The organism is Thioclava sediminum, assembly GCF_002020355.1.
Classification (GTDB): domain Bacteria; phylum Pseudomonadota; class Alphaproteobacteria; order Rhodobacterales; family Rhodobacteraceae; genus Thioclava; species Thioclava sediminum.
On the sequence record NZ_MPZV01000003.1, the window covers coordinates 508,420 to 621,796 of the forward strand.

Below are 113,377 nucleotides of genomic sequence, written 5' to 3' on the forward strand. Positions count from 1 at the left end.
GGCGCATTTTCCAAGGGCTTCCGGATGCTGCTGCAATCGGCAGTGTTGGCGGTGGGCGCCTATCTGGTGCTGCAACATGAGATGACGGCGGGCGCGATCATCGCGGGCTCGGTCCTGCTGGGCCGCGCGCTGGCCCCGGTCGAGCAGGTGCTGGGCCAATGGACGCTGCTGCACCGCGCGCGCAACGGTTGGGCTTCGCTGCGGGCGTTTCTGGGCTCCGTGCCCGAGGCGCGTAAGCCGACCGAACTTCCCGCTCCGACGGGCGATCTGTCGGTGCGCGGCGTCTCGGTCTCGCGCAAACGTGGCGAGCGTCCGATCCTGTATAACGTGAGCTTCGATGTCGCGCCGGGCGAAGCCATCGGCGTGATCGGCAAGAGCGGCTCGGGCAAGACGACGTTGGCGCGGGCGCTGGTGGGTCTCGTGTCGCCCACCGCGGGCGAGGTGCGACTCGCCGCCGCCAAACTCGACCAATACAGCCCCGAGCGGCTGGGCCAATTCATCGGCTACCTGCCGCAGGTGGTGAAGACCTTCGACGGCACCATCGCCGAGAACATCGCGCAGATGGCGCAATCGCCGGATGCCGAGCGGGTCGTGGCCGCCGCCAAGAAAGCGCATATCCACGAGATCATCCTGCAACTACCCAAGGGCTATGACACCCAGATCAGCGCGCGCGACGCGCAGCTCTCGGGCGGCCAGCGTCAGAGGCTGGGTCTGGCCCGCGCGCTTTACAACGATCCGGTGCTTCTGGTGCTCGACGAGCCGAACTCGGCGCTCGATTCCGAGGGCTCCGAGGCGCTGAACGCCGTGGTGAAGGCAATGACCGAGGAAGGCAAATCGGTCGTGCTGATGACCCACCGCACCAATGCGATCAAAGCCTGCTCGCGCCTCGTGATCCTCGAAAGCGGCCAGATCACCGCGCAGGGGCCGCGCGACGAGGTCATCCAGTCGATGATCAAGAACGCGCAGGACGTGCAACGCATTCTGACGATGAGGGCCGAGAAATGAGAAAATCTCCCGATTTCGCAAATAGCCGACTTCTGCTCGCCGCAGGCTTCGGCGCGATCACCCTCCTCGTCGGCGGCATGGGCGCCTGGAGCGTCGGTGCGAAGATCAACGGCGCGGTCGTGTCGCGCGGCGTGGTCAAGGTCGAGAGCGAACGGCAGGTGATCCAGCACCCCGATGGTGGCGTCGTGGGCGAAATCCTCGCCCATAACGGCGATCAGGTGCATGCGGGCGACGTGCTACTGCGCCTCGACGGGACCTTTCTGCGCTCGGAGCTTGCGATCGTGCAGGCGCAGCTTCTGGAGATCGCGGTGCGCAAGGCGCGGCTGGCCGCCGAGCGCGACGATCTGACAGAGGTGGATTTCACCGTACTGCCCGACTTCCCGATGCTCGACCCCGAGCAGGTCGCCCAGCAACGCGAGGGCCAGAGCAACCTCTTTGCCGCGCGTCAGGCGACGATGGCCAAGAAGATCAACCAGCTGCGCGAACAACAGCAACAGATCGAAAAGCAGATCGAAGGCGTCGAGGCACAGCGCGTCTCGCTGATGGAGCAGCTCGACCTCGTGTCGCAGGAGCTGGAGGACAAGCAGAGCCTCTACGAGCGCAAGCTGATGGAAGCCTCGCGCGTCCTCGCCACCCAGCGCGAACACGCCAAGCTGACCGGCGAGATCGGGCGGCTGAACTCGGTCATCGCGGAGGCGCGCGTGCGGATCTCGTCGCTCGAGATCGAGGTCGTCGGCCTGTCCGAGGATCGCCGCGAGGCCGCGATCACCCAGTTGCGCGACCTGCAATATAACGAGATTTCGCTGGTCGAACGCGAGAACACCCTGCGCGAGAAGCTCGCACGGCTCGACGTGCGCGCGCCGGTCGATGGCGTGGTGTTCGGCTCGCAGGTCTTCGCGCTGCAATCGGTCATCCAGCCCGCCCAGCCGATGATGTTCCTCGTGCCCAGCGATCAGCCGCTCTACGTCTCAGTCCGCGTCGATCCGACGAGCATCGATCAGGTCTATTCCGGTCAGCAGGTCTCGCTGCAATTCTCGACCTTCAATCGCCGCACCACGCCCGCGATCCCGGCCGAAGTGCTGCGGGTCTCGCCCGACGTGCAGACCGACGAGGCGAACCGCGAGACCTATTACGAGGCGACGGTGGAGCCCGATCCAGAGGCGCTGGCCGCCCTGCCCGAGGTCAAGCTGATGCCCGGCATGCCGGTGGAGGCCTTCCTCAAGACCGATGCGCGCACGCCGCTGTCCTACCTGACCCAGCCGCTGACGGTCTATTTCAACCGCGCCTTCCGGGGGGAATGAGGGGGGCCAAGGGTTCCGCTTCACGCAGCGTCCCACACGATCAAGATGAACGGCCCGGCGAGGTATCCTGCCGGGCCCTTTTCGTGATCGGGGTCAGGTTACTGCGCCGCGAGGGAGGAAAGAGAAAGGCCCGGCGGATCGCTCCGCCGGGCCATTCCGGTACCACTGATGAAAGTGGGGTCGGTCAGGGCGTTTGCGTGGTGATGAACGCCCCGGTGAACGCATCGTTCGTCACCCCGTCATCAAGCGTGCCGTCTGCATAGCCAGCAATATTGTCGGGCAGCGTTGCTCCGCTCCCGCCAACGAATTCGCCGTCGAGCAAAATCGAGGTGGTGTAATCGGTGCCACCGTTGGAGAGCGTCCCATCGAGGCTGCCTCCGAAGGTATCGGCCGTCCCGACAACGCCGCTATCGGTGATCGTCCCGCCGGAAAGCGTAAGCGAGCCGGTATAGGCGTCCTTCGTCGAGTGCTGGAAATTAGTCGCCGAGCCGGTGACCGTCCCGCCCGAGAAATTCGCGTCGAGCGATAGCTCGCCGATTAACGTCCCGCCGCTGTCAAGGTCGCCCTTGACGTAACCGGTGTAGCTGGCCGTACCCGAATTCGGCACATCGTCGCGTCCGCCAGTCACATCCCCGGTACTCAGATCCACGACCCCAGCCGCCGCCGTATCGGCGCGCGCCACGAGTTCCGCATAGGTGGGGGCGGTGTTGACCGTGGTTCCGCTGCCGCCGCAGGCCGAGAGAGTGGCGGCCGCAGCCGCCAGTGCGATGAAAGTTACTTTGTTGTTCATTCGTATTGTCCTTCTAGAAACCCGGATCAGACGCTCACGAGCGTCATGTCGGCGACAAATTGATCGACAGTTGTGAAATCATCCTCGGTGATCAGGCTCACATCCACATCGCGCAGGATCATCCGGTCGTCACCTGCGGTGATTTGAGTGCCCGTCGTGCGGTAGCTGATGATCTCGAGGTCGGCGAAGGTTAGCCCCCCGTCGAGTGCGATCATGTCGACCCCGTCTTCGAAGTCGTAGACGATGTCGAGCGTGGTGCCCTCTGCGAAGACGAACCCATCCGCGTCCAGACCGCCATAGAGACGGTCGAGCCCGGCACCCCCGTCGAGCAGGTCGGTGCCCGCAAGGCCGTAGAGGATATCGTTTCCGCCCAGCGCCGTGATGATGTCGTCGCCCGGGGTCCCCATCAGCGTCTCGCTCGCATCGGTGCCGATGATCTCGTTGGGGCCCGTTGTGCCCGGATCATCGCCCGCACCCGGGTTGGCCAGAAGGAAGTCTTCCTCCATGACAAGCCCTCCGCTCGGCCCGAGATCGCCCGCCACGTCGGTCAGCGTCGCGATCAGAACCGGGTCGGCACCGATTTCGGCCCCATCCGTGTCGAGGTAGATTTCAAGATTGGTCCCATTCACCACTTGCGAGATGTTGTCGGCGAAATTCGTGTCCGAGACGCCCAGCCCGATCAGGCCGATCGCATCGGTGCCAACTTCGAAATCGCTGATCGTGCTCGCGGTCAGCGGCACGCCCTCGACCGAGGAGCCGTAGCTGAGCACGAAGAGATCGGTGCCCGCGCCGCCCGTGAAGGCGTTCGAGCCGATCCCGACAAGGAAATCATTCCCGTCCGTGCCGACGACATTGGCCCCGACCGCGTAGGGCGTGACTAGCTCGTAATCCATCAGCAGCTCGGCGCTGTAGATCGTCGCGGGCTTGATGTCGCCCTTGATGTAGACCGCCATATCGAAGCCGTCGGAATAGTTCATCCCGTTGACCGACACCTCGCCGGGCTTGTCCTGCCAGCCCGAGCTGACCGAGAGCGGCTGGGCGGGATAGCCCCAATCGAGCAGGTTGATCACCGTCTGGGTCTCTGCGCCGACCTCGTATTTCACCTCGTCGTTGGTGGGAGGCGGCTCGTCGCTCGGGTCGATCGGGATCACCACCGAGGGCAGATCCTGCCCATATTTGTCGGTCTTCAGACGCCAGCGCGGACCGCTATCGGCATATTCGGTGCCATCTTCGTTCAGCACCGGCTCGAAGGGCTCGCGGTCCATCGTGGTGTACCAGGCGTTGGTGAAGCCCGCCGCCCCATCCTCGGCCCCGATCGTCGCGAGATCGCTCGCTGCCCATTGCTGCGCCAGAAGATCGTCGCGCAGGATCGTGCCTGCCTCGTAGAGCGTGCCATCTCCCGCATAGTAGTCATCGGCGGTGATCCAGACCTCACGGGCACCCTGCCCGTCAAGGTTGTAGTCCGGCACGATGATATATTCCGGCAACGTGCCGATCGCGGCCTCGTTCTCGAAATCCTCGGGACGGATCTGGTCGTTGGGGTTGTTGGTGATCGTATGATGCACGACCAGCTCGGCCTCGGTCACGTGGTAAATGTTACGCAGCGAGGTGTAGGGGTTGTACTCGCTCCACTCGTCGGGCAGGTCCATCGTCGCTTCAAGACGCACGTCATTGGGCTTCTTGATCGTGTTACCCCAGCGATAGAGCAGCTTTCCGTCATCCTTCAGCGTCACCGAGTAGTCGCTGCTGACCGCGATATTGCTGTCGATCTCGGTTTCGTTGGCGGAGAGGATATCCTTGATGTCGACCTTGCCGTCACCATTGGTGTCGGTGATCGTGATGCCTTCGTATTCTCCCTCGAGCAGGCCGCGCACCGACTTCCCATCATATTCACCGCCGACGATGAAAAGCTCGTCGTCGAGCGGATAGAGCGCCTCGGTATCCCCCGGGAAACGCTGGTCCGACAGGATGTTCTGCATCACGACGTAATGCTCGGTCGAGGCCTTCACCGTGTTGCCGCCCAGACCCGCGAGCCAAGTGCCGTACACGGCGGGCGTCTTGAACGTGTCGGTGGGTGAATCCGAGATAACGAGACCAAGCTGATTGCCCTCGGAGTCGTAGACATCACCCGCCCAGCCCTCGGCATAGTCGCCATCGAGCTCTTTCTGCTCGGCATTCTGAAAATCACTGACGTAATAGCCGAATTCGCTGTCGATCGGATAAAGCGTCACCCCCTCCTTGGTGATCTTGGTATCCTCGGGATCGTTCGGATCGTCGACGGTATCAAAGACCGCCTGCGGGTCTTCGGAGTTCCCGACCGTCATCCCGTCGAAGGTCACCGTGATATCCGCCGTGCTGAAGACATGCGACGAGCGGAACATCGGGTCGGTGTTCAGCGGTTCGTCCCAATCGTCGACGTTACCTGGGTCAATTTGTGTCGCCATATCTGCGTCCCCTCTATCCATATGAGCGAACCGATGACCCCTCAGGCACCTGCCCTCCCGTCATCCGCCGCGTCCCCACGTCAAATGGCGTCCAGTCAGGAAATAGAGATTTATCCCTCTGATTTCACTGCGAATTTACTGTTAGCCACGGCTCACATTCCCGTGAGCACTTCGTGATTCGCATTGATGTGTGTCAACGAAATCGAGAGGAGATGGGCAGCGTGACCACTTAGTCGCAGAAATCGCAATATTTACAGATGAAAGCCCCAAACCGGGGCGCGAGGTCAGAAATTCGACCGCAGTCCGAGCCGCAATTTCACCTGCGAGCTGTCGTAGAAATCGACATTGGAGCGGGTCTCTTCGCCCTCCAGCCGCAGGGTCGGCGAGATGCCGTAGAATTCGAGCTTCGGGAACCCGAATTGCAGCGCCAGCCGCCCGCGCGTGTCGCGCCGTGCGCCGGGTCCGTAAAGCGTCGCGTCATAATCGCGTCGCTCCAGTTCCAGCGCCGCGCCGACGGTGACGGTCCCGGCCAGCGGCTTGGCGAAATCGTAAGACACGCCCGCAAGCATCGCCCGATGATCGATCTCGACCGCCTCCGAAGACGCGTCGCGCAGGGCAAAGGACAGCCCCAGCCGATCCCCTCCCTCAAGCCGCCGGTGATGGCTCAGGCTCGCGGTGACGACATTCGCCGAGTTGCGGAAACTGTCGAGGCGCAACTGCCGTTCGCCAGAGAGCGTCACCTGCGTCAGCGAACGCCGCGGATCGCCCCACTGCGCGCTGCCCGAAACCCGCAGATAGTCGCTCAGGTCGTCGCCGCCATACCAGTTCTTGCCCACGAGGAGATCGAGGCGATAGCGCAACGGCGCATCGGCCGGGCTGAGCGCCTGCCCCAGCGTCGCCTCGACCGCGTTGAACGCGTAATCCGAGCCACGCGCATCGGGCACCGTGTCCTTCGCATCGCCCGACAGGACCACCTGTTTGGTGTAGCTCTGCGCCCCGAAACTCGCGGGCAACTCCCCAAACCCTGCGAATTTGTAGCGCGCCTTCAGCGACAGCGAAATCTCGTAGCCCGACAGCGCCTTCGCATCGGGATTGAGCGTGAAGTCGATACCGCCGATATCGACGGTATCCGCGAGACTGCCATTGTTGACATTGCTCGACGCGCCCGCGTCGAAATTCACCGAGAAGCTCCACGGATTAGCCGCGGACAGGACGCGATAGTCCCGCACGCTCGACGCGCGCACCGCATCACTGGGCGCCATTTCGATCGCGCGGCGTTGCCAGAGCTGGGCTGCGAACGGATGCCCGAGATCGTAGCTCGCCGCCGCCATCTCGACCGCGCTGACATATTTTTCCTGCTGCGTCCGGGCCTGCGCATTGGCGCGGGTGGCCGCCGCCTTCGCCCCTGCCGCGTCGCCCTGCCCCCGCAGCGCCCGCGCCAGCACGACAAGCGCGCCCACATCGTCTGGATTGCGCGCCAAGCGCGCGCGCGCCGCTGCCTCCGCCGCGGGCCAATCGCCCGACCGCAGCACCTGCAGCAGCGCCGCGTCGGTGATAGCACCAGCGACGGGAGCCTCCGCGACTGCGGGACCGGGCCCCAAGACAAGCAGCAGAGCCATCGCCCCGCCGCACAGAAAACGCCAGGCGCGCCGCAGTTTGCGCCCGTCGATATGGCCTTCGGTCATTGTCACCCCTTTGAGGTCGCGCGCCCCAGACAATGCGGGCGGCGAGATGCATCAGCCCCTCGCCGCCCGTGTCAGATTATTGCGACGCTTGCTCGCGCGAGCGATCCTGGTCTTGCGTGTTGGTGTGGGTGCCCGAGGTGTCCGTGGTGGCGGTCGAAGTGCCCGCCGGAGCGGTCATCGCCTCATCGGTCATGTCGGAAGCTGCCGGACCGGTCATCGTCTCGCAGCCAGCCAGAGCCGCAGTCACGCCAAGAATGATAAGCAGGTTTTTCATCTGTCTCTCCTTTGTTGCAAGATATTTTACCGTGACTGTTCAGCGTGATTCTTTGATGCCGATCAACGTGCTACCAGTGCCGCGCGATTTTTCCTGCAACTTCATGATGAGAGGCGCAGAAAAGAGCGGCACAATCCCGGATTCTCGACCTCGTAGCTCTCGCATCCCGGTCTGACCCGGACTAGAATCCTTCCCGCGACAGGGAGAGGAGACGCATGAACGAGCATCCGAAATCCGGACAGCCGGTCGAGATCGAGGGCGTGGTGGCGCAGGGCAAATTGCAGCGCCTGCTCGACGTACTCCCGGAGGATTTGCGCAGCGAGATGATGCCGCTCTGGCAAAGCATTCGCTTTTCGCCGGGCGATGTGCTGATCGAAGACGGCGAGGTCGCGGACCGGATTGGCTTCGTGACCGACGGGTTTCTCGCGATGTCGAAAACCCTGCAGGACCGGCACCGCCACATCATCGGGCTGATCACGCCGTCGGACATGTTCGGGCGCGCCTTCAACGGCCCCTCCGGCTACCGGATCGAGGCGCTCAGCGACGGGGCGGTTCTGACCTGCGACCGGCAGAAATTCGAAGCGATCATCGCCCGCTCGCATGAGGCGGAGCGGCTGTTCCTGCTGAGCATTCTCGACGAGCTCGACGCCGCGCGCGAGTGGGTGATGGTGCTGGGCAGCTCGAAAGTCGTCGAGCGGCTCGCCTCGCTCCTGATCATCCTGAGCCGCCACAAATACCGGACCCTGGAAGGCACCGCGCATGCGCCCATCCAGCTGAATCTGCATATCCATATCAAGCGGGTCGATATAGCGCATCTGTTGGGCACCTCGCCGGAATCGCTGAGCCGGGCGTTTCACCAGCTCGAGCGCACGGGCGCGATCCGGATCGTCACGCCTTACGATGTCGAGCTCGCCAATCTGGAGAGGCTTATCGAAATCTCGGGAAATTCGCTGGAGATGCGCGACGAGTGAGCGCGCTCACTGGTGCAGGATCTCCTCCAGGCCTTCGGACAGGGCCTCGAGGTCGTTCAGGCGGAATTGCCTAGCGTTCAGGATATCGATCAGCCCGTCTTTCTGGAACTGATGCAGCGAGCGGCTGACCGTCTCCTGCGTCGTGGCGATGAGATCGGCGATGTCCTGACGCGGCAGCAGCATCGTCAACACGCCACCCCCGTCAGGCAGGGCTTTCCAAGGCATGATACTGGGCGCCAGCAGCAGCAGCGCGCGCAGTCGGCTCGCAGGCCCATAGGCGCCCAGTAGCAAGCTCAACCGCCGCGCTTTCTCGGTCCAGTTTTCCGCCTGATGACAAAGGGCCCGGCGCAATTCGGGCTCCTGCTCGATCAGCTGAGCGAAATTCGCCGACTCGAACAGGCAAAGTCTGGTGTCGATCACGGCTTCGATCGCGGTGTCCCGCGTGCCCCGGATGATCTGACCGATGCTGTCGCCCGGAACGACGAGCCCGGTGATCTTGCGACGCCCCGCGAGCGAATGGCTCTGCATCCGCAACATGCCGCTCTGAACCAGCGCGATGTGGTGGCAGGAGACATCTTCCTCGCAAAGCCGGTCATTGGCCGCGACGGAGATCGTGCGCGCCCGTTGCGCGACCCGGGCGAGGGTTCGATCCGAGAGGGATCCGCACACGCCATGGTTACGTCCAGCGCAACCCGCGCAATGCAAGATCGCCTCTGCATTTCGCAAAGGTGCCGTCATCAAAATCTCCGAACAGATTTAACCACGCGTTTCGCAGCGAAACTGCGTACTCGTCCCCTAGTGCATAATAAGACTATGCAAATGACATATCATCCTGTCAACACAAGCGCGTGATCAGGTGCGTTTATGTCAAATCACTATCGCAGATGTGACGAGACGACGCCTCGCAACCCTCTGAGACTTATGAAAATTGTCGGGAATTCCGCGTCGATCAGGCGTCGACGCTTGCCACTGCGGCGGCCATTTCCACACCGTCGACATAGATCACTTCGGGCGTCTCGAATTCCAGCACGAAGAGCCGCGCGCGGCCCTGACCCAGCGTGACATAGTGGCCGTCGACGACAGATTGTGCGGGCAGAAGCGCCTCGCGCTTGCCGTAGATCACCTGCACCCGCCAGTCGCGCATCATCAGTTGCGCGCCCTGCGCAATCAGCAGCGGCGCCCCGGGCCGGTCATGGCCAAGCGCGCCGGGCGAGATGCGGATCAGCGCGCCTACATAGTCGCCCGCCCGCAACGCCTTGAGTTTGCATGTCCCGCTGCGCGTCACGATCCGGTCGCCGGGTTCGAGAAACTCGATCGGGATGGCCCCGTCGAGCGTGTAGACCCGCGCCCCGGCGGCGATCCCCGCGCTGAGATCCGGCTTCGGCTTGCGCGCCTCGGTTGGCGATACGCGCTCTGTCACGTTCGGGCCAGCCGAGCCCGGCAATGCGTGGCGTGGATTGGATTCGATGATCTGGCGGAGCATGGCCATGCCATCCCCCCGCCCTGGTGCCTGTCCCATGGCGATACCTGCTCTTGCCTACTCGTAACTTCGGCGTCTGACGCGCCTTTGGGTACAGGCTAACCTTCACCATCTCGTTAAGACGAGCAAAATCGCATCTTCCTCTTTCCGAGCCCGCAGGCTGTTGCTATTACGCCCCTGATGCGGGTGTGGCGGAACTGGTAGACGCACCAGATTTAGGTTCTGGCGCCTTTGGCGTGGGGGTTCGAGTCCCTTCACCCGCACCACTCCCCACTTGCGGAATATCACAAGATACCCTCGCCTTATCACGCGAGCGTGCTAATTTCGGATGGCTGCGCGGGCCTGCTACGCCCCCGCTTTGGTGACCGAAAGCGTGGGAGGCGTGATGGTCGAAGGCCCGCAAATGCCGCCCCGGCGGCCTGTCGAAGACGCGCCGGAGTTCGGCTCGCGCTCCCCCAATTCCAGCAACGCGCTCAGCCGCGACGCGATTGCGGCCAATCCGAATTTCTTCGCCACACAGAAGGCGGTGGCGACGATGCTGCTCGACGTGCAGGCGCAGACGCCGCGGATCGCGCGGCACATGGCCTCGCATCGGCGCTGGCTCGTCAGCCAGACCAGCTTCGCGCTGGCGATGCAGGCGAAGACGGGGCCGGACGCGCCGGAGCTGACGCCGGGCCGGCTTCTCGCGGCGCTGACGCCCCATGTCGAGATCAACCGCAAGACTTTGAGCCAGTATCTGGGCGAGATGGAGGTGCATGGCCTGCTCGCCCCGCCGAGCGAGCCCAAAGGCGACGGGCGCTTGCGCCCTGTCACCACCACGCTCATCGCCGAACAGGGGATGCGGCGCTGGTGCGAGGGGCATCTGCATTGCCTCGACATGCTCGACGGTGGCGCGCGGCTGGCCGCAGCGCGCAACGATCCTGATCTTCCCTTCGCGATGCAGCGGCACATGGTCGAGATCATCCGCGCCGATCCCGAATGGCGCGCGCCGCCGCCCTCGATGGCGCATTTCCTCGGCTCCGACACTGGCGGCATCCTGCTCCATGCGCTGATCCGCATGCTCACCGACCTGCGCGAGACCGACGGGCGCATCTATCTCGAACCGGTCAGCATTGCCGCTCTGGCGGAGCAATTCCTGATCTCGGTCTCGAAGATCAAGCGCATGGTCCAGAAGGCCGAAGAGGCGGGCAACCTTGGATGGGAATTGCCGCGCAGGCGGGGCCGGCTCTGGCTCTCGCCCGGGTTCGTGCGCGATCACTTCCGCAGGCAGGCGGTGAAGTTCGAATGCGTCGAGCGCGGCTGGCGCGCCGTCGCGTGAAGTCGTATTTTTCGACCACAGCACGGGCCGCAAAAAGGCGATCTGTCCGAAAATGACCGCTGAGTTTCAAACACTTCCGGCTTAGAGTGGACCTTCAGGGAGATCGTGACGTCTTCGCTTGGGCTCCGCAAACAAGGGGGCGGATCCGCCGAAGCGGAGAGAGATCGCGACAGCGCGCCCGTTGGGTGCAATCCCGGATTCGCGGCCGGGGCGACCATTGTGGGGTGGTGCGTCCCGGCTGCATCTTCCTCCCGATCTGCCGCAGCCGCGCGCCGCACCTTGCACCGCTTTGTCAGCGCCCGCCCTACCCGCTCCCGATCCTGTGTTCCCGGCATCTCCTCGCACGCGCCCGCCCGCGCGCGTATTTCACCGCCCGGAGGCCGCCCCGCAGCCCCTTTTCGCCTTGCCACCATGGCTGAGGCTCAATAGAAGGACGCCTGAAATTCGAGAACCGGCCGCGATCCGCGCGGCGCCCAGAGACAAAGGACAAACCATGCAGGTCACCGAGACCCAGAACGACGGCCTCAAGCGCGGCTACGAGATCACCATCACCGCCAAGGAACTCGACGAGAAGGTCACCGCGAAGCTTTCCGAAGCGCAGCCCGAGATCGAGATGAAGGGCTTCCGCAAGGGTAAGGTTCCGATGGCGATGCTGCGCAAGCAATTCGGCCCGCGCATCCTTGGCGAAGCGATGCAGGAATCGGTCGACGGCGCGATGAGCGAGCATTTCGAGAAAACCGGCGACCGCCCCGCGATGCAGCCGAAGATCGAGATGAAAGACGGCGAAGACTGGAAAGAGGGTGACGACGTGGTCGTGACCGTCGAGTACGAAGCGCTGCCGGAAATCCCGGATGTTGATCTGTCGGGCGTCAAGCTCGAGCGTCTGGTCGTGAAGGCCAACGAGGGCGAAGTGAACGAAGCGCTGGAAAGCCTCGCCGCGACCGCCAAGAACTTCGAGACCAAAGAAGGCAAGGCCGAGAACGGCGATCAGGTCGTGATCGACTTCGAAGGCTTCGTCGACGGTGAAGCGTTCGAAGGCGGCAAGGGCGAAGGCTACCCGCTGGAAGTCGGTTCGGGTTCGTTCATCCCGGGCTTCGAAGAGCAACTCGTCGGCGCGAAAGCCGGTGACGACGTCGAAGTGACCGTGACCTTCCCGACCGAATACGGTGCGGAGCATCTCGCGGGCAAGGAAGCGCTGTTCAAGTGCAAGGTCCACGAAGTGAAGGCGCCCAAGGCTGCCGAGATCGACGACGAGATGGCCAAGCAGTTCGGCGCCGAAGACCTCGCCGCGCTGAAAGCGCAGGTCGCAGAGCGTCTGGAAGCCGAGTATCAGGGCGCTGCACGTCAGGTGATGAAGCGTGGCCTGCTCGACCAGCTCGACGATCAGGTGAAGTTCGACCTGCCCCCCTCGCTCGTGGAAGCCGAGGCCAAGCAGATCGCGCACCAGCTCTATCACGAAGAGAACCCGGACGATCACGGCCATGACCACGGCGAGATCGAAACCACCGACGAGCACAACACCCTCGCCGAGCGCCGCGTGCGCCTTGGCCTGCTGCTCGCCGAAATCGGTCGCAAGCAGGAGATCGAGGTCTCCGACGCCGAGATGACCCAGGCGATCATGAACCAGGCACGTCAGTACCCGGGTCAGGAGCGCGCCTTCTTCGAATTCGTGCAGCAGAACCCGCAGATGCAGCAGCAGCTGCGCGCGCCGCTCTTCGAAGACAAGGTCGTCGATTACATCGCTGGCGAAGCCAAGGTGGACGACAAGGAAGTCACCAAGGAAGAGCTGCAGAAAGAGATCGAGAAGCTCGACGAGCTGTGATCTTCGGGCGCTCAGCCCAGTAATTGCGAAGGCCGCCTCTCGGGGCGGCCTTTTGCGTTCGCGGAAGGGATGTGGCGCGACTTGAGCCTACCCCGGCTCACTCCGCGGACGGTACTTTCAGGAATTTCGCGTTCGGGATCAGCGAGGGCAGATCGGTCGCGGTCGCCACCTCGCGCAACTTCTGGGCAGCACGATCCACCTGCAGGGACGCCGTGCGATCCGCCGCCGGATTGGCCGGTGCGACCCGGTCGTAAATCGCGGTGCGCAGCACCTCGCCCGCCGATGCGAGCCGGTCGCGCGCGCCTTCGGGATCATGCAGGTACAGAAGTCCGCCCGTCACGAGGATCGTGTGGGTCAGCGCGAAGTGCAGGATCGAAAACAGCCGCATGGCAGGGCCTCGTCAGGGTTGCTTGCCCGGACAGGATTCCCTGTAAAAACGGCGATTTTGAGGCTCGTTCGCGCGCCCTGCCGCGCTCAGCGCTTGCGCGCGGGCGCAGGCGCCACCGCGTCTGCCACCACGGCGTTCCGCGCGCCCAAGGGGCGCGGGTCTCCGATGGTGCTGTCCTGCGCGGTCTGATGCTCGGCCTCGGAATTGATCTCGGCCCCCAGAAGCACCGCCGTCGTCGAGAGCCAGATCCACATCATCAGCACCACCACCGCGCCGATCGAGCCATAGGTGCTCGAGTAATTCGCGAAGTTCGACGTGTAGAACGAGAAGCCCGCCGAGACGATCAGCAGCAGGATCGACGCCGCAATCGCCCCCGGCACCACCCAGATCCAGCGCGGCGCGTTGCGGGCGGGCGCGTAGCGATAGAGCAGCATCAGCATCCCCATCAGCACCAGCGCCATCACCGGCCAGCGCCCCCAGCGCAGCACCGCATCCAGCGCCCCACCCATCGGGATGTAGTCGAGCATCACGGGCAGCACGGCGGCGACGAGGATCAGTGCGCAGACCATGACAATCCCGGTGATCGTCATGCCCAGCCCAAAAGCGTTGAGCTGCACGAAGCTGCGCCGCTCCTTTTCGCCATAGGCCACGTTGAGCGCGCCGATCATCGCTTTCGCACCCCCATTGGCCGACCAGAGCGCCAGCAGGATGCCGAAGATCGAGGCCAGCCCGAGCGCGTTTGAACTGGACCCGATCAACTGCTCCAATTGGTTGCGGATCAGCGTCAGCGCTTCGGGAGGAATGACGTTCTTGAGCGCGTCGAGGTCCTGCAGCATGGTCTGGCGATCCGCGAAAATGCCGTAGATCGAGACGGTGGCGGTCAGGGCCGGGAACAGGGCGAGCAGCGCGTAGAAGGTCACGCCCGCGGCGACGGCCAGCACGCGGTCCTCGTCGATCTGACCGTAAGCGCGCTTGGCGATGGCCTTCCAGCCTGCGCGGGGGATATCGAACGGGCTTTCCGCCTGACGTCCCAGCGCGCGGTCGGCGGGCCGGTCATAGCGGTCGGTGCGGGTCGCGGGAACATGGCGGGCGCTGCGACCTTCCGTGGGCCCGTGGATCGCGGCCTGTCGATCGTCCTGATAGCGCCGCCACATGAGATAGACGCCGAAGCCCAGAAGCCCCGCCTGCACGAGCCGGTCGCGTCGGCTCGATGCGTCGTCGCGTGGGCCCTGCCCCGATCGTTTCGTCATGCATGTCCCCTGTTTTCAAAGCCCTGAGGGCCATTTAGGGGCCAACGCCGGATTGCGGCACGCGGTTCCGGGGTCTGCGCCGCGCGTCGCGGCCCGACTATGTCATTAGACATATTTCAGCAGAACTACCCTGACAGGCAAGCATGAAAAAACCGCGCCCCGGAAGGCGCGGTTCTCTGTCTTTCGGACTGAAAGGTCGTAGCGACCGATCAGGCGTTGTTTTCGTCTTCGGCCGACTCGGGGGTGGCAACGGGGCCGCCCTCGTCGTCGTCGGAGGTCGCGCCGCCGATATCGTCGAACAGTTCGGCGATCTCGAATTCGGCTGCAGCCTCTTCCTCGGCCGCCACGTCCTGGATCGACTTGCCCGACGCTTGCAGTTCGGCCTCTTCGGGCGAACGAGCGACGTTGAGCTGGATCTCGGCGACGACTTCGGGGTGCAGGTGCACTTCGACGTCATGCAGACCGAGAACCTTGATCGGCTGGCGGATGATGACCTGCTTGCGGTCAACCGAGAAACCCTGCTCGGAGGCGATGTTCGCCGCGTCGCGGGTGGTGACCGAACCGTAGAGGTTGCCGCCGTCCGAAGCCGAACGGATCACGACGAAGGTCTCGCCGTCGATCTTCGACGCCAGAGCTTCGGCTTCTTTCTTGGTTTCGAGGTTGCGGGCCTCGAGCTGCGCTTTGCGCTCTTCGAAGCTCTTGATGTTGGATTCGTTGGCGCGCAGTGCCTTGCCTTGCGGCAGCAGGTAGTTACGGCCGAAGCCGTCCTTGACGGTGACGACGTCACCCATCTGGCCGAGCTTGGCCACGCGTTCGAGAAGGATCACTTCCATCGGTCGGTCTCCTTATTTCACGGCGTAGGGGAGCAGGGCGAGGAAGCGGGCGCGCTTGATCGCGCGGGCCAGTTCACGCTGCTTCTTCGCCGAAACGGCGGTGATGCGGGCGGGGACGATCTTGCCGCGCTCAGAGATGTAGCGCTGCAGAAGACGGGTGTCCTTGTAGTCGATCTTCGGCGCGTTCTCACCCGAGAACGGGCAGACCTTACGACGGCGGAAAAACGGTTTTGCCATGGTGTCTACTCCTGTCTACCGATCAACGGCGCTCGCGACGGTTGTCGCGTTCGTCACGTTTCTGCATCTGGACCGAGGGGCCCTCTTCGTGCTCGTCGACCTTGATGGTCAGGACGCGCATCACGTCGTCATGCAGACGGGCCAGACGCTCCATTTCCTGCACGGCTGCCGACGGGGCGTCGGTGCGCAGGTAGGCGTAGTGGCCCTTGCGGTTCTTGTTGATCTTGTAGGCCATGGTCTTCACGCCCCAGTATTCGGAATCGACGACTTTGCCGCCGTTGTCCGACAGGACCGTGGAGAAATGTTCGACAAGGCCTTCGGCCTGCGCGTTGGACAGATCCTGACGCGCGATGAGGACATGCTCGTAAAGCGGCATGCGAACTCCTGTATTTCGAGGCGGCTTCAAAGTTGGGCGTCTGACACTTCCGCAACCCAACACGAGAGGCTCCGCCGGTTCATAGCAAACGCGGAAGATGCGGCCTTATACGGGATGCGCGTCTGGATGCAAGGAAAAATCAGGGTACCGAAGGGACGGTTGCGCCCTGCCCTGACGGGCTCGGCGCAGCTCGATCCGCCCCGGTCAGTCCAGCTGACCTGCGGCGAGGATCGGCCCGGGCAGCGGGCCGTTCTTGCTGGGGCGGGATTCCTGAACGATCACCACGGCGGGCGCGTCCCCGTCGAGATCGACCGAGAGCGTCACCGGCGCGCGCCCGTCCCATTCGGCGATGCCGGTCAGGCTGGTGACGATGTTCTTGTAGGTCACCGTGCGCCCGGCATTCTCGCCGCGCAGGATGTCGACCGTGGCGGAGGGCTTGTAGCGCACGAGCTGCACCATCGCGGGCGTCTCCAGCTTATCGACCGGGCTCAGCGCGATCTCGTAATGATCGCCCTCTCCCGTGATCTTCAGATCGACCTCGGGATGGGCGTCGCTCTCGCGTGCGATGGCGGTATCGAGCGCCGCTTCCTGCGGCCCGATCAGGGCCTCACGGCCCGCGATGATCATCTGCGGGGTGTAGACCGTGCGCTCGCCCGCGGCGATCGCATAGGATTTCTGGCGGGCGGAAAACTCAGGCTTTCCAAAGGGATCCTTCCAGCCGAGATAGTCCCAGTAATCGACATGCAGCGCCAGCGCGATCACATCGTCCCGATCCGTGAGCTCCTTCAAGAGCGCATCCGCCGGCGGGCAGGACGAACAGCCCTGCGAGGTATAAAGCTCGACCACGACCGGGTCGTGCTCGCCTTCGGTGTCGGGATCGGGCGCCACGGGGTTCGGCTTCGCGGGGGTGTCGGATTTCTCGGAGGCCATCTGGTCGAGAAGCGCCTCGGAGGCGTTGAGACGCATCCCGGGCGGCGCGTCGGCTGCCCCTTGGGCAGACGCAAATTCCGCAAAGCTTACCAGCCCTGCGGCGAAAGCAGCTCCCATCGCGGTCAAACGTCCTGCGCGCACTCGAAAAACACTCCTCACTTCGCCGTCTTTATACCTAGCGTTTCTGCTCAGACCATGCCTAATCAATGTTTTGAGAGATTTCTTTCTGTCCGGGCGCGCGAAACGATATATGTCCAACGTATACGGCCCATGCGCGGTTCAAGATGACGCTGGGTCGCTCCAGTCGCGTGTTTTTGTGTGCAATGGTATACTAAAAATGCCCCGACCCTCTTGAACGGATCGCGCGCTTGGGGCAAACACACGCCAGCGACACCCTTAGGACCCTTGAAGGGAGGCCATTCTCATGCCCATCGTTACCGGTAAGGATACCGCAAAGACCCGCCGCGAACTCAGCGTCGGTTCGAAAACCTATGCTTATTACTCGATCCCCGCCGCCACCGAGGCTGGCCTGGGTGATTTCTCGAAGCTGCCCGCCTCGCTGAAGGTGGTTCTGGAGAACCTCCTGCGGTTCGAGGATAACGGCTTCACGATCTCGACCGACGACATCAAGGCTTTCGGCGAATGGGCCGAGCAAGGCGGCAAGAACCCGCGCGAGATCGCTTACCGCCCCGCCCGCGTGCTGATGCAGGACTTCACCGGCGTTCCGGCCGTGGTCGACCTCGCGGCAATGCGTGACGGCATCAAGGGTCTTGGCGGCGACGCACAGAAGATCAACCCGCTCGTGCCCGTCGACCTCGTGATCGACCACTCGGTGATGATCGACGAATTCGGCAACCCGCGCGCGTTCCAGATGAACGTCGACCGCGAATACGAGCGCAACATCGAGCGCTACAAGTTCCTCAAGTGGGGCCAGACCGCGTTCGAGAACTTCCGCGTGGTTCCGCCGGGCACCGGCATCTGCCACCAGGTGAACCTCGAATATCTCGCCCAGACCGTCTGGACCGACAAGGATCAGGACGGCACCGAAGTCGCCTATCCCGACACGCTCGTGGGCACCGACAGCCACACCACCATGGTCAACGGCGCGGCCGTTCTCGGCTGGGGCGTGGGCGGTATCGAAGCTGAAGCCGGCATGCTCGGCCAGCCGATCTCGATGCTGATCCCGGAAGTCGTGGGCTTCAAGCTGACCGGCGCCATGGTCGAAGGCACCACCGGCACCGACCTCGTGCTGAAAGTCGTCGAAATGCTCCGCGCCCATGGCGTGGTCGGCAAGTTCGTCGAATTCTACGGCGACGGCCTCGACAACCTGCCGCTGGCTCAGCGCGCGACCATCGCCAACATGGCGCCCGAATACGGTGCGACCTGTGGCTTCTTCCCGGTCGATGAGGAAACCCTGCGCTATCTCGAGCAGACGGGCCGCGAGAAGGACCGCATCGCGCTGGTCGAAGCCTATGCCAAGGAAAACGGCATGTGGCGCGACGCGGATTACGCGCCGGTCTACTCCTCGACGCTCGAACTGGACATGAACACCATCGTTCCGGCGATCTCGGGTCCGAAGCGTCCGCAGGACTATGTTGCGCTGACCAACGCCGCCGACGCGTTCGAAGGCGTGGTTGCCGATTACCGTGGCATCGACATCTCGTCGGAAGCCAAGAACATGGCCGCCGAAGGCCCGATCGCGACCAAATCGGTCACCATCGGCAAGACCGCCAAGGTCGAAGGTGAAGATTACGAGTTGCGCGACGGTTCGGTGGTGATCGCCTCGATCACGTCCTGCACCAACACCTCGAACCCCTACGTGCTGATCGGCGCGGGTCTCGTGGCGCGGAAAGCGCGCGAACTGGGCCTGAACCGCAAGCCGTGGGTGAAGACCTCGCTGGCGCCTGGCTCGCAGGTCGTGTCGGAATATCTGGAAGCCGCTGGCCTTCAGGAAGATCTCGACGCGGTGGGCTTCAACCTCGTGGGTTACGGCTGCACCACCTGTATCGGTAACTCGGGGCCGCTCCAGCCGGAAATCTCGAAGGCGATCAACGACAACGACCTGATCGCGACCTCGGTGCTCTCGGGCAACCGGAACTTCGAAGGCCGGATCTCGCCCGACGTGCGCGCCAACTACCTCGCGTCCCCGCCCCTCGTGGTGGCCTACGCGCTGGCAGGCGACATGAACATCGATCTGTCGAGCGACCCGATCGCCCAGACGCCGGACGGCAAGGACGTCTACCTGAAAGACATCTGGCCCTCGGACAAGGAGATCGCCGATCTCGTCGAGAAGGTCGTCACCCGCGAGAAGTTCATCGAGAAATACGCCGATGTCTTCAAAGGCGACGAGAAGTGGCAGGGCGTGGAAGTCGAAGGCGGCGAAACCTATGACTGGCCGCCGCAGTCGACCTACATCCAGAACCCGCCCTACTTCAAAGGCATGTCGCCGGAAGCCGGCACGATCTCGAACATCTCGGGCGCGGGTATCCTCGCGGTGCTGGGCGATTTCGTGACCACCGACCACATCTCGCCGGCGGGTTCGTTCAAGCCCGACACCCCGGCCGGGAAATACCTGGTCGAGCGTCAGGTCGCACCGAAGGACTTCAACAGCTACGGTTCGCGCCGTGGTAACCACGAAGTCATGATGCGCGGCACCTTCGCCAACATCCGCATCAAGAACGAGATGCTGGACGGCGTCGAAGGCGGCTTCACCAAGGGCCCCGATGGCGAGCAGACCTCGATTTTCGACGCGGCGATGGCCTATGAGAAAGCCGGCAAGCCGCTGGTGATCTTCGGTGGCGAGCAATACGGCGCAGGCTCCTCGCGCGACTGGGCGGCGAAGGGCACCAACCTGCTCGGCGTCAAGGCCGTGATCGCGGAGAGCTTCGAGCGCATCCACCGCTCGAACCTCGTCGGCTTCGGCGTGATCCCCTTCGAGTTCACCGAAGGCCAGACCCGCAAGGATCTGAACCTGACCGGTGAGGAAGAGGTCTCGATCGAAGGTCTCGAAGGCGAAATCAAGCCGCAGTCGATCGTGCCCTGCACCATCACCTACAAGGACGGCACCACCAAGGAGATCAAGCTCAAGAGCCGGATCGATACCGCGGTGGAGATCGAATACCTCAAGAACGGCGGCGTGCTGCACTACGTGCTGCGCAACCTCGCCAAAGCCTGAGGCTGACGGTCACGAGATTGGAAAAGGCCCCGCGAGCGCGGGGCCTTTTTCGTTTGGTGAACAAGTTTTGGCGAACCGTCCGTTCGGCAAGCATTGCAAGGCGCAATGAACCCGCGCGACTACTTTTCCCAGACCAAAATAAACTTAAGTTCTTTTTCTCGCCTTGCTTTCACCCTGAAGTCTTCACGAAACCTTGAGATTCAACCTCTAGAGGCAATTTTTGAGGACATCATGGCTCTGACAACTGAACAACAAATTCTTATTGAACAACGCATTGCGAATGACGCGAAATCCCCCGTCGTTGCGTATCTTCTCTGGTTTTTCCTAGGAATGCTCGGCGCGCATCGTTTCTACCTTGGCAAGACCGGAACTGGGGTCGCTCAGCTTATTCTGTGCATTCTCGGCTGGCTAACGCTCGTCGTCTATGTCGGCATATTTCTCCTGCTCGCGCTAGGCGTGTGGGTTCTTGTCGATGCGTTCCTAATCCCCTCGATCATCACGCAGTCGCGCGAAAAGATGCGCATGCAGCTCGGCGGCACGATGGCTCCGGCCATTCCGACTGTCTGAACGCATTCGAAGAAATCCAAGGCCCCGCCGAGTGCGGGGTCTTTTTTGTTGCGGGTCAGGCGATTGCGAGCCGCCCGGGCGGCCAGCCCGGGCCGCGCCCGACCCTCCCCCCGGGAGGGCGCATTGGCGACGTCATCGCGGGCACAACCTACATTCGGGCATGCGAGATAAAGGGCCCGGTCACATGCGGAGCGAAGCCCCCACCCGAGGTCGGGCACGGCCCTCAGCGCGTAATTCCCGCCAAACCCACCGCCTGTGCTATACTCGGCCTCTCACAAGGGAGGACGACGCGATGAACAGACGCGAGATGTTGGCCCTGACAGTCGGGGCGATGACAGTGGGAGGTGCGTTGGGAGGCCCGCGGCCCGTGCAGGCCGAGGCGGTGATGGGCGATGGCGGGCTCTATCAGCAGCCCTTCTTCCACGAGGGCTTTCTCGATCTGGGAGAGGATCTTCAGGAGGCCGCCGATCAGGGCAAGGGGCTTCTGGTGCTCTTCGAGCAGCGCGGCTGCCCCTATTGCCGCGAGATGCATCTGGTGAATTTCGCCAAGCCCGAGATCACCGGGCTGATCGAGAAGAGCTACATGGTCGTGCAGCTCGATCTCTGGGGCGCGCGCGAGGTCACCGATTTCGACGGCGAGGCGCTGGAAGAGCGCGCGCTGGCGCAGAAATGGGCGGTGAACTTCACGCCGACGCAGGTGCTGATCCCGGCCGCGAATGCAGGCGCGCAATCCGTGCGCGAGGCGGAAGCCTTCAGAATGCCGGGCTATTTCAAGCCCTTCCACCATCTGTCGGGGCTCGAATACGTGGCGAGCGGCGCTTACGCCGATCAGCCGTTCCAGCGCTTCTTGCAGGACAAGTTCTCGGAACTCAGCGCGAAGGGCATCGACCCGGACGTCTGGTAAGGCCCAAATGAAAACGGCCCGTGCGATTGCACGGGCCGTCTCAAACCGTCACACGGGCTCAGCTTACGCGAGCGCGATGTTACCTGCCGACTGGCGGCCGTCACGGCCGGTTTCCAGATCGTAGGTCACTTTCTGACCGTCATCGAGACGCTGGATGCCAGCGCGCTCAACGGCGGAGATGTGAAGGAAGATGTCTTTGCCGCCATCGTTCGGTGCGATGAAGCCATAACCCTTGGTGCTATTGAACCATTTCACGGTGCCTTCGGCCATCGTGAGTCTCCTATTAAATTATGCTGCCTGCGAAATGCGTCAGCTCGGCGTAGTCAGTTCTTGAAAGCAAACTGAAGCCGTAAGGAGACAGTGCATCTGGGAATCAAACGTAGCGAGAGAATACATAAGGCGAACGGGCGCTAATTGCAATGATCAAAGCATCTGAGGGGGTTGCACGGCACCGCGATCGACGGAATTCGGCGCCCTCCAGCCGAGGCGTGAAAACATGCAAAAAATATATGAGATTTCGGACCTTTGCCCGCGTCGCCCGCGTTACTTCAGTGAACAGGTGAGATCTTCAAACGCTGAAGACGCAGGAGGACCCCCATGACAGCAGCCCCGCTCGGCCCCGGCCAACTCAACGCAATCGACCATGGCGGCTCGGGTCGGCCCGTGGTCCTGATCCACGGCTGGCCGCTCTCGGGCAAGGCGTGGGAAAAACAAGTCCCGGCGCTGATCGCTGCCGGTCATCGCGTCATCACCTATGACCGTCGCGGCTTCGGTCTGGCGGAAAAACCCACCGAAGGCTTCGATTACGACACGCTCGCCGCCGATCTCGATGCGATCCTCACCGCGATGGATTTGCATGACGTGACGCTGGTGGGCTTCTCGATGGGCGGCGGCGAGGTCGCGCGCTACATCCGCAACCATGGCGAGGACCGGCTGCGCGCCGCCGTCTTCGCCTCCGCCGTGACCCCTTGCCTGATGCAAAGCGATAACAATCCCGACGGCCCGCTGACCAAGGAAGCCGCGGGCGAGATGGAACAGGGCCTGCGCGACGGGCGCGAGGCGTTCTTCCCGCAATTCGTCGAGAATTTCTACAGCGTCGACGGAAATCTCAAAGCCTCTGCCGAGGAATGCGAACAGGCGGTGACCCTGTGCAACCAGTCCGACCAGGGCGCAGCACTTGGCTGCATGGAGGCGTTCGGCACCACCGATTTCCGGGAGGATTTGGAAGCGGTGCGCGTGCCCGTTCTGGTGATCCACGGCGACAGCGACGCGATCGTGCCGCTCGAAGGCTCCGGTGCGCGAACCTACCACGCGATCCCCGACAGCCAGTTCTTCACGATCAAGGGCGCGCCGCATGGCTGCAACGTGACCCATTCGGAAGAGTTCAACATCGCGCTGCTCGAGTTCCTGCGGTAACGCCGCGCCGCTTTCGGCATTCTGTTTGCCCGGCCTGCGATCCCTTGCAGGCCGGGTTTCTCTTGCCTACAATGTTCATGTTTTGTTTCGTCCTGACCCGCTACCGCTCCGATGACCACGCCCCACCCGTTCCCCCTGCGCGAAGGCCGCACCCACGAGGTTTGTGGCATCGGCACCACGAGCTTTGCCTGCGCGGTCTGCGCCAGCACCACGGGGCCGATCCTCTGGGTGAACGAGCGCCATCGCCGCGAGGGGCTCAACCCGCGCGGGCTGGTGAGCTTCTTCGACCCGGCGCGGTTGCTTCTCGCACGTGGCAAGGACCAGACCGACACGCTCGCCGTGATGGAAGAGGCGCTGCGCGACGGCTCGGTGCCACTGGTGATCGGGGAGTTGCCGCGCGAGATCGGGCTGACGGCCGGGCGGCGACTGCAACTGGCCGCCAAGGAGGGCCGCGCGACGGGGCTGTGCCTGATCCTGCCCGATGGCGGCTCGAACGCGGCGGAGACGCGCTGGCACGCGATGCCGATCTACGACAAGCTGCTGCGCGAGGGGGTGGACTCGCCCCGGCTACGCTGGCGGCAGCTGAAGAACAAATCCGGCCCCTGCCGCGCCTGGGAGGTGGAATGGAACGCGAAGACGCGCGCGCCCGAGATCCTCTCGGTCAATGACTGCGCGCCCTCGAGCGTGCCGGTGTAGCCCCGCGCCTCAGAGGTCGAGCTTGTCCTCGATCGCGCCGATCTGGGCGACCGGATCGACGGGCCACTGGCTGATATTCTGCAAGCCGCGATCCTCCAGCACCTCGCTGCCCGGATGATCCGCCAGCCACGCCTCGATCTGCGCATCCCGCGCGCGCAGGAGCGCCGCGAATTGCGGACGGTAGAGCGTCACCATTCCGCTCAGCCACAGGTTCACCGCCCAGTTCGGATGCGCCAGTTCGATCGCGAAATGATCGAGCAGCCGGATCATGTCCTCGGCGCGGTAGAGGCATTCATCCGTTACCCAGCGATTGGTCGTGAAGATGCGGATCGCCCGGCCCTTCGCATCCACGCTGATCGCGCCGATATGGACGAAGCGCGCAGCTGCATCCTCGGGGATCTTCGCACCGGGCAGGTCCCACGGCTCCAGCCCCGGAATGATCCCTTCGGGGCGCATGAACAAGTGGAAATGCCCGTTCTCGCCCTCGGCCATCTCGCGCGCATCGTGGGCGTGGTAGAAATAATGGCAATGCGTCTCGGTATCGAAGACGTCGCCCTGCGGATAGCGCGACCAGACGAGGAAATCCCCCTGCCCGCGCAGCACTTCCGACACCACGCTCATCCCCGACTTCGCCAGCACCGTCTCGCATTCGAGCACGGTCTCGGCCGCGTCGTGCATCTCTTCCAGGCGCGCGCGGGGCAGCCCCTCTATCCCGGGATTGGCGATGCGCAGCGTGGGCGCGGGCGTCGCCGGGTTGGCGCTATCGGGTGACATCTCGGAGGGCGTTTCGGGTCGGGTCATCGGTCTCTCCTCATGCGAACGGGGCCAGCCTAGGCGCTGACCCCGTCCTTGTCATCGCGACATCTGCGCTCAGAGCGGCTCCATGCCGAGCATTTCACGCACAGCCGGTTCGCGCGAGGTCTTCAGACCGACCTGACGGCCTTCCTCGATGGCGATCTCGTTCGGCACGCCTTTCGACGCGCGATAGAGCGCCCACATCGCGCCGACCCGGTTCGAGCTCTCGCAATGCAGCAGGATCGGGTAGTTCGCCGGGTCTTCGACGATCTTCGCGAATTCGGCCACCTGTTCCTCGGTCGGCGCCTTGGTCGGCACGGAGATCTGGATGTAGTTCATCCCGGCCTTCTGCACGAGATCGCCCTCGTTCGGCGCGCCTTCGTCGGGCTTCAGCAGGCTCACGACGGTCTTGAAGCCGAGCATCTTGAGCATCGGAATGCCCGTCGGATCGATGAAGCCACCGGTGCCGACATAGGGCGTCGCGCGCAGATAGTTGTCGACGATCGGGGGCATCTTGTCGCCATAGGGCGCCTGGGTGGCCTTGACGGTGGTGTCATAGGGCCCGCTGGCCATCGGTGCCGCGTCGCTGCCCGCATCCGCGGCCTTGGCCGCCGAGGGCGCACAGGGGTTTGCCGCAGCCGGTGCGCAAGGGTTGGCGGCCGCCGGTGCGCAGGGGTTGGCCGGCGCACAGGGGTTCGTCACGGCCGGAGCGCAGGGGTTGGTCGCCTGCGCGCTGGAAGTGGCGGGAACGGCGGCGCTCATCGCGACCGCAGTCACCGGCACCATCGCGGCGCGCAGCAGGCTCTTGCGTTTCTTATGCAGTTTCATGGACTTTTTCCTCCCTAGAATTTCGTCCGTATTACAAACCGTTACCCGCGCGCATCTGCCGATGCCGACGTCAGGGCGAACTCGTCGGCCTCGTCATCCGGGGCGCAGACTTCTTCGGCGGTGAACGGACCGCCGCGCGACCGCTCGAGGATCGTGCCGAGGCGGAAGCCCACGGCGGCGATGATGATCAGCGCCAGCAGGATCACCCATTCCGGCAGCCCGAAGAGCTGCGGCAGGGTCTGTGCCGTCGGCCCCTGACCTGCGAGGTAGAAATCCTTGATCGGGTCGAAGACCCAGGCGAAGACCGAGGTGCCAAGCACCATGCCGATCGCGAAGACCACCGCGTCGATCCGGCCCGAAGCCACGCCGACCACGGAGGTGCCCGGGCAATAGCCGCCCACGGCAAAGCCCGCGCCGATGAAGACGCCGCCCAGCAGTATCGCCCAGAAGAAGAGCGTCGGGATGAAGACCGCAGCCGGGCCCATCCAGCCCATTGTCCGCAGCACGTAAAGCCCCACGGCGCAGACGATCACGGCGGTGAACATCACCTTGAAGACCGAAAAGTCGCGCAGGGTGAACTGCCCCGTCAGCTTGCGCGGAGAGCCGAAGCCCGCCGCCTCCAGCGCGTAGCCGAAGAGAATGCCCGACAGGAGGCCCGAGGCTATGCCGCTATCGTAAAGAGGGATGCTCATTGCCAGATCCTCCGCATCATCATGGAGACGGCGAAGCCCGCCGCGAAGAAGCCGATCAGGAAGACGAAGCCCGCCACGGCGAGCGTAGCACTACCCGACAGGCCCAGACCCGAGGTGCAGCCGCGCGCCAGACGCGCGCCGAAGCCCACGAGCGCGCCGCCAAGCAGCGCGTAGACGAGGCGATTGCCGCTCGTGGTGCGCGGGCCGCGCTCCACCTTGACCGAGATTCGGCCCGCGCCTTTCGCGCCGAGCCACGCACCGATCAGGACGCCGACCACTTCCCAGGTGATCCAGCTCAGAAGCGGGCTACCTGCCGCCATGAAAGGCCCGAAATAGGAATTGTCAGCGGTCGCCTGCGGGGCGACCCAGTCATTGGCCTGTGCCGCGAAGCGGGTCACGAAGCCGGATGCGCCGAGCCCATGCCCGGTCACGACGAAGGTCAACAGCAACGCCAGGCCGAGCGCGGTGCCGGCGGCGAGCGGTGACCAAAATGCTTTGGGTGCGTCTCTCATGAAAGCCTCCCTTCCTCCCATGATCATATTCATAGGTGATGATACAAAACGCCAAAGCCGTTTCAACTTTTTTCAGCGCCGCAATGCGGCAAATGACATACCATTGGAAAACGCCCTGCCCGCTCCATCTGAAAAATCATATAAAGACAAAGCTTTGACCCAAACCGCCACCGCCTTCACCGCGACGATCGACCGCGACGGCCGCTGCCAAACGGACCAGTCAGGGGCGCGGCTCTTTCCGTATTGGAGCTTCACCAAGCCCGTGATCGCGGCGCTGGCGCTGATGCTCGAGTCTGAGAAGCGGCTCGATCTGGACGCGCCGCTCGATCTGCCGGAGCTGGTTGCGGGGGGTACGCTAGCGCAGCTTCTGGAGCACAGCGCGGGCCTGCCCGATTACGGCACCCTGCCCGCCTATCACGCGGATGTAGCAGCGGGGCGCACGCCGTGGCCGCGCGATCTGCTCGTGGCCCGGACGCTCGCGCAGCCCGCGCCATTTCCGCCCGGCGAAGGGTGGCGCTATTCCAACCTCGGCTACATGCTCGCCCGCGAGGTGATCGAAGGCGCGGCAGGCCGGAGCCTCGCGGAACTGGTGCAAGAGCGGATCGCAGCGCCGCTGGGGCTGGAGAACGTCCGGCTCGCCCAAACGCCCGCTGATTTCGCGGCGCTTCACTGGCCCGAGGCGCGCGACTACCACCCCGGGTGGGTCTATCACCGCACGCTGATCGGCACGGCGGGCGATGCGGCGCGGCTATTGCACGGGCTGCGCGGGCTGCTGCCCAAAGCCGCATTCGCCCGCATGACCGCCTGCCGCGAATTGGGCGGCGCGTTGCCCGACCGCCCTTGGACGCGGCATGGTTACGGGCTGGGGCTGATGTGCGGCGACTGGGGCGACACCCGCGTCTTCGGCCATTCCGGCGCGGGGCCGTTCAGTTCCAACGCCGTCTATCACTGCCCCGAGACAGGCCGCACCGCCGCCGCCTTCACGCATGGTCCCTTCGAAGGACCGGCGGAACAAGTCGTGGCAAAGCTCGTGGCAGGGCGGTGAGGGCTGCGCCCGACTCTGGGTGGGCGCATGCGCTCCCTAGGTGGATTTCCGTTTATCGATCCACCTCTCCCCAACCTGCGTTCGCGCGGCGCCGGTGCAAATGCGCCCTCCCGGGGGGAGGGTCGGGCGCGGCCCGGGCTGGCCGCCCGGGCGCAGGCACGGTTTCACACGCGTTCTGACGCCTCGGGCACTCCCCTCATCGCAAGCAAGAGACGCCGCCAAAAAGAAAGGCGGCAACCTCCGTCGCCGCCTCTCCCAAGATACCGTGAAATCCGATCTCACACGCCGCTGTCGAAGGGCTCGAACGCCTCGGCGCGGGCACGCTTCCAGCGCTTGAGATAGCCGAAGCGGTCGTCATCCTCGCGCAGGAGGAACCCTTCGGGCATGTAGTGATAGATCTCGTCGCCCACTTTGAAATCGCGCTCGCGGTCGCGCACCAGCAGGTGATGCGGCAGGAACTGCCCCGGATGGGTGAGGCCCGCAGCCCCCGTCATCTCGGCCAGCGCCTTCATCGTGTTGCGGTGGAAATTGGCCACGCGGGTCGACTTTTCGGGCACCACCAGCGCGCGCTGACGGATCGGGTCCTGCGTGGTCACACCGGTCGGGCATTTGTTCGTGTGGCACGACTGCGCCTGAATGCAGCCGATCGAGAACATGAAGCCGCGCGCCGAGTTCGCCCAATCCGCCCCGATCGCCAGAACCTTGGCGATATGGAAGGCGGTCACGACCTTGCCCGAGGCCCCGATCTTCACCTGATCGCGCAGCCCCGCCCCGCGCAGCGTGTTGTGCACGAAGCTGAGACCTTCCACGAGCGGGAAGCCCATGTGGTTCGCGAATTCCAGAGGTGCGGCCCCGGTGCCGCCCTCCTTGCCATCGACCACGATGAAATCGGGGGTGATGCCGGTCTCCAGCATCGCCTTGACGATGCACATGAATTCGCGGCGGTGACCGACGCAAAGCTTGAAGCCCACCGGCTTGCCGCCCGACAGCTCGCGCAGCTGGCCGATGAATTCCATCATCTCCAGCGGGGTCGAGAAGGCCGAATGCGAGGCGGGCGAGATGCAGTCGCGATCCATCGGAATGTCGCGCGCCTCGGCGATCTCCGGGGTGATCTTGGCCGCAGGCAGCATGCCGCCATGGCCCGGCTTCGCACCCTGGCTCAGCTTCAGCTCGATCATCTTGACCTGAGGGTCCTGCGCGCGTTTGGCGAATTTCTCGGGGTTGAAGCTGCCATCATGGTTGCGACAGCCGAAATAGCCCGAGCCGACCTCATAGATCAGATCGCCGCCCTCACGGTGATAGCGCGAAATCCCGCCCTCGCCCGTGTCATGCGCGAAGCCGCCCATCTTCGCGCCCTTGTTGAGCGCCATGATCGCATTCGCCGACAGCGCCCCGAAAGACATGGCCGAGATATTGTAGATCGACGCCTTGTAGGGCTGCTTGCACGCCTCCCCGCCGATCTCGACGCGGAAATCGCTATCCTCGATATGGCGCGGCTTCACCGAATGGGTAATCCACTGATAGCCCGATTCCGAGACGCGGATACGGGTGCCGAAGGGTTTGGCATCCTCGATATCCTTGGCGCGCTGATAGACGATCGTGCGCGTCGCGCGGGAGAACGGAATGTCCTCGTCGTCCCCCTCGATCAGGTACTGGCGGATCTCGGGGCGGATTTCCTCGAAGAAGAACCGCAGATGGCCGAGGATCGGATAGTTTCGGGTGATCGCATGCTTGGTCTGGATCAGATCGTGGATCCCGACCAGCGTCAGGAAACCGAAGAGGATAGCGACGACCAGAAACCAATCGGTAAGGATCAAACCGGAAACTGCGGCGAGCGTCAGCAGAGCTGACAAGACGAGTGGTGAAAACCGTATAAAACGCGTGAACATGCCCCCTCCCGCGGGGTAAGTAGCCTCTGTTCCTGCGCGGACACTCTAGCGCGCGAGGGCTCTATGTCTAAGAACTATTACGCCCGCAACCCCGGATCGGACCAGATCGCGGCCTCCAGCGCGTCGAGCCCATCGGTCAGCGCGGCAGGCCCGGGCTGCAGGATCAGGGTGGATTTGACCTCGTGCAGCCGGTTTCGCGCAACAGCCGGGACGTCCTGCCAGCCTCGCCTTGCGGAAACTTTCTCGGGGCGGAATTTCTTGCCGCACCACGACCCCACGATGACCTCGGGCGCGGCGGCGATCACTTGTTCGGGAGTGACGATGCGATGCTTGGCTTTGCCCTCTCTTGCCAGATCGGCGAAGACATCGCGCCCGCCCGCAATCTCGATCAGTTCCGACACCCAGCCCACGGCGGAGATAAGCGGCTCATCCCATTCCTCGAACCAGACGCGCGGACGGTTGGGGCGCGGCTTCGCGGCGATCTCCGCCAGACGCGTCTCGTAACCCGCGGCGAGCAGTTCCGCCCGCTCGGTGCAGCCCACCAGCGCGCCCACCGTGCAGATCATGTCGAGGATACCCGCGACCGAGCGTTGGTTGAACGCGTGAACGGCGACGCCCTCGCGCACCAGCCCCGCGACGATATCGGCCTGAAGGTCCGAGAAGGTCAGAACGAGGTCCGGCTCCAGCGCGAGGATCTTCGGCAGATCGGCGGAGATGAAGGCCGAGACGCGCGGCTTTTCCTGACGCACCCGTTTGGGGCGCACCGCGTAGCCCGAGACGCCGACGATGCGCGCGTCCTCACCCAGAAGGTAGAGCGTCTCGACCGTCTCCTCGGTCAGGCAGACGATGCGCTCGGCCGGAAATGCCATCAGACCCCCAAGGTGGAAAGCGGTTGAAAAACGGGGCCTTCCGGCGTGTTCTTGAAGTGCGCGCGGATGTGGAAGACCTGCGCAAGAAGCGCCTCGGTCAGCACCTCGCCGGGCGCACCGTCCGCGACCAGCCGCCCGCGATCCATCACCCAAAGCCGGGTGCAATGGCGCGCGGCCAGCCCCAGATCATGCAGCGAGGTGACCACCGCGCCGCCCGCCTGCGCATGGGCGGTGAAGACCTGCATCGTCGCGATCTGCGCCGCCGGGTCGAGGCCTGCGATAGGCTCGTCGGCGAGGATCAGCGGGCTTTCCTGTGCGAGCGCCCGCGCGATCAGCACCCGCGCCTGCTCACCGCCCGAGAGCTGCGTGGCGGCGCGGTCGCGGTAGTTGTCGAGCCCCATTCGGCGCAGCGCCTCCTCCACCGCAGCCGCCCCGCGCGTCGCCTGATCGCGTCCATGCGGCAGCCGCCCCAGCGCCACCAGATCGGCGACCGACAGCCCCCAGGCGATCTCGCGCGCCTGCGGCAGCCAAGCCGCCGCCCGTGCTCGCGCCATCGGATCTAGCGCCGATAGCGAACTGTCCCCGCGATGCGCCAAAAGCCCCATCGCGCCCCGCAGCAGCGAGGTCTTGCCCGCGCCATTGGGCCCGATCAGCCCGATCACCTCGCCCGGCCCGACCTGCGCCGAGACGCGATCGACGACCGGACATTCGCCACGCAGAACGGTGAGGTTTTCCAGCTCCAGCATCAGCCCTCGCGCCCCATTTTGCGGATCATCGACAGGAAGAACGGCGCGCCGACCAGCGCGGTCAGAACGCCCAGTTTCAGGTCGCGCTCGGGCGCGATCACCCGCGTGGCGATATCGGCCAGCGTCAGCATCGCCGCCCCGCCAAGCGCTGAAGCCGGCAGCAGCCGCGAGGGCCGCGCACCCACGGATTTGCGCAACAGATGCGGCACGACGAGGCCGACAAAGCCGATCGCCCCCGCGACAGCCGTGGCCGCACCGACCATCAGCGCCGTGCCGAAGACGATCTGAAGCCGAAGCCTTTTCAACGAGATACCCATCGAAGCTGCAGCATCTTCCCCAAGGCTCAGCGCATCGAGCCCCGCGCCCGCGCGCAGTAGGATCAGCGCGCCGACGATCAGGAACGGCAGCGCCAGCGCGACATGGGTCATCGAGCGGTCGGCAAGCGAGCCCATCATCCAGAACACGATCTCGGCCGCGGCATAGGGCGATGGCGCAAGGTTCAGCACCAGCGCGGTCGCCGCCGCCGCCAGCGCCGAGACCGCGATCCCCGCAAGGATCAGCACCAGCGCCCGACCCTCGCGTCCCGCAAGGATCAGGATCAGCGCGACGGCCACGCCCGCGCCCGCCAATGCGGCCAGCGGCAGGGCCAGCGCGAAGAGCGCGTAGAGCCCGGTCTGGATCGCGATCACCGCGCCAAGCGCCGCCCCCGCAGAGGTGCCGATCAACCCCGGCTCGGCCAGCGGATTGCGCAGGAAGCCTTGCATCGCCGCGCCCGACAGCCCCAGCGCGGCGCCGACGCCGATCCCGAGGATCGCGCGCGGCAGGCGCAACTCGCGCATCACAAGGCCCGCCGCGCCATCGCCCGAGATCAGCGCAGAGAGGCCGTGAAGCGGCGAGATACCCGACGGCCCGATCAACAGCGAGGCTGCGAACAGCACCGCACAGAGGACGGAGAGAAGGATGAGGATCGTGCGATAACTCATTGCGCCAACTTCTCTTTCTCGATTTTACGCCCGAGCGTCGCCAGCGTCTCCACCGCGCCCAGCATCGCCGGTGCGCCGCAGGTCCAGCTTGCATCGCGCAGCCCCCGCACGACCGGCAGATCGCGCAGCACCGGATGCGCCAGCACCTCCTGCGCGCGGCTCGTGCCGGTGCCGCCTTGCGAGCCGCCAACGACCACCAGATCGGGGCGATCCATCACCAGATCTTCCAGCGGCAACCGCCCGCCCCAGTCGAGCCCCGGACCGCTGACGACATTCTGAAACCCTGCCATTTCAAGGATTTGCCCTTCAAGGGTCCGCGGGCCATAGCCGTAACCCGAAGGCCCGATGATCGCAGCTTTCAGCCCCGGCGCAGGCGTCTTGATCGCCGCCAGCCGCGCATCGAAATCCGCGAGCATCTTCGCCGCGCGATCGGGATGGCCGAGCAGTTTGCCCATCGTCTCGATCCGGCCCCGAATTTCGGGCAGCGAGGTGCCGGGCGGCAGTTGCTCTACCCGGATCCCGAGCGTTCGCAACATGCGGATCGTGTCCGGATTCGACCATGTGTCGGCCAGAACGAGATCGGGGTGCAGAATCGAGATTTCCTCGGCACGTCCGTAGTTTACGGGCAGATCTTCAGCCTGCTTCCAATGCACCGACATCGACGGATCGGTCGCGAAATGGCTGACCGAGACGACCTGCGACGGATCGGCCAGCGCCAGCGCCAGCTGATCCGTGCAGAGGTTTATGGATACGACACGCTGCGGCGCTTCGTCCACAGCCTCACCCGCCCGTGCGGAGGAGGTCGCCGCCAAGGCGGCGAAAAGGGCGGCGCAAACCGCCCCTTTCAGATCAGAACCGCGCACGCAGCCCCACATAGGCGGCGCGACCCGAGGTGCCGTAGCCCGGCCAGAGCTGGTAATCGGTGTCGGTCAGGTTCTCGATACGCAGATAGGCCTCTTTGTCATTGCCCAGATCGTAGGTCATCTGCGCGTTCAGCAGGCCGTAATCGGGCTGGCTCTGACGATCGGTGACCACGCGCATATCGGCGGCGAGCGTGAGCTTGTCAGTCACCTGCGCGTCGATCCCGGCGGTCAGCGTATGCCGCCCGAAAGCCGAGTTCCACGTCGAGCCGGCAGAGAGACCGTCGGGGTTCTTCGAGTCCAGATAGGTATAGCCGAGGCTGTAATTGACCGTGCTGGAGATCGGCCCTTTCAGACCCAGCTCCAGACCCTGCCGCTTGGCGGTGCCCGAGGTCTGGTAATAGCTGTAGGTCGTGTTGCTGTAGTCGATCAGATCGTCCACCTCGATATGGAACAGCGTCGCGGTCAGCTTATGCGCTCCGAAATCACGCTCGACCCCAAGGTCGTAGCTCAGCGATTTCTCCGGCTTGAGATCGGGATTGCCCGCATAGCCGTCATAAAGCTCGTAGCCCGACGGCGCGCGGAACCCGTTGCCCACCGAGGCACGCAAGAGAGTCGCGGCATCGGCCTGCCAGGTGACGCCGAGACGGCCCGTGGTGTTGCCGCCGAAATCCGAGTGATCGTCATGGCGCGCCGAGGCGGTCACGTTCACGCCGTCCATCGGCGAGAAGGCATATTCGCCGAAGACGCCCGTATCCGCGGTCAGGACATCGCCCGTGACATAGGTGCCGGTATAGGTTTCCAGCGTGCGATCCGCGCCGAAGGTCACGCGGCCCGGCCCGAGATCGGTCGAAGCTTTCCAGTCGAGTTTGCGGCGTTTGCCCTCGTAGCCATAGTCATAGACCGGATACCAGCGCGAGGTCGTGTAATAGGTCAGACCGAGCTCGTGATCGAGCGGACCTGTCGTGAATTTCGCGAAGAGACGCCCGCCCCGCTCCTTGTGGACGGTGTATTCGTTGCTGTCCGTGGGCGGCGAGCTGAAGCCGTTGTCGAACTCGCCCCGGTCGTTCTGCGCGAAGCCGTTGAAGCCGATCAGCAGATTGTCGGAGATGCGCTTCTGCGCGCGCAGGCTCACGCGATCGGCGCGGTAGCCGTCTTTCTCGGTATTGCCGTTCTTCTTGTCGGCCGCCGAGAAACCAGCGGTGTAGACTTTCGACAGCTGGATCGCGAGCTCGTCGTCACCCTTCTTCCAACCGAAGTTATAGGCCGCATTCGCGGTGTGGTAGGAGCCGAGCTCGAGCTTTACGCTCTGGGTCACGCCATCCTCGGTCGGGCGCGGCGTGTCGAGGTTGATGACACCGGCGACCGCCTGCCCGCCATAGACCGCCGATTGCGAGCCGCGCATGATCTCGACCCGGTCGTAGTTGAACGTGTTGAACCGGCCCAGATCGGGCAGCACCTGCGGCGCGGACGGATCGGAGACGTCGATCCCGTCCACCATAACCTTCACGTAGTTCTGCGACACGCCGCGGATGGTGAAGCCGGTCTGCGCGCCCATCGGCCCGCGCGACAGGATGCCGACGCCCGGCGATTGCGCGATCAGATTGGCAAGGCGGGTCTGGCCCGAACGCTCCAACTCGTTGCGCGACAGCACGGTGACCGCCTGCGCGGTCTTGTCCGACGATTGCGGCTCGAGCGCACCGTGGTAGATCACGATCTCATCGAGTTGGTAAGGTTGGCTGTCTTGCGCAAGCGCAGGGGCTGCCAGCGCGGTGGTGAGCATCAGGCCCATGGTCAAACGGGTGCGGATCATATCCAATTCCCTCGTATCGCGACTCTGTGGTCGCGTGAACTTCGTATCGTAAGTCTTTGGAAATTTGGAATTTCCGCCGACGGTGAGAATGTCACCACTGACGGAAGACCGCCTCCGCTGCGCGCCCCGCACAGGCAGAAAGGATGAGCGCCTCGGCAGGTCTCCTGGCTCGCGGGTCTTGGTTTCGGCTGGCCTTCCCGGGTCGCCCCAGTGGCTCAGTCAGCCGTCACTCGCCGCTCACAGTTGCGGGGGCAGCCCCGGAATGAATGCACGCATCGCACCGGGTTCCCTTTTCATCCGCCAAAGCGGAACCGAAGTGCCCCTGCTGTGCCGCGCGCGCCGCAGTCTGTCAAGAAAATTTCAACTCTCGACGGCGGCTCTGCTGCGCCTGTTGAAGCGGATCGAGGACAGGAGCGCGAGCCCGATCAGCCCCGCCCCGATCAGCCCGGTAATCACCTCGGGCACTTCCACCAGCGTCTGCGCGAACATGACGACGGAAAGGATCAGGATCGACCAGAAGGCGCCGTTCTCGAGATAGCGGAATTCGCTCAGCGTGTTGCGCTCCACCAGCATCAGGGTCATCGAGCGCACATACATCGCGCCGATCCCCAGACCGATCGCGATCAGGAACAGGTTCTGGGTCAGCGCGAAGGCCCCGATCACCCCGTCGAAGCTGAAGGACGCGTCGAGCACTTCGAGATAGAGGAACGCGCCGAGGCCCGCCTTGGCCGTCTCGGCGGCGATATTCGTCCGGTCGAGCACGTGGCTGAGCACTTCGACACCGAGGAAGGTCGCAAGCCCACAGATGGAGGCGAACATGAACTCGTCTTCGCGCCCTTCGGGCAGGATCCAGGTAAAGGCCAGAATGACGAGCAGCACGAGCCCGATCTCGAGGCCGCGGATCGAGGCGAGCGCGCGCAACCGGCGCTCCAACGCTCGGATCCAGTCGACCTCCTTGCCCTCGTCGATGAAATAGGTGAGCGCGACCATCATCAGGAAGGCCCCGCCGAAGCCCGCGATCGACAGATGCGCGTCCTCGATGATCTCGGCATATTCCGCCGGATGTTTCGCGGCCAATTGCACCGCTTCCCACGGTCCGATCCCGGCGGCGATCACGACGATCAGCAGAGGGAACAGGATACGCATCCCGAAGACCGCGATCAGGATGCCCCAGGTCAGGAAGCGACGCTGCCATTTCGGCGTCATCTGGTGCAGCTTGTTGGCGTTGACGATGGCGTTGTCGAAGCTCAGCGAGATTTCCAGCACGGCGAGCACCGCCGTGATCATCAGGAAAGAGACCGCGCCGCCAAGCCCGCCGGTCTGGGCAAATCCCAGCGCGAACGACCCGACCAGCCCCGCAACGGTGACGGCGATGGCCCAGGAGAAATAACGGTACATGATGGTCATGCTGGCTCCGGCTGCATGGAGCCTCACTTAGGCTCCGCCCCCTCTCTTCGCAAGGGAGCGCGCCGTCAGAGTTGATCGCTGTGGCCCGGCAAGCGCGCCTCGGATCAGCCTCCCTACAGCCCTGCCTCGTCGAGCCAGCCCATGATCCGGGCCTTGTTCACGCCGAGATCGGATTTGCCGTAGACGAGATGGCCGCGGATTTGCAGCGTGTTGCCCTCGACCCAAAGCGTGGTGACGTCGGGAAAGCCGAAGAAGGCGGAGCGGGTGACATAGGCCACATGCCCCTCATCGACGCTGCCGGCCACCTGCTTCGTGCGCGCGGTCGCGCGGATGATCTTGTCGAGCGCGGCCATCTGCACCAGTGGGTCGGAGACCTCGCGGGCCGCCTGAAACCCGCCCGTCTCGGGGTGATCGCCGGGCGCTTTTGCCAGACCCTCGACCTTGTAGCGCGCAGGATCGATCGGGGCGAAGCGCACCCAGCCATCGGCCACGGCCACCGCGGCCAGCCCGAGCGCGAGGATCGTCACGGCCCTATTCATGCCGCGCCCTCCCGCAGCCCCCAACCGGCCAGCGCGATCAGCTCGGTCGCGACATGGGCGCCCGCGATGGCCGTCACGCCCGTCGGATCGTAGGGCGGAGAGACCTCGACCACATCGCCGCCGATCAGGTTGATGCCCTTGAGCCCGCGCAACAGCTCTGCCGCCTGCCAGCTGGCCAGACCGCCCCAGACCGGCGTGCCGGTGCCCGGCGCGAAGGCCGGGTCCAGCCCGTCGATATCGAAGGTGATGTAACAGGGCTTGTCGCCCACGACCGCGCGGATGCGTTCCAGCGTGGCCTCGACGCCCTCGCGATGCACCGTAGGCGCGTCCACGATCGTCACACCCAGCGTATCGGGATTGTCGGTCCGGATACCGACCGAGACGGTATTCTCGGCTCTCACGACGCCCGATTTGATCGCCTTGTAGAGGAACGTGCCGTGGTCGATCCGGTCCATATCGTCATCGGCCCAGGTGTCGGAATGCGCGTCGAACTGAATGAGCGCGATCTCCCCATGTTTGGCAGCAGCCGCGCGCAGGATCGGAAGCGTGATGAAGTGATCGCCGCCCAGCGTGATCGGCACGACGCCCGCCCCGAAGATCGCGCCCAGATGCGCCTCGATCCGGCCCGGCACCTCCGGCACATTGGCATAGTCGAAGGGCATGTCGCCGTAATCGACGATGGCGAGTTCCGAGAACGGATCGTAGCCCCAGCCATAGGGGGCGTCGAACGCCTGCAGCGTCGAGGCTTCGCGGATCGCACGCGGCCCAAAGCGCGTGCCGGGGCGGTTGGTCACCGCCTGATCGAAGGGGATGCCGGTCACGGCGATCTGCGCGCCCGCGAGGTCCTTCGTATAGCGCCGCCGCAGGAGGCTGGTGGCCCCGCCGAAGGTGTTCTCGAAGCTCAGGCCACGTGCCTCTGCCCGCGTAAAAGCCTGATCCACTTGGGTTTTCGCATCTTCCAGAGCCATGACTGCCCCTCCTTTTCGCCCGCGAAATCTGCGCTCGCCCTCGCGGGAGGTCAAGCGCCGTCGAGAAGGGGCGGCAGCATACCGCGCCCATCCGCGCTCGGGATGGAGCCCGCGTTTCATGCGTCAGTTCAAGAGGTCACCGCGCGACCGGATCCGAGCCGACAAGAGGCGACGTAGCCACACAATGGACGGCGTGATAAGGTGACCCAACGTCACTCAGACAAGACAAAGTCCGGCACGACCGGATCGACGACCTGCGCCGCGTGCTGATTTCGCCGCCTCTCATGCGCTTTCAAAAAGTTTTCCGAACCGAACCGCGTCACACAAGGAGAGCGTCATGACGTTGCAGAGCACCACGTTTCCCCGAGAGGACGGCATCCTCTACCTCACTGAAGGCGGCACCGAGACCGAGGTGATCTATCGCCACGGCCACGAGCTGCGCGACTTCGCGATGTTCGAGTTGATGAACAAACCCGAAGCGGTGCGTGACATGGAAAACATGTATCGCCGCTATCTCGACAAGGCAGCTCAACACGGGTTCTCGGCGTTGATGTCGGGGTTCGACTACCGCGCGAGCCCGGACTGGGGCGCGAAGCTCGGCTATTCGGCGGAAGGCCTTCGCGAGATGCAGCACAAATGCATCGACTTCCTGCGCGGAGTCTCGCGCGCGTACGAGGACCAGATCGAGTGCATCGCGATCGCGGGCTGTATCGGGCCGAAAGGTGATGCCTATTCGCTCAACCGCGACATCACTGCCGAGGAAGCCGAGGACTACCACGCAACCCAATGCGAGACGTTGAGAGATTGCGGCGTCGATCTGATCTGGGCCGCCACGATCAACAACATCCCCGAGGCGGTGGGGATCAGCCGCGCGGCGGCGCGCGTCGGGCTGCCGGTGAACATGTCTTTCACGCTCGACAGCTCCCACAAGCTGAAATCGGGCCCCACCTTGAAAGAGGCGATTGAGGCGACCGATACTGAGACCGGGGCTGCGCGCCCGGACTCCTACGGGATCAATTGCTCGCATCCGCTGGAATTCGAACCCGCGCTCGAACCGGGAGATTGGGCGCGGAGATTGCGCTCGTTGCGGCCGAATGCGGCGAAGATGGACAAGGTCTCGCTCTGCAAGCTCGGCCATATCGAAGAAGGCGACCCCGAGGAATTGGGCCAGATGATGGGCGATCTGGCAAAGCGCTATCCCGACATCGACATCTGGGGCGGCTGCTGCGGGACATGGGACGAGCATTTCGACCGCATCGCGCATTACGTGCGACAAGCGCGACAGGAACCGCTGCCTGCGTGAACTCCGCCCCCCTCACTCCGGCTGGCAGATCTCTCCGCGCAGGATCGCAAGCCCCGTGCGCCAGACAAGCCCCACGATCACCACGGCAAGGATCGCGAGGAAGGCCACCGCCATGCGCAGATGCGGCTCGGAATGGGCGTATTCGGCATGCAGGAACGTCGCGATGGTCAGCGCCGCAATGGGGAAGCTCAGCGCCCAGAAGCTCATCGCGAAGGGCAGCCGCAGAATGCGCGGCAGCTGCACCGCGACGAGCGCGGCGAAGACGTAGGCCAGCGACAGAAGGATATGCGCGAAAGGATCGACGCCCTGCCCGATCCCGGCCCCGGGCACGATCTGCTCGCCGGTCAGGCGCAGCCACGCGATGAAGGCCACCGCGGGCGGCGCGATCAGGATCACCAGCGTCGGCTGCAGCTTGCTCGGCAAGGGGTCGTGGAAGATCAGCCGGTTGAACACCAGCGTCAGCAGCACGAGCCAAAACAGCGTCCCGGCCGAGAAGAACAGCCAGCTGATCTCGATGAAGCCGAGCTGCGCGCCCGCGACCGGCACGATCACATTGCCCACCGCCGGGATGAACCAGGCCGGGTTCAGCTGCCCGTGTTTGAAACTGCGCGTCCCGATCCAGTTGGTCACGACCGCGAGCGTCATGATCCCCTGCAGGGTCGTGCCCGCCAGCCACAGCAGGAGCGCAAGCGGGGTCGAGACCGTCAGCGCGCCGGTCGCCAGCAGCAACAGCGAGATCGCGACGGTCGGGAAGAAGGCCAGCCGGATCGGGTGATGCCATTCCGCGCTCACAGCTTGCGGGTGCCGCACGGCCTTGGCGAGATAGAAGACCGAGATCAGCACGAAGACCGCAACGGTCAGCGCGAACATCACCTGATAGGGCAACGGCCCGAGCCCGAGCGGCTTGGCCGCCGCGCGCAACGCCAGCGTGAAGCCCCCGAGCCCCATCGTCGTCGCATAGAAGGTGATCGGAAAATGCTCGAGCCGGCTATGCGCGGCACTCGTTTCAGCCAGACTGCTCATCTTGCCCTCCCCGTGGGAATCGTCGCCCGCGCCCGAAATGGCCGCTCCGCGACGGATCAGACCGCCCGCGCAGCGCCGGACCGAACGACACGACGGGCAACACCTCTCATCTACTCACGCGCCCGTGTTTGAGGAGTCTGACAAATGGACGCATTCGCCGCGCCGAGTGCCGCGCGTGTCTCCGTCCAGCGGATATTGCCCCCGGAGGATCCCCGCTGGAGCCCGCCTCTCTGTGTGACGAAAATTTTCAAGGAACGTGACATAGGTCAAACCTGCGAGGTAAACTTACCTATATCACCGCTTCGTGAGCTGGAGGAGTTGCGATGCGTCTGACCACACGAACCAATCTCGCGATGCGCGTGCTGATGTTCTGCGCGGTCAATCCGCACCGCACCGTGCGCAAACACGAGATCGCGGAGGCCTGTAATGCGTCCGAGAACCATCTCGCGCAGGTCATCAACACGCTCGCGCGCGAGAATTTCATCACCACCCTGCGCGGTCGCGCCGGTGGGATGCAGCTTGCCCGCCCGCCCGAAGAGATCGGCGTGGGCAAAGTGCTGCGCGCCTTCGAGGCCGCCCTGCCCTTCGCGGAATGTTTCGATACCGAGACCAACACCTGCCCGCTCCGCGATGCCTGCCTGTTCCGCGATGCTCTGAGTGATGCGCTCGAGGCCTTCTACGGGACGCTGGACCGCAAGACGCTCGCCGATCTGGTCGACAACAACACCGCGCTGGAGGCGATGCTCAGCCTGCCCGGCCTGCAGCCGCTGTCGATCTGCGCAACCGCACGCGCTGCGGAATAACCGCCGCGACATGACGCGCCGATAGGTCCCTATTTCTGACGCATTGCCGTGCGCAGCAGCGCTTTCGTGGCGCCAACGTCACAGTTTCATGACACACGCTCACGGCAAAGAGATCAAAATTCAGTTTCGCTTGACCACCCCTTTTCCCGGCGAGAGCCTGTGTCTACTTGTCGCACCAACGGGAAGACCCCGCTAAACGCGACTCATCACAAGGCTTAGGTCATGCAACAGCAATCGGGCACTCAATCAGGCCAGCAACAGCAAGGCGGCACGAACCGTCCTGGCCAGCAACAAGGCCAAACGGGCAATACGACCCAACAGAACGGCACCGTATTCGACGACTGGGCGTCCATCTGACGCCCTTTCTCGCGCCGCGATGATAGCGGCGCAGGCAGGCTCCGCAACCGGCATCTTCATTCACCGCCGGTTTTCGCGCCGCCCGCCATTCGATCTCTCCTTCGCGCTGCTCTTGCGTGGCGCGAAGTCCGCTCTCAAACTGTCCCGACGCCAGCCCGCGCGATACTGATACAGCGCGCCCCGAAGGACCGTCCGGAACGATGAGCACCTCTCTCACATCCATCAAGGGGATCGGCCCCGCCACCGCCGAAGGCTTTATCCGCGCCGGGATCACCTCGGCCGAGGAACTGCGCGAGATCGGCGGGGACGCCGCCTATGCCGCCTGGATCGAAGTCGGGAACCCCGCCCATTTCATCGGCTATTACGCGCTGCACATGGCGCTGCAAGGCCGCCCGTGGAACGATTGCCGCGGCGCCGAGAAGGCCGAATTCCGCAAGAAATTCGATGCACTTAAGGCGCGGATCGCGGCGAGCGACAGCGCCGCGCCTTCCGCAAAAGAGAAGGGCCGCGCCCGGCTGGACGCGGCCCTCTCGGAAATTGGTCTGATCGCGAAACGCTAGATCAGCCGACGATCTCGAGACCCGAGAAGAAGAACGAGATTTCTTCCGCAGCGGTTTCCGGAGCGTCGGAGCCGTGCACCGAGTTCTCACCCACGGAGAGCGCGTATTCCTTGCGGATGGTGCCCTCGTCGGCTTCCGCCGGGTTGGTCGCGCCCATCACTTCGCGGTTCTTGGCGATCGCGCCTTCACCCTCGAGCACCTGAACGACGACCGGCTCGGACGCCATGAACTCGCACAGTTCGCCGTAGAAGGGGCGCTCTTTGTGGACTTCGTAGAACTTGCCGGCCTGATCCATGGTCAGCTGGATGCGCTTCTGCGCGACGATGCGCAGACCTGCTTCCTCGAACTTGGCGTTGATCTTGCCGGTAAGGTTGCGCTTGGTCGCGTCGGGTTTGATGATGCTCAGCGTGCGTTCGATGGCCATGTGTGACCCTTTCCTTGTGGTTCGTGGCCGGTATCCGGTCCGAAATATCTGCCGCGCCTGCTACCATGCAGGGGAAGCCTTGAAAAGCCCTCATGGGCGGGGCTGCGGCGACTCTAGATTGGGTTTGTGACCGTTTGGTCAAGGCCGATCGGCAGGTCGCCGCGCGGGTTTGCGCCCGCAGATGCCTCCGGCGGGGATATTTTTGCCAAGCCGAAGGGGCCGCGGCGCGCAGCAGCGATTGACTGTTGCCCGCCCCTGCGCCAAGTCAGGCCCCATGTTGCGCATCTCCGATATCTCCTTTTCGATCGAAGGCCGTCCGCTGTTCGCGAACGCCTCCGCCACCATCCCCGAAGGCCACAAGGTCGGCCTCGTCGGCCCCAACGGCGCGGGCAAGACGACACTGTTCCGGCTGATCCGGGGCGAGCTGACGCTGGATGGCGGCGAGATCGGCCTGCCCTCTCGGGCCCGGGTCGGCGGCGTGGCGCAGGAAGTGCCGTCCTCTTCGACTTCGCTGCTCGATACGGTGCTGGCCGCCGACGAGGAACGCGCGAGCCTTCTGGCCGAAGCCGAGACGGCGACCGACGCGCATCGCATCGCCGAGGTGCAGACGCGGCTGGTCGATATCGACGCGTGGTCGGGCGAGGCGCGGGCGAGCGCCATCCTGAAGGGTCTCGGCTTCGACATGGAGGCGCAAAAGCGCCCCTGTTCGGATTTCTCCGGCGGCTGGCGGATGCGCGTGGCGCTCGCGGGCGTGCTGTTCGCACAGCCCGATCTGCTGCTCTTGGACGAACCGACGAACTATCTCGATCTCGAAGGCGCGCTCTGGCTGGAAAGCTACCTGATGCGCTACCCGCATACGGTGATCGTGATCTCCCACGACCGCGATCTGCTCAACCGCGCCGTGGGCTCGATCCTGCATCTCGAGGATCGGCAACTCACGCTTTATCAAGGCGGCTACGACACGTTCGCCCGCACCCGCCGGCTGCGCCGCGAGGCGCAGGCAGCCCAAGCCAAGAAGCAGGAGGCCCGCCGCGCCCATCTGCAGGGCTTCGTGGATCGCTTCCGCGCGCAGGCCACCAAGGCCAAGCAAGCGCAGGCGCGCGTCAAGATGCTCGAGAAGATGGAGCCGATCACCGCCCCCGAAGAAGCGGCGAAACAGGTCTTCACCTTCCCCGCGCCGGAACAGCTCTCGCCGCCGATCATCGCGATGGAAAACGCCGCCGTGGGCTATGGCGGGCCCGCGATCCTCAAGCAGCTCAACCTGCGCATCGATCAGGACGACCGGATCGCGCTGCTGGGCCGGAACGGCGAGGGGAAATCCACGCTTTCCAAACTCTTGGCGGACAAACTTCAGGTGATGGACGGCAAGATCACGCGCTCGTCCAAGCTGCGGATCGGCTATTTCGCGCAGCATCAGGTCGACGAGCTGGACCTGAAAGAGACGCCGCTGACCCATCTCAAGCGCGAGCGCCCCGACGAGCATCCCGCCAAGCTGCGCGCGCGGCTTGCAGGCTTCGGCCTCGGTGCGGATCAGGCCGAAACGGCGGTGGGCAAGCTCTCGGGCGGGCAGAAGGCGCGGCTGTCCCTGTTGCTGGCGACGCTCGATGCGCCGCATCTCTTGATCCTCGACGAGCCGACCAACCACCTCGACATCGAGAGCCGCGAGGCGCTGGTCACCGCGCTCACCGAATATTCCGGCGCGGTGATCCTTGTCAGCCACGACATGCATCTGCTGGGGCTGGTGGCCGACCGGCTCTGGCTGGTCAAGGGCGGCGCGGTGGCGCCCTATCAGGGCGATCTGGAAAGCTACCGCGCGGAGTTGCTGGCACCGCCGCCCGAGGACAAGCCCGCGAAGTCGGCCGCACCGAAAGCCGCGAAACCGTCGCGCTGTGCAATGACCACGATGAAGCGCGAGGTCCGCGACTGCGAGGCCCGGGTCGAGAAGCTGAGCGACATGCTCGAGAAGCTCGACGCGAAACTCGCCGATCCCACGCTCTACGAGCCTGAAAAAGCCCGAGATCTCGCGATCTGGCAGGCGAAGCACACTGAGGCGACCAAGGCGATGGAGAAGGCCGAGGCGCTCTGGATGGCGGCGCTGGAAAAGCTGGAAACCGCCGAGCAGGACTGAGATCGATGAAGGGGCCGCGCGCCCCTTCTTCTCGATCCAAATATCCCCGCCGGAGGCACCTGCCCCCTCAACCAGCGCGGCGCATCACAGCTTGTAGATGCCCTCGAATTTCCGCGTCAGATAAGCCAGAAGCGGCGTCTCGGTCGGCTCGAACCCGCAGGCGTTCTGGATCGTCTCGCGCGGGGTGCGCAGACCGCCATGGACACGCAGGTTTTCGTCGAGCCATTGCTTGGCCGGGCTCGCATCGCCCTCGGCCAATGCCGCGTCGATGCCGGGCGTGACCGCGCGCATTGCCTCGTCCAGACAGCCCGCATAGACATTGCCCAGCGCATAGGTCGGGAAATAGCCGAACAGCCCCACCGACCAATGCACATCCTGCAGGAAGCCCTGGCTGGGCTTAGTGACCTTCACGCCGAAATCCTGCTCGAAACGGGCATTCCACGCCTCTTCGAGATCCGCGACTTCCAGCTTGCCCGAGATCAGATCGCGCTCCAGATCGAAGCGCAGCATGATGTGGAGATTGTAATTCAGCTCGTCCGATTCCGTGCGGATGAAGCCCATATCGACGCGGTTGACCAGCGCGTGGAAGGCCTCCGTATCCATGCCGAGATCGCCGAACGCATCGGTCATGCGCTGATGCAGCCAGCCGGCGAACGGGACCGAGCGGCCCAACTGGTTCTCGTAGATCCGGCTCTGGCTTTCGTGCACGCCCATCGAGACGCCATGGCCCAGCGGCGTGAAGCGATAGGCCGGGTTGATCGCCTGCTCATAGGTGGCGTGACCGACCTCGTGGATCGTCGAGTAGATATTGCCGAACGGGTCGCTCTCGGAAATCCGGGTGGTGATGCGCGCATCGTCGCCGCCGCCCGAGGAGAACGGGTGGACCGACATATCGAGCCGTCCGCGCGTCCAGTCATAGCCGAAGGCAGAGGCGCATTTGCGCGCCAGCCGCAGCTGCGCGTTCTCGGGGAAGACCTTGTCGAAGGGCTGCGGCGAGACCTCCGAGCCCAGCACCCGGTCGCGCAGCTCCACCAGCGGACCGCGCATCCGGTCGAAGACCGTGGCGATTTCTTTCGACGTCGCGCCCGGCTCATAGTCGTCGAGCAGCGCATCGTAGAGATTGCCCTCGGACAGGCATTCGGCCTCTTCGCGCTTGAGGCGCACGACTTCTTCGAGCGTCGGCAGGAAGGCGGAGGCATCCTCATTGGCGCGGGCCTCGGCCCAGATGCCCTGAGACAGCGAGGTCAGCCGCGCCATCTCGGTCGCAAGGCGCGCCGGGATGCGGGTCGCGCGGTTGTAGCTGCGTCCCACCAGATCGAGGACGCGCGCGCTGACCGCATCATCGGCCTCGGCGCGGGCCAGCCAGTCCTCGATGCGCGGATCGGTGCGGCGCGCATGCAGCACCGATTCCAGCGCGGCGGACTCCTCGGCGCGCTGATCGGCGGCGCCGCGCGGCATCATCACCTCTTGGTCCCAGCTCAGGAGCCCGGCGATATTGCCCAGCGCTTCGGTTTCGCGCTGATGCGCGAGCAGGTCCTGATAGGCGCTCATACGCGGCCCTCCCGGATGGAACGAACAAGGGGGAAGCGCGCCATGTGACGCGCGCGGATCACGAGGACCCAGGTGATGATAGCACCGAATTGGTGGATGAGCCCCAGCCACCAGTAATTCACCAGCTCAAGCGCGGTGGTGATGCCCAGCACCATCTGGAAGAAGATCATCGCCGCCATCAGCGCGAAGGCTTCCTTGGTGCGCGGATGGGCCGAGCTGCGCGCGCGCCATGCGGCGTAAAGGCCGGAGGCGAAGACGAGATAGCCGACCATGCGGTGCAGGAACTGCACGAGCGCCGGGTTCTCGAAGAAGTTGCGCCAGATCGGCGTGTAGTCGAAGCTCTCCGACGGCAGGAACTGCCCGTTCATCGAGGGCCATGTCGGGAAGGCGAGGCCTGCGTCGATCCCCGCGGTCAGCGCGCCGAGGATGATCTGCACGAACACGAGCCCGATCAGCACCGAGCCGATCCGGCTCAGGCGCGGCTCGGCCAGACGGCGGGCCTGCAGCAGCGCCGATTCCGGGCGCGAGAGCTGCAGCGCGAACCAGGAGATCAGGCCGAGGATGATGAAGGCGAGGCCTAGGTGCGTGGCCAGCCTGTAGGAGGCGACCGATGTCATCCGCCCCACGAGGCCCGAGGACACCATCCACCAGCCGATCGCGCCCTGCAGACCGCCCAATATCCCGAGGCTGAACAGTCGCCCTGTCCATCCCGTCGGGATTTTCTTGGTCAGCCAGAAGCCGATGAAGCCGATGAACCAGACCATGCCGATCAGGCGGCCCAGCTGCCGGTGGCCCCATTCCCACCAGAAGATGCCCTTGAACTCGGACACGGTCATGTTGGGGTTCATGTATTTGAACTGCGGGCTCTCTTTGTAATGGGTGAATTCCGCCTGCCAGTCCGCATCGCTCATCGGCGGGATCGCCCCCGAGATCGGGTCCCAGCGCGTGATCGACAGCCCGCTATCGGTGAGGCGCGTGGCCCCGCCCACGGCGATCATCGCCACGACCAGCGTGAACAGCACAAACAGCCACATCCGGATCGCCCGGCGCGCGCCGCGGGGCTTTGCGTCGATCATGCCGCCCTTGGGTTCGGCCCGCGTGGTGGTGCCCTCCGATCCAACTTCCTCGAAGATGCTGCGTTTCTCGCTCATGCGTGCGGACCCCCGGCTTGTCTGTCGCCTGTTCTCGGCAAAAATTTGCGCGAGGGCAAACTAGGCCGCCCCCTCACCGGGGGCAAGGGGGCGGGAAGGCGCAGGGCGCGCGGTCTCGGGGCACTTAGACGTGATCGAACAGCCTCAGTCGAAATCCTCGCGGATGATGCGATCTTCCGCCACGCCGAGGTCCTTCAGCGTGGCCTCGATCTCATCGACCATCTTGTCGGGGCCGCAGATGTAGAACTTGCCGCTCTCCTTCTCGACGAAGGGCGCGAGGAAGCCGCGATCGACATGCATCGAAACGACGCCCTTGCCGGGGTCGCTCTGGTCGGTGACGGCCCAGACGGTCTCCAGCCCCTTCATCGCCTCGAACTCGTCGCGCAGGATGATGTCGGCTTCCGTCTTGTTCGAGAAGATCAGGCGGCAGCCTTCGAGCGTCCCTTCGCGGGCCAAACGCGCGCGCAGGATCGAGATAAAGGGCGTCACCCCTGCCCCGCCTGCGATGAAGGTGCCGGGGCCTTCGTCCTTGATCGCGCCCCAGGGATCGGAGACTTCCACCGCCTCGCCGGGCGTGAGCGTCGCGATCTGCTCGGTCACGCCGTCATGGTCGGGATAGCTCTTGATGACGAATTCCAGCTTGTCGCCATCTATCGGGTTGGTGAAGGTGAACGGACGCTGCTCGTCGGTCCAGCCTTCGCGGGTCAGGTTCAGATCGACCGCCTGACCGGGGGCGAAGTCGAAGCCTTCGGGGCGCGGGAAGACGAGGTGATGCGTGTCATGGGTGACGGGGGAAATGCTTTGCAATTCGAGACGGGTGCTCATGGCGGGCTCCTTTCGTTGAAGAGCGAACGCGAGGCTTTGCGCAGACGTTCCCACCCGACTGGGCGGATAGCAAAGAAAAGGGCCGCGCGAGGGAATGTCGCGCGGCCCTTCGGTCTCAGCGGATGTGGCGGCAGATGGGGATCAGAAGCCCAGCGCCGCGCGGATCTGATCGACCACACCTTCGACGAGTTGCGGATTGTCACGCGCGCTCTGCACCGCCGTGCGCAATTGCTCCTTCGTTGCTTCGGGCAGCTCGGACGTGTCGACGATATCCATCACCCGATCCGCGTCGAATCCTTCTACGGTCAGCGCCTTCGCCGCGCTCATGACGCCCTGCGCCGGCACCGGCTTCTGGGTGTCGCCACCGCTCGCGGTACCTGCGGGGGCCGCCGACTGTGCGGCATTGGTCGCAGCGGCTGCGGCGTCGGCGGCGGCATTGGCGGCTTGGCTGGCGGCATCGGCTGCCGCTTTTGCCGCCGTGCTCGCGCCTTCGACAGCGCTATCGGTCGCCTCCTCTTGCGCCCCGCTGGCCGCCGAGGCGGCCGCATTCGCAGCTTTCGCGGCCGCTTCCGCCGCCGTCGTTGCAGCCTTCGCGGCATCGGTGGCAGCCGCGCTGGCCGTATCGCTTGAGGAATCCATCGTGGCTGTCGCGGCCTTACTTGCAGCGGAGGCGGCGTCCTTGGCCGCGTCACTCGCGTCGCTTGCCGCCTGCTGCGCGGTCTCGGTTGCTTTCGAGACGGCGTCGGCGGCGCTTTGGGCGGCATCGGAGGCGGCGCTTTGCGCCTGATCGGCCCCGCTCTGCGCAGCCTCTTTCGCGGCATCGGCGGCATCCGCCGCCGCGTTCGAGCCCGTATCCATCGCGCCCGAGGCCTTTTCCTTCACGCTATCGGCCGCGTCGGACGCCGCCTGGCTCGCCTTGTCAGCGGCGGCCTTAACCGACTCGCCCGCAGACTTCACCGCATCGCTGGCCTTATCGGCCATGCTCTTGTCGCCAGTCTCAGTGCCTGCCGCTGCGTTTGTCGTCGGATCGGTCGCGTCGGGCGAGTCTGTGATATCGGTATTGAGGATGATCAATCCGGCGGCCACCGCCAACACCACGATCGCCGCTGCCACAATCTTGTTCATCACGCTTTTTCCCTTGATTGTCTCTCTCTGCGGGCACTATTCACCCCGCCTCGACCACTGGGCACAACCACGCACACGGACCGCAATCGCGCCGCAAATGCATTTGCCCTGCCCGGCAGGACACAACGCGTTTCCTCCCTGCCCGGTTCCCGTGCCTTTGCGGTTGAATACGGCGGCACTCGGGACTATCTTTTCCGCCCGAAATTACTCAATGGCTACAGAAGGATTCCCACCATAGCCCGCAGACCCCATAACGCCCCGCCGACCCGTGACACCGGCCCCCGAGTGAACGGCCGTATCCGCGCGAACGAGATTCGACTCATTGGCGCGGAAGGCGAGAATGTCGGCGTGGTTACCCCGCGCGAAGCGATGACCATGGCCGAAGAGGCCGGGCTCGATCTCGTCGAGATCTCGCCCAACGCCAATCCGCCCGTCTGCAAGATCATGGATTTCGGCAAGTTCAAATACGAACAGCAAAAGCGCGAAGCCGAAGCCCGCAAGAAGCAGAAGACGATCGAAATCAAGGAAGTCAAATTCCGCCCGGGCACCGATGTGCACGACTATGACGTCAAGATGCGCAACGTGGTGAAGTTCCTCGAGAACGGCGACAAGGTGAAGGTCACCCTGCGCTTCCGTGGTCGCGAAATGGCGCACCAGGATCTGGGTCTCGAATTGCTCAACCGCGTCCGCACCGATGTGGGCGAGCTTGGCAAGGTCGAAAACATGCCCAAGCTCGAAGGCCGCCAGATGGTGATGATGATCGCGCCGGCGAAATAACCGCCCGAGCAGATCAGAAACTGTTTGAACCCTCCCCTCACCGGGAGGGTTTTTTTCATGGGCCGTCGCGGGTGGCTCGTACATTTCGAGGGGAGGAAAAATTAAAGCGCCGCGGGAGGGAGACCCGCGGCGCATTTTGGGGAAGAGACGAGGGAGAACGTCTGTTCCTCTGGTCGGGTTCTGTGCGGTTTGGGCCGCGTCAGGGAGATCAAGAACCCGATGCACTTGTGATATGGGAGTATCCGTGTGCTGAACTTGACTTAGGTCAAAATTCACCCGGTTTGAACTGCGACAAACTGTTCCAATGGTCACGTTTCTGGCAGGGTCGGTGAGCCGCGTGTGAGGAAAACCTTACCAGAAGCCTGACACCCCGCCTTCGGACCTGTCTTTTCGGGCTCTCAAAGCACACGGCGCGATCACGCAAGCGAGTCGCCCCGATCGAACTTTCAGCGCCTTTTTCTTCCCGTCCCATCCGGTCTTGCGCGTGCTCCTCCGCGATTGCCCCGGTTTCGCCATTCCCACCGCGCGAAATCGCCCCGTTCGGAGGCGAAATCGAACCCTGGACAGGCGCGGCCCGGAATCGGGTTGCCGGCAATTGCGCGCTCTTTATCGCGTCACCCCCTGCGTGCTAGTTGGAACGAGAGGCAGTTTCGAGATCGATATGGGCAAGCAACGAGTGATCCGGCGCAGGATGCAGGCGCAAACGGGCAAGCCCGCGCTGCTCGACGCGGTGGGCTGGACCGAGGAGACCGATCTCGGGCCCCGTCACCATCTGCGCGCCTTCTTCGCCGCGCCGTCTCAGGCCGAGGATCTCAGCTTCGATGCCGTTGCCGGGGCCGCGCATCTGGCCGAGGGCCGCAATGTCGCGGGCGCGGTGATGGCAATCTACGAGCCGACTGAGCCGGGCCCGATTCAGGCCGCGATGTCCGGGCCAGACGGGCCAAGCCTCCGCGAGATCACCCCGGCTAGCCCCGATTGGGAGATGTTCGAAGGCCGCAACTGCCTGTTCGGGCTGCGGCTGGAGGAAAGCGTCGAGACGGTGCTCGATTGGCTGAGCTGGCATCACGACCATCACGGCGCGACCGGCGCGGTGATCGTGAACCGCGCGCCCGTGGACAGCCCCGCAGGCACCGGTGAGAGTTTCGCCGATGCACTGGAGGCCGGCATGGCGCTGCGCGAGCTGGACCTGCCGGTCGCGATCTTGGAAAGCCCGCTGCCGCTGGGCAAGCTCGATCAGGGGCCGGAAAACCATGTCTTCCTCGCGCCCGACGCACCCGGCAAAGACCGGATGGAGCCGCCTGCCCCCGATCCGCAGCGCAGCCCTCTGGGTCAGGCACTGATCTTCGAGATCGCGAAATGGCGCTTCTTCGCGAAGGCGGCCTCGGTGCTGGTGCTCGACGTGACCGACCTTTTGGCCGAACGCGAGCCGGGCCAGCCCTCGGCGTTCGAGGCCACGCAAGAGGCCGAAAACGGTGTGATCCTTCTGGTGGGCCGCCGCATCTATCCTTGGCGCGTGCGCAACGATCAGCCCGCGCGCTTCCCCGACCATATCTGCCGCCAGTTCGACGCGCGGCGCGGTATCGCCCGCTGGGGCTGCGCGCCGCAAAAGGCCGGGCTGGAGAATACATGGCGGCTCTTGCGCGTCAGCTATTGTCGCCCCGATCCGGGGCTGACCTACGGCTTCTGGCGCGCGATGGCGCTGCGGGTGCCGGGCACCTCACCTGCGGAACTCGCGCCCAAGACCTCGCTGGTCGAGGATGAACGCCTGCTGCACCTGTCGCGCGACATCTGGGGGTTCAAGCCGGTGCGACCGCCGGTCTCCAAGGTGAAGGACGCGCCCGCGCAGGCGGTGGAGGCGGGCCGCACCGCCATCGTCACCACGATGAAGAACGAAGGCCCCTTCATCCTCGAATGGATCGCCTATCACCGCGCGATCGGCGTGGATGATTTCCTCGTCTATACCAACGACTGCACTGACGGCACCGATACGATGCTCGATCTGCTGCAGGCCAAGGGCTACGTCCAGCACCGCGAGAACCCTTTCCGCACGATGGTCGACATGAAACCGCAGCACGCGGCGCTGGCGGCGGCGGAGAATGAGCCGGTAATCACCAAGGCGGGCTGGTCGATCTGCATGGATGTGGACGAGTTCATCAATGTGAAGATCGGCGACGGCACGCTGAAATCGCTCTATGAGGCGATGGGCGAGGCCAACATGATCGCGCTCACCTGGCGGCTCTTCGGCAATGCGGATGTCCATGCATACGAGGACAGCTTCATCACCGGGCAATTCACCCGCTGCGCCCCCGAGATCGTGCGCAAACCGCATCAGGCCTGGGGCTTCAAGACGCTGTTTCGCAATATCGCGCTCTACAAGAAGCTGGGCGTGCACCGGCCCAAAGGGCTGAACCCGGACCTCTGGGATCAGGTGAACTGGCTCAACGGCTCGGGCCAGCCGATGCCGCGCGAGATGTTCCGCAATGGCTGGCGCTCGACGCTCGACACCTATGGCTATGACTGGGTGCAGCTGAACCATTACGCGGTGCGCTCGGCCGAGAGCTTCCTCGTGAAGCGCGACCGCGGCCGGGTGAACCATGTCGATCGTGATCAGGGGCTGAACTACTGGTTCCGGATGAACCATAACGCGGTCGAGGATCGTTCGATCCAGCGGATGCTGCCCGCCGCCCGCGCCGAGTTCGACCGCATGATGGCCGATCCCGAGATCGCCGCCGCGCATCATCACGCTGTCGCCTGCCACCGCGCGAAGATCGAGGAATTGATGGCGCGCCCCGATCAGCGCGAGTTCTACGAGACCCTGACATCGGAGCGCTTCGAGGCGCTCTCGCGGATGCTGCATGTCTTCGGCTCGGCCGTGTTCAACACCGGTCCGCATGTGATCCCCGACGATCTGCACGCCCGCGACCTGCCCGACGATTTCTTCTTCACCGTCGAAGCCCCTGACGAGGCCACGCACTGAGAGCGGCGCCTTTACCCCAGCCTGCCCTGACCTAGCTCTCCGAGCAAAGGAAAGGACACAAAACATGGCACGCATTTTCGTCATCGGCGCGACAGGCGGCGTCGGGCATCGGCTGGTCCCGCTTCTGATCGCGGCAGGCCATGAGCTCACCGCGCTGCACCGCAAACCCGAGCAGGCCGACAGCCTGCGCTCGGTGGGCGCGACGCCCGTCCAAGGCGACCTGATGGAACTGACGGCGGGAGATTTCGAACCGATGTTCGAGGGCCATGACGCGGTTGTCTTCTCGGCGGGGGCTGCGGGCTCGGGGCTCGAACGCACCACCCGGATCGACGGCGAGGCACCGCTCGACGTGATTGCCGCGATGAACCGGATGAGCGTGCCGCGGCTCTACCTCGTCTCCGCCTTCCCCGATGCCGGGCGCGGCAAGGAGATCAAGCCGGGCTTCGAGCATTACATGCTGGCGAAGAAGACCGCAGATGCCGCCGTGGTCGCGAGCGGGCTCGACTATGTCATCCTGCGCCCCGGCACGCTTCTCCATGAGGAGGGCGACGGGCGCGTGGCGCTGGCCCATGCGCTCAATTACGGCTCGGTCGCGCGCGGCCATGTCGCGGCTGTGCTGACCGCGCTGATCGACGCGCCCGAGATCAGCCATGAAATTCTGGAGCTGACCGACGGCACCGAGGAAATCGCTGCAAGCGTGGCCGCCCTGCCGCGCCACGTCCTCGTGTGATCCCAGACACTTGCGGGCGCGCGCGGCCTCACTACAGTGGCGCAATGCGTGCGCTCGCAATCACATCCGTCAAGAATGAAGGCCCGTTTCTGCTGGAATGGCTGGCCCATCACCGCGCCATTGGCTTCACGGATTTCCTCGTCTTTTCAAATGACTGCGACGACGGCACCGATGCGATGCTGGATCGGTTGCAGGAGATCGGCTGGCTGACCCATGTGCCCAATCCCGGCCCGTGGAAGGAAGGCCCGCAATGGGCGGCGCTGAAACAGGCCGATGCGCATCCGCTGGTGGCAGAGGCCGACTGGATCGCGGTGATCGACGTTGACGAGTTCGTCACCATAAAAACCGGCGACGGCACGCTTGGCGCGCTGATCGAGGCCGTCCCGCAGGCCACCGCTTTCGCGATGACTTGGCGGCTGTTCGGCAATTGCGGCGTGGTCGGCTTCGAGGATCGCCCCGTCACGCAACAGTTCCCCCGCTGCGCGCCGCCGGACATGCTCTGGCCGTGGCGCGCGTCGATGTTCAAGACGCTGTTTGCCAATACCGGCGCCTATGCCAAGCTCGGCGTCCACCGCCCCCGCGCGCCACAGGACGACAAGCTGGCGGGCACGCTCTGGGTCGACGGATCGGGGCGCAAACTGCCGCCGCAATATCAGCGCCAGAAGCTTTTCACCCCGCCGGGCAGCGCGCCTTACGACCTTGTGCAGCTCAACCATTATCCGCTTGGGTCGATGGAGGGCTACCTCGTGAAATGCGACCGCGGCCGCTCGAACCGGCAGGCAGGCGCCTTCGACATGTCCTATTGGGTGGAGCGGAATTTCTCGGACGTGGAGGACGATTCGATCCGTCGCCACGATGCGGGCACGCAGGCGCGCCTCGCCGAGCTGAGCGCCGATCCCGACCTGCTCCGCCTGCACAATAAGGCAGTTATGTGGCGTAAAGCGAAGGCCCGCACGCTATTGCGCGAGGAGCCGTATCGCGCGCTTTTTGGTAGGCTTCTTCTCTGTCCGCCGAGCCGCCCGCTCTCGCCGCAAGCCGCTAAACTCATGGTTCGCCTCGCAAAAGCGGCAATTACCGAGAACCCGTGAACAAACGCCGCCAACTAGGCCGATTGTTGCCCATTAAGAAATGTGGCGGCAGATTCCTCGCTTGGCTCCTATTTGTGCCCCTTTCTTGCGGTGATACGTTGGTTGAGCAGAACTGGCGGTGTCCCGCCCGCGCTCGCAGCAAGCGAAGCGCGCACGAAAGCTGAAAAGAGGCGAAGGTGAACAAGGCAGACACGGACTGGCGTGCACGGCTGGAAAAGATCGCGGACGAGACCGGCTATTACGAGCCGCTCGGCGCCGATCATGAAGTGCTGTTCCACGACGACTCGCCCGTCCTGATCGTCAGCTTCGAGACTCGCGCACAGATCGAGGCCGATCGCGAAGAGGCCCTGCCCTTCGGCTACAAGATCGCCCGCGACGAGGGCTGGTCCGCACTCAGCGTGATCGCTTCGGACGAGAGCTGGTTCCGCGATCCCGCCATCTATGCCTATTTCGACCGCCTCGTCGACGAGGCCTTCTTTGAAGATTTCGACCGTGTGGTGTTCTACGGCGCGGGGCCTGGCGGCTACGCGGCAGCCGCCTTCTCGGTCGCGGCACCCGGCGCCACGGTGATCGCGCTCGCACCGCAGGCGACACTCGATCCGACACTCGCGGGCTGGGATGACCGGTTCCCGCAGACCCGCCGTATGTCTTTTACCGATCGCTACGGCTTCGCGCCCGAAATGCTCGACGGCGTAGAGCGGGCCTTCGTCTTCTATGACCCGTTCGAGCGGCTCGATGCGATGCACGCGGCGCTGTTCGCGCGACCTTGCGTGTCGCTGATGCCGTGCCGACATATCGGCCCGGACCCGGCGGCGGGGCTGCTCGATATGGATATTCTCGACGAGGTTCTGATCGCGGCGGGCGCGGGCAAGCTGACTCCGTCCCTGTTCTGGACCTTCTTCCGCGCCCGGCGGCTCTCGAAACGCTACGTGATCCGGCTGGTCGACCACCTGCGCCGAGCGCGCCGCCCGGTGCTGGAAGCGATCCTGTGCCGCGCGGTCGGAACCAGCCAGAACCGTCCGAAATTCCGCAACCGCTATGAGGCGCTCGCCCAGAAGCTCGCCGAGCAGGGGGTCGAGTTGCCGGAGCCACAAGAACGGGCTGGCGCGGCCTGAGCCCCGATCGAGAGACTGAAACGTAAAAAGGGCGCGCCCCGGCTGGGGCACGCCCTTTTTCAATGCGAGACGCCCGGGCGCCCCGAACCGCGATCAGATGTAGAAACGATCGCGGAACACGTGGCGCACGATGCCGTCACGGGTCAGACCCATATCGGCCAGCTCAGCGTCGCTTTTCGCGTCGAGCGCACGGATCTGCTCTTGGCGCGACTGGCGCTCCATATAGGCGACGAGGCCTTGTGCGATTGCGTGGCCCATACGGGCAAAGATCGATTGTTCGCCATGGGCGGTGGTAACGAATGCCATTGGAAACCTCCTGAGGTTCAGCGTTCAGGTCGTTTTCTCCCTTGGCACTGAATTTAGGTCAGCTTTGCTGCCAGTGGTACCGCCATCTCCGCATCCCCGCCATGCAATTGCTGCGGCGCGGCATGCGCGCTCCCTCTGGATTTGCACGCAGCCTCGGGCTAAGGACTTTTTCATGAGCACGATCACCCTGCCCCGCCCCGACGATTGGCACCTGCATCTGCGCGATGGCGCGATGCTGGAAGGTGTCGCCCCCGAAACCGCCCGTGATTTCGCCCGCGCGATCATCATGCCGAACCTCGTGCCCCCCGTGGTGCGCGGAGACGATGCTGCCGCCTATCGCGAGCGCATCCTGAAGGCGCTGCCCGAGGGGAGCGATTTCGAGCCGCTGATGACGCTCTACTTGACCGAGAAGACCGATCCGCAGGATGTGGCGCAAGCCGCAGCCTCCGGTCTGGTCAAGGCGGTGAAGCTCTATCCGGCGGGCGCCACGACGAACTCGGACTCGGGCGTGCGCGATTTCGACAAGGTTCGCGGCGTGCTGGAGAAGATGGCCGAGATCGGCCTGCCGCTTTGCGTGCATGGCGAGGTGACCCGGCCCGAGGTCGACATCTTCGACCGCGAGGCCGTGTTCATCGAGACCGTGCTCGACCCGATCCGGCGCAAGACCCCTGGCCTGCGCGTCGTGATGGAGCATATCACCACCAAGGACGGCGTGGATTACGTGGCCGCGCAGGGCGATGACATGGGCGGGACGATCACCACGCATCACCTGATCATCAACCGCAACCATATCCTCGTGGGTGGGATCAAACCGCATTACTACTGCCTGCCGGTCGCCAAGCGCGAGACGCATCGGCTGGCGCTGGTCGAGGCCGCGACCTCGGGCAATCCGCATTTCTTCCTTGGCACCGACTCTGCGCCGCATGTGGACGCCGCCAAGGAAACCGCCTGCGGCTGCGCGGGCTGTTTCACCGCGACGCACACGATGCCGCTTCTGGCACATGTGTTCGAAGCGGCGGGCGCGCTCGACAATCTCGAAGGGTTTGCCTCGCGGAACGGGCCGAATTTCTACCGCCTGCCGGTCAACGAGGGCACGCTGACGCTCGAGAAGACCGACCAGCCCAACACTTGGCCCGCCAAGATCGAGACCGGCGCGGGCCCCGTCACCCTCTTCGATCCGGGTTTCCCGGTCCATTGGCATGTAAAACGCTGAGTTTCGCCTTGGCGCAAATATCCCCGCCGGAGGCTCCCGGGCCAGCCGACGGACGCTCCGCGGGGGATATTTAGACCAAGCCGAAACCAGCCTTGATAAGGACGAGATGATGATCCCCAGCGCCTTCCCCAGCAAAGAAGAAATCGCCCGCCTGACCGCGCGGATGCTTCTGGAAATCGAAGCGGTGCATTTCAATGCCGACGAGCCCTTCACGCTCGCCTCCGGCCTGCCCTCGCCGACCTATATCGATTGCCGCAAGCTGATCTCTTTCCCGCGTATCCGTTCGACCCTGATGGATTTCCTCGCGGTGACGGTGATGCGCGAGGCCGGTTTCGAGGCCTTCGACAATATCGCGGGCGGCGAGACGGCGGGCATTCCCTTCGCCGCGATGGTGGCCGAGCGTCTGGCCCTGCCGATGACCTATGTGCGCAAGAAGCCGAAGGGTTACGGGCGCAACGCCCGCATCGAGGGCGCGATGACCGAAGGCCAGCGCGTGCTGCTGGTCGAGGATCTGACCACCGATGGCGGCTCGAAGCTGAGCTTCGTCGACGCGATCCGCGACACCGGCGCGAGCTGCGGCCATACAGCGGTGATCTTCTACTACGGGATCTTCCCCGAGACCGTGCCGAACCTGCGCGAGCATGGCGTCGAGCTGCATCACCTGTGCACCTGGTGGGATGTGTTGGCCGAGGCGCGCGCACAGGGCAGCTTCTCGAAGGAAACGCTCGACGAGGTCGAGGCCTTCCTGAGCGATCCGCGCCCGTGGCAGGACGCGCGCAAGGGCTGAAACAGCCCGGAGATTCCTGTGGATGATCCTGTGGATGCTCTGGGGAGCGTTTTAGCTCCGAATCTCGCGCTTCGAAAATAATCGCGAGATGTGGTAGGCTCTCCACGGGCAAACACCATAAATTCCGAAAACTCCGCTGAAACAGCGGGGTTTTCCCCAATCTTATCCAGATTCCCTTTTCCCCCGACTGCGGCTAGAAGACCGCGCAGAGGGACGGGGACACCGAGGCAGGTACATGAACGATCAGGCACAACGACCCGATGAGGGACAGCCCGGAAATTTGCCCGCAGAGGGCACCGCACTGCCCCATAATATCGAAGCGGAACAGCAACTTCTGGGCGCGATCCTCACCAATAACGACATCTTCGACCGGATCGCATCCGTTATCAAACCGGAGCATTTCTACGAGCCGGTGCACCAGCGCATCTACGAAGTCGCGGCGGCGAAGATCCAGAAGAACGCGCTCGCCTCGCCGGTGACGCTGAAAGCCTATCTCGAAGACGACGCGGGCCTTCAGGAACTGGGCGGCCCGGCCTATCTGGCGCGTCTGGCGGGGGCGGCGATCTCGGCCTATGCGGCGCGCGACTATGCGCTGATGATCTACGAGATGGCGGTGCGCCGCGGGCTGATCGAACTGGGCCAGGATATCTCGTCGCGCGCGGGCAAGCCGCAGATCGACGACGACCCGAAGGAGCAGATCGCATCCGCCGAGCAGCGGCTTTACACCCTCGCGGAAGAGGGTCAGGCGCAGAAGGGCTGGACCTCGTTCCTGTCGGCTGTGACCGAGGCCGTGCAATCGGCCAACGCCGCCTATCAGCGCGACGGGGGGCTCGCCGGCGTCTCGACCGGGCTCGTCGATCTCGACAAGAAGCTCGGCGGCTTCCACCCGTCGGATTTGCTGATCCTTGCAGGGCGTCCCTCGATGGGGAAAACCTCGCTTGCGACCAACATCGCCTTCAATATCGGCAAGGCCTACAAGAAGGGCATGCGCCATGACGGGGTCGAGGGTGCGATCGAAGGCGGCGTGGTCGGGTTCTTCTCGCTCGAGATGAGCGCCGAACAGCTGGCCGCGCGTATTCTCTCGGAAGCCTCGGAAGTGCCCTCGGAGCGCATCCGCCGCGGCGACATGACGGAGAGCGAATTCCGCCGCTTCGTCGAGGCCGCGAAGGCGCTGGAGAAATGCCCGCTCTATATCGACGACACGCCCGCCCTGCCGATCGGTCAGGTCGCCGCGCGCTGTCGCCGTCTGAAGCGGACGCATGGGCTCGACGTGGTGATCGTCGACTACCTGCAGCTGCTACGCGGCTCGGGCCGGGGCGACAACCGCGTGCAGGAGATCGGCGAGATCTCGATGGGTCTGAAGGCCATCGCGAAGGAATTGAACATCCCCGTGGTCGCGCTGTCGCAGCTGTCGCGGACGGTGGAAAGCCGCGAGGACAAGCGCCCGCAGCTCTCCGACCTTCGGGAATCGGGCTCGATCGAACAGGATGCCGACGTGGTGATGTTCGTCTATCGCGACGAATATTATCACGAGCGTCTCAAGCCACCGGAAGACGACCCGAAATTCGCCGAGTGGATGCAGAAGGCCGAGCGCGTGCATGGCAAGGCCGAGGTGATCCTGGGCAAGCAGCGTCACGGGCCGATCGGCACGGTGGAATTGGCCTTCGAGAGCCAGTTCACGCGCTTCTCGGATCTGGCCAAGCCCTGGCAGGGCGACGGCAACGAAGGGTTTTGAGCGGGGCTTGGGGGCGCGGCCCCTACCCCTTACGGGTCTCTAGGTACGCCCGAACCGCCAGAGCTCTGGCACGTATAATCGAGCAGAAACGGAAAAAGGGGGGCGAACGCCCCCCTTTTTTAGTGTCTGTCGGTTGTGACGCGCGGCGCGCTCAGTAGAGGCCGCCTGCCGAGAGCGAGCCGAAATCGGCCTTCTTCTTCGGAATGACCTTTTGCTGGCCGGTCGAGGTGGTCACCGTGGTGGAGCCCGCATCGTCGCGTTCGCCCTGCGCAAACAGCGGCAGGTTCGAGCCCATCGCGAAGCCGCCATCGACGACCAGCGAGCCGAGGCCCGACATGTCCTGACCGGGGCGCAGATATTCCGCCTGCACGAATTCGCCGGTGGCGGAATCCGAGAGACGCTCGCCGGTATAGCGGTTGAACTTCGCCCAGGTGCCGCCCGGCGGAACCTTGAACTTCGAGCCGCCGAATTCCTTGATCGCTTCACGCATGAACTCGTTGAACACCGGCACACAGAGCGTGCCGCCATAGGCGTGACGGCCCAGCGAGCGCGGGTTGTCGTAGCCCATGTAGCACGAGGCCACGATGTTCGAGCTGAAACCGGTGAACCAAACGTCCTTCGCGTCGTTGGTGGTGCCGGTCTTGCCCGCGATCGGAACCGGCAGATCGACGCCGTAGCCGGAGCCGCGCTTCACCACGCCCTCCATCAGCGAGATCATCTGATAGGCGGTGATCGGGTCGATGATCTGGTCGCGGTGGCTGACGATCTTCGGCCCCTGCCCCTCGGGCAGGTTCGGATCCTCGCAATTGGCGCAGCTGCGCTGGTCGTGGCGGTAGATCGTGCGGCCGTAGCGGTCCTGCACGCGGTCGACCAGCGTCGGCTCCACCCGCTCGCCGCCATTGGCGAACATCGCATAGGCCGAGATGAGGCGGAACATCGTCGTTTCCTGCGCGCCGAGCGCATTGGCGAGGAACTGGCGCATATGGTCGTAGACGCCGAATTTCTCGGCATAGGCCGCGACCGTCTCCATGCCGATTTCCTGCGCGATCCGGATCGTCATCAGGTTCCGCGAATGCTCGAGGCCGGTGCGCATCGGCGTCGGGCCGTAATATTTGTTCGACGCGTTCTTCGGACGCCACATGCCTTGGGGCGTGTTGATCTCGATCGGCGCGTCGACCACGATCGTCTCGGGCGAGAAGCCGGAATCCAGCGCCGCCGCATAGACGAAGGGTTTGAAGTTCGAGCCCGGCTGGCGCATCGCCTGCGTGGCGCGGTTATAGACCGAGGACTGATACGAGAAGCCGCCCTGCATCGCCAGCACGCGGCCGGTATTCACGTCCATCGCCATGAAGGCGCCTTCGACCTTCGGCACCTGGCGCAGCGTCCAGCGGATGAAGGAGCCGTCGCTATCCTTCGTCATCGCGCGGACCTCGACGACGTCGCCGGTCTCCAGCAGGTCCTGCGCCTGTTTCGCGCGCGGACCGAGCTTGCCGTCATCCTTCAGCTTGCGCGCCCAGGTCACATCCTCGGGCGGGATCCAGTGGCCGTCTTTGTCTTCCTCGATGCCTTCGATGCCGATGCGGGCCGAGCCGCCTTCGAAGCCCAGCACCACAGCCGGGTGCCAGCCGTCGATGTCGCGCGGGGCTTTCGCGGTCGAGACATCGGAGAGCGCGGCGCGCCAGTCGGCCTCGTTCTTCAGCTTGTCCTCGGCGATCTTCGCCCCGGTGCCGCGCCAGACGCCCTGCTCGCGGTCGTATTTCTCCAGCGCATGTTGCAGCGCCTTCGTCGCATGGGATTGCAGATCGGGGTTCACGGTCGCGCGGATCGTGAGGCCGCCGCCAAAGAATTCCTCTTCGCCGAAGCTCTTCGACAGCTGACGGCGAATTTCGTCGGTGAAATAGTCGCGCGGCGGAAGCTGCGCACGGAACGGGGCGTAATCGCCGTTCTGCACGGATTTCAGCGGCTTGTTCTGCTCCGCCTCCATCGTCGCCTTGTCGATCCGGCCGTCCTCGTACATCCGGCGGAGCACGTAGTTGCGGCGCTCTACGGCGGTCTTGTAGTCGCGCACGGGATGCAGATCGGCAGGCTTCTTCGGCAGTGCCGCGAGATAAGCGGCCTCGCCCACCGTCAGATCGGCGAGCGGCTTGTTGAAATAAGTCTGCGCGGCAGCGGCGACCCCGTAGGAGTTCTGCCCGAGATAGATTTCGTTGAGGTAGAGCTCGAGAATGCGGTCCTTGCTCAGCACATGCTCGATGCGCGAGGACAGGATCAGTTCCTTGATCTTGCGCTCCACCGAGCGGTCTGCGGAGAGAAGCAAGTTCTTCGTCACCTGCTGGGTGATCGTCGAAGCGCCGCGCACGTCGCGCCCGCCCGACTTCACGGCCGTGAACATCGCCGCCGCGATCCCGCGCGGGTCGAAACCGGGGTGGATGTAGAAGTTCTTGTCCTCGGCCGAGACGAAGGCGCCCTTCACCCGGTCGGGAATGTCGCGGATCGGCACGAAGAGGCGGCGCTGCTCGGCGAATTCGTCGATCAGGCGGCCGTCGCCGTTATAGATGCGCGAGATGGTCTTGGGGCGGTATTGCGCAAGCTGGTCATAGCTCGGCAGATCGCGCGAATAGATCCAGAAGATCGCCCCGATGGTGAGCGCGGCAAAGAACAGCCCGGTCACAACCCAGGAAAACACGCCGCCGATCGAGCCGAGAATGAAACGGATCACAGATACACCCCTTGCCTCGGGGCAGATCACCCCATCGCGCCAGCCTATACATCGCGCCTTCGTGACGGTCAAAGTAATGTGCGCTCACGCTTCCGAGAAGACTCCGCATGGTCACAATCCCGCTCAATGGGCGGATGACCGCGCGTCAGACCGGGAACAAAACGCGATTACTGGCGCAAAAGCTTCGCTTCCGCCGCATCGCCCTGCGCCCATGTTTCGACGCCTTTCGTGATCGCCTCGGCCATTCGTGCGCGCCAATCGGGATCCTTGAGCCGCGCGCGATCGGCGGGCGACGACAGGAAGCCCAGCTCCACGAGGACCGAAGGGATATCGGGCGATTTCAGCACCGAGAAATTCGCGCCCTGCACCGGGCGTTTGTGCATATGCAACCCCGCGCCCTTGATCGCGCCCGCCAGCACCTGCGACAGCCGGACCGAGCGCGGCTGCGTATCGCGCCGCGCCAGATCGACGAGGATATGTGTGATCGCATCGCCCTGCCCGTTCAGATCGACGCCCGCGAGGATATCGTCGCGGTCATGGCGCTGCACGAGCTTGCGGGTCGCTTCCGTTTCGGCGTGATCGTCGAGCCGGTAGATGGTGGAGCCCGTCGCCTTCCCCTCAGCGATGGAATCGGCATGGAGCGAGATGAAGATATCCGCGCCCGACGCCCGCGCAACGGTCACGCGGGTTTCGAGCGGCACGAACACGTCCTGATCTCGGGTCATCACAACCTGCATCCCCGCCCGGCGCATCGCATCCCGCAGCTGCCGTGCGAAGCCCAGCACGATATCGGCCTCATGCGCGCCGCCATCCTCCGCCCCCGGATCGATGCCGCCATGGCCGGGATCGAGCACGACTTTCAGCGGTCGCGTCCCGTCCTGACGGCGATGCGGCGCGACGGTCGGCGCGGGTTGCGGCAGATCCCACAGGGCGGAATCGGCGGCGCCCTTGCGCGGGGTGAACTTCGCCGCCGGCACCTGCGCCAGCGTCAGCGCGATCTCGGGGTTGCCCTTGGTGCGCTCTTCCGAGGTAACGAGGCGCATCGGATGAGCCAGCTCGGCCACCATCCGCGACCAGCCGGGCCGGAACTTGCCCCAGCGCAGCCCTTTGATCGCATCGCTGCCCTTGAGCAGGGTTTCCGGCGGGTTGGCCCCGAAATTCACCTCGCGGAAGTCGATGACCAGCCGGTAGGGATCGGCCAGCAGAAAGGCGCGATACGGCACGGGCTGACTGATGCCGAGCGTGATCGCGACCTTATCGCCGCTTTGCGCGATCTGGCTGCGCTCGGGCGCATATTGCGCCAAGGCCGACAGGTCCTGCGCCCGCGCAGGCAGAGCCAGCGCGAGAGACATCGCGAGAAGAAGAATGAACCGCCCGATCATACGCGCCCCGTTTTTATGCGCTTTCGTTTTGCGGGCACTATAGCGGCCGCGTTCGCGTGGAGCAAAGGGCGAATGGGCACGTTGGCGCGGGCGCCCAGCCACCGACGAGGCGGCGCGCCCACCCAAGGGTCGGGCGCGCCCCTCATCGCAACCTCAGCGGTTCTCCATGAAGCTCCGCAGCCGCTTGATCCCCTCGGCGACCCGCTCGGGGCTTTGCGCATAGGAAAAGCGGATGGTCTGCGCGCCGCGATGGGGGTCGAAATCCATCCCCGGCGTGACCGCCACCCCGACGCTCTCGAGGATTTCCGCGGCGAAAGCGGCGCTATCCTCAGTCAGCTCCGACACGTCGGCATAGAGGTAGAACGCCCCATCGGGCGGCGCGATCCGGGTGAAGCCCATCTTCGGCAGCTCTTCGAGCAGCATCTGGCGGCTCTGCCCGTAGCGCGCGACATTCTCGGCCATCTCGTCGAGGCTCTCCAGCGCGCCCAGAGCCGCCACCTGGCTCGCATGGGGGGCGCAGATGAACATGTGCTGCGCGAGACGTTCCACGGTGCGCAGATGGCTTTCCGGCACCACCATCCAGCCCACGCGCCAGCCCGTCATCGAGAAATATTTCGAGAAGGAATTGATCACGAAGACGTCGTCGGAAATCTCCAGCGCCGAGACCGCACGGCCCTCATATTGCAGCCCGTGATAGATTTCGTCCGAGATGAAAGCGATGTCGCGGGCCTGACAATGCTCGATCAGCGCCTGCAGCTCCGGCTTGCCCAGCATCGTGCCCGACGGGTTGCCCGGCGAGGCCACGATCAGCCCGGCCAGATCGTCCGGGATTTCCTCGGGCGTCGGCTGGTAGCGGTTCTGCGCCTCGGTCGGAATGCCCACCGGCTCGATCGAAAGCGCCTTGAGGATCTGGCGGTAGCTCGGATAGCCCGGCTCGCCCAGCCCCACCTTGTCGCCCACATCGAACAGCGCCGTGAAGGCCAGCTGGAACGCCCCGGAAGAGCCCGACGTGATGACCACCCGCGCAGGATCCAGATCGATGTCGTACCAACGCTTGTAGAGCTTCGCGATCCCCTCGCGCAGATAGGGCAGCCCCAACGCCACCGTGTAGCCCATCGGCTGGCTCTCCAGCGCTTCGGCCAGACGGCGCTTGGCGGCTTTCGGCGCGGAGGTACCCGGCTGGCCCACTTCCATATGCACGATGTCGCGGCCCGCAGCCTCCGCCTCTGCCGCCATGCGCAGCACATCCATCGCGATGAACGGTTCCACCTGCCCGCGTTTCGACTGCCGCATCCTGCCAACTCCTTGCCGCTTGAGATTTCGCCCAAGGGGTTAGGCCGAAGCCGCCCGAGCGTCAATGCGGCGTCACTGCACGCATATGTCGCCGCGCGCCACCAGATGAAGCCGCGCCCTGCGCGCTAACGCCCTCTTGATCCCGCGCGCCCGAGCGGTCAGGTTGCTTGCGAACCAACAGGACCCGATCCAAAGGATACGCCCATGCTCCGCACGCTTCTGGCCGCGACCGCCTTCGCCGCGCTCGCCACGGCCGCCCCGCTCACACCGGCAGCCGCGCAGGATTTCGACTTCGCCAACATGTCCGACAGCCAGAAATCCGCATTCGGTGACGCCGTGCGCGAGTACCTGATGGCCAATCCGCAGGTTCTGGTCGAGGCGATCAACGAGTTGGAAGCCAAGCAGCAGGCGCAGCAGGCCGATAACGACAAGCAGCTGATCAAGACCAATGCGAAGGATATCTTCGAGGACGGTTATAGCTGGGTCGGCGGTAATCCCGATGGCGACATCACCGTCGTCGAGTTCATGGATTACAAATGCACCTACTGCAAAAAAGCCTATGACGAGGTCTCGGACCTGATCTCGAAAGACGGCAATATCCGCTTCATCGTGAAGGAATTCCCGATCCTCGGGCAGCAGTCGGAACTGGCGGCGCGTTTCGCGGTCGCGACGAAGCAGATCGACGGCGACGACGCCTATGCGAAGATGCACGACACCCTGATGAAGGCGCGCGGCAATCTCACCGTCGAGAGCCTGAGCCAGATCGCCAAGGATCAGGGCCTCGATCCCGATCCGATCCTCAAGCAGATGAACGACGACTCCGTGACCGAGGTTCTGCGTCAGAACTACCAGCTCGCGCAGCGCATGGCGATTTCGGGCACGCCCGCCTTCGTCATCGGCGGGCAAATGCTGCGCGGTTACGCGCCGGAAGCGGCAATGGCGAAAATGGTTGCCGAGGAGCGTCAATCCGAGTGACCTTCACCTGAAGAACGCCGCGCAAGGCGTTTTTCGGATTAAGATTTTCAAGATTGCGAGCGCCGTCCGGGTTCATCACGATCCGGGCGGCGTTTTCATGTCCTTTACCGTGAGAGTCCGAAGTTTTCACCTCTTAGGGGGCCGTTAATGGATCGCGCGTAGCCTGCTCTCGAAAAGGACTGTGATGCGACTCGAATTGCTGCTTATGACCCTCTCGGTGCTCTGCGCACCAATCGCCGCCCTCGGCATGCTGCCAGAGGACCAAGCGGGGCTGTACCTCGTCGTCGTCCCACCCTGGCGCGCCGCCGATCAGGTGATCGCCGCCGCAGGGGCGCACCCGGTGGGACCGGTGCGCGCGCCCTTGGGGGAATTCGCGACAGCAGATGCGCCGGGCACGCTCGCCCGGCTGCGGGCGGCGGGTGCATGGGTCGTTCTCGACGCTAAGAAAATGGCCTGGCTCTGCGGGGCGGCCGAGATTTGAGGGACCTCTGATGATTGACGGGAACACCGCTGGGCCGACCACTGTGCAAGCGCCACAAAAAGACGCGCATATGCGCCAGGTGCGGAAATTGCTGGCCTTCGGGACAGTCGCCATGGCCGCCATCGTCACGGCAACCGCCTATCTGGTGGGCACGGCCTTCCTCGTGGCCAGCGTGACCGCCTGGGTCTTCGCCTCTGCCGCTCTGCTCGGGTGGCGGATGCGCGATCGGCGGCGCGGCAACACCATCCTCGCGCAAGGGGTGATCGGCCAGGCCGTGGCCCTTACCGCTGCGCTCTCCGGCCATCCGTGGCAAATCGATGCGCACCTTTCGTTTTTCGCGCTGATGGCCGTGCTGATCGTGATGGTCGACAACCGCGCGATCTTCTTCGCCGCCGCGACTGTGGTGGTGCATCACCTCGCGCTCTCGGTCCTGATGCCCAGCCTGATCTATCCCAGCGCGGATATCTGGGAAAATGTCTCGCGCTCGCTTTTCCACGGTGCGACCGTCGCCATCGAAACGGCGGTGCTCGTCTATGCCGTGCTCAACCGCCGCCGCATGGAAAGCTCGATGGAAGAGCGCGTGGCAGAGGCGATCGACGCCACCGCCCAAGCCGACGAAGCCCGTCGCCAAGCGGAGGGAGAGACCACGCGCGCCCAGCAGATGCAGGACGCCGCGAGCGAAGCCGCCCAAAAGGCAGAGGCGCTGCGCGTCGATGCGGAACGCAACGCGCGTGAAGTCGAAGAAGCGACCCGCCTCGCCCGCCTGGCCGAAGAGGATCTCGCCCAGGAACGTGCCGAAACCACGGCGCGCCAGACTCGCGTCGTCGAAGCACTCGAAATCGCGCTGCAGCAACTCTCGCGCAAGGACCTCAAGGCCCGGCTCGGTGAGGTGGATGCGGATTACGCGGGGCTCGCCGTCAATTTTAACACGGCGATTGAGCAACTCGAAGGCGCCATCGCCCTCGTCACCGGCCACAGCGTCGACATCCGCCAACAGATCGGCGAGATCAGCGCTGCCTCGGCCGCGCTCTCCACCCGGGCTGAGAAGCAATCGGGCACCCTTGCCGACGCAGCCGCCTCGCTCAACGAATTGACCTCCTCGGTGCAATCGGGCGCGAAAATGGCAGCCGAAGCTGCGAGTGCGGCCAGCAATGCGGAAACCGTCGCCAAGGAAAGCGCTGCGGTGGTCAGCGAGTCGATCCGCGCGATGAACGAAATCGAAACCAGTTCGAAACAGATCGAGCGCATCACCTCGGTGATCGACGATATCGCTTTCCAGACCAACCTCCTTGCGCTCAACGCTGGTGTGGAAGCTGCCCGCGCAGGTGAGGCCGGTCGCGGCTTCGCCGTCGTCGCCTCTGAAGTGCGAGACCTCGCGCAGCGCTCCTCCGCCTCCGCAAAAGAGATCACCGCACTGATTGAAGCCTCGGGCCAACAGGTCAGCACCGGCGTCGAACTCGTCAGCAAGACCGTCGCCTCGCTCGAAGGCATCGTTAAATCGGTCGAAGAGATTTCACAGCGCGTCGCCCAGATGGCGCGCTCCTCCGAGGAGCAGTCCCGCACCCTCGCAGCGATCAACGGTTCGGTCGAACAGCTCGACCACGCCACCCGCCAGAATGTCGCGATGTTCGAAGAAACCACCGCTGCGAGCAAAATGCTCGACGACCTCGCCGAGGCGCTCCGCGAAGCCGTGACGCAATTCTCGACCTCCCCCGCTGTGATTGAGGACCAAGACGCGCTTCCGCGGGCGAGCTGACGACTACCCCGGCTCAATAGCCGGAGCGCCCGAGTCGCCAGCGGCGAGGACCATGCCGCTGGCCGAGGCCCGCGACGCGGCAAGCCGATCGCGTTGGGCTGCGAACCGCGTAGAACTGAATGCGAAGCAACCACCCAGACAAAAAAGCCGGCGCGGTGAGGCGCCGGCTTTCTTTATGGTCTCTATCATCGAGCCTTACGAGGCGGGCACGACGTAGACGATCGCGCGGCTATCAGGGTTCACGAAGACCGTGTTGTCGTTGATGTTGCCATAGGCATAGGTGCTGTCCGGCACCGGCGTCAGCGTCACCATGTCCGGAATGACCTTGCCGGTCGCGACTTCCCCGTCGAGATAGACCGGCGCGACGGGGTGCTTCTCGACCCAGGTGATCGTGGTCGGCTCGGGCTTGGCCGCAGCGCCCACGCCGGCGGAACCGATCAGCGCGCCGACCACGGCGCCCACGGGGCCACCCACGGCCGCACCGGCTGCCCCGCCAGCAGCAGCACCGGTCAGTGCCGCAGCGCCTTGGCCATCCTTGTTGGCGTTATCACCCGGGACCTGGATCTGGTTCACGGTGACCGATTGCGGGCCGGTCGACAAAAGCGCCATCTGGCCATCGACCATCACACCCAGCTGACCTGCGGGCGCATAGCCATTCATACCATCGAAAGTCACCTGACAGATCGTGCCATCAGGCAGACAGCCTTCCACCGGAACGATGGTGCCGTCGGAGACCGTCGCGATCGTTTTCGACGAGGCCTCGACCCCGGCGTGGATATCGAACTCGCCTTGGGCGGTGGCCATCAGCGGCGGGCTGGTCTCGGCAAAAGCGGTACCGGCGATCGTCGTGGTGCTGGCGGCAGCAGCGAGGATAGTTGCGAACTTGCGGGTCATTGGAATTACCTCCTTTATTACCCTGACCGCCACGAGGGACGGCCTCTCTCCGTTGTGGGGAGGGAAATGTGGAGGTGCGCCAATTCGTTCCCCCGGAACCCTATCACGGCAGCGTGATAAGGGCCAATTTCGGGGGCGCTTCGGCACTTTTCCGCTTATTCGGCGGCGGCTTTCTCCGCTTCGATCTCGGAAGCCTTTTTCTCAACCAATTCAATGATATGGTCGATCATATCCGCGTTGGATTGCTTGTGATCCTGCTTGCCGGCCATGTAAACCATGCCCGATCCGGCACCGCCGCCGGTAAAGCCGATATCGGTCATCAGCGCCTCGCCGGGACCGTTCACGACGCAGCCGATAATCGACAGGGAGATCGGGGTCTTGATGTGTTCGAGCCTTTCTTCCAGCTCCGCCACGGTCGCAATCACGTCGAAGCCCTGACGCGCGCAGGACGGGCAGGAGATGATCTGCACGCCGCGGGTGCGCAGCCCCAGAGACTTCAGGATCTCGAAACCGACCTTCACCTCTTCGACCGGATCGGCCGAGAGCGAGACGCGCAGCGTGTCGCCAATGCCCATCCACAGGAGGTTGCCCAGACCGATCGCTGATTTCACCGTGCCGGAGGTCAGCCCCCCTGCTTCGGTGATACCAAGGTGGATCGGCGCATCGGTGGCATCCGCAATGCCCTGATAGGCCGCGGCGGCGAGGAACACGTCCGACGCCTTCACCGAAATCTTATATTCGCGGAAATCGTGATCCTCGAGAATGCGGATATGGTCCATTGCGCTCTCGACCATCGCCTCGGGGCACGGCTCGCCGTATTTCTCCAGCAGGTGCCGCTCGAGCGAGCCTGCATTCACGCCGATCCGGATCGAACAGCCGTGATCCTTGGCGGCGCGCACGACCTCGGCCACGCGCTTCTCGTCGCCGATATTGCCGGGGTTGATGCGCAGGCAAGCCGCCCCCGCCTCCGCCGCCTCGATCGCGCGTTTGTAGTGGAAATGGATATCCGCCACGATCGGCACCGGGCTTTCGCGGCAAATCTCGCGGAGGGCGCGCGTGCTGGATTCGTCCGGGGTCGAGACACGCACGATATCCGCGCCGACATCCGCCGCGCGGATCACCTGATCGAGCGTCGCGCGCACGTCCGAGCTGTCGGTATTGGTCATCGTCTGCACCGAGATCGGCGCATCGCCCCCGACGGGGACATTGCCGACCATGATCTGGCGAGACTTGCGGCGGTAGATATTGCGCCACGGACGGACCGGGTTGAGAGACATGCAAACGCTCCTTCGAGACCTCGGCTCCTGATACGCCAAGGCCCGCTGCGGTGCAACGGGCCGGGGCGGATCGTGATCTGCGGTTTATTGCTGGTCGGTCTGGGCCGGCGCGGCGGCATCGCCCGCATCGGCCACGGCGATCATCTTCGCGAGGTCCTTGTCCTGCGCGAGATTGGCGACCGGATAGTCCTCGTCGAGTGCGGCGGAGGACAGCTTGATGTTCTTCGTGACCTGACCGCGCTTGCCGACCGGGCCATGCGTCACGCCGTTGACCGCGAAATAAATCGCGCCGGATTCGCCGGTGCGCATCGTCGGCGCTTCCTCGAGCTTGGGCAGCACGTAACGCTCGCCCGCATCCATGACCTTCTCGAACAGGGTCGCGCCATCGGCAGACTTGATCCGCACCCAGGACGGCCGCACGGCCAGCACGACGACGTCGGGCTGATCCGCTCCCAGCGCCTTGGCGACGGCGGATTGGATATTGTTCTCGGGGCCCGCCGCCGAGGCGAGTTGCGTGCCCTGCGGCGTGTTCGGGGACGTGTTGGACTGCGCCAGACCGATGAGATTGGGCGTCAGACCCGGAGCGGCGGCGCCCACACCCTGCCCGGCCAGCGCGCCAGTCGCATTGGGATCGATCGAAGCGATCGGTCCGTCGCGCGACACCAGAACCGGCGCGTCGAGCGCCGCCGGACGGTAGATGCGCGCGGAACGCTCGGGTTGGTTGACCTCGGGCAGCGTGTCGTCGGCCTGCGCCATCTCCGGCCCGTCCTTGACCGAGTCGAGCGGGTCGAGATCGGCCATCACGCCGGGGGCCTGATCCACGGGCGTCAGCTGCACACGCTGCACTTCCTGCAGAACGGTCCAGCCGCCATAGCCGATACCGCCGCCGATCAGCGCCAGAACGAAAAGCGCACCGACGGCGCGCGGCTCGATCTTGGTCCAGAGCGATTCCTTGCGCGGAATGAAGGCGGGATTGGCGAGCGCCTCGGCCATGTCTTTCGGGTCGCGCTGCGGCTTCGGGCCAGAGGCGGCCTCGGACATGCCATGGGCGGGCGAGTAGCCAGCCTCGTTGCAGAAGCGCTGGAACGACCATTCCGGGTCAAGACCGAGATAGCGCGCGTAGGAGCGCACATAGCCCGCGATGAAGGAAGGCGTGTCGAAAGCTTCCACGTCGCAGGCTTCGATGGCCGCGATATAGGCCGCTTTGATCCGGAGTTCACGCTGGACATCAAGGAGCGATTTGGCGAGCGTCGCCCGCTCGCCGCGCATCACATCGCCAAGACGAAGTTCGAAATCGTCGAACCCTTTAGGTTTGACTTCGTCCCCCGTCGAAGGTTTAGCCCTTCGCCCGATCATGCTGCCTGTCCCTGCCGTTGCCCGCCTGCGTCGATTCGGAGCCAATAGCCCCTTCGATTAACAAAGGCTTATCACAAGCAAGCGAGCCGCGCACGCGCCTATGTGGCTTACGCGCTGGCTTCGGCGCGATTTAGCTCACAGCGCGCCCAAAGCGCGTCCATGCCCTTGACCAGACCGTCAATCATACCGGTGTCGTGCACCGGCGAGGGCGTGAAGCGCAGACGCTCAGTGCCGCGGGGCACGGTCGGGAAGTTGATCGGCTGGACATAGACCCCGAACTCGTCGAGCAACATGTCCGACAAGGCCTTGGTATGTTTGGGATCTCCGATGATCACAGGCACGATATGCGAGCCGTGGTCGATGATCGGCATGCCCATACCTTTCAGGCGCATCTTGAGAATCTTCGCGTGCAGCTGCTGCTTGTCGCGCAGCTCCTGACCGCCCTCGCCTTTCAGGAAGGCGATCGACGCGGCAGCGCCAGCCGCAACCGCCGGCGGGATCGAGGTGGTGAAGATGAAGCCCGGCGCATAGGAGCGCACGGCGTCCACCATCTTGGCCGACGCCGCGATATAGCCGCCGAACACGCCGAAGGCCTTGCCCAGCGTGCCGTTGAAGATGTCGATCCGGTCCATCTCGCCCAGCTTCTCGGCGATACCGGCACCGCGCGGTCCATACATGCCGACCGCGTGCACCTCGTCGAGATAGGTCAGCGCGCCGAATTCCTCGGCCAGATCGCACAGCTCGGAGATCGGACCGAAATCGCCATCCATCGAATAGACCGACTCGAAGGCGATCAGCTTCGGCGCGGCCGGATCGTCGGCGGCCAGCAATTCGCGCAGATGTTCGACGTCATTGTGACGGAAGATGCGCTTGGCGCCGCCGTTGCGACGGATGCCTTCGATCATCGAGGCGTGGTTCAGCTCGTCGGAATAGATGATGAGGCCGGGGAACAGCTTGGGCAGCGTGCTCAGCGTCGCGTCATTCGCGATATAGGCCGAGGAGAAGACCAGCGCGGCCTCTTTGCCATGCAGATCGGCGATCTCGTGCTCCAGCCGCTTGTGATAGACCGTGGTCCCCGAGATGTTGCGCGTCCCGCCCGAGCCTGCGCCCGTGGCGTCCAGCGCCTCGTGCATCGCGGCCAGGACGACCGGATGCTGGCCCATGCCCAGATAGTCGTTGCCGCACCAGATGGTGATGTCCTGCTTCGACCCGTCCGGCTTGGTCCAGACGGCGTGGGGGAAATTACCCTTCTCGCGCTCGATATCGATGAAGACGCGATAGCGGCCTTCCTCGTGCAGCTTGTCAATCGCCTGATCGAGTGCGCGGTCGTAATCCATCTCGTGCTTCCCTTGCATGACTGTTCGCTGGGTCTGCCCTACCGGGCACCACAAAGCGCGACATTGATAAATGTCAAATTCCTCTCCCTGAAGGGCAAAAATGTCGCAAATAGTCATGAAAAGCAAACATTCAGTTTTCGCAATTTGTCGCGCCCTTGCGTCACCCCCTCTGGACAGTCCCGCGCGCGGCCCTAGGCTGAGGCCAAAATAAAGGAGGCCAGCATGGCACTGAACGAGGTTCTCACCGAAATCGATAGCGGCCTGGACGCCGCGATGGACCGTCTTTTCGAGCTGCTGAAAATCCGCTCGATCTCGACCGATCCGGCCTATCGTGAAGAGACCCACGAAGCTGCGGAATGGCTCGTCAAAGAATTGAAATCGCTGGGCTTCGACGCCGAATTGCGTCCGACCACGGGTCATCCGATGGTGGTTGCGCATTCCAAGGGTGACGGCCCGCGCCTTCTGTTCTACGGCCACTATGACGTGCAGCCGGTGGACCCGCTGGAGCTGTGGAACACGCCCCCCTTCGAGCCGCAGATCGAAGATACCGAGAATGGTCGCGTCATCCGTGGTCGCGGCGCGTCCGACGACAAGGGTCAGCTGATGACCTTCATCGAGGCCTGCCGCGCCTATAAGGCCGTGAACGGCGAGCTTCCTGGCAATCTTGTGATCTTTCTTGAAGGCGAGGAAGAATCGGGCTCGCCCTCGCTGGTGCCCTTCCTCGAGAACAACCGCGAAGAACTGACCTCCGATCTGGCGCTGATCTGCGACACCTCGATGGTCTCGCCCGGCGTGCCCTCGATCGCAGGCAGCCTGCGCGGCATGCTGAAGGAAGAATTCACCCTGCACGGGCCGCGCATCGATCTGCATTCGGGCCATTACGGCGGCCCCGCCCTGAACCCGCTGCGCGAGATTTCCAAGATTATCGCGAGCTTCCATGACGATCAGGGCCGCGTTGCGGTGGATGGCTTCTACGAGGGCGTCCACGAAGTCCCGGCCGAACAGCTGGAAGCGTGGAAGACCTGCGGCTTCGACGAGAAGGAATACCTTCAGCACGCGGGCATGACCGTGCCGCATGGCGAAGAGGGCTATTCGACGCTGGAGCAGCAATGGGCACGCCCGACGCTGGAGATCAACGGCCTCTGGGGCGGCTATCAGGGTGCGGGCTCGAAAACCGTGATCCCGGCCGAGGCGCATTGCAAGATCACCTGCCGCCTCGTGGGCGACATGGACCCCGCCCACGTCCGCAAGGCGCTGCGCGCCCATGTCGAGGCACGCCTGCCCGTCGATGCGCGCATCACCTGGGACGGCGATCTCGATGGCGCACCGGCTTCCGTGATGGACACCTCGCGCCCCGAATTCGAAGCCGCGCGTCAGGCGCTTTCGGACGAATGGAACCGTGAGGCGGTGATCGTCGGCATGGGCGGCTCGATCCCGATCGGCTACTACTTCAAGTCGATCCTCGGCATGGACGCGATGCTGATCGGCTTCGCCAATGACGACGACGCAATCCACTCGCCGAACGAGAAATACGACGTCAAAAGCTTCCACAAGGGCATCCGCTCCTGGGCGCGCATCCTCGACCGGATCGCGAAATAAGCACATGGCGGGGGCTTCGCGGCCCTCGGCAGACGCAATTATCGCAGAAGGCTGCCGGAGCTTGGCCCGGCAGCCTTTTCATTTGTCATTGGGGCGCGATCATTCCGCAGCCTGCAGGGCAGTGCCGAGGGGCGGCTCGGCGCGTGTCTCGACTGGCGGACGGAGCTCAGCTGACCGGCGCCTTAGCGCTCGGTCAGCTTCAGCTCGATCCGGCGGTTCTGGGCGCGCGCTTCGGGCGTGTCGGCGGTGTTCACCGGGTCGAACTGCGCGAAACCGGCGGCGGCGAGGCGTTGCGGCGGGAAGCCGAGGCTCTCGACCATGTATTTCACCACCGACAGCGCGCGGGCCTGGCTCAACTCCCAGTTATCCTTGAACTCGCCCTGCCCCGACAGCGGCGTGTCGTCGGTATGGCCGTCGACGCGGATGATCCACGGGATGTCGCCCGGGATTTCCCCACGCAGCTGGTCGAGCAGCGATGTCACCTGCTTGATCTGCGCGCGGCCCGCGTCAGACAATGTCGCGGAAGCGGGCGCGAACAGCACCTCTGAGGAGAACACGAAGCGGTCGCCTTCGATCTTCACGCCCTGCTTGCCCTTCAGAAGCTGCGACAGCTTCCCAAAGAATTCAGAGCGGTAGTTCTCCAGATCTTTTGCCTTGGCCTCGGCCTCCTTGCGCATCTTCTCCTGCAGGTCCGCGCGCTTCTTCTCCTCAGACGCCGCACGGGCGAGCGCCGCGTTCAGCTGCTGGCCGAGATTGTCGAGCTGCACCTTGGCCGCGGCATCCTTCTGCTGCGCCTCGTCGAGCACGTTTTGCAGCTGCGCGAGCTGGCCCCGCAACGCCGCGACCTGCTGGTTGAGCAGCGCGACTTTCTTCTGTGCCCCTTCCGAGATCGCCTGCTGATCGGCCAGCGCCTTCTGCGCGGTGGCTTTCAGCGCAGCCTGCTTCTCGGCCTCGGACAGCTGCTTGCCGAGTTGCTTTTCCAGATCGTCTTTCGCGGTCTGCGCGGCGGCGAGCTTGGTCAGCGTGTCCTCGGCCTTTTTGCGCGCCTCTTCGAGCTGCAGCGTCATCGCCGCGACCTCATCGCCCGATTTCGTCAGCTTGTCGCGCAGATCGGCGATGGTTTCCTTGCTCAGCCGGATCTCGTCGGCCTTGGCGCTCGCATCCTGCTGGGCGGCGTTGCGCTCGCCCACCAATTGCGCGACGCGGGCCTCGAATTCGGTGATCTTCTGCTTGGCATCGGCGAGCGCGGCCTTGCGGTCATCGAGCTGCGAGGTGAGCGTCGAGATCAGCGTGTCCTGCTGATCGGCCTTGTCCTTCGCATTCTCCAATTCGCCGGTCAGCTGCTGCGTCTTCGTCTGTTGCAGCGACAGTGCCTTGGCGAGGTTCGACACCTGTTCGTTCAGCTGGATCAGCTCGCCTTCCTTGGTGCTCAGCGTGTCACGCAGCACAGATTGCACGATCATGAAGATTGACAGGACGAACATCAGAACCAGAAGAAGCGCCGTCATCGCATCGACGAAACCCGGCCAGATATTGGTCGAGAACCGATTGCCGCCGCGCCGTGCCAGAGCCATGAATCAATCCTCGCGATGCGGTTTGTAGCCGAGGATCGCCCGGGTGAGACCTGCGAAATCATGGCGCAGCTCGGCCATGCTTTCCTGCCGCCCGGCGCTGACTTCCTCGAGCATTCGCATCATCTGCTGGTCGATCGAGCGCAGCCGCATCCGGGTCTCCATCAGCGCCTCCGCCTCGGGAGCGCCCTCGGCTGTGCGTTGCGCGAGGTGATCGAGCGCGCCGATTAGCCGCTCCTGCCCCTCGGCCATCTGTTGCAGCGCGCCTTGCTGGCGGTGGCGCGCATCCATCTCTGCCGAGAGCCGTTCCGACAGGTCGTGAATGGCGTTCGACAGATGCGCGATCCGCGCCTCGGTCTGCACGCGACCGGCATCGGAGCGCACGAACAGCGTCTGGATCTGGTCCATCTGCTCGGACATGTGATCGAGAACGCCCGCCACCATCGAGCCTTCGCCATCGCCCCCTTCGAGCGCGGTGAAGCTGAGCCGCGTGATCGAGGAAATCCATTCCTCCAGCTCGCGGTAGAACCGGTTCTGACCGTGGCTCGCGAACAGCTCCAGCAAGCCCACCACCAGCGAGCCCGCAAGACCCAGGAGCGAGGAGGAGAACGCCGTGCCCATGCCGCCCAGCTGCGCCTCCAGACCCGTCATCAGATTGTCGAACACGCCGATCGCGCTCTCGCCCTCCTTGGGCGCCAGTGCGCGGATTGTCTCGACCACCGCAGGCACGGTGGTGGCGAGACCGTAAAACGTCCCGAGCAGGCCGAGGAAGATCAGCAGCCCAGCGATATAGCGGGTGATGTCGCGCGCCTCGTCGATCCGGGTCGCGACGGATTCGAGGATCGAGCGCCCCGAGGAGGACGACACCGCGCGGCGCGCCTCGCGCGAGCCCAGAAGGGACGCAAGCGGCGCAAGCATCGACGGCGGGCGCACCTGCGGGCGGCCCGGGCGGTCAGCGGCGAAGCTTTCGATCCAGTTCACCGCCTTCACCAGCTGCACCACCTGCCAGAAACAGGCGAGGATGCCGAAGACGAAGACCGCGAGGATCACCCCGTTCAGCCAGGGATTGGCGAGGAAAATCGGGAAGATGCGCGAATAGGCGAAGTAGCCCCCCGTAGCGACCAAGCCGAGCACCAGAAGCATCAGGATCACCTGACGCACGGGTTGTGAGAATTGCGGCTCCAGCCGGATCGGCTCTTCCATTATTGCCCCTCTTGCCTGTTTGCGCAGAGCCTAGCGAGGGTGCAGCCCTTCGCCAAGGGCTATCACGACAAGTCGTGCAGCCGTGCCACCAATGCATCAAGATGGGGATCGGGGATGCCCAATTCGTGCAGATGCTGAGCAGTATTGAACAGATAATCGCGGTTCGGACCGCGCCCGCCGGTGGCGCTGGCGATGATCCGCGCCTGCTCGTCATCGGAAAGCCCGCCGCAATACTGATCGTGATGGCGGTCGATTACATAGGTCACCGCGCGCAGGCGCCGCCCGTCATCCAGATCGACGTCGATCTCGCGTTCCAGATAGGCCGAGGTCACCAGCTCGCGCTCGCGCAGATAGGCCATCACCTCGTCTTCCTGACCGGGCTTCACCGCGAAGGCGAGCCCCGCACAAGCGCCCTGCCCCTCGTCGAGCGCCAGCACCAGCCCCGGCGCTTCGGGCGTGCCCCGATGCACCAGCGAGCGCAGGCAGAAGCTGCGCTCCCAACCCGGCGCACGGGCGAGCATCCGCTCGTCAAAATCGAAGCCGGGGTTCCAGATCAGCGAGCCGTAGCCGAAGACCCAGATCCTGTTGTCGTCGCACTGGTCCTGCATGAGAACACGGCTTACATGGGGTTCAACCGATTTGCAAAGAGGCGAAGATGCGCAAACTGATCATTCTGGTGCTGGTCGCGACGCTGGCCTATTGCGGCTACTGGTTTTACGGCGCGCACAAGATCGAAAACGGCGCGCGCGACATGCTCGCGCAGGCCCGGCAGGAAGGTTGGGGCGATGCGCAATCGGTCTCGCTCGCGGGCTTCCCCTCGCGCTTCGATCTGACCTTCGACAAGCCCGAACTGAAGGACCAGGGCGGCCTGTGGCACTGGAGCGCGCCCTTCGCGCAACTCTTCGCACTCGGATACGAACCCAACAAAGTGATCGCCTACCTGCCCTCAGGCCAGTCGCTGCAACTGGGCGATCGAAACTACAAGCTGACGCAAGAGGACATGCGCGCCTCAATGACGGTGGGCTATTCGACCGCCCTGCCGCTGGAGCGGGCGGTTGCCGTGATCACCGCGCCGGTGCTGACGCCCGCGGGCGAGACGGCCCCCGCGCTTTCGGCCGATCAGCTGCGCCTCGCCATCGAGCGCAAGGACAAGGCGCAGGGCGCGCTCGGCGGCTCGGCGCAAGCCGCCGATCTGGTGATGCCCGCCGCCGCCTATCGTCTGGGCGCGGAGGCGAAGTCGCTGAAACTCCCGGCCGATCTCCTGGAGCGGGTCGACCCGAAGGGCAAGCTGCCCGACACCATCGCGCGCGTTCATTTCGACGCGCTGATCGGCACGCGCGAGCCGATCGACCAGACCGCGCTGGAGGCAGGCATGCCGGGGCTGATGACCGTCGCGATCTCGGACCTGTCGCTGAGCTGGGGCGGCAACGATGTCTCGGTCGAGGGCAATCTGACGGTCGATCCCTCGGGCTATCCCGACGGCACGCTGACGATCCGCTCCGCCTCGTGGCGCAATTGGGTCGGCATCGCGCAGAGCATGGGGCTGATCGGCAAGGACCAAGTGAAGCTCGTGACCGGGATCGGCGCGATGCTGGCGGCGAAGAACCCCGACGGCGCGCTGGAAGTGCCGCTTGTCTTCAAGGACGGGCAGATGAACCTCGGCCCGGTGCCGCTCGGCCCCGCGCCGCAGCTGGTCGCGCAGCGGCAGTAAAGGTTAACGGCAGTAAACCCCGCCGCGGTAGCTGGCCACGTCCACGTGGATGTGGTCCTGATGGAAGCGATCCGATTTCGGCCCCAACACGGTGCCGAACGGACCGCAGGCCGATTTGTGCATCCGCTTGATCACCCGGCCCTTGCGCCAATCCTTCAGCACGGTCAGCGTCTCGCCGTTGCGCAGGACCACGCCCGAGACGTCGATCGCGTTGCCCTTCGCATGTTCGGACAGCTTCGCGCCGGGTTGCGAATTGCGGCTCCGGCAGGAATAGGAGGCTGCGATGCGGATCGCCTCGATCCCCCCGCCGCGCCGTCCCACCGCCGGTTTGATCCCGCGATCGACCCAGCGCTTGAAAGACTTCGCTGCCGAGCAATTCACTCGCGCCGGCGAAGTCAGACGGATACCGGAGACGGAGGTGATCTGCACCGGATCGGCGATGCCGCAGCGCCCCGGCCCGTCGATCGGCGCGATATGCGCACCTTCCAAACCGGCAATGCCGCAAAGCTCGCCCGAGGAGGAATAGCGCGCCGAGCGCCGATCTTCACCGCGCCCGCAGGAGCCAAGCGCAACCACTGCCGCAAGTGCGATCAGCGCCGCTACTCTCATGCGTCTTTCTTCGGCGCACCGCGCCCGAAATCGGGCGCATCCGTATCCTGCCCGGCCTCGATGATGCCGCGGCGGATCGCGCGGGTGCGCGTGAAATAGTCGTGCAGCATGTCGCCATCGCCCATGCGGATCGCGCGTTGCAGCATGAACAGCTCCTCGGTGAAGCGGCCAAGGATATCGAGCGTGGCTTCCTTGTTGGTCAGGAACACGTCGCGCCACATCGTCGGGTCCGAGGCCGCGATCCGGGTAAAATCGCGGAAACCCGTAGCGGAATATTTGATGACTTCCTCGTGGGTTACACGACGAAGATGATCCGCCACGCCAACCATCGTATAGGCGATCAGGTGCGGCGTGTGCGACACGACCGAGAGCACGAGATCGTGGTGATCGGGCGCCATCTCGTCGGTATTCGCGCCCATCGCCTCGACCAGAGATTTCAGCCGGGTCAGCGCCTCGGGGTCCGTGCCCTCGATCGGCGTGAACAGCCACCAGCGATTGGCGAAGAGCGTCGCAAAGCCCGAGCGCGGGCCGGATTGCTCCGTCCCTGCCAGCGGGTGGCCGGGGATGAAATGCACGCCTTCGGGCACATGCGGGCCGACCGCGTCGATCACCGCGCGCTTGACCGAGCCGACATCGGTGATCGTAGCCCCGGGGGCCAGATGCGGCGCGATCTCTTCAGCGATCTTCGCCATCGCGCCGACCGGCACACAGAGCACGACCAGATCCGCGCCCGCGACGGCCTCGGCAGCGGTCTCATAGACGGCATCGACCAGCCCGATCTCCAGCGCGGTGTCGCGCGTCTCGGCGGAGCGCGCATGACCGACGATCTCGCCCGCCAGACCCTTTTCACGCATTGCATGGGCCATCGACGAGGCGATCAGGCCGAGCCCGATCAGCGCGACCCGCTGGTAGAGTTGGCTCATCTGGGCACCTCGATCCCGCCTGCCTTGAAGACGCCGATCAGATGCGCCACGCGACGGCACGAGGGCTCGTCGCCCACGGTGATGCGCAGGCAGTTGGGCAGGTTATAGCCCGCGACCCGGCGCACGATGATCCCTTCGGACTTCAGATAGGTATCGCAATCGGCCGCCTCCTGCTCGGTGGCCAGACGTGCGAGGATGAAGTTCGCCGTGGAAGTATCTGACGGAACGCCCTTTTCTGCCAGCGCTTCGGCCAACCAAGCGCGCAGACGGGTGTTGTCATCTCGGCACTTGTTGACCCAGTCCTGATCGCGCACGGCGGCCTCTGCGGTCTCCTGCTGCGCGGTCGAGAGGTTGAACGGCCCACGGATGCGGTTGAGCACGTCGATCACTTCGCGCGAGCCGTAGCCCCAGCCGACGCGCAGCCCGCCGAGACCGTAGATCTTCGAGAAGGTCCGCGTCATGAAGACATTGGGCAGACGCGTCGCCAGCTCCGCCCCGCCGTCATAGCCTTCGACATATTCCGCATAGGCCGCGTCGATTACCAGCAGCGCGCCTTTCGGCAGCCCCGCCGCCAGCCGCTCCAGTTCCGCCAGCTGGATCATCGTGCCGGTCGGGTTGTTCGGATTGGCGAGGAAGACGAGTTTCGTCTTCTTGGTGCAGGCGCTCAGGATCGCATCGACATCGGTCGTGCGGTCGCGCTCCTTGACCTCGATCGGCGTGCCGCCCGCGGCCATGGTCGAGATGCGATACATCAGGAAACCGTGCTCGGTGAACACCACCTCGTCGCGCGCGCCGACATAGGCCTGGCACAGGAAGTGGATGATCTCGTCCGAGCCCACGCCGCAGATGATCCGGTCGGGATCGAGCTTATGCACCTCGCCGATCGCCGTGCGCAGCTTGGCATGGTCGGTCGGGGGGTAGCGATGCATCGAATGGGCGCATTTCGCGAACGCGTCCTTGGCCTTGTCAGAGGGGCCGAACGGGTTCTCGTTCGAGCTGAGTTTGACGGCATCGGTGCGCCCCGCCACATGGGAGGCGCCGCCCTGATAGAGCTCGATGTCCATAATACCGGGCTGGGGGCGAATATGCGTGGTCATTGTGCACTCCTGAATCGTGGCCCGAGTTCTATCCGCCATGGCGCGACAGGGCTAGTGAGAAGATCACCCGCATAGCAGACGCGGCAGGGATGCAACGGGTGAGTGGCGAACCCCGCCCGGATCAGCCGCGCAGCGGCCCGGGCAGCGCCCGACCGCCCCCTCGGGCGGGCGCTTTGGTGGTGTCAGCGCGCGGATCGAGGTTGTCCGGATTTCGCGAGATTAAGCGAAGACCACGAAACGGGGCGCGTCCACCCGGCGGTCGGGCCCTGCCCTCGGCTCGTATCGCGCCGCCCCATCGCCCAAAAGAAAAAGGCCGCACCCCGGGGGCACGGCCTTTCCGAATGATCGGCGAAGACTGAGAGATCAGTTCTTCGCGTAGAATTCGACCACGAGGTTCGGTTCCATCTGAACCGCGAAGGGCACGTCGGACAGGGCCGGGGTGCGCACGAATTTCGCGGTCAGTTTGTTGTGGTCGACTTCGAGGTAATCCGGAACGTCGCGCTCGGGCGACTGAACGGCTTCGAGAACCAGAGCCATCTGCTTGGACTTCTCGCGGACTTCCACCACGTCGCCTTCTTTCAGGCGGTAGGAGGGGATGTTCACTTTCTTGCCGTTCACGAGCACGTGGCCGTGGTTCACGAACTGGCGCGCTGCGAAGACGGTCGGGACGAACTTGGCGCGGTAGACCAGCGCGTCGAGGCGGCGCTCGAGCAGACCGATCAGGTTTTCACCGGTGTCGCCCTTAACACGCTCGGCTTCGGCGTAGATGCGGCGGAACTGCTTCTCGGTCAGGTCGCCGTAATGGCCCTTCAGCTTCTGCTTGGCGCGGAGCTGGATACCGAAGTCGGACAGTTTGCCCTTGCGGCGCTGACCGTGCTGGCCGGGGCCGTATTCACGACGGTTGACGGGCGACTTGGCGCGGCCCCAGATGTTCTCGCCCATGCGGCGGTCGATTTTGTACTTGGCAGACGTGCGTTTGGTCACGGCTGATCTCCTTCTGTAGCGTTTCGAAGGGCGTTGTCCTCCTCCGGGCCTCGCGGCGACCGGCGACAGGTTTCCTCTTGCGAGGTCCACCAACACCAATGAACAATCCCGGCAACTCGCGTCACCGGAATGGCGGGCTTATACAGCGGCGCGCGCAGGTGTCAACCACTCCGGGCGTCACATCGGTGCCGCGCGAAGTCAGCCGCCGGTTCCCCCTACTCTTCTTAGCTGCCCCGGAACACCACGGCCTCGCAGTTTCGTGAGTGTTTTGTGTTCGCCACCCCCCTGTTCAGAGCAACATTTCAAGCCATGATTGCGCTAACGGGACGCGTACCGGATGCGCGCCCCGGCGCTGTCCTGTCCGTAACCGGTACAGGCGGCGCGCTGGGGCAAGGCGATGCCACCCCACGGGAGGAACCCATCCGGCCTTAGGAGGATTATAATGAAAGACATTCGTCGCTCGACGTGCGGAACCGCCGCGCGTCTCGCTGGAACCAGCGTTCTCGCGCTTGGCCTGATTGCAGGTGCCGCGCAGGCTCAAGGCGTCACCGCCGACAGCTTCGGCGCTGATTTTGCCGCCATGGGCCAGCTCAAGGACGTCGCCGCCAAAGGCAAAGGCAAAGTGGGCGTGCTGCTGCCCGACACAGCAAGCTCGGCCCGCTACACCTCGTTCGACGAGCCCTACCTGAAGAAAGCCTTCAAGGCAGCGGGCCTGTCCTCGGACGATCTGATCATCACCAACGCCCAAGGTTCGGAAGCCGACCAGCTCACCCAGGCGCAAACCGACATCAGCCAGGGCGCGACCGTTCTGCTGATCGACCCGATCTCCTCGGGCGGCGGTGCGGCTGTCGAGAAATACGCCAAAGAGCACGGCGTCGCGGTCATCGACTATGACCGGATCACGCTTGGCGGCTCGCGCGACTACTATATCAGCTTCGACAACGAATATGTCGGCGAGCTGATCGGCAAGGGCATGGAACAGTGCCTCAGCGACTGGAACATCGAGAAGCCGAACATCCTCGTGATGGCGGGCTCGCCCGATGACAACAACGCCACGCTGTTCAAGCAGGGCTACATGAGCGTGCTGAAGCCGAAATTCGACGATGGCAGCTACACCAATGCGGGCGAGCCCGCAGGCACCTGGGACCCGTCGGTCGCACGGACCACCTTCGAGCAGCAGTTCACGGCGCATCAGGACATGAACGCCGTCGTCACCCCGAATGACGACAACGCCAACGCGGTCATCTCCTATCTCAAGACGCTGAAAGTGCCGCCGAAAGCCTTCCCAACCACCGGTCAGGACGCGACGGTCACCGGCCTGCAGAACGTGCTCACCGGTTACCAGTGCGGCACCGTCTACAAGCCGATCTACCTCGAAGCTCAGGCGGCAGCGGCGCTCGCGCTCTACATGCGTGCTGGCGACACTCCGCCCGACGGCCTCGTCAACGGCAAGGTCAATGACAGCCAGGGCGGCATGGACGTGCCCTCGATCCTGCTCAAGCCGATCTGGGTCACCCCGGAGAACATGGCCGACACCGTCGTGAAAGACGGCTTCGTCGACACCTCCAAGCTTTGTGCGGGCGACGCGGCCGATGCGTGCAAAGCCGCTGGCATCGGGAACTGATAGCCAATGATGGACACGGGTAACGGTACCGGGTCCCTGACGGAGGATCGCGACGCGATCCTCCGTATTCGGGGTCTCGAAAAGAGCTTCGGTGCAGTGCAGGCGCTCAGCGGGGTCGATTTCGACGTCCGCCCCGGCGAGGTAACGGCACTGGTCGGTGACAATGGCGCGGGCAAATCCGTGCTGACGAAAACCATCGCTGGCATCCATGAAGCCGATGGCGGCGTAATTGAATGGGAAGGCAACGAGGTCCGCGTCCGCTCGCCCCGCGACAGTGCGGAGCTGGGCATCGAGGTCGTCTATCAAGACCTCGCGCTGTGCGACAATCTCGACGTCGTGCAGAATATGTTCCTCGGTCGCGAAATCCTGACCAACGGGATGCTCGACGAGGACGCGATGGAGCGCGCCGCGGCAGAGACGCTGCAAGGGCTCCGCGTGACCACGCTGCGCTCGATCCGCGCGCCGGTCTCGGCGCTTTCGGGCGGCCAGCGGCAATCGATCGCGGTCGCCAAGGCCGTGATGTGGAATTCCAAACTGGTGATCCTCGACGAGCCCACGGCGGCGCTCGGTGTGGCCCAGACCGGTCAGGTGCTGCAACTGGTGCGCCGCCTCGCCGATCAGGGCCTTGCAGTGGTGATGATCTCGCACAACCTCAACGACGTCTTCGCGGTCTCCGACCGCCTCGCGATCCTGCGTCTGGGCGAGATGGTCAGCCAGGGCCCGATCGAGGAATACGACACCCAGCGCGTGGTCGAGCTGATGACCACGGGCAAATCCGACCACGTGGTCGAAGCCGGTGCGATGCGCGCCGCCGCCTCGATCGCGGCAGAGAACGCCAAGGATGTCGCGGCGCAACGCGAGGCGTCGGGCGAAAGCGGCCCCTCCGCCGTGGTGGGCGCCACGACCGAGGATCAGAGCTTCTCGAGCTACCTTTCGCGCACATGGGCGAAGATCAAGGCAGGCGAAAGCGGCGTGCTGCCGGTGCTTCTGGGCTTCGTACTGATCTCGCTGATCTTCCAGTTGCAGAACCCGAAATTCCTCTCGCCGGGGAATGTCGTGAACCTGCTCGTTCAGGGCTCGGTCTTCATGATGATCGGGATGGGACAGGTCTTTGTCCTCTTGCTGGGCGAGATCGATCTGTCGCTCGGCTTCGTGGCCGGGATCGGGGCGACGGTGGCGACGCTGCTGGTGGCGCCGGGTACCGACTGGCCCTGGTGGGCGGCGGTCGTGGCGGGTCTGGCCGTTCCGGCGGTACTGGGCATCTTCCAGGGCTCGCTGATCACGCGGCTCAAACTGCCCTCTTTCGTGGTGACGCTGGCGGGTCTTCTGGGCTTCAACGGTCTGATGATCCAACTGCTGGGCGCCGGGGGAACAATCCCAGTCGCGAGTGACACGATCAACAACTTCGCAAATGGCACGCTGAGCCCGCTGATGGGCTGGCTGATGACCGGAGCCGTGGTTCTGGTCTTCGCGATCATGACCTTCAGCAAGGATGCGAAACGTCGCAAGAGCGGCCTCGTCGCTCCGCCTATGGGTCTCACCGTCGCGAAGATCGCCGCGGCCGTAATCGCGGGTATCGTGCTGGTGACGATCTCGAACATGAACCGGGGCGTCGCGCGCTTCCCCCTCTCGGGCATGCCGTGGGTGATCCCGATCGTCTTCGCGGTGCTGCTGGCATGGTCGTTCCTGCTGGGACGGCTGAAATTCGGCCGCTACGTCCTCGCCATCGGCGGCAATGCAGAGGCCGCGCGCCGGGCGGGCATCAACCTGCGCCTGATCCGGACCGCAGCCTTCACGCTGGCTGCCACGACGGCGGGTCTGGGCGGCATCATCTACGCTTCGCGCCTGCGCTCGATCTCCACCAGCTTCGATGGCGGCACGATCGTGCTCTACGTCGTCGCGACCGCGGTGATCGGCGGCACCTCGCTGTTCGGCGGGCGCGGCCATCCGATCCACGCGATCCTTGGTGGCGTCGTGATCGCGGCCATCGTCAACGGCATGGCGCTTCTGGGCCTGCCGGCGGCGGTGCAGCTGATGGCGACGGCGGCAGTGCTGCTTGCATCGATCACGGTCGACGTGGTGGTACGCCGGCGCGGCGAGACGACCCGCTAAGCCAAGCGAAACCCCTTGAAAACGAAACGCGCGCGAGCCATCTCGCGCGCGTTTTTCATTGCGCCCGTCGCCCCTGCCCCGCGCCGCCCCGCCCCCCGCCTGCGCCATCTCCGCCGCACGCGAGGGAAATCGCAAACCACCCGAAATTCCGCCGAAAAACCGCTTGTCTCCCCCCGAGACGATCCCTATACGGGTCCGCGGAGACGTGGCCGAGTGGTCGAAGGCGCTCCCCTGCTAAGGGAGTAGGCCCGGAAGGGTCTCGAGGGTTCGAATCCCTTCGTCTCCGCCATTACGCCTTGATTTAATTGAATTATTTTCAATTACTCAGGCGCTACCCACCGAAAAACCCACCAAAGAAAAAACGCTTGGGATTCGTGGCCCTACGCATCGCGCGCCCCTCGATCAGTAGGGGGTGACCCAATCTCTGGGCGAGGCAAACGGCAAACCGTGGCGCTCGCTCGACGCGCACATCCGCAATTGAGGGAACGGCCCCCTACCCCTGTTTTGCGCCGAGCATATTGCAAACGCGCCGAGGGTGCGGGTTTCCGGTTGCATACTGAGTGAACAATCGAAGCCCCCCGCAACAACGCCTGCACCAGTTTGTTCAACTTGTGTGAATGCACGGGCGGTTTTCGTATACCTCAAGAATTGCCTTACCTCCGCATGTCTCGAGTCCAAGGCTCGCGCTTCGCGCCTCTTCGGGCTTATATTTGATGAAGTTGTCAGCTTCCGGCAGCTCCCAAGCCGTAACGCTTCGGGTGACGATAACTTTCCTGTCTGAGGCGACCGTAGATGCAAAGTCACGTGCGGCTTGGACTGACGCAAGCTGGTTTTGAGAACGAAAGTTGAAAGAGTGGTAAGGCACCAGCTCGACAGATGCGACCCGGCGCGCGAGATCGGCTAGGGCGTTTCCGTAATGGCCGTCGAAATGCTCAGTCGCGATACACTGGGCCACCGAGCGGAATTTTCTCTCCCACCAACTGAAACCACTAGTCCAAGCCCACTTTGGATCTAGGAACATATGGCTACGCTTCTCTTGCCGAAGCGAGCCGATAAGTTCATCGCGATACTCCGGGCAGGTTTCCTCTGCGAAGTAGTCAGACGCAGAAAGGCCTGGATTTGCCAAGAGGATCAGAATTTCAGCATCTTCTAAGTCACCGAAATAGGGTTGCGGCAGCAAGTGAAGATGAAAGTTGGAACGCGGCATATTCCCGCGTTCCAAAGCACTTACGAAGGTTTCGTAAGACGAAACATCGAGCTGAATATGGCTCTCCGAAATGGTGTCGTCCGGATGCTGGAAGCGCATCGCACCCGCAGGCGCTTTGCCCCAATCTTCCAAAGGCGCTTGGTTCCAAAAATCTAGTAGCGATGGCCTCATCAAGGGTCTCTTCCTTTCAGAGAGCAACCTAGGCGTCTAAGCTGGGCACTACCGGCAGAAATAGGCGTCGCCTTGAATCACGGTGCCGTCGCCACGCGTAGAGCTATTGGTTTGGACGAAAGCATTGCCTCCTAGTGCAGCGACCTTGTTGCGCAATTTGTTGAGGGCGCTTTCTGCGTCTTGAGTGGTCCCCATTCCCCAGGATTCAGAACCGGACACTGGACCTAAGAAACGACAATCTGAGACCGAATGAATCGATACTTGGCGAACTAATTGTGCCTCAGGACTCAACTCAGCAACACATGCTGACAAGAGAGGAAGAACACCAATCATCAAAACTCTTTTCATTCGCCACTCCAAGCTAACTGCGAAGACCTCACGAAATTGAGACTAGGCACTGAACCGGCAACCTGTCCAGCTCCCGTGACCAGCTTCCGTTCGATCTAATCTCAAAATGAAATATCGACTGACAACTCCTAACCTGTCCTGCTAATTGCCCAGCGCCGTTTCTGCGTCTCTCGGATGCGCTCGATGCCTTCGGCTGTTTTCGGCCCGGTCGATAGCCCGCCGTGGAATTTGCATCGCCGCTTACCGGAAAGGCTGAGCGCTTTGCACGGATGCCCTTTTCGCGTCTTGGCTCCACATCGCACACGGCGCTTAGCCTGTCTCGCTTGCTCGCGTGCAAGGGCTGCGGCCAGTTGGCCCTCAAGCCATGTCGTTTCCCCCGCAGTCATACTAACACCCCATCCCATGCGCGCGCGTATCGGTTTCAGAAGCATTCAAAGGAGCTGTCATGCCAGCTAAGGGGCCTCGCCGGTGTTGCTGGAAACGCTTAATTCTCCGATAGTAATTCTTCAAAAAGAAGTATCGAGAGCCTGACAGTGAAAAAATTAGTTTTCGCCTTTGTAGCCATAGCGATTCTCGCCCCTTACTCGTCGATTGCGGGGCCCGATGCAACGACCCAGTATCTCCAGCGAGACGTGGCAAGCACCTTCGACTTTGGCATGCTTCGTCTCAACTTGCGCTTAGAGAGCAATGGTCTTGGCAGCGCCTCCTATAATTGGAGTGAAAACAGAATTTACATTGTGCCCAACTTAGACACCGCCTCTAGTCTGCTCGAGAAAGACGAGCGCGAAATTGAGAGAGTTTGTTCGGGATGGATTCAGCGCGTAAGGGGCAATGCGGTCATCGGTGTTGACGGTTCACCTATCTTGGGTCACAGCACTTACTCGTGGTTGTTCTCTCACTACGGCTATGAACGATCGAACGAACCCGAAAATCTCTATTCAGATCTCGACAAGATTTTCGTGCTCAGTTGCGGTGGATCGAGCAAAGCAATTTATGTAACGCTCACCGCACCTCTTCTCGGGAGCACGTATGCCGTCGAGAAAAAGCCTAAGGAGTAGAGTAGATTGCAACCTAGGCAGTCAATTCATTGTCGCATGCCGGTCGTCTGCACTATGTGGCGCAAATCTGCTCCACAAATATAACCTTAGTCCTTCCCCCCTTCTTCCCCGTCCTTCCCGCGCGGCGCGATTTCGGAAATTCGGGCGACGTTCGGCGCAGCATCCATACCGGGGCGCAGGCGCTCAAGGCGGTATTGCTGGCGATGTGAGCCGGGGCGGTATTTGGTCGCCACCCCCAGAAGCCCCTCATTCTCCAACATCCGACGCGCCGCCCGAAACCCACGCGCTGACAGATCGGTCAGCCCCGCCGCCTTCATCGCCCCGTGATCGAGCGCGAAGCGTTTGCCGGGGTCGTGCCCATGCAGATCGACCAACAGAACGTAGAGCGCGATTGCATCGCTCCCGCCCGGTTTACCGCGCAGGGCGTCATGGGCCAACCTATGGACGGAGAAGGCACTGTCCCGCCCGTGATATAGCTCGCCCCTGAGCAAGCGTTGCCATGTCCAATCGGCAATCCCGCGCAGTTCCGCATCGGGCATACTGGAAGGGGCTGCACATCGCTCATCACGCAGCACGACAAGACGCGCGGTCAGCTCATCAGGGCCGCTGACGGTTTCGACCATCGCAATGGCTTCGCTGACCAAGGCTTGGTGACGCTCACCCTCTCGGATCGGCTCTGGCGCACCCGTCACCGTTTTCGCGCCGTAGATTACGGGCAATCTCTCCACCCCCAGCACCCCCTTTGCCGGAACATAGCGCCCGCCATCGGGTCGCTGAGAGAGCGGGCCGACCACATAGGACCGCCCGCCCGATTTCAGATCGACAGGAAGCCCCTCGGCGCGCAAGTTCGGCGTTGCACCGCCCGCACGGTAGTAGAGATGCCGCCCCCTTGGGGTGAGCACATGCACCGGGCTTGGGCCGAACCGGGCTTCCATTTCCGTGACAAGGGCGGGGTCGTCGTGGTCGCAGTCGATCACGGCCAACCCGTCGAGCCTCACGCCATAGACGCCCACCCCGTGGCGATGGAGCGGGGCCAGCACTTGGCCCAGCTCTACCTTGGGCGCGGTCCAATTCCCGATGCCAGGTGTTTTCCCGTCATCGCCGCGCCCAAGCGGCAAGAGGTGAAAGCCTGCCAGTTTGAGCCGCACAATCTCTTGCCGGATTTCCTTGGCCAACAGGGAAGCGCGCTGGGCCGTCATCACCACCACCCCCCATAGACCAACGGGGCCAAGCTGCGGGCTTGGGCTTCGCTCAGCCCCCGGCGCATCAATCGGCGGATCTGGGCGCGCATCATCGCGCACCCCCTCGGTCGATCCGCGCGACCGTCGAGCGCAGGACGTAGCGCGCATGGGTGCCGGGAAATGCCCCCTCGTGGCGCTCGTGGACCGTCTCGATCTGCACGCCCTGTTCCTTGAGCTTATGAACGTATGCGCTCCAACGCGGGCCGGGATGGTCAATCGGGGTGCACCCCTTCGCCCCGGCGCGGATCAGGTTATCGAGCGCCCAGCGCAGCCGCCCGTTGAGATGGATTTCAGCCCGTTTCCCGTTGCCTTCGGCAATAAGGTATCGGGCATGGTCAAAGCCATGTTTCGCCATTCCTTCGGCTCCTGTTTTCATTTGTAGAAACAGGGGCACTGGGCTAGGGTCGCGGTGTTCCAACACACACGAAACTAGAACCGCCGCCCCCGATTGTGGGGCGCGGTTTTAGCGCTGCGCAGCTTCCCAGCGTTCAAGCTCTGCGAGGTTCCAGCGGGTGCATCCCGGCGAAAGCGTCACGGGCTTGGGAAAGCGCGGATCGGTCTTGGCCCAGCGCCACGGCGTCGAACGGTGGACGCCATATCTTTGGGCCAGTTGAAGGTCGGAGAGGTAGGTTTGTGCCATGCGGCGTGCTCCAATCGTTTAACGCTGAAATCCGTCGCAGGATTGCGCAACGAAATCGGCACACGAACCTTTTTCGATTTCGAATGAATTATGAGCGCCTTGGCCCCGGTTTCGATAACTCAGGGTGCAGGTTTGCGGCTACTCGCCAAACGGCTCTCCAAGCATCAGTTTTCATTCCGGGACAAACGAGGCTTCGAATTTCATCTCGCTTTAGCGACGTGTCGCTCTTTGCAAGAGAAACAATCTCATTGATTATCTCCCGCTCACCTCGCATTTCGCTCGGTGAGCTCGCCTCGTTTTCTGAAATGATTTCCTCGATACTTGATGGCCGATACTTGTTCAGGATTTGCGGAGAACAACCATCGAGATGAGCAAAAGTGTCTCGGATCTTAGCGATTGCAGCGAAGTCAGAAAGCGCTTTCAGGAAAGGCACCGAAGCGCCGCTTGAAAGCCTAGGTGTCGGCTCTCGATCAAGTTTAGCCTGCGTCTCGTCTAGTCGCTCTGATGCAATCTCTGTGTAGCGCTCGAGCTGGTGCTTCGAAATCGTGAAGGTGACGATGTCAATTGCTGGGTGAAAACCTAGGAAGCGGTTTCGGACGGGCTTTTCACGGTAGAAAGCGTGCCTTGCAAGAAACACCGTTCCACCTTGAGGCGTGCAGAGCGAGAAGCCCGGCTGTCGGAAAGCAAAGGACATAATATCCAACTGTGTAAGCTTGGGCGTATCTTCGTCGCTCCAATCGCGAGCATCGCGATAAATTTCCGCAAGGGAAACATAACCTGAGTTGCAAAACATCACCCAATCCTCACCACATCAGCGCCAGCCCGCGCACGGCCAGCCAAGTAATCCGCCCAAGCGTCCATCATGCCGCGCCGCTTCTCGACCATATCACCGCGCCGATAGGCGGCTTCCACGGCATTGCCGACCTTGTGGGCCAGTGCCACCTCGGCCATGTCGCCGGGAAAATGCGTCCGCTCTGCCACCCAATCGCGGAAGGTCGAGCGCAGCCCGTGCGGCACCGCTGGGCGCTTGCTCACGCGGTCCACATAGCCCACCCCACCCTCTGCCAGCTTCGCAGCGTGCAGGCGCTTCATCGCGGCGCTCAGAGCCATATCTGACATTTCGCCCCCCTTGGGTGCGGGGAACACATGGGCGCTTCCTTGAAAGCGCGGCAGAGCTTTCAACAGCGCCAGCGCATCCGCTGAGAGCGGCACGCGGTGTTCGCGGTCCATCTTCATCCGCGCCGCCGGGATGATCCACAACGCCGCCTTAAGGTCGATTTCCTCCCAGCGCGCGCCCCGCACCTCTTGCGAGCGCGAAGCGGTCAGCGCGGCAAATTCGAGCGCACGATTGCTCATTCCCTCACGCTCGCGCAGATCGGCCAGCCATTGCGGCGCGTCGTCGATCTGCAAGGCGGGTTGATTGGCGTTGCCCTTGAGCTTGGCAGGCGCGGGCAACAATTCCTTGAGGTTGCCGCCCCAACGGGCCGGATTGTCGCCCCTGCGATAGCCCGCGACCGTGGCCCAAGACAGAACCGCCTCGATCCGCCCGCGCAGGCGGGATGCCGTTTCGGTCTTGTTGTGCCAGATCGGCTCCAAGACGCGTAGAACGTCCTGCACGGCAATATCCTGCACCAGCATCTTGCCCAGATCCGGCACGGCGTAGGTTTCGAGCGTGCTGCGCCATTGCGCGCGGTGTTTGTCATTCTTGAAGGCGTCGAGCTTGGCCGACAGGTATTGCTCTACCGCATCGGAGAAGGTCAGCCCCCGGCGCTGGGCCGCGACAAGGGCCGCTTTGTTGGCCTTGCGCTGCTCCACGGGGTCTATCCCTGCGCGGATCTGTTCCTTGGCCTCTCTGGCCCGCTCACGCGCTTGGCTTAGGGTTACATCAGGGTAGCCGCCCAAACCGATTTCCCGGCGCTTCTCGCCAATCGTGGTGCGCAAGAGCCAAGACCGCCCGCCCTTTGGCGTGAGTTGCAGGTAGAGCCCCGTCACCCCGCCCACCGGATGGATTACGTTTCGCCCCGTGCCGGGATGCGCGAGGTTCTTCACCTCCAGCGCGGAAAGCTCTTTGGCGATTTTCGGCATGGGAACCTAACTCACTTGCCCAGCATCCTACCCACCATTAAAGATGCACACCCCTGCGATTGATTGCAATGGGCCGCGAAGGCGTCTTGATTAAATCACGCTATTTTATTGGGTTAGCGCGACAGGTTCTGACAGGTTGCAAAGCCCTTCGGGCGGGCTTCGTCTCCGCCATCACCCAGTGCGGAAAATCTAATCTGTTCCTGCCAATCGGTTATCGGGACAGATCAAAAGCCCTTCGCCACGCGCGCCCCCCACATCATCCTCGGCCACACCGTCTTGAACGATCAGGCCGGCGCATCTTCTATTGCTCGATCGGCCACACGCTCGACGATCTGCGGGTCGATCAGGTGACTGAGATCATCCGGCGCGGGATGCGGTGGGCGGGTCTGCGCAACCGACCTGCCCCCGAGCGATCCGGGACCGCGCCGTGCTATGCGCTGCGGGAATACGCGCTCATCGATGTCGCATCGGGGCATTGGAGCGACGTATGTGCTCGATTGGAGGGCGAAAAATCGTCGTAGGCGCGGGGCTCGTTCAATCCGGGTTTGCGCCCGGTCGCCACGCGGTTCATTCTCCGCCTCGAATTTCCCCCGGAGGCCAACATGGCACGCCAGACAAAGCTCATCCTCTGCCCGATCAACCTGCGCCACGCACAGGTCGAGCATCATGCCTATATGGAAGCCGTCGAGATGGCGCGGCGGCGGCGTGCGAAGCTGATCGTGGCGACGATCGCGCCCGAGATCGAGCGTAATCTCAATATCTACAACTCGGATACCTACTGGGGCCAGCAGCTGCGCAAGTTCCTCAACGACAATCCCGCCAGCGGGGTGACCGAGGTCGAGATGGTCGTGCGCAAGGGCGCGGTGCATCGCCAGATCGTCAAGCTGGCGGATGAGCGCAAGGTGGACCTGATCGTGATGGAAGCGGCCAACCCGAAGGTGCAGGACTACCTTCTGGGCACCACGGCGTCCCATGTCGTGACCCATGCGGAGTGCTCGGTCTACGTCGTGCGCAGCTAAGGGCTGGCCCGGGGGGCGACCAGCACACCGGGCAGCGCCCGACCTCCCCCCGGGAGGGCGCTTTTGCGCCACCTGCGCGCGCATGAAAGTCGGAAGGGTGCGGCGGGATAAAGTGCAGACCGCCAAGGTCGGGGACATGCGCCCCCCCGAGGTCGGGCGCTGCCCTCTCGACGCGCCATCCCATGGACCGGCGCGCGCCCCGCTTCCAAGGCAATTGAACTGATGTTTGGGAAAAACCCGCGCCTGTCGCGCGGCGGGTCGGACCCGCCCCAATGCAGGGGCGGGTCCCTTTCTCTTACCTCTTGGCGGTCTCGCCCGAGGACTGCGCGGGCACCAGCGCGCGCATGATCGAGGGCATGGTGAGGCTGCCCACCGGTTCGCCCCTCATCATCACGCGGTAGCGGCGGTCGAGCGCCCCTTCGGCCTTGGCGATGACGCTCTCGAGATTGTCGTTGCCGTCGATATCGCCCGACATCTCGCCTTCCGGCGCGCCGCGCTCCATCACCGAGCGCACGCGCAGCACGCGGGCACGGTTGATGTCGGCCACGAAGTCCTCGATGTAGGGATCCGCCGGGTTGAGCAGAATCTCCTGCGGCTCGCCCTGCTGGACCACCCGACCGTCATTCAGGATCACCAGGTGATCGGCGAGCTTGAGCGCCTCGTCCAGATCGTGGGTGATGAAGATGATGGTCTTGTGCAGCTCGGCCTGAAGCTCGAGCAGCAGATCCTGCATGTCGGTCCGGATCAGCGGATCGAGCGCCGAGAAGGCTTCGTCCATCAGCATGATGTCCGAGTTCGACGCCAGCGCCCGGGCGATGCCCACACGCTGCTGCATCCCGCCCGAGAGTTGGTGCGGGTGGTGATCGCCGTAGCCCCCAAGCCCGACGCGGTCGAGCCATTTCTCGGCCTCGGAGACATAGTCGGAGGCCGGGAAGCCGCGGGTGGCCAGCGCCATCGCCGTGTTCTCCGCCACCGTGCGGTGCGGCAGAAGGGCGAATTTCTGGAACACCATCGACATCCGCTCGCGCCGCAGTTTGCGCAGCTGCGCCTCGTTATAGTCGAGGATGTTCTCGCCATTGACGATCACTTCGCCAGCGGTGGGCTCGATAAGCCGGTTGAGGTGCCGGATCAGCGTGGATTTACCCGAGCCCGAAAGCCCCATGATGACGGTGATCTCACCCTCTTTCATGTCCACGTTGATGTCGTTGAGCCCGAGCACGTGATTGCGCTTCTCGAGCAGTTCCGGCTTGCCCATGCCCGCTTTGACGTCTTCGAGCGCCGCTTGCGGATCCGACCCGAAGATCTTGTAGAGGTGTCGGATCGAGACTTTGATTTCTTTCGTCATGTCTGTCTCCTCACTTCCGGCTCTTGCTGGTGTCGATCCGGGCGAGCGAGGCTTTCGTCACGCGGTCGAGCAGGATCGCGATGATCACGATCCCGAAGCCAGCCACGAGACCCGTGCCCAGTTCCAGCGACCGGATGCCGCGCAGCACGAGCACGCCGAGACCCGGGGCCGAGACGAGCGAGGCGATCACCACCATGGCGAGGCTCATCATGATCGTCTGGTTCACACCGGCCATGATGTTGGGCAGCGCGAGCGGGATCTGCACGCCGAACAGCTTCTGGCGCTTGGTCATGCCGAAGGCGTCGGCCGCCTCGATCACGTCGGGATCGACCAGACGGATGCCGAGGTCTGTCAGGCGCACCACGGGCACGATCGCATAGAGGATGATCGCGATACCGTAGAGCTTCGGCTCGGTGACCGAGAACAGGAAGATCAGCGGAATCAGATAGACGAAGGGCGGCAGCGTCTGCAGCATGTCGAGGATCGGGATCACGGTGCGCTGGAGCCGGTCGCTCCGAGACATCGCAATGCCTATGGGCACCCCGAAGAGGACGCATATGAAGGCACAGACGAAGATGATCGCCAGCGTCTGCATCGCCGCTTCGTAGTGATTGATGAAGGCGAGGAAGGCGATCGAGACCAGCACGAAGACCACCAGTCTCCAGGAGCGCGTCACCAGCCAGGTGATCAGCATCAGGATCGGCACCATCAGCCACCACGGCGTGTTGGTCATGATCCAGAGCATGTCGCGCAGGGCCCAGCTCAGCGGCTGTGTGAGCGGGTCCACGACGGCGCGCAGCCCGCCACGGATCGCGAGGAAGCCGTCCTCGAGGCCTTGCGTCACGTCGCGCGAGGGCGGGATCGCCCCGCAGGCCTTGTTGAGGGCGTCGAGCGAGGGGAAGGGCCAGTTCCAGAGGCTGGGGCCCTGCGTCGTGGTGCCGTCGGTCTGCGCGATCAGGTCGGCCATCGACGTCATGCCGCCGCCACCGTCGCCGCCAGCCGAACACCAGTCCTTCAGCCCCACCGCGTTGAAGAAATTCTCGTAAGCTGCCATTGGTTTTCCGGGTCGCACAGAGAGACCCGTCCCATATTGTTGCGTGATTGATCGAAAAAGGACGGGGCCTGTCCCGGCCCCGTCCATGTGTTGCGCGTCAGGCGCGCGTCACGATCATCCGCCGATCAGCTTCGAAAGCTTCTTCTGGGCATCGGCATCGAGCCAGTTCTTCCACGTGTCCTGGTAGTTCTTGATGAAGTGGACAGCCGTCTCTTCACCCGAGGCTTTGTTCTCGTCCTGCCAAGCGAGCAGCTTCGACATGGTGTCGGTCTTGAAGCTCATCTTCGAGAAGAACTCGGTCTCCGCCGGATGGGTGTCCGCGAAGTCGCTCGTCACCGAGGTCAGCACCGGAGCTGCCGGGAAGTCCGAAACCTGCGGGTTCGACGCGTCCTTGTTCTGGAGATTGTCGAACTTGGCCTTGTCGTAGTCGCCAAGCTTCACGCGGGTCATGTCATAGTTGCCCATGACCACGGTCGGGCCCCAGTAGTAGCCGAACCACGGCTTCTTGTCGGCGAAGGCCGAACCGATCGACGAGGCGAGCGTCTGGCCGGAGCCGTGGTTGAACACCTCGATGCCCGAGCTCTTGAGGTCGAGCGCCTTGATCAGGTTGTCGCTCACGACGCGGCAGCCCCAGCCGTCGGGGCAGTTGTTGAACGTGCCGCCGACCCAGTCGGGATGCGCCATGACGCCCTCGATGGTCTTCAGCTCGGGGTGTTCCTTGGCGAGGTAGGTGGGGATCCACCAGCCTTCGACACCACCCGGCTGGAGCGTCTTGGCGACGCGCTTGATCTTGCCTTCGCTCTCGAGCTTCTTGTAGGCGTCGCCCGCCGAGTTCAGCCACAGGTTGGTGACGACGTCGGGGCGGCCGTTTTCGGCGATCGAGGTGATCGCGGGAATCGTGTCGGATTTGACCAGGCTGGTGTTACAGCCGTAGCCTTGGTCCAGCATGAACTTCGCGATGTTCGTGGTGACTTCGGCAGCGGCCCAGTTCATCTGGGCGATCGAGATGTCACCGCATTGCTCGGCGGCACGGGCGGTTCCGGTCTGGGCTGCAAAGCCGGTGACCATAGCGGTCGCACCGGCGACCGCGAGAAGTGTCGTCTTCCGCATATGTTTTCCTCTCATCCGTTGGATTGTTCACGATCGTTTTCGGATCGCATTCGCCTTGCGCGTGATGAGACCGTCCGACCTCCCCGCGCGGGCGTGCTTGCACCCGGGGGAGCGTCTCGGCCCATCGTCGATCTTCAGGTTGCGCAGTGCACGCGAATGCGCCCGTTCGACGATTGCCGCGAACGGTAGCGCCGGTGCTCCCGATCAGCAATCGTCCGCCGGTCACATTAATTTGAGAAAAGAGACAGGGAACCCAATGATAACTGGAGGAAATTTTGTAAAAGGAGACACTTGAGGGGCGACAGAACGGCAAAGAGATCCGGCACCCGGGGGATGCCGGACCGACAATTTTTGAGCATGTGCGCGCGAAGTCGCTAGGCGCGCCTCCGTTGCGTGAATTGACGCACTGACGCGCCTGCACGAGACGACGTCGCCTCGCCCCCTGCCCGCGCAATTTTCCGCGTTGCCCGGGCCGCACGCCCGGGCGCTTGGGATCAGACCGCCATGCCGTCCGCATCGAAGAAGACCGTACGATCCGGCTCGAAGCTCAGCCCCGAGACATCGCCCGGACGCAGATCGGTATCGCCCGCGACGCGCACGTTCACCGCGCCCAAGGGGCCGCAATCGAACAGGATGAACGTGTCCGCGCCGAGGAATTCCACCACGTCGACGCGCCCGTCGCATTGCCCCTCGCCTTCGGCCACCAGCAAGATGTGTTCGGGCCGGATGCCAAGCTGCGTGGCTTGCGGTGCGGGACAGGCCCCGCCGCGCCCGCCGTCGAGACTATAGCTGCCGCCCGAGACCGCGCAGGGCATCACGTTCATCTTCGGGCTGCCGATGAATTGCGCCACGAAAAGGTTCGCGGGCTTCTCGTAAAGCTCGCGCGGCGTGCCGACCTGCGCGATCCGGCCGTATTCCAGTACCACGATCCGATCCGCCAGCGTCATCGCCTCCACCTGATCGTGGGTGACGTAGATCATCGTGCGCTGGAGGTTGCGGTGCAGCCGCGCGATTTCCAGTCGCATCTCCACGCGCAGCGCCGCGTCGAGGTTCGACAGCGGCTCGTCGAAGAGGAATGCCGTCGGGTCGCGCACGATCGACCGCCCGATCGCCACACGCTGGCGCTGGCCGCCCGACAGGTCCTTGGGCCGCCGGTCGAGGAAGCTCTGCAGCTTCAGGATATCAGCCGCCTCGTCGACCTTGGCGCGCCAGTCCTCTTGTGGAGCCCCCGCCATCTTGAGCGAGAAGCCCATATTCTCGGCCACCGACATATGCGGGTAGAGCGCATAGGACTGGAACACCATCGCGAGGCCGCGTTTCGAGGGCGGCTGATCGGTCACATTCGCACCGTCGATCTCGATCGCCCCGCGCGAGGTATCCTCAAGCCCGCCGATCATCCGCAGAAGCGTGGACTTGCCGCAGCCCGAGGGCCCCACGAAGACGACGAATTCGCCATCCTTGATCTCGAGGTCGATGCCCTTGATGACCTGGACGTCGCCGAACCACTTCTCGACACCATTTAGCGTGATCGAACCCATTTCACCCCTCCTTGCCGGCCCAGGCGAGCCAGACGGCCGCCGTCCAGGTAAATGCCTTGCCGCCCGCGGCCGCGCCCGTCATCGGGTCGAAATACTCGACGAAGCCGTAGCGCCCGATCACCTCGCGGGTGCGCTTGCGGACCTCTTCGCCAAGCGCGACGCCCCGTTCCGAGGCGCCCTCGCCGATCATCATGTTCATCATCCCCCAGGTCGGGCCGCGCCAGTAGCGCTTGGCGTCGAACCGCGGATCGAAGGGCGCGAGCGACGGCACGCCATAGGGGGCCGCATCGAGCACGCGGGCCAGATGCTGTTCCATATGCGGTGCGTCGAGCCCGCCGAACCAGCACAGGAAGGAAGCGTTGCTCAGCGCGTTCGACCAGATGCCGTTGTTGCAGTTGTAGCTGTCGTAATAGCCCATGCCGGGGTTCCACAGCGCGTCCGCACCGGCTTCAAGTTCGGCCAGCTGCGCGGCCATGTCGCCGGTGTCGAGATCCTGCGCCTCGCCAGCCGCCAGCAGGTCACGCAGACCGCGCATCAGGATGAAATGCATCGTCGGATCGGCCACCTTGAACGGGTTGCCCTCGGCGACTTTCGCATCGTCCCAATCGAGCGCCTTGGCGCGCTGCACCAGCCAGATATAGCGGTCGTAATCGTATTTCGTCGGGCGCATCGAGGCGTCGACATGCTGGGTGTCGCGGCGCTCGTAATAACCCACGTCCTGCGGGTCGATCCCGCTCATCGCGTCATCCCAGTCCGGCGCGTTGTCACGGCCCGACTCCCACGGATGGATCACGAAGATCGCGCCCTTCTCGTCGCGGCGCCATTTCAGGAACCACTCCGCCCATTTGCGCATCTTCGGATAGAGCGCCGCGAAGCGAGCCGCACCTGCCTCCGGGTCAGCCGCCAGAAGCCGCGTCGCGAAGCTGAGTGCGACCGGCGGCTGGGTGATTCCCGAGGACGCGATCGGCCCGTTGCAGCCCCAGACGTCGGGGCCGGGGAAATAGCCCGGATCGGGCTTGTGGAAGATGATATGCGGGACCATGCCGTTGTCCCACTGCCCCGAGAACAGAGTCTCGATCTCCTGCCAGGCCCGGTCCAGGTCGAACTCGGCGAAGCCGAGGCTCGCGAAGGCGCTGTCCCAGTTCCACTGGTAGGGATAGAGGCCGTCGGTCGGCACCGTATAGCCGCCCCGGTCGTTCTGAGTGAGGATGTCGCGCGCCGCGGCATCCCGGTCGGAGAAGTCGTCTGCGGCAGCCAGAGTTTCGGTCATCATATCTTATCCTTTCACCGCGCCAGCCGTCAGGCCGCGGGTCATGAAACGTTCGAGCCCGAGGAACAGCGCCATAATCGGCACCGTCGCGATGACGGCGCCCGCCATCAGGTGCTGGCGCGGGATCTCGGAGGAATTGAGCGAGGCGATGCCCCGCGTGAGGGTAAATTTGCTGGGATCGTCGAGCAGCATGAAGGCGAGCAGGAACTCGTTCCATGCGATCATGAAGACATAGAGCCCGACGGATGCCATCGCGGGCAGCGCCAGCGGCAGCGTGATCTTCCAGATCACCTTGAGCCGCGAAAGCCCGTCCATCAGGCCCGCTTCCTCGACCTCGACGGGGAGGCCGCGGAAATAGCCCTGCAGCATGTAAAGCGCGACCGGGATCGTGGTGACCGGGTAGATCATGACGATCCCGAGGATCGAGTTGCGCAGACCGACCATCGAGTAGGCGATGTAGATCGGCAGCGCGAGCACGATCATCGGCACCATGTAGATCAGCAGGATGCCGCGCGAGAACACTTTCTGCCCGCGGAAGCGCAGCCGCGCGACCGCATAGGCGCCGGGCACTGAGAACAGCAGCGTCAGCAGCACAGTCAGCACCGAAACATAGAAACTCGTCCAGAGGTAGCGCCCGAAATGGAACTGGGTCATCAACTCGTAATAGCTGTCGAACAGGTGCCAGCCCCGGCTCAGGTCGATCGAGAAATCGAGCGGGTTGAGCATCAGCTGCTGCTGCGACTTCATCGAGGTCATGACCATCACGTAGAACGGGATGACCACGATCGCGGTGAAGAAGATGTAGCCAAAGCCGGTGAGGAAGCGGATCACCGCATCCTCGAACTGGTGGCGCGTGAGCGCACCGAACCGCAGCTCGCGCAGGATCGAGTTGAGCGGGATCGAGACTGCTCCCGCCAGCACCACGCTGAGTGCGACGCGCCAGACAAAGTTGAAGCTGTCGTCGAATTGCAGCGCGCCGAGGCCCACTGCCATCAGCGCCAGCGCCACGATCACCGCCACCGCATCCGCGGCCCAGCGATTGGCGATGCGCACGCGGGCAAACCCGGTCGCGAGCCCGAGGATCAGCGACCCGATCAGAGCGGGCTTGGCCGCAGCGCCGGTCGCAAAGGAGATCGCGACCCCCAGCGTGACCGACATGACCAACGCCCAGAGCGCCCCGATGATCGGCCCGGTGAGATAGCCTTTATGCAGGATTTTCATAGCCCTTCCTCCCGGCTCATGGTGCGGAAGAACAGCCCCGAGAAGACCAGAAGGCAGGCGAAGATCACCACGGCGACCGCGGCACCCGCACCGATATTCGACACCGCGAAAGCCTGTTCGTAGACATTGACCGTCAGGACCCGCGTGCCGGCATTACCGCCGGTGAGCAGGAAGATGTCGTCGAACTTGTTGAAGGTCCAGATGAAGCGCAGCAGGAACAGGACCGACAGGATCCCCAGCAGCTGCGGCATCGAGAGATACCAGAATTTCTGGAACGGAGAGGCCCCGTCCATATCCGCCGCCTCATACATATCCGTGTCGATGCTCTGCATCCGCGCGAGGATGAAGAGGAACGAGAGCGGGAAATAGCGCCAGATCTCGAACACCGTCACCATGATGAGTGCGAGCGGCTTGGCCCCGAAGAAGTTGATCGCGCCTTCGCTCACGCCCATCTGCACCAGAAGCGCGTTGGCGGAGCCCGAATAGGGATCGAACAGCGTGATCCATGTGAAAGCCACGGCGATCACCGGGGCCACATAGGGAAAGAGGTAAAGCCCGCGCAGGATACCCTGCCCGCGGAAGCTCTTGTTCAGGAGCAGCGCCGCGAACAGCCCCACGACCAGCGCGCCCAGCGTGCCGAAGACCGTATAGAACAGCGTAATACCCAGAACGCTCCAGAACTCGCTGCCCGAAAAGAGCTGGCGGAAGTTGTCGAGCGTGAAGGTGGAATTCGTCAGGACGTTCGAGACGTGACCGGTCGCTTTGACCTCGGCGTCACGCATCGCGCGCTCTGCCTCGCGGGTGTCCCCCGTCACCTGCGCATCGACGCGGAAACGTTCGTTCGCGCCGGCCTCAAGCGTGCCGAAATCGCAAGACAGGTCTTGCCCGTCCATTGCGCAGCCCTGAGGCAGATCGCCGGTCAGCGCAACGCCTTCAGGCAGGGTCACATTGAGCGCCGCATTGCGCATCTCCTGCTCGCGCGAGGGGTTGATGACGCGCAGTTCCAGAAGCGCCTGATCGCCGCGGTCGCGCAGCGCGACCCGTGTGCGGATCTCGGCCGGACGCAGATCGCCCAGCGTCACCGGCTTGAAGGAGATCCAGAAGATCGCCAGCAGCGGCACGATCACGACAAGCGCCACGATCGCGATGGTCGGGAACAGCAGGCCCCAGGCCAGGCGCGCCTCGCGACGAGCAAGCGCGCCGCGCCCCTTGGGCGGCGATATGTCAGTCATGACAGTCTCCAATCCATGCAGTCAGAGCGGGCTTTGGTCCCGGGGCAAGGCGCAACCGCCCTGCCCCGGCCAGAGGTCGGATCAGTTGATCTTGCCCAGCTCGTCGTTCATCTTCGCGACCGCATCCTCGGCCGAGATGTTGCCGTCGATGAAGTCGCGCACAACCCGGTTGATGACCTGGCTGTTGAGCATCTTCGAGGCCAGCGCGAGCTGCCCGTCCTTCACGCCCCAGCGCTGTGCGGTGTCGAGACCCTTGGTGATCTCGTCGACCACGGCCGGCGCGTAGAGATCCTTGAGCGGCGCCTTGCGATCCACGCCCACCGGCAGGGTCGCCCAGAGCTTGGTGAACTTCTCCGGATCCGCATCGGTGCCGCGACGGGTCGGGAACTTGCCCTCGGGCGCGATCGACAGCGTCTGTTCGTAGCCGTCATTCATCGAGTAATCGACGAATTGCTCGGCCGCTTCGGTGTCGGCATCGGCGGTGATGGTGAAGTAACGCAGGTCCGCCCAGCTCGCACCGTCGGGGTTCGACGGGCCCGCGAGGTTGGTCACGACGCCGGTATCCTTCGACAGCTCGGTCGAGGTCGGATCGTCGTTGATCATCGGCGGGGCGCTGTCACGCAGACCGGCCAGCTCGTCGAGGATGAAGGGCGACCACATGATCATCGCCGCCTTGCCCGCGAAATACAGCTCGCGCGACTGCTTCCAGTAGTTCTCGCCGGGCGGGGAGGCATCGGCCAGCTTCTTGTAGAAGTTCAGCACCTCGACCGTCTTCTTCTCGTCGAGCGGCTTGAAGCCGTCCGGCCCCACCGGCGAGACGCCGTTGGCGAGGAAGATCTGCTCGAGGATCTGGCTCATGTAGTTCTCGTCGACCTTGGTCGCGGCGACGAAGCCATACATGCTCGGCGGATTGTTGAGCTTGTCGAGCGCGGCTTCGATCGACTTGAAATCGGTCGGAGGCGCGAGGCCCGCTTTGTCGAACAGGTCCTTGCGGTAAAGGATCATCTGGGTCCAGCCATCGACCGGCACTGCGGCGTAATCGCCATCCGTCTCGACCATCTTCAGCGCGCCGGGCGCGAAGGTCGCCGGATCGAGCTTGTCGACCACATCGGTGCTCGCCAGCGTGTCGACGATGCCCGCATCGGTCCAGGGCAGCACGTTCTGAATCGGTGTGTAGATCACGTCCGGCAGATCACCCGCTGCAAAAGCGGCGGTGGCGCGCTGGTTCAGGTCGCTCTCGGTGACCGGGATCACGTCCACGCTGATGCCGGTCTTTGCCTTGAAGTCGTCGGCCATCTGCTGCTGCTTGGCCAGACGCTCGGGCTGTTCCTCGGTGGTCCAGAACTTGATCGTCTGCGCCTGCACCGCGACGGCGCCCGCCATCAGCGCCAGCACGGTCGAGCCCATCAGCATCGCCGTTTTATGTCCTCGAATTAGCTTCATTTACTTTCCTCCCGGTAGATTGCGTTTCTCTTATGGGTCGACGGGCGGCCCATCGGAGCCTCCCGGTTCCAGTTGCGCCGCCACCAATTCCGTCAGCTCTCCGGGCGGCGCACCGCGGAGCTGCGCGATCAGCAGTGACGCGAGACGCGCGCCCGCGTGCTGGCTGTCGACTGCGAATGTCGTGAGGGGCGGATCGACCATCCGGCCCTCGGGAATACCGTCATAGGAGATGATCGACAGGTCGCGCCCGATCGTCAGCCCCCGCTCGCGCGCCACGTCATAGGCCCCGAGCGCAGTCGCGTCGGTGGAATAGACGATCGCGGTCGGGGGATCGGGCAGATCGAGCAGGTCGCGCGCGGCCTGCGCCCCTTCCGAACGGTCGGAAATCTCCATCAGCTCGAGCGCGGGATCGAAGGGCAGACCGGCCTCTTCCAACCCGTCGCGGTAGCCGTCTCGGCGCAGCAGCGCGAAATTGTAGCTCGCATGCGACCCGGCGAAGGCGATGCGGCGATGACCGAAGCCCGCCAGCCGCACGACCGCGGCACGCATCGCGCCCTCGCCATCCACGTCGTACCACGACAGGCCTGGATCGGGCTGGCCGTGGCCGGTGCGGCCGAACAGCACGAAGGGCACGTGTTTCGTCTGCAGGAACTTCACCCGCGGGTCCACGACCTGCGTCCGCGGGAGGATGAAACCGTCGACCTTGTGCTCCTGCAAAAGCCGCGTGACCGTGTCCTCCATCTCCTCGCGCGAATTCGACGAGGCGATCGTCAGGGTCCAGCCTTCGAGTGAGGCTTCCTGCGTGATCCCGCCAAGGAAATCCGTGAGGAACGGCCCGTAGCGGTCCGGCGCGTCGAGCTCGAGCACCAGACCCAGCGCCCGCACCCGCCCCGTGCGCACGGCCTGCGCATAGGGCATCGGCGCATAGCCCATCTCGGCGGCGACGCGCGCCACGCGCTCGCGGGTCTCGGGAGAAATGTCGGAATAATTGTTGAGCGCCCGCGACACGGTGCTCTTGGTCAGGCCCAGCGCCTGCGCAAGATCAGAAATCCGCACCCGGCGCGGCGCCGGTTCGGACGGTTTCTTATTTGTGTCGCGAATCTCCTCCATGGCGAGAGACTAGGTTAACGAAACCGATTTCGTAAAGCCGAAACCGGTTTCGAAACACGAATTCAGCCTCAAGTCGCCGTGTGCCGCGGCGCGGCAATGTGGCTATGGACGGCCCGTGTTTAGCCCCGAGAGTTTTTAGAAAACCCCGCGAAATCAAGCTACTAAAGGACGACTTTGACACTGTGGAGGACCGTGCGTTTGCCGTCCTCTCTCGCTGCACCGGTAGTCCGCCAGCGCCCGGCCCGGGGAAACATCGCCCCATTGCGATCACAGCTTGGTGTTGAAGACAGAACCGCCGCGCGCGCCCATCGGAGAAAATCCCCTATTCACATGCTGTTACGCGCCACTGTTAAACGACTCGGCTTCGCCGCCCGGCGCCAGTTCCCTTTCCTTGCGGCTGAACCAAAGGCCGATCCAGCCCGTTGACTTGCAGGGCAATCCAAACGCGCCCCCGAGTTTTTCAAAAGTTTCCTCAAGGACTGACCAGCATCAGCCTTCAGCGGAAAGGAATTGCCATGTCAGTTTATCTCCACGGTCTCTCGACTGCGCTACCGCCGCATTGTCTCGCGCAGTCCGAGGTGCGTAAGCGCGCCGAGATCATCTTCGGCGAGACCTACCCGCAATTCGAGCGGCTATCGAAGACCTTCGACACGGCCGGGATCGATCGGCGCTATTCGGTCGTGCCGATCGATTGGTTCTCGGAAGAGCACGGCTGGGCGGATCGCAACGCGGCTTTCATGGAAGGCGCGAAGGCGCTGTTCATCGACGCGGCGCAGGCGGCCCTCGACACCGCAGGCTGGCAGGGCTCGGAGGTCGATTGCGTGGTCACGGTCTGCTCGACCGGGCTCGCGACGCCCTCGCTCGAGGCGCAGGTGCTGGGCGAGATGGGCTTTCGCGACGACATCATGCGCGTGCCGATTTTCGGTCTGGGCTGCGCGGGCGGCGTCTCGGGACTGTCGACGGCGCAATCCATCGCGGCGGGGCGTCCGGGGGCGAAGGTTCTGCTCGTCGTGGTCGAAACCTGCTCGCTGTCCTTCCGTGCGGACCGGATGCAGAAGGCCGATATCGTGGCGGCCGTGCTGTTTGCAGATGGCGCGGCTGCGGCCTGTATCAGCACCGAGGCGCCGGGCGCGGGTCAGGTGATCTCGCTCGGTCAGGGGCACCAGAAGACATGGCCCAACACGCTCGACGTCATGGGCTGGGATGTCGACGAGATCGGCTTCGGTGTGATCTTCGACCGCTCGATCCCGGGCTTCGTGACAGCCGAATTCGCCGCGGCCGCGGAAGGTGCGCTCAAGGCCGCGAACCTTAACCATGACGAGATTGACCGTTATGTCTGCCACCCCGGCGGCGCGAAGGTCGTGGAGGCGATTGAAGGCGCGCTGCATCTGGAACAGGGCGTTCTGGATGCCGAACGCGCGGTACTGCGCGAGGCGGGCAACATGTCCGCACCGACGATGCTGTTCGTGATGCGGGCGGTGTTGGACTCGGGCAAGACCGGGCAGATGATGGGCTGCGCACTCGGCCCCGGCTTCACCGCCTCCTTCCTGCCCTTCCATGTCGGTCCGGCCCAAAGCGAGAGGGAGGCCGCCTGATGGTCCTCCCGAGCCTCCTGTTCCTGGCTTTCATCGTCGTGCAACGGCTGAGCGAATTGGTGATCGCCAAGCGCAACACCGCCCGGCTTCTGGCGCGCGGGGCCCATGAGGTCGGCGCGTCGCATTACCCGGTGATGGTCGCGATGCACAGCGCCTGGATTTTCTGCCTGATCGTCTTCGGGCTCGGCCAGCCGGTCCACCTCGGTTGGCTCGCGATCTTCGCGGTGCTGCAGGTGCTGCGCGTCTGGATTCTCACCAGCCTCGGCGCGCGCTGGACGACGCGGGTGATCATCCTCGACGAGCCGCTGGTCGCGCGCGGGCCATTCAAATACGTCTCGCATCCCAATTACATGCTAGTCGTGGCCGAGATCTTCGTGGCCCCGATGGTGCTGGGCCTGCTCTGGGTAGCCGTGCTGTTCACCGTTCTCAACGCGGCGATGCTCTGGGTGCGGATCGGGGTAGAGAACAAGGCCCTCGCCCCGATGCGCGCGGGCTGAATGCGAAACGGGGGGCGAACTCGCCCCCCGCTCTATCTCATCCGCTTGTCTGAAGTGGCTCAGCCGCCAAGCACACGTGGCAGCCACAGCGTCAGCGCCGGAAAGCCCAGCAGAAGCGCGACGCGCACCAGCTCGGACAGGAAGAACGGGAAGACACCGCGGAAGGTGGTGCCCATTGGCACGTTCTTCGCCAGCGCCGAGATCACGAAGACATTCATCCCCACCGGCGGCGTGATCAGTCCCAGTTCCACCACTACAAGCGCGAGGATGCCGAACCAGACCTTCAGCTCGTCGGTCGAGAGGCCGAAGCCAGAGCCGTCCGCCATCTGGTAGAGCCCGCCATTGATCTCGACCAGCACCGGCCAGAAGAAGGGCAGCACCAGCAGGATCATCGACATCGAGTCCATCAGGCAGCCCAGCACGATCAGCGCGATCAGCAGGATTGCCATCACCATCATTGGCGGCAGGCCCGAATTCACTGCCATATCGGCAGCCGCCTGCGGCACCCCTGCCCGCGACATGAAAATCTTCAGCAGCTCGGCCCCCAGCAGGATCAGGTAGATCATGCCCGTCGTGCCCGCCGTCTCGAGGATCGACGACCGCATCGCCTCGCGCGACATCAGTCCGCGGAAGAGCCCATAGACGAAGACCGCGAAGACACCGATCGCAGCGGCGGGCGTCGGGTTGTAGAAGCCCGCATAGATGCCGCCGATCACGACGCCGAAGATGCCCAGCACCGGCAGCACGCCGCGCGTAGCCGCCCAGAACTCGGCCTTGTCCGACACGCCCTGTGCGGGGCCTGCGCTCGGCACGAGGCGGACATAGATCGCGATGGTCATCAGGAACAGCACGACCGCGATCAGACCGGGGATCAGCGCGGCCATGAACATGGTGACGATATTGGCCTCCACGATCACCGCGTAGATCACGAGGATCACCGAGGGCGGGATCAGGATGCCCAGCACGCCGCCCGCCGCGACCGAACCGGTCGCGAGTGCCGGGGAGTAGTTGTAGCGCTCCAGCTCCGGCAGGGCGACCTTGCCCATCGTCGAGGCCGTGGCGAGCGAAGACCCGCAGACCGCGCCGAAGCCCGCACAGGCGGCGATCGAGGCCATCGCGGTGCCGCCGCGCATCCAGCCGAACCACGCATTGGCGGCGCGGAACATATCACGCGACAGGCCCGTCTTGGTGGCCAGCGCCCCCATCAGGACGAACATCGGCACGACCGAGAGGTCATAGATCGAGAATTGGCCGTAAGCGAGCGTCTTGAGCTGGCTCAGCAGGATCGCCGGGCCGTTGATGATCGCGGTGCCGCCAGCGCCCACGACGATCATCGCATAGGCGATGGGCACACGCATCACGATGAGCCCCACGAGAATGGCGAGGCCCAGCAGGCCGAGAGTAATCGGGTCCATCAGGCACGCCCCGTCCAGTTGTCCCGCAGGCTCAGCGCTGCGGCGATGAAAAGTAGCGCCAGCGAAGCAAGCGCGGGAAGGTAGGCCCACCAGACCGGGATCTGCAGGATCGTGGTGGCGAGCGAATAGGATTTCTGGTCGAGCATCCCGAAATACATCCGCCACAGCAGGAGCGCCGCGAAGCCCAGCGCCAGCACCGAGCCGATGGCCGAGAAGCGGCGCTGCACGGCGGCGCTCAGTTTCGAGGTGAAGATATCCGCCGTCACGTTCTGATCGGCGAGTTGGCAATAGGGAAGGAACATGAAGGCCGCGATGGCGACCCCCATCTCCGTCAGTTCGAAGTCTCCCGCGAAGGGCAGCCCGATGAAGCCGCCCACCACGGTCCAGACGTTTACGGCGACGATCGCTGCAAGCACCCCGCCTCCGGCGAGGGCCCAGGCATAGATCGCCTTGCGCAAGAAAGTCTCGGTTGCAGAATGCATGATCGTCGCCGCTCCGTTGGTTACTGGCTCGCCAGGTTCTTTTCTTCTTCAGCGGTCAGCTCGCGGGCTTCTTTCACCAGCGCCGGACCGTCGATGCCTTGGCCTTTCACCTCGTCTTCCCAACGGGTGACGACCGGCTGCATCGCATCCTTGAAGGCTTGGGTCTCATCGGCCGAGAGCGTGATCAGCTCGTTGCCATCCGCTTCGGCGGCCTTGATCCCGTTATTGTCGCTGGTGCGCCAGATATCACCGACCTGCTTGAGCCACTCCTCGTCGGAGGCCTTGCGGAACGCCGCCTTGACGTCATCGGGCAGGCTGTCCCATTTCGCCTTGTTCATCGACACCTGGAAGATCGAGGTGCCCAGACGCCAATGGTCCTGACCTTCGATCTGATACTGGGTCTGCTGCTGCAGCTTCAGCGCGGGGATGATCTCCCACGGGATCAGCGCACCGTCGACGACCTTCTTCGAGAGCGCCTGCGGCAGTTCCGGCACCGGCATCGCGACCGGCTGCGCGTTCAGCGCCTCGATCACCCAAGCCCCCGTGCGCGACGGCGTACGCAGCTTCATGCCCTTCACGTCGGCGGGGCTGTGAACCGGGGTATCCACGGTATGGATGCCGTTGCCCGCATGGGCGTGCAGGAACATCACTTCGAGGCCCTTGTCCTCGTATTCCTGCTTCAGTTCCTTATCGAACATGTCGCGCATCGCGAGGTTGGTCGCGGCCGGGTCGTTGTTGAAGACGGTCGGCAGTTCGAACACCTCGGTGCGCGGGAAGAGACCGGGCGTGTAGCCGTTGAGCGTCCAGATCAGATCGACCACGCCGTCACGCGCCTGCTGCACCAGCTCGGGCGGGCGACCACCCAGCGTCATCGCCGGGTAGATGTCGATCTTGACCTTGCCGTTCGAAAGCTCTTCGACACGCTTGGCCCAGGGCTCCAGCATCTGGGTCTGCACCGGCGCCTTGGCGCCAAGGAAATGGTGCAGCTTGAGGGTGATCTCCTGTGCGAAGCTCCCGCTCGCCCAAAGCATGGCTGCGGCGCTCAGCCCCAGTAGTTTCGTAAATTTCATCGTTATTTCCTCCCTTTGTGCCCCTCGCGCGGGGGCGGTTCGGCCTGTCAGTAAGGCAGGCCCACGTAGTTTTCGGCAAAGCTCTTGCGTGCGGTCTCCGACATCTGGAGATACTCGAACTCCGCGCGCTGCATCCGGCGCTCGAACGCGCCCGTTTCCGGAAAATCGTGCAGCATCGAGGTCATCCACCACGAGAAGCGCTCGCATTTCCAGACCCGCGACAGCGCCGTCTCGGAATAGGCGTCGAGCCCTTCGGACGTGCCGTGGTTGTAGAACCGATCGAAGGCGCGGTGCAAATAATAGACATCCGAGGCCGCGAGATTCAGGCCCTTCGCGCCGGTCGGCGGCACGATATGGGCGCTGTCGCCAGCCAGGAACAGACGCCCGTGGCGCATCGGCTCGGAGACGAAGCTGCGCAGCGGCGCGATCGACATCTCCAGCGGCTCGCCGGTGACCAGCGTCTCGGCCACATCGGCCGGGATGCGGGTGCGCAGCTCGTCCCAGAACCGCTCGGCGGGCCAGTCTTCCAGCTTCTCGCTGAGCGACACCTGCACGTAATAGCGGCTCAGCGTGGGCGAGCGCATCGAACACAGCGCAAAGCCCCGATCATGGGCCGCGTAGATCAGTTCGGGCGCGGCGGGCGGCGTCTCGGACAGAAGGCCGAGCCAGCCGAACGGATAGGCGCGCTCGAATTCCTGACGATGGCTTTCCGGGATCGCCTTGCGCGACGGCCCGTGGAACCCGTCGCAGCCCGCCACGAAATCGGCGGTCAGGGTCTTGGCCTCGCCCTCATGGGTGAAATGCACGGTGACGCCGTCGCCTTCGATCCCCTCGATTGCGGTCACCTCGGCCTCGTGCAGCACCGTACCGCCGCGCTCGTCACGCGCGTTGTACAGGTCCTGCGTCACCTCGGTCTGGCCATAGACCATCACCCCGCGGCCCGTCAGGTCCTTGATGTCGATATTGAGCCGCTCGTCATGCCACGAGATCTCGACCCCGTCATGGATTTCGCCCTGACGGTCCATCCGCGCACCCACGTCTGCGGCGCGCAGCAGATCGACGGTGCCCTGCTCGAGCACCCCGGCCCGGATGCGCGACAGCACGTAGTCCCGCGAGCGCCGTTCCAGCACGACGCTCTCGATCCCATGCAGGTCGAGCAATTGCGACAGCAGCAGCCCGGCCGGGCCCCCACCGATGATAGCGACTTGGGTCTTCATGCGTCTCCTCCGCAAAGGTCATTGCAGCGCTGCGCAAAAGCGCGCGCCTGCGCCGGGGCCTGCCCTGCCGCGAGAAGCGGATCGGTCAGGGTGTCCCCGTCGAGTTCGGGATGGGCGGCCAGAAGCGCCGCCACCGGATCGGGTGCGGCCATCGCCTCTTGCACCGCTGTCTTCGCCGCGTTGCGCGGCAGCGTCTTGGCGAGGGTGAAGATCGCGCGCTCGGCGTAAGGGCCGAACCCCGCCGCCTCGAGATTGGCGCGCATTCGGGGGCCGTCGGCCTCGAGCCCTTGCAGCATCTCTCCGGCGAGGCGCAGCGACGCGCCACAGGCCACTAGGATCGGGCGCAGGCTCATCCATTCCAGCGCCCAGGCGGCACCGTCGCGGAACTGACCGTGCAGCGCGGATTCGAACAGGCTTACCTGCAGATGCGCGGCGTGACGGGCCAGTGCGATCAGCGCCTCGGCGGCCACGGGGTTCGATTTATGCGGCATGGTGGACGAGCCACCGCCCGCGATCCGCACCTCGTTGATCCCCGACTGCGCGAGCGTCACCACATCCGTGCCGATCTTGCCCAGCGAACCGGTCAGCAGCACCGCCTGTGCCCCGGTGGCGGCCATCGCGTCACGGCGGCTGTGCCACGGCTGATCCTCGGCCTGCAGGCCCAGCGCCACGGCCATGCGGTTACGCACCGCCTGCGCCTTGTCGCCCAGCGCCGCATCGGTACCGACCGCGCCATGCAGCGAGACCCGCCCCGCGGCCTTCATCACCGCCAGACGCGCGGTTGCATCGATCAGCGGCTGCCCCCAGGACGCGACCAGCGCGCCGAAAGTCACCGGCAGACCGATCTGGCTGCGAGTGCGCCCGGCCATTACCCTCTCCGCCTCGCGCCCGGCAAGTGCGCCGGTCGTGCGGATCACGCCCCGCAACCGCGCCGCGATCACGGCAAGCGCCTGCGTCATCACAAGCGCCGTCGCGCTGTCGATGATATCCTGCGAGGTCGCCCCCCAATGCAGCGCCTGCCCCGCCTCTTCCGACAGCTTGGCGCGCAGATCGCCCAGCAGCGCGGGAACCGGCACGCCGTCGCGCGCAGCCCCTGCGGCCAGCGCTGCGGGATCGGGCTGGTAGCCGGTCAACTTGTCCGCGATCTCGGTCGCGGCGCTCTCCGGCACGACGCCTTCGGCCGCACAGGCCTCGGCCAATGCCACCTCGACGCGCACCATTGCAGCCAACAGCGCAGCATCGCCAAGCATCGCACCCAGTTCCGGATCGCCGTAGAGACCGGACCAGAGCGGGCTGTCGAGGGGCGACAGGCTCATGCGG

105 protein-coding genes, 2 tRNA genes and 1 riboswitch (2 of these 108 running past the window's edge) are annotated in these 113,377 nt (G+C 64.1%); of the genes, 36 read left to right on the forward strand and 71 right to left on the reverse strand.

Features of this window, described 5'->3' with window-relative positions; genetic code table 11:
- Both BMI91_RS14695 and BMI91_RS14700 read left to right on the forward strand, forming a co-directional pair.
- Positions 1-1,005, forward strand: the 3' portion of a protein-coding gene (locus tag BMI91_RS14695; protein ID WP_244176650.1) for a type I secretion system permease/ATPase. It extends 726 nt beyond the left edge of the window; 1,005 of the gene's 1,731 nt are visible here — the last part of the coding sequence; the start codon falls outside the window, past its left edge; its stop codon occupies positions 1,003-1,005.
- Positions 1,002-2,306, forward strand: a complete 1,305-nt coding sequence (locus BMI91_RS14700; RefSeq protein WP_078605647.1) for an HlyD family type I secretion periplasmic adaptor subunit — start codon at positions 1,002-1,004, stop codon at positions 2,304-2,306. Before BMI91_RS14695 ends, BMI91_RS14700 begins: the two co-directional genes overlap by 4 nt.
- Before the next feature lie 184 nt (positions 2,307-2,490).
- Here the strand turns inward: BMI91_RS14700 and BMI91_RS14705 are convergent, their stop codons facing one another.
- From BMI91_RS14705 to BMI91_RS14720, 4 genes are all read right to left on the reverse strand, one after another.
- The gene (locus BMI91_RS14705; protein WP_078520906.1) at positions 2,491-3,096 is read right to left on the reverse strand and encodes a HupA family protein; all 606 of its coding nucleotides are present in this window, start codon (positions 3,094-3,096) and stop codon (positions 2,491-2,493) included.
- Positions 3,097-3,122: 26 nt separating this feature from the next.
- Positions 3,123-5,540 carry a calcium-binding protein gene (locus tag BMI91_RS14710; protein ID WP_078605649.1) on the reverse strand — a complete coding sequence of 806 codons (2,418 nt, stop codon included), beginning with the start codon at positions 5,538-5,540 and terminating at the stop codon, positions 3,123-3,125.
- 284 nt (positions 5,541-5,824) lie between these two features.
- Entirely contained in the window at positions 5,825-7,225 is a 1,401-nt protein-coding gene (locus BMI91_RS14715) for a surface lipoprotein assembly modifier (RefSeq protein ID WP_078605651.1), read from the reverse strand.
- A gap of 76 nt (positions 7,226-7,301) precedes the next feature.
- Positions 7,302-7,499, reverse strand: coding sequence for a hypothetical protein (locus tag BMI91_RS14720; protein WP_078520909.1), 198 nt, complete (start codon positions 7,497-7,499; stop codon positions 7,302-7,304).
- Between the two features lie 215 nt (positions 7,500-7,714).
- On the opposite strand from BMI91_RS14720, the gene BMI91_RS14725 reads away from it, so the two are divergent.
- A complete protein-coding gene (locus BMI91_RS14725; RefSeq protein ID WP_078520910.1) occupies positions 7,715-8,470 on the forward strand; it encodes a Crp/Fnr family transcriptional regulator in 756 nt (251 codons plus the stop codon).
- A gap of 6 nt (positions 8,471-8,476) precedes the next feature.
- On the opposite strand, the gene BMI91_RS14730 is transcribed toward BMI91_RS14725, so the two are convergent.
- Both BMI91_RS14730 and BMI91_RS14735 read right to left on the reverse strand, forming a co-directional pair.
- Positions 8,477-9,139: a Crp/Fnr family transcriptional regulator gene (locus tag BMI91_RS14730; protein ID WP_158522172.1), complete on the reverse strand. Its 663-nt coding sequence runs from the start codon at positions 9,137-9,139 to the stop codon at positions 8,477-8,479.
- A gap of 280 nt (positions 9,140-9,419) precedes the next feature.
- Positions 9,420-9,959, reverse strand: a complete 540-nt coding sequence (locus BMI91_RS14735; RefSeq protein WP_158522173.1) for a Hint domain-containing protein — start codon at positions 9,957-9,959, stop codon at positions 9,420-9,422.
- Positions 9,960-10,132: 173 nt separating this feature from the next.
- On the opposite strand from BMI91_RS14735, the gene BMI91_RS14740 reads away from it, so the two are divergent.
- From BMI91_RS14740 to tig, 3 genes are all read left to right on the forward strand, one after another.
- A tRNA-Leu gene (locus BMI91_RS14740) sits at positions 10,133-10,216 on the forward strand.
- A gap of 62 nt (positions 10,217-10,278) precedes the next feature.
- Complete coding sequence (locus BMI91_RS14745; protein ID WP_158522174.1) at positions 10,279-11,268, forward strand: hypothetical protein; 990 nt, start codon at positions 10,279-10,281, stop codon at positions 11,266-11,268.
- Between the two features lie 493 nt (positions 11,269-11,761).
- The gene (tig, locus tag BMI91_RS14750; RefSeq protein WP_078601255.1) at positions 11,762-13,090 is read left to right on the forward strand and encodes a trigger factor; all 1,329 of its coding nucleotides are present in this window, start codon (positions 11,762-11,764) and stop codon (positions 13,088-13,090) included.
- A gap of 97 nt (positions 13,091-13,187) precedes the next feature.
- Here the strand turns inward: tig and BMI91_RS14755 are convergent, their stop codons facing one another.
- From BMI91_RS14755 to BMI91_RS14780, 6 genes are all read right to left on the reverse strand, one after another.
- Positions 13,188-13,478, reverse strand: a complete 291-nt coding sequence (locus BMI91_RS14755; RefSeq protein ID WP_078601254.1) for a hypothetical protein — start codon at positions 13,476-13,478, stop codon at positions 13,188-13,190.
- A gap of 86 nt (positions 13,479-13,564) precedes the next feature.
- A complete protein-coding gene (locus tag BMI91_RS14760) occupies positions 13,565-14,728 on the reverse strand; it encodes a YihY/virulence factor BrkB family protein (RefSeq protein ID WP_078601253.1) in 1,164 nt (387 codons plus the stop codon).
- Positions 14,729-14,937: 209 nt separating this feature from the next.
- On the reverse strand, positions 14,938-15,561 hold the full coding sequence (gene rplI / locus BMI91_RS14765; protein WP_078520923.1) for a 50S ribosomal protein L9: 624 nt from the start codon (positions 15,559-15,561) through the stop codon (positions 14,938-14,940).
- A gap of 12 nt (positions 15,562-15,573) precedes the next feature.
- Complete coding sequence (gene rpsR, locus BMI91_RS14770) at positions 15,574-15,798, reverse strand: 30S ribosomal protein S18 (protein ID WP_038073027.1); 225 nt, start codon at positions 15,796-15,798, stop codon at positions 15,574-15,576.
- A 22-nt stretch (positions 15,799-15,820) separates the two neighbouring features.
- The gene (gene rpsF, locus BMI91_RS14775; RefSeq protein WP_078520924.1) at positions 15,821-16,174 is read right to left on the reverse strand and encodes a 30S ribosomal protein S6; all 354 of its coding nucleotides are present in this window, start codon (positions 16,172-16,174) and stop codon (positions 15,821-15,823) included.
- A 204-nt stretch (positions 16,175-16,378) separates the two neighbouring features.
- The gene (locus BMI91_RS14780) at positions 16,379-17,221 is read right to left on the reverse strand and encodes a DUF1223 domain-containing protein (protein ID WP_244176651.1); all 843 of its coding nucleotides are present in this window, start codon (positions 17,219-17,221) and stop codon (positions 16,379-16,381) included.
- A gap of 307 nt (positions 17,222-17,528) precedes the next feature.
- Between BMI91_RS14780 and acnA the strand changes: the two genes are divergently transcribed.
- The 3 genes from acnA to BMI91_RS14795 all read left to right on the forward strand — a co-directional run bounded on the left by acnA (position 17,529) and on the right by BMI91_RS14795 (position 21,750).
- Positions 17,529-20,279, forward strand: coding sequence for an aconitate hydratase AcnA (acnA, locus tag BMI91_RS14785; protein ID WP_078605661.1), 2,751 nt, complete (start codon positions 17,529-17,531; stop codon positions 20,277-20,279).
- Between the two features lie 105 nt (positions 20,280-20,384).
- On the forward strand, positions 20,385-20,846 hold the full coding sequence (locus BMI91_RS14790) for a TM2 domain-containing protein (protein ID WP_244176652.1): 462 nt from the start codon (positions 20,385-20,387) through the stop codon (positions 20,844-20,846).
- Between the two features lie 292 nt (positions 20,847-21,138).
- On the forward strand, positions 21,139-21,750 hold the full coding sequence (locus BMI91_RS14795) for a thioredoxin family protein (RefSeq protein ID WP_078605664.1): 612 nt from the start codon (positions 21,139-21,141) through the stop codon (positions 21,748-21,750).
- Positions 21,751-21,813: 63 nt separating this feature from the next.
- On the opposite strand, the gene BMI91_RS14800 is transcribed toward BMI91_RS14795, so the two are convergent.
- Positions 21,814-22,020: a cold-shock protein gene (locus BMI91_RS14800; RefSeq protein ID WP_078520927.1), complete on the reverse strand. Its 207-nt coding sequence runs from the start codon at positions 22,018-22,020 to the stop codon at positions 21,814-21,816.
- 327 nt (positions 22,021-22,347) lie between these two features.
- Between BMI91_RS14800 and BMI91_RS14805 the strand changes: the two genes are divergently transcribed.
- A complete protein-coding gene (locus tag BMI91_RS14805; protein WP_078605667.1) occupies positions 22,348-23,166 on the forward strand; it encodes an alpha/beta fold hydrolase in 819 nt (272 codons plus the stop codon).
- 111 nt (positions 23,167-23,277) lie between these two features.
- A complete protein-coding gene (locus tag BMI91_RS14810) occupies positions 23,278-23,862 on the forward strand; it encodes an ImuA family protein (RefSeq protein WP_078605670.1) in 585 nt (194 codons plus the stop codon).
- A 9-nt stretch (positions 23,863-23,871) separates the two neighbouring features.
- Here BMI91_RS14810 and BMI91_RS14815 read toward each other — a convergent pair whose 3' ends face one another.
- The 4 genes from BMI91_RS14815 to BMI91_RS14830 form a co-directional block, all read right to left on the reverse strand.
- Complete coding sequence (locus tag BMI91_RS14815; RefSeq protein ID WP_078601250.1) at positions 23,872-24,663, reverse strand: DUF6969 family protein; 792 nt, start codon at positions 24,661-24,663, stop codon at positions 23,872-23,874.
- A gap of 69 nt (positions 24,664-24,732) precedes the next feature.
- A complete protein-coding gene (locus BMI91_RS14820; protein ID WP_078520931.1) occupies positions 24,733-25,485 on the reverse strand; it encodes a protein tyrosine phosphatase family protein in 753 nt (250 codons plus the stop codon).
- Positions 25,486-25,526: 41 nt separating this feature from the next.
- Complete coding sequence (locus BMI91_RS14825) at positions 25,527-26,177, reverse strand: DUF6691 family protein (RefSeq protein WP_078540567.1); 651 nt, start codon at positions 26,175-26,177, stop codon at positions 25,527-25,529.
- A complete protein-coding gene (locus BMI91_RS14830) occupies positions 26,174-26,689 on the reverse strand; it encodes a YeeE/YedE thiosulfate transporter family protein (RefSeq protein WP_078540566.1) in 516 nt (171 codons plus the stop codon). Before BMI91_RS14830 ends, BMI91_RS14825 begins: the two co-directional genes overlap by 4 nt.
- A gap of 154 nt (positions 26,690-26,843) precedes the next feature.
- Here BMI91_RS14830 and BMI91_RS14835 point away from each other — a divergent pair, with 154 nt between their 5' ends.
- Positions 26,844-27,734, forward strand: coding sequence for a serine hydrolase domain-containing protein (locus BMI91_RS14835; RefSeq protein WP_244176653.1), 891 nt, complete (start codon positions 26,844-26,846; stop codon positions 27,732-27,734).
- A gap of 278 nt (positions 27,735-28,012) precedes the next feature.
- Here the strand turns inward: BMI91_RS14835 and BMI91_RS14840 are convergent, their stop codons facing one another.
- The 9 genes from BMI91_RS14840 to speB all read right to left on the reverse strand — a co-directional run bounded on the left by BMI91_RS14840 (position 28,013) and on the right by speB (position 37,808).
- On the reverse strand, positions 28,013-29,623 hold the full coding sequence (locus BMI91_RS14840; protein WP_078549977.1) for an FMN-binding glutamate synthase family protein: 1,611 nt from the start codon (positions 29,621-29,623) through the stop codon (positions 28,013-28,015).
- Between the two features lie 77 nt (positions 29,624-29,700).
- A complete protein-coding gene (locus tag BMI91_RS14845; protein ID WP_078605674.1) occupies positions 29,701-30,492 on the reverse strand; it encodes a cobalamin-binding protein in 792 nt (263 codons plus the stop codon).
- Positions 30,492-31,238 carry an ABC transporter ATP-binding protein gene (locus BMI91_RS14850; RefSeq protein ID WP_078605676.1) on the reverse strand — a complete coding sequence of 249 codons (747 nt, stop codon included), beginning with the start codon at positions 31,236-31,238 and terminating at the stop codon, positions 30,492-30,494. The genes BMI91_RS14845 and BMI91_RS14850 overlap by 1 nt, the downstream gene beginning before the upstream one ends.
- A complete protein-coding gene (locus BMI91_RS14855; protein WP_078605678.1) occupies positions 31,238-32,221 on the reverse strand; it encodes a FecCD family ABC transporter permease in 984 nt (327 codons plus the stop codon). The genes BMI91_RS14850 and BMI91_RS14855 overlap by 1 nt, the downstream gene beginning before the upstream one ends.
- Positions 32,218-33,084, reverse strand: coding sequence for an ABC transporter substrate-binding protein (locus tag BMI91_RS14860; RefSeq protein ID WP_158522175.1), 867 nt, complete (start codon positions 33,082-33,084; stop codon positions 32,218-32,220). The genes BMI91_RS14855 and BMI91_RS14860 overlap by 4 nt, the downstream gene beginning before the upstream one ends.
- Positions 33,071-34,894 (reverse strand): TonB-dependent receptor plug domain-containing protein, encoded by a 1,824-nt coding sequence (locus BMI91_RS14865; RefSeq protein ID WP_078605682.1) that lies wholly within the window; start codon positions 34,892-34,894, stop codon positions 33,071-33,073. The genes BMI91_RS14860 and BMI91_RS14865 overlap by 14 nt, the downstream gene beginning before the upstream one ends.
- A 137-nt stretch (positions 34,895-35,031) precedes the next feature.
- A riboswitch (cobalamin riboswitch) is annotated at positions 35,032-35,225 on the reverse strand.
- Between the two features lie 29 nt (positions 35,226-35,254).
- Positions 35,255-36,301, reverse strand: coding sequence for a DUF475 domain-containing protein (locus BMI91_RS14870; protein WP_078605684.1), 1,047 nt, complete (start codon positions 36,299-36,301; stop codon positions 35,255-35,257).
- Between the two features lie 113 nt (positions 36,302-36,414).
- The gene (locus tag BMI91_RS14875; protein ID WP_078520942.1) at positions 36,415-36,840 is read right to left on the reverse strand and encodes a DUF1499 domain-containing protein; all 426 of its coding nucleotides are present in this window, start codon (positions 36,838-36,840) and stop codon (positions 36,415-36,417) included.
- Positions 36,837-37,808: an agmatinase gene (speB, locus tag BMI91_RS14880; protein ID WP_078605686.1), complete on the reverse strand. Its 972-nt coding sequence runs from the start codon at positions 37,806-37,808 to the stop codon at positions 36,837-36,839. The genes BMI91_RS14875 and speB overlap by 4 nt, the downstream gene beginning before the upstream one ends.
- Positions 37,809-38,145: 337 nt before the next feature.
- On the opposite strand from speB, the gene BMI91_RS14885 reads away from it, so the two are divergent.
- Positions 38,146-39,111: a homocysteine S-methyltransferase family protein gene (locus BMI91_RS14885; RefSeq protein WP_078605688.1), complete on the forward strand. Its 966-nt coding sequence runs from the start codon at positions 38,146-38,148 to the stop codon at positions 39,109-39,111.
- A gap of 12 nt (positions 39,112-39,123) precedes the next feature.
- On the opposite strand, the gene BMI91_RS14890 is transcribed toward BMI91_RS14885, so the two are convergent.
- Complete coding sequence (locus tag BMI91_RS14890) at positions 39,124-40,134, reverse strand: SLAC1 anion channel family protein (protein ID WP_078605690.1); 1,011 nt, start codon at positions 40,132-40,134, stop codon at positions 39,124-39,126.
- 323 nt (positions 40,135-40,457) lie between these two features.
- Here BMI91_RS14890 and BMI91_RS14895 point away from each other — a divergent pair, with 323 nt between their 5' ends.
- A complete protein-coding gene (locus tag BMI91_RS14895) occupies positions 40,458-40,937 on the forward strand; it encodes an RrF2 family transcriptional regulator (protein WP_078605692.1) in 480 nt (159 codons plus the stop codon).
- A 246-nt stretch (positions 40,938-41,183) separates the two neighbouring features.
- Here BMI91_RS14895 and BMI91_RS20070 read toward each other — a convergent pair whose 3' ends face one another.
- On the reverse strand, positions 41,184-41,354 hold the full coding sequence (locus tag BMI91_RS20070; RefSeq protein ID WP_158522176.1) for a hypothetical protein: 171 nt from the start codon (positions 41,352-41,354) through the stop codon (positions 41,184-41,186).
- 140 nt (positions 41,355-41,494) lie between these two features.
- On the opposite strand from BMI91_RS20070, the gene BMI91_RS14900 reads away from it, so the two are divergent.
- Positions 41,495-41,854, forward strand: a complete 360-nt coding sequence (locus BMI91_RS14900; RefSeq protein WP_078605694.1) for a TfoX/Sxy family DNA transformation protein — start codon at positions 41,495-41,497, stop codon at positions 41,852-41,854.
- Between the two features lies 1 nt (position 41,855).
- Here BMI91_RS14900 and ndk read toward each other — a convergent pair whose 3' ends face one another.
- Positions 41,856-42,278 (reverse strand): nucleoside-diphosphate kinase, encoded by a 423-nt coding sequence (gene ndk / locus BMI91_RS14905; protein WP_078520946.1) that lies wholly within the window; start codon positions 42,276-42,278, stop codon positions 41,856-41,858.
- Positions 42,279-42,552: 274 nt separating this feature from the next.
- Between ndk and BMI91_RS14910 the strand changes: the two genes are divergently transcribed.
- Complete coding sequence (locus BMI91_RS14910) at positions 42,553-44,406, forward strand: ABC-F family ATP-binding cassette domain-containing protein (protein WP_078605696.1); 1,854 nt, start codon at positions 42,553-42,555, stop codon at positions 44,404-44,406.
- 84 nt (positions 44,407-44,490) lie between these two features.
- On the opposite strand, the gene BMI91_RS14915 is transcribed toward BMI91_RS14910, so the two are convergent.
- The 4 genes from BMI91_RS14915 to BMI91_RS19720 form a co-directional block, all read right to left on the reverse strand.
- On the reverse strand, positions 44,491-45,957 hold the full coding sequence (locus BMI91_RS14915; protein ID WP_078605698.1) for a carboxypeptidase M32: 1,467 nt from the start codon (positions 45,955-45,957) through the stop codon (positions 44,491-44,493).
- Positions 45,954-47,108 (reverse strand): heme A synthase, encoded by a 1,155-nt coding sequence (gene ctaA, locus BMI91_RS14920; protein WP_078605700.1) that lies wholly within the window; start codon positions 47,106-47,108, stop codon positions 45,954-45,956. The genes BMI91_RS14915 and ctaA overlap by 4 nt, the downstream gene beginning before the upstream one ends.
- A 144-nt stretch (positions 47,109-47,252) precedes the next feature.
- Positions 47,253-47,933: an FAD-binding oxidoreductase gene (locus BMI91_RS14925; protein ID WP_078605702.1), complete on the reverse strand. Its 681-nt coding sequence runs from the start codon at positions 47,931-47,933 to the stop codon at positions 47,253-47,255.
- A gap of 141 nt (positions 47,934-48,074) precedes the next feature.
- The gene (locus BMI91_RS19720; protein ID WP_167376020.1) at positions 48,075-49,058 is read right to left on the reverse strand and encodes a hypothetical protein; all 984 of its coding nucleotides are present in this window, start codon (positions 49,056-49,058) and stop codon (positions 48,075-48,077) included.
- 285 nt (positions 49,059-49,343) lie between these two features.
- Here BMI91_RS19720 and infC point away from each other — a divergent pair, with 285 nt between their 5' ends.
- The 5 genes from infC to BMI91_RS14960 all read left to right on the forward strand — a co-directional run bounded on the left by infC (position 49,344) and on the right by BMI91_RS14960 (position 55,745).
- Positions 49,344-49,835 (forward strand): translation initiation factor IF-3, encoded by a 492-nt coding sequence (gene infC / locus BMI91_RS14940; RefSeq protein WP_244176654.1) that lies wholly within the window; start codon positions 49,344-49,346, stop codon positions 49,833-49,835.
- A 661-nt stretch (positions 49,836-50,496) separates the two neighbouring features.
- The gene (locus BMI91_RS14945; protein ID WP_078605708.1) at positions 50,497-52,812 is read left to right on the forward strand and encodes a glycosyltransferase family 2 protein; all 2,316 of its coding nucleotides are present in this window, start codon (positions 50,497-50,499) and stop codon (positions 52,810-52,812) included.
- 64 nt (positions 52,813-52,876) lie between these two features.
- Complete coding sequence (locus BMI91_RS14950; protein WP_078605710.1) at positions 52,877-53,542, forward strand: SDR family oxidoreductase; 666 nt, start codon at positions 52,877-52,879, stop codon at positions 53,540-53,542.
- Between the two features lie 44 nt (positions 53,543-53,586).
- On the forward strand, positions 53,587-54,630 hold the full coding sequence (locus BMI91_RS14955; protein ID WP_078605712.1) for a glycosyltransferase family 2 protein: 1,044 nt from the start codon (positions 53,587-53,589) through the stop codon (positions 54,628-54,630).
- 176 nt (positions 54,631-54,806) lie between these two features.
- Entirely contained in the window at positions 54,807-55,745 is a 939-nt protein-coding gene (locus tag BMI91_RS14960) for a hypothetical protein (protein ID WP_078605714.1), read from the forward strand.
- A 93-nt stretch (positions 55,746-55,838) separates the two neighbouring features.
- Here the strand turns inward: BMI91_RS14960 and BMI91_RS14965 are convergent, their stop codons facing one another.
- Positions 55,839-56,051, reverse strand: coding sequence for a DUF1127 domain-containing protein (locus tag BMI91_RS14965; protein WP_078605716.1), 213 nt, complete (start codon positions 56,049-56,051; stop codon positions 55,839-55,841).
- Positions 56,052-56,223: 172 nt separating this feature from the next.
- Here BMI91_RS14965 and pyrC point away from each other — a divergent pair, with 172 nt between their 5' ends.
- The 3 genes from pyrC to BMI91_RS14980 all read left to right on the forward strand — a co-directional run bounded on the left by pyrC (position 56,224) and on the right by BMI91_RS14980 (position 59,786).
- Positions 56,224-57,264, forward strand: coding sequence for a dihydroorotase (gene pyrC, locus BMI91_RS14970; RefSeq protein WP_078605718.1), 1,041 nt, complete (start codon positions 56,224-56,226; stop codon positions 57,262-57,264).
- A gap of 109 nt (positions 57,265-57,373) precedes the next feature.
- Positions 57,374-58,051, forward strand: a complete 678-nt coding sequence (locus BMI91_RS14975) for an orotate phosphoribosyltransferase (protein ID WP_078605781.1) — start codon at positions 57,374-57,376, stop codon at positions 58,049-58,051.
- Positions 58,052-58,286: 235 nt separating this feature from the next.
- Positions 58,287-59,786, forward strand: coding sequence for a replicative DNA helicase (locus BMI91_RS14980; protein ID WP_078540536.1), 1,500 nt, complete (start codon positions 58,287-58,289; stop codon positions 59,784-59,786).
- Positions 59,787-59,937: 151 nt separating this feature from the next.
- Here the strand turns inward: BMI91_RS14980 and BMI91_RS14985 are convergent, their stop codons facing one another.
- From BMI91_RS14985 to BMI91_RS14995, 3 genes are all read right to left on the reverse strand, one after another.
- Positions 59,938-62,505: a penicillin-binding protein 1A gene (locus BMI91_RS14985; protein ID WP_078605720.1), complete on the reverse strand. Its 2,568-nt coding sequence runs from the start codon at positions 62,503-62,505 to the stop codon at positions 59,938-59,940.
- Positions 62,506-62,672: 167 nt separating this feature from the next.
- Positions 62,673-63,887: an N-acetylmuramoyl-L-alanine amidase gene (locus tag BMI91_RS14990; RefSeq protein WP_244176655.1), complete on the reverse strand. Its 1,215-nt coding sequence runs from the start codon at positions 63,885-63,887 to the stop codon at positions 62,673-62,675.
- Positions 63,888-64,040: 153 nt separating this feature from the next.
- Positions 64,041-65,180, reverse strand: coding sequence for a pyridoxal phosphate-dependent aminotransferase (locus BMI91_RS14995; RefSeq protein ID WP_075775082.1), 1,140 nt, complete (start codon positions 65,178-65,180; stop codon positions 64,041-64,043).
- Between the two features lie 204 nt (positions 65,181-65,384).
- Between BMI91_RS14995 and BMI91_RS15000 the strand changes: the two genes are divergently transcribed.
- The 3 genes from BMI91_RS15000 to BMI91_RS15005 all read left to right on the forward strand — a co-directional run bounded on the left by BMI91_RS15000 (position 65,385) and on the right by BMI91_RS15005 (position 68,392).
- Complete coding sequence (locus BMI91_RS15000; RefSeq protein WP_078605721.1) at positions 65,385-66,155, forward strand: DsbA family protein; 771 nt, start codon at positions 65,385-65,387, stop codon at positions 66,153-66,155.
- A gap of 184 nt (positions 66,156-66,339) precedes the next feature.
- On the forward strand, positions 66,340-66,636 hold the full coding sequence (locus tag BMI91_RS19870) for a hypothetical protein (protein ID WP_146684117.1): 297 nt from the start codon (positions 66,340-66,342) through the stop codon (positions 66,634-66,636).
- 70 nt (positions 66,637-66,706) lie between these two features.
- Positions 66,707-68,392 carry a methyl-accepting chemotaxis protein gene (locus BMI91_RS15005; protein ID WP_158522177.1) on the forward strand — a complete coding sequence of 562 codons (1,686 nt, stop codon included), beginning with the start codon at positions 66,707-66,709 and terminating at the stop codon, positions 68,390-68,392.
- 195 nt (positions 68,393-68,587) lie between these two features.
- Here BMI91_RS15005 and BMI91_RS15010 read toward each other — a convergent pair whose 3' ends face one another.
- From BMI91_RS15010 to hemA, 4 genes are all read right to left on the reverse strand, one after another.
- On the reverse strand, positions 68,588-69,286 hold the full coding sequence (locus tag BMI91_RS15010; RefSeq protein WP_078605724.1) for a DUF1236 domain-containing protein: 699 nt from the start codon (positions 69,284-69,286) through the stop codon (positions 68,588-68,590).
- A gap of 155 nt (positions 69,287-69,441) precedes the next feature.
- Positions 69,442-70,563 carry a flavodoxin-dependent (E)-4-hydroxy-3-methylbut-2-enyl-diphosphate synthase gene (gene ispG / locus BMI91_RS15015; RefSeq protein ID WP_078605725.1) on the reverse strand — a complete coding sequence of 374 codons (1,122 nt, stop codon included), beginning with the start codon at positions 70,561-70,563 and terminating at the stop codon, positions 69,442-69,444.
- Positions 70,564-70,647: 84 nt separating this feature from the next.
- Positions 70,648-71,919, reverse strand: coding sequence for a helix-turn-helix domain-containing protein (locus tag BMI91_RS15020; RefSeq protein ID WP_078549917.1), 1,272 nt, complete (start codon positions 71,917-71,919; stop codon positions 70,648-70,650).
- A gap of 107 nt (positions 71,920-72,026) precedes the next feature.
- A complete protein-coding gene (gene hemA, locus BMI91_RS15025) occupies positions 72,027-73,256 on the reverse strand; it encodes a 5-aminolevulinate synthase (protein ID WP_078549915.1) in 1,230 nt (409 codons plus the stop codon).
- A 222-nt stretch (positions 73,257-73,478) separates the two neighbouring features.
- On the opposite strand from hemA, the gene BMI91_RS15030 reads away from it, so the two are divergent.
- The gene (locus BMI91_RS15030; RefSeq protein ID WP_078605726.1) at positions 73,479-74,855 is read left to right on the forward strand and encodes a dipeptidase; all 1,377 of its coding nucleotides are present in this window, start codon (positions 73,479-73,481) and stop codon (positions 74,853-74,855) included.
- Positions 74,856-75,037: 182 nt separating this feature from the next.
- Here the strand turns inward: BMI91_RS15030 and BMI91_RS15035 are convergent, their stop codons facing one another.
- The 3 genes from BMI91_RS15035 to BMI91_RS15045 form a co-directional block, all read right to left on the reverse strand.
- On the reverse strand, positions 75,038-76,429 hold the full coding sequence (locus BMI91_RS15035; protein WP_078605727.1) for a peptidoglycan -binding protein: 1,392 nt from the start codon (positions 76,427-76,429) through the stop codon (positions 75,038-75,040).
- 3 nt (positions 76,430-76,432) lie between these two features.
- Positions 76,433-77,629: a biopolymer transporter ExbB gene (locus tag BMI91_RS15040; protein ID WP_078520972.1), complete on the reverse strand. Its 1,197-nt coding sequence runs from the start codon at positions 77,627-77,629 to the stop codon at positions 76,433-76,435.
- A gap of 62 nt (positions 77,630-77,691) precedes the next feature.
- Positions 77,692-78,237, reverse strand: a complete 546-nt coding sequence (locus BMI91_RS15045) for a gamma-glutamylcyclotransferase (RefSeq protein WP_208607986.1) — start codon at positions 78,235-78,237, stop codon at positions 77,692-77,694.
- A 47-nt stretch (positions 78,238-78,284) separates the two neighbouring features.
- Between BMI91_RS15045 and BMI91_RS15050 the strand changes: the two genes are divergently transcribed.
- Positions 78,285-79,340: a DUF2125 domain-containing protein gene (locus BMI91_RS15050; protein ID WP_078605728.1), complete on the forward strand. Its 1,056-nt coding sequence runs from the start codon at positions 78,285-78,287 to the stop codon at positions 79,338-79,340.
- A 3-nt stretch (positions 79,341-79,343) separates the two neighbouring features.
- Here the strand turns inward: BMI91_RS15050 and BMI91_RS15055 are convergent, their stop codons facing one another.
- The 4 genes from BMI91_RS15055 to rpsD form a co-directional block, all read right to left on the reverse strand.
- Entirely contained in the window at positions 79,344-79,949 is a 606-nt protein-coding gene (locus BMI91_RS15055; RefSeq protein ID WP_093477153.1) for an extensin-like domain-containing protein, read from the reverse strand.
- A complete protein-coding gene (locus BMI91_RS15060) occupies positions 79,946-80,872 on the reverse strand; it encodes a prephenate/arogenate dehydrogenase family protein (RefSeq protein WP_078520974.1) in 927 nt (308 codons plus the stop codon). The genes BMI91_RS15055 and BMI91_RS15060 overlap by 4 nt, the downstream gene beginning before the upstream one ends.
- Positions 80,869-81,969, reverse strand: a complete 1,101-nt coding sequence (gene hisC / locus BMI91_RS15065) for a histidinol-phosphate transaminase (protein ID WP_078605729.1) — start codon at positions 81,967-81,969, stop codon at positions 80,869-80,871. Before hisC ends, BMI91_RS15060 begins: the two co-directional genes overlap by 4 nt.
- A gap of 363 nt (positions 81,970-82,332) precedes the next feature.
- A complete protein-coding gene (gene rpsD / locus BMI91_RS15070) occupies positions 82,333-82,953 on the reverse strand; it encodes a 30S ribosomal protein S4 (RefSeq protein ID WP_078540514.1) in 621 nt (206 codons plus the stop codon).
- Between the two features lie 442 nt (positions 82,954-83,395).
- On the opposite strand from rpsD, the gene BMI91_RS15075 reads away from it, so the two are divergent.
- The 3 genes from BMI91_RS15075 (at position 83,396) to BMI91_RS15085 (ending at position 86,978) form a co-directional block, all read left to right on the forward strand.
- Entirely contained in the window at positions 83,396-84,577 is a 1,182-nt protein-coding gene (locus BMI91_RS15075; protein WP_078605730.1) for a sugar ABC transporter substrate-binding protein, read from the forward strand.
- Positions 84,578-84,583: 6 nt separating this feature from the next.
- Positions 84,584-86,689, forward strand: coding sequence for an ATP-binding cassette domain-containing protein (locus BMI91_RS20075; RefSeq protein WP_158522178.1), 2,106 nt, complete (start codon positions 84,584-84,586; stop codon positions 86,687-86,689).
- Positions 86,690-86,888: 199 nt separating this feature from the next.
- Positions 86,889-86,978: transfer RNA gene (locus BMI91_RS15085), tRNA-Ser, on the forward strand.
- Between the two features lie 315 nt (positions 86,979-87,293).
- Here the strand turns inward: BMI91_RS15085 and BMI91_RS15090 are convergent.
- The 3 genes from BMI91_RS15090 to BMI91_RS20300 form a co-directional block, all read right to left on the reverse strand.
- Positions 87,294-88,067, reverse strand: a complete 774-nt coding sequence (locus BMI91_RS15090) for a hypothetical protein (protein WP_078605731.1) — start codon at positions 88,065-88,067, stop codon at positions 87,294-87,296.
- A 48-nt stretch (positions 88,068-88,115) separates the two neighbouring features.
- Positions 88,116-88,415: a DUF4156 domain-containing protein gene (locus BMI91_RS20370; RefSeq protein ID WP_078605732.1), complete on the reverse strand. Its 300-nt coding sequence runs from the start codon at positions 88,413-88,415 to the stop codon at positions 88,116-88,118.
- Between the two features lie 128 nt (positions 88,416-88,543).
- Complete coding sequence (locus BMI91_RS20300) at positions 88,544-88,846, reverse strand: HGGxSTG domain-containing protein (RefSeq protein ID WP_078605733.1); 303 nt, start codon at positions 88,844-88,846, stop codon at positions 88,544-88,546.
- A 102-nt stretch (positions 88,847-88,948) separates the two neighbouring features.
- On the opposite strand from BMI91_RS20300, the gene BMI91_RS15105 reads away from it, so the two are divergent.
- Entirely contained in the window at positions 88,949-89,473 is a 525-nt protein-coding gene (locus BMI91_RS15105; RefSeq protein WP_078549895.1) for a hypothetical protein, read from the forward strand.
- 86 nt (positions 89,474-89,559) lie between these two features.
- Here BMI91_RS15105 and BMI91_RS15110 read toward each other — a convergent pair whose 3' ends face one another.
- From BMI91_RS15110 to BMI91_RS15125, 5 genes are all read right to left on the reverse strand, one after another.
- Positions 89,560-90,672: a bifunctional DNA primase/polymerase gene (locus tag BMI91_RS15110; protein ID WP_158522179.1), complete on the reverse strand. Its 1,113-nt coding sequence runs from the start codon at positions 90,670-90,672 to the stop codon at positions 89,560-89,562.
- 91 nt (positions 90,673-90,763) lie between these two features.
- On the reverse strand, positions 90,764-91,069 hold the full coding sequence (locus BMI91_RS15115; protein ID WP_078549891.1) for a winged helix domain-containing protein: 306 nt from the start codon (positions 91,067-91,069) through the stop codon (positions 90,764-90,766).
- 108 nt (positions 91,070-91,177) lie between these two features.
- Positions 91,178-91,354, reverse strand: coding sequence for a helix-turn-helix transcriptional regulator (locus BMI91_RS15120; protein WP_078549889.1), 177 nt, complete (start codon positions 91,352-91,354; stop codon positions 91,178-91,180).
- An 88-nt stretch (positions 91,355-91,442) separates the two neighbouring features.
- Positions 91,443-92,147: a hypothetical protein gene (locus BMI91_RS19875; protein WP_146673593.1), complete on the reverse strand. Its 705-nt coding sequence runs from the start codon at positions 92,145-92,147 to the stop codon at positions 91,443-91,445.
- On the reverse strand, positions 92,147-93,439 hold the full coding sequence (locus tag BMI91_RS15125) for a tyrosine-type recombinase/integrase (RefSeq protein ID WP_078549887.1): 1,293 nt from the start codon (positions 93,437-93,439) through the stop codon (positions 92,147-92,149). The genes BMI91_RS19875 and BMI91_RS15125 overlap by 1 nt, the downstream gene beginning before the upstream one ends.
- 602 nt (positions 93,440-94,041) lie before the next feature.
- Here BMI91_RS15125 and BMI91_RS15135 point away from each other — a divergent pair.
- Positions 94,042-94,458 (forward strand): universal stress protein, encoded by a 417-nt coding sequence (locus BMI91_RS15135; RefSeq protein ID WP_078520990.1) that lies wholly within the window; start codon positions 94,042-94,044, stop codon positions 94,456-94,458.
- 295 nt (positions 94,459-94,753) lie between these two features.
- Here the strand turns inward: BMI91_RS15135 and BMI91_RS15140 are convergent, their stop codons facing one another.
- The 9 genes from BMI91_RS15140 to BMI91_RS15180 all read right to left on the reverse strand — a co-directional run bounded on the left by BMI91_RS15140 (position 94,754) and on the right by BMI91_RS15180 (position 105,781).
- Complete coding sequence (locus BMI91_RS15140; RefSeq protein WP_078540498.1) at positions 94,754-95,803, reverse strand: quaternary amine ABC transporter ATP-binding protein; 1,050 nt, start codon at positions 95,801-95,803, stop codon at positions 94,754-94,756.
- Between the two features lie 10 nt (positions 95,804-95,813).
- Complete coding sequence (locus BMI91_RS15145) at positions 95,814-96,857, reverse strand: ABC transporter permease (RefSeq protein WP_078540496.1); 1,044 nt, start codon at positions 96,855-96,857, stop codon at positions 95,814-95,816.
- A 114-nt stretch (positions 96,858-96,971) separates the two neighbouring features.
- Positions 96,972-97,967 carry an ABC transporter substrate-binding protein gene (locus BMI91_RS15150; RefSeq protein ID WP_078605736.1) on the reverse strand — a complete coding sequence of 332 codons (996 nt, stop codon included), beginning with the start codon at positions 97,965-97,967 and terminating at the stop codon, positions 96,972-96,974.
- Positions 97,968-98,461: 494 nt separating this feature from the next.
- The gene (locus tag BMI91_RS15155) at positions 98,462-99,505 is read right to left on the reverse strand and encodes an ABC transporter ATP-binding protein (RefSeq protein WP_078605737.1); all 1,044 of its coding nucleotides are present in this window, start codon (positions 99,503-99,505) and stop codon (positions 98,462-98,464) included.
- Between the two features lies 1 nt (position 99,506).
- Positions 99,507-100,775 carry an MGH1-like glycoside hydrolase domain-containing protein gene (locus BMI91_RS15160; RefSeq protein WP_078601560.1) on the reverse strand — a complete coding sequence of 423 codons (1,269 nt, stop codon included), beginning with the start codon at positions 100,773-100,775 and terminating at the stop codon, positions 99,507-99,509.
- A 6-nt stretch (positions 100,776-100,781) separates the two neighbouring features.
- A complete protein-coding gene (locus BMI91_RS15165; RefSeq protein ID WP_078605738.1) occupies positions 100,782-101,996 on the reverse strand; it encodes a carbohydrate ABC transporter permease in 1,215 nt (404 codons plus the stop codon).
- Positions 101,993-103,228 (reverse strand): carbohydrate ABC transporter permease, encoded by a 1,236-nt coding sequence (locus BMI91_RS15170; protein ID WP_078605739.1) that lies wholly within the window; start codon positions 103,226-103,228, stop codon positions 101,993-101,995. The genes BMI91_RS15165 and BMI91_RS15170 overlap by 4 nt, the downstream gene beginning before the upstream one ends.
- Before the next feature lie 81 nt (positions 103,229-103,309).
- A complete protein-coding gene (locus tag BMI91_RS15175; protein ID WP_078605740.1) occupies positions 103,310-104,671 on the reverse strand; it encodes an ABC transporter substrate-binding protein in 1,362 nt (453 codons plus the stop codon).
- 30 nt (positions 104,672-104,701) lie between these two features.
- Positions 104,702-105,781 carry a LacI family DNA-binding transcriptional regulator gene (locus tag BMI91_RS15180; protein ID WP_078605741.1) on the reverse strand — a complete coding sequence of 360 codons (1,080 nt, stop codon included), beginning with the start codon at positions 105,779-105,781 and terminating at the stop codon, positions 104,702-104,704.
- Between the two features lie 515 nt (positions 105,782-106,296).
- On the opposite strand from BMI91_RS15180, the gene BMI91_RS15185 reads away from it, so the two are divergent.
- Positions 106,297-107,376 (forward strand): type III polyketide synthase, encoded by a 1,080-nt coding sequence (locus BMI91_RS15185; RefSeq protein WP_078605742.1) that lies wholly within the window; start codon positions 106,297-106,299, stop codon positions 107,374-107,376.
- Complete coding sequence (locus BMI91_RS15190) at positions 107,376-107,873, forward strand: isoprenylcysteine carboxyl methyltransferase family protein (RefSeq protein ID WP_078605743.1); 498 nt, start codon at positions 107,376-107,378, stop codon at positions 107,871-107,873. Before BMI91_RS15185 ends, BMI91_RS15190 begins: the two co-directional genes overlap by 1 nt.
- A gap of 59 nt (positions 107,874-107,932) precedes the next feature.
- Here BMI91_RS15190 and BMI91_RS15195 read toward each other — a convergent pair whose 3' ends face one another.
- The 6 genes in view from BMI91_RS15195 to BMI91_RS15220 are tightly spaced (at most 47 nt apart) and all read right to left on the reverse strand, a layout consistent with a single transcriptional unit that may run on beyond the window.
- Positions 107,933-109,288: a TRAP transporter large permease gene (locus tag BMI91_RS15195; RefSeq protein WP_078521001.1), complete on the reverse strand. Its 1,356-nt coding sequence runs from the start codon at positions 109,286-109,288 to the stop codon at positions 107,933-107,935.
- Entirely contained in the window at positions 109,288-109,770 is a 483-nt protein-coding gene (locus tag BMI91_RS15200) for a TRAP transporter small permease (protein WP_078521002.1), read from the reverse strand. Before BMI91_RS15200 ends, BMI91_RS15195 begins: the two co-directional genes overlap by 1 nt.
- A 20-nt stretch (positions 109,771-109,790) precedes the next feature.
- On the reverse strand, positions 109,791-110,840 hold the full coding sequence (locus BMI91_RS15205) for a TRAP transporter substrate-binding protein (protein ID WP_078570860.1): 1,050 nt from the start codon (positions 110,838-110,840) through the stop codon (positions 109,791-109,793).
- Between the two features lie 47 nt (positions 110,841-110,887).
- Positions 110,888-112,057 carry a 4-hydroxybenzoate 3-monooxygenase gene (pobA, locus tag BMI91_RS15210; protein ID WP_078605744.1) on the reverse strand — a complete coding sequence of 390 codons (1,170 nt, stop codon included), beginning with the start codon at positions 112,055-112,057 and terminating at the stop codon, positions 110,888-110,890.
- Positions 112,054-113,373, reverse strand: a complete 1,320-nt coding sequence (locus BMI91_RS15215; protein ID WP_078605745.1) for a lyase family protein — start codon at positions 113,371-113,373, stop codon at positions 112,054-112,056. Before BMI91_RS15215 ends, pobA begins: the two co-directional genes overlap by 4 nt.
- Positions 113,370-113,377 carry the 3' portion of a 3-oxoadipate:acetyl-CoA acetyltransferase gene (locus tag BMI91_RS15220; protein WP_078601559.1) on the reverse strand. The gene runs 835 nt beyond the window's last position, so the window shows 8 of its 843 coding nt (coding positions 836-843); the start codon falls outside the window, past its right edge — the gene reads right to left on this strand; its stop codon occupies positions 113,370-113,372. Before BMI91_RS15220 ends, BMI91_RS15215 begins: the two co-directional genes overlap by 4 nt.

Coding starts and splice junctions, on each gene's coding strand:
- BMI91_RS14805 (WP_078605667.1), top strand. CDS start 22,348: ATGACAGCAGCCCCGCTCGGCCCCGGCCAACTCAACGCAATCGACCAT.
- BMI91_RS14715 (WP_078605651.1), bottom strand. CDS start 7,225: ATGACCGAAGGCCATATCGACGGGCGCAAACTGCGGCGCGCCTGGCGT.
- hisC (WP_078605729.1), bottom strand. CDS start 81,969: ATGACCACGCATATTCGCCCCCAGCCCGGTATTATGGACATCGAGCTC.
- pobA (WP_078605744.1), bottom strand. CDS start 112,057: ATGAAGACCCAAGTCGCTATCATCGGTGGGGGCCCGGCCGGGCTGCTG.
- BMI91_RS15045 (WP_208607986.1), bottom strand. CDS start 78,237: ATGCAGGACCAGTGCGACGACAACAGGATCTGGGTCTTCGGCTACGGC.
- BMI91_RS15050 (WP_078605728.1), top strand. CDS start 78,285: ATGCGCAAACTGATCATTCTGGTGCTGGTCGCGACGCTGGCCTATTGC.
- BMI91_RS14875 (WP_078520942.1), bottom strand. CDS start 36,840: ATGAATAGGGCCGTGACGATCCTCGCGCTCGGGCTGGCCGCGGTGGCC.
- hemA (WP_078549915.1), bottom strand. CDS start 73,256: ATGGATTACGACCGCGCACTCGATCAGGCGATTGACAAGCTGCACGAG.
- BMI91_RS15110 (WP_158522179.1), bottom strand. CDS start 90,672: ATGACGGCCCAGCGCGCTTCCCTGTTGGCCAAGGAAATCCGGCAAGAG.
- BMI91_RS14855 (WP_078605678.1), bottom strand. CDS start 32,221: ATGAGTTATCGCACGATCCTCATCCTTCTCTCCGTCCTCTGTGCGGTG.
- BMI91_RS15155 (WP_078605737.1), bottom strand. CDS start 99,505: ATGGGTTCGATCACGCTAAATGGTGTCGAGAAGTGGTTCGGCGACGTC.
- BMI91_RS14725 (WP_078520910.1), top strand. CDS start 7,715: ATGAACGAGCATCCGAAATCCGGACAGCCGGTCGAGATCGAGGGCGTG.
- BMI91_RS20370 (WP_078605732.1), bottom strand. CDS start 88,415: ATGAAAAGAGTTTTGATGATTGGTGTTCTTCCTCTCTTGTCAGCATGT.
- BMI91_RS15000 (WP_078605721.1), top strand. CDS start 65,385: ATGCTCCGCACGCTTCTGGCCGCGACCGCCTTCGCCGCGCTCGCCACG.
- rpsR (WP_038073027.1), bottom strand. CDS start 15,798: ATGGCAAAACCGTTTTTCCGCCGTCGTAAGGTCTGCCCGTTCTCGGGT.
- BMI91_RS14735 (WP_158522173.1), bottom strand. CDS start 9,959: ATGGCCATGCTCCGCCAGATCATCGAATCCAATCCACGCCACGCATTG.
- BMI91_RS15170 (WP_078605739.1), bottom strand. CDS start 103,228: ATGACTGACATATCGCCGCCCAAGGGGCGCGGCGCGCTTGCTCGTCGC.
- BMI91_RS14780 (WP_244176651.1), bottom strand. CDS start 17,221: ATGGGAGCTGCTTTCGCCGCAGGGCTGGTAAGCTTTGCGGAATTTGCG.
- BMI91_RS14995 (WP_075775082.1), bottom strand. CDS start 65,180: ATGCGGCAGTCGAAACGCGGGCAGGTGGAACCGTTCATCGCGATGGAT.
- BMI91_RS14925 (WP_078605702.1), bottom strand. CDS start 47,933: ATGAGCACCCGTCTCGAATTGCAAAGCATTTCCCCCGTCACCCATGAC.
- BMI91_RS15010 (WP_078605724.1), bottom strand. CDS start 69,286: ATGACCCGCAAGTTCGCAACTATCCTCGCTGCTGCCGCCAGCACCACG.
- BMI91_RS14720 (WP_078520909.1), bottom strand. CDS start 7,499: ATGAAAAACCTGCTTATCATTCTTGGCGTGACTGCGGCTCTGGCTGGC.
- BMI91_RS14945 (WP_078605708.1), top strand. CDS start 50,497: ATGGGCAAGCAACGAGTGATCCGGCGCAGGATGCAGGCGCAAACGGGC.
- BMI91_RS15030 (WP_078605726.1), top strand. CDS start 73,479: ATGGCACTGAACGAGGTTCTCACCGAAATCGATAGCGGCCTGGACGCC.
- ndk (WP_078520946.1), bottom strand. CDS start 42,278: ATGGCCATCGAACGCACGCTGAGCATCATCAAACCCGACGCGACCAAG.
- BMI91_RS15075 (WP_078605730.1), top strand. CDS start 83,396: ATGAAAGACATTCGTCGCTCGACGTGCGGAACCGCCGCGCGTCTCGCT.
- BMI91_RS15190 (WP_078605743.1), top strand. CDS start 107,376: ATGGTCCTCCCGAGCCTCCTGTTCCTGGCTTTCATCGTCGTGCAACGG.
- BMI91_RS15145 (WP_078540496.1), bottom strand. CDS start 96,857: ATGGCAGCTTACGAGAATTTCTTCAACGCGGTGGGGCTGAAGGACTGG.
- BMI91_RS15180 (WP_078605741.1), bottom strand. CDS start 105,781: ATGGAGGAGATTCGCGACACAAATAAGAAACCGTCCGAACCGGCGCCG.
- BMI91_RS15120 (WP_078549889.1), bottom strand. CDS start 91,354: ATGGCACAAACCTACCTCTCCGACCTTCAACTGGCCCAAAGATATGGC.
- BMI91_RS14865 (WP_078605682.1), bottom strand. CDS start 34,894: ATGATCCGCACCCGTTTGACCATGGGCCTGATGCTCACCACCGCGCTG.
- BMI91_RS14885 (WP_078605688.1), top strand. CDS start 38,146: ATGACGTTGCAGAGCACCACGTTTCCCCGAGAGGACGGCATCCTCTAC.
- BMI91_RS14870 (WP_078605684.1), bottom strand. CDS start 36,301: ATGACCATCATGTACCGTTATTTCTCCTGGGCCATCGCCGTCACCGTT.
- BMI91_RS15035 (WP_078605727.1), bottom strand. CDS start 76,429: ATGGCTCTGGCACGGCGCGGCGGCAATCGGTTCTCGACCAATATCTGG.
- BMI91_RS14760 (WP_078601253.1), bottom strand. CDS start 14,728: ATGACGAAACGATCGGGGCAGGGCCCACGCGACGACGCATCGAGCCGA.
- speB (WP_078605686.1), bottom strand. CDS start 37,808: ATGGCTCTGGAAGATGCGAAAACCCAAGTGGATCAGGCTTTTACGCGG.
- BMI91_RS14790 (WP_244176652.1), top strand. CDS start 20,385: ATGAACCCGCGCGACTACTTTTCCCAGACCAAAATAAACTTAAGTTCT.
- BMI91_RS15150 (WP_078605736.1), bottom strand. CDS start 97,967: ATGCGGAAGACGACACTTCTCGCGGTCGCCGGTGCGACCGCTATGGTC.
- BMI91_RS14705 (WP_078520906.1), bottom strand. CDS start 3,096: ATGAACAACAAAGTAACTTTCATCGCACTGGCGGCTGCGGCCGCCACT.
- BMI91_RS19720 (WP_167376020.1), bottom strand. CDS start 49,058: ATGAACAAGATTGTGGCAGCGGCGATCGTGGTGTTGGCGGTGGCCGCC.
- BMI91_RS14755 (WP_078601254.1), bottom strand. CDS start 13,478: ATGCGGCTGTTTTCGATCCTGCACTTCGCGCTGACCCACACGATCCTC.
- ctaA (WP_078605700.1), bottom strand. CDS start 47,108: ATGAGCGAGAAACGCAGCATCTTCGAGGAAGTTGGATCGGAGGGCACC.
- BMI91_RS14795 (WP_078605664.1), top strand. CDS start 21,139: ATGAACAGACGCGAGATGTTGGCCCTGACAGTCGGGGCGATGACAGTG.
- BMI91_RS19875 (WP_146673593.1), bottom strand. CDS start 92,147: ATGTTTTGCAACTCAGGTTATGTTTCCCTTGCGGAAATTTATCGCGAT.
- BMI91_RS14820 (WP_078520931.1), bottom strand. CDS start 25,485: ATGAAACTGCATAAGAAACGCAAGAGCCTGCTGCGCGCCGCGATGGTG.
- BMI91_RS14815 (WP_078601250.1), bottom strand. CDS start 24,663: ATGACCCGACCCGAAACGCCCTCCGAGATGTCACCCGATAGCGCCAAC.
- BMI91_RS15160 (WP_078601560.1), bottom strand. CDS start 100,775: ATGACCGAAACTCTGGCTGCCGCAGACGACTTCTCCGACCGGGATGCC.
- BMI91_RS14700 (WP_078605647.1), top strand. CDS start 1,002: ATGAGAAAATCTCCCGATTTCGCAAATAGCCGACTTCTGCTCGCCGCA.
- BMI91_RS15200 (WP_078521002.1), bottom strand. CDS start 109,770: ATGCATTCTGCAACCGAGACTTTCTTGCGCAAGGCGATCTATGCCTGG.
- acnA (WP_078605661.1), top strand. CDS start 17,529: ATGCCCATCGTTACCGGTAAGGATACCGCAAAGACCCGCCGCGAACTC.
- BMI91_RS15005 (WP_158522177.1), top strand. CDS start 66,707: ATGCGCCAGGTGCGGAAATTGCTGGCCTTCGGGACAGTCGCCATGGCC.
- BMI91_RS14895 (WP_078605692.1), top strand. CDS start 40,458: ATGCGTCTGACCACACGAACCAATCTCGCGATGCGCGTGCTGATGTTC.
- BMI91_RS14840 (WP_078549977.1), bottom strand. CDS start 29,623: ATGTTCACGCGTTTTATACGGTTTTCACCACTCGTCTTGTCAGCTCTG.
- tig (WP_078601255.1), top strand. CDS start 11,762: ATGCAGGTCACCGAGACCCAGAACGACGGCCTCAAGCGCGGCTACGAG.
- BMI91_RS15125 (WP_078549887.1), bottom strand. CDS start 93,439: ATGCCGAAAATCGCCAAAGAGCTTTCCGCGCTGGAGGTGAAGAACCTC.
- BMI91_RS14810 (WP_078605670.1), top strand. CDS start 23,278: ATGACCACGCCCCACCCGTTCCCCCTGCGCGAAGGCCGCACCCACGAG.
- BMI91_RS15090 (WP_078605731.1), bottom strand. CDS start 88,067: ATGAGGCCATCGCTACTAGATTTTTGGAACCAAGCGCCTTTGGAAGAT.
- ispG (WP_078605725.1), bottom strand. CDS start 70,563: ATGTCTCTCAACCCGGTCCGTCCGTGGCGCAATATCTACCGCCGCAAG.
- BMI91_RS14990 (WP_244176655.1), bottom strand. CDS start 63,887: ATGATCGGGCGGTTCATTCTTCTTCTCGCGATGTCTCTCGCGCTGGCT.
- BMI91_RS14850 (WP_078605676.1), bottom strand. CDS start 31,238: ATGCTGGAGCTGGAAAACCTCACCGTTCTGCGTGGCGAATGTCCGGTC.
- BMI91_RS14955 (WP_078605712.1), top strand. CDS start 53,587: ATGCGTGCGCTCGCAATCACATCCGTCAAGAATGAAGGCCCGTTTCTG.
- BMI91_RS14845 (WP_078605674.1), bottom strand. CDS start 30,492: ATGGCATTTCCGGCCGAGCGCATCGTCTGCCTGACCGAGGAGACGGTC.
- BMI91_RS15115 (WP_078549891.1), bottom strand. CDS start 91,069: ATGGCGAAACATGGCTTTGACCATGCCCGATACCTTATTGCCGAAGGC.
- BMI91_RS14890 (WP_078605690.1), bottom strand. CDS start 40,134: ATGAGCAGTCTGGCTGAAACGAGTGCCGCGCATAGCCGGCTCGAGCAT.
- BMI91_RS14800 (WP_078520927.1), bottom strand. CDS start 22,020: ATGGCCGAAGGCACCGTGAAATGGTTCAATAGCACCAAGGGTTATGGC.
- BMI91_RS14825 (WP_078540567.1), bottom strand. CDS start 26,177: ATGAGCATCCCTCTTTACGATAGCGGCATAGCCTCGGGCCTCCTGTCG.
- BMI91_RS14965 (WP_078605716.1), bottom strand. CDS start 56,051: ATGGCATTCGTTACCACCGCCCATGGCGAACAATCGATCTTTGCCCGT.
- BMI91_RS15135 (WP_078520990.1), top strand. CDS start 94,042: ATGGCACGCCAGACAAAGCTCATCCTCTGCCCGATCAACCTGCGCCAC.
- BMI91_RS15055 (WP_093477153.1), bottom strand. CDS start 79,949: ATGAGAGTAGCGGCGCTGATCGCACTTGCGGCAGTGGTTGCGCTTGGC.
- BMI91_RS15060 (WP_078520974.1), bottom strand. CDS start 80,872: ATGAGCCAACTCTACCAGCGGGTCGCGCTGATCGGGCTCGGCCTGATC.
- BMI91_RS14900 (WP_078605694.1), top strand. CDS start 41,495: ATGAGCACCTCTCTCACATCCATCAAGGGGATCGGCCCCGCCACCGCC.
- rpsF (WP_078520924.1), bottom strand. CDS start 16,174: ATGCCGCTTTACGAGCATGTCCTCATCGCGCGTCAGGATCTGTCCAAC.
- BMI91_RS14975 (WP_078605781.1), top strand. CDS start 57,374: ATGATCCCCAGCGCCTTCCCCAGCAAAGAAGAAATCGCCCGCCTGACC.
- BMI91_RS14830 (WP_078540566.1), bottom strand. CDS start 26,689: ATGAGAGACGCACCCAAAGCATTTTGGTCACCGCTCGCCGCCGGCACC.
- BMI91_RS15165 (WP_078605738.1), bottom strand. CDS start 101,996: ATGAAAATCCTGCATAAAGGCTATCTCACCGGGCCGATCATCGGGGCG.
- BMI91_RS15205 (WP_078570860.1), bottom strand. CDS start 110,840: ATGAAATTTACGAAACTACTGGGGCTGAGCGCCGCAGCCATGCTTTGG.
- BMI91_RS20070 (WP_158522176.1), bottom strand. CDS start 41,354: ATGAAGATGCCGGTTGCGGAGCCTGCCTGCGCCGCTATCATCGCGGCG.
- BMI91_RS14710 (WP_078605649.1), bottom strand. CDS start 5,540: ATGGCGACACAAATTGACCCAGGTAACGTCGACGATTGGGACGAACCG.
- BMI91_RS14915 (WP_078605698.1), bottom strand. CDS start 45,957: ATGAGCGCCTATCAGGACCTGCTCGCGCATCAGCGCGAAACCGAAGCG.
- BMI91_RS15195 (WP_078521001.1), bottom strand. CDS start 109,288: ATGGACCCGATTACTCTCGGCCTGCTGGGCCTCGCCATTCTCGTGGGG.
- BMI91_RS15185 (WP_078605742.1), top strand. CDS start 106,297: ATGTCAGTTTATCTCCACGGTCTCTCGACTGCGCTACCGCCGCATTGT.
- BMI91_RS14950 (WP_078605710.1), top strand. CDS start 52,877: ATGGCACGCATTTTCGTCATCGGCGCGACAGGCGGCGTCGGGCATCGG.
- BMI91_RS15020 (WP_078549917.1), bottom strand. CDS start 71,919: ATGATCGGGCGAAGGGCTAAACCTTCGACGGGGGACGAAGTCAAACCT.
- BMI91_RS14910 (WP_078605696.1), top strand. CDS start 42,553: ATGTTGCGCATCTCCGATATCTCCTTTTCGATCGAAGGCCGTCCGCTG.
- BMI91_RS19870 (WP_146684117.1), top strand. CDS start 66,340: ATGCGACTCGAATTGCTGCTTATGACCCTCTCGGTGCTCTGCGCACCA.
- BMI91_RS15040 (WP_078520972.1), bottom strand. CDS start 77,629: ATGGAAGAGCCGATCCGGCTGGAGCCGCAATTCTCACAACCCGTGCGT.
- BMI91_RS15175 (WP_078605740.1), bottom strand. CDS start 104,671: ATGAAGCTAATTCGAGGACATAAAACGGCGATGCTGATGGGCTCGACC.
- pyrC (WP_078605718.1), top strand. CDS start 56,224: ATGAGCACGATCACCCTGCCCCGCCCCGACGATTGGCACCTGCATCTG.
- BMI91_RS15215 (WP_078605745.1), bottom strand. CDS start 113,373: ATGAGCCTGTCGCCCCTCGACAGCCCGCTCTGGTCCGGTCTCTACGGC.
- BMI91_RS14745 (WP_158522174.1), top strand. CDS start 10,279: ATGGCTGCGCGGGCCTGCTACGCCCCCGCTTTGGTGACCGAAAGCGTG.
- rplI (WP_078520923.1), bottom strand. CDS start 15,561: ATGGAAGTGATCCTTCTCGAACGCGTGGCCAAGCTCGGCCAGATGGGT.
- BMI91_RS15140 (WP_078540498.1), bottom strand. CDS start 95,803: ATGACGAAAGAAATCAAAGTCTCGATCCGACACCTCTACAAGATCTTC.
- BMI91_RS20075 (WP_158522178.1), top strand. CDS start 84,584: ATGATGGACACGGGTAACGGTACCGGGTCCCTGACGGAGGATCGCGAC.
- BMI91_RS14980 (WP_078540536.1), top strand. CDS start 58,287: ATGAACGATCAGGCACAACGACCCGATGAGGGACAGCCCGGAAATTTG.
- BMI91_RS20300 (WP_078605733.1), bottom strand. CDS start 88,846: ATGCTTCTGAAACCGATACGCGCGCGCATGGGATGGGGTGTTAGTATG.